The sequence below is a fragment of the Acinetobacter boissieri genome (genome assembly GCF_900096955.1).
GTDB classification, from domain to species: domain Bacteria; phylum Pseudomonadota; class Gammaproteobacteria; order Pseudomonadales; family Moraxellaceae; genus Acinetobacter; species Acinetobacter boissieri.
In genome coordinates this window covers 1-104,811 of sequence record NZ_FMYL01000010.1, presented here as the reverse complement: position 1 = coordinate 104,811, position 104,811 = coordinate 1, and the positions used below count along the sequence as shown (strand labels likewise).

At 39.1% G+C, this 104,811-nt stretch carries 94 protein-coding genes and 3 pseudogenes; 49 read left to right on the top strand and 48 right to left on the bottom strand.

All coding sequences use genetic code 11. The features are described 5' to 3' along the window. The 5 genes and pseudogenes from BLS38_RS10875 to BLS38_RS10855 form a co-directional block, all read right to left on the bottom strand. Positions 1 to 82, bottom strand: a pseudogene (locus BLS38_RS10875) (hypothetical protein); the annotation flags it as partial. A 94-nt stretch (positions 83 to 176) separates the two neighbouring features. Continuing rightward, entirely contained in the window at positions 177 to 2,309 is a 2,133-nt protein-coding gene (gene fusA / locus BLS38_RS10870) for an elongation factor G (RefSeq protein WP_092749502.1), read from the bottom strand. 124 nt (positions 2,310 to 2,433) lie between these two features. After that, complete coding sequence (rpsG, locus tag BLS38_RS10865; RefSeq protein ID WP_092749500.1) at positions 2,434 to 2,904, bottom strand: 30S ribosomal protein S7; 471 nt, start codon at positions 2,902 to 2,904, stop codon at positions 2,434 to 2,436. 157 nt (positions 2,905 to 3,061) lie between these two features. After that, a complete protein-coding gene (gene rpsL, locus BLS38_RS10860; protein ID WP_002050319.1) occupies positions 3,062 to 3,436 on the bottom strand; it encodes a 30S ribosomal protein S12 in 375 nt (124 codons plus the stop codon). Positions 3,437 to 3,600: 164 nt separating this feature from the next. Further along, the gene (locus tag BLS38_RS10855; RefSeq protein WP_171258575.1) at positions 3,601 to 4,647 is read right to left on the bottom strand and encodes an EcsC family protein; all 1,047 of its coding nucleotides are present in this window, start codon (positions 4,645 to 4,647) and stop codon (positions 3,601 to 3,603) included. Between the two features lie 265 nt (positions 4,648 to 4,912). Between BLS38_RS10855 and BLS38_RS10850 the strand changes: the two genes are divergently transcribed. Further along, the gene (locus BLS38_RS10850; protein ID WP_092749496.1) at positions 4,913 to 6,142 is read left to right on the top strand and encodes a beta-ketoacyl-ACP synthase II; all 1,230 of its coding nucleotides are present in this window, start codon (positions 4,913 to 4,915) and stop codon (positions 6,140 to 6,142) included. A gap of 18 nt (positions 6,143 to 6,160) precedes the next feature. Further along, entirely contained in the window at positions 6,161 to 6,619 is a 459-nt protein-coding gene (gene hemJ, locus BLS38_RS10845; protein WP_092749494.1) for a protoporphyrinogen oxidase HemJ, read from the top strand. 25 nt (positions 6,620 to 6,644) lie between these two features. On the opposite strand, the gene BLS38_RS10840 is transcribed toward hemJ, so the two are convergent. Then, complete coding sequence (locus BLS38_RS10840) at positions 6,645 to 7,109, bottom strand: Lrp/AsnC family transcriptional regulator (RefSeq protein ID WP_425283483.1); 465 nt, start codon at positions 7,107 to 7,109, stop codon at positions 6,645 to 6,647. A 175-nt stretch (positions 7,110 to 7,284) separates the two neighbouring features. Between BLS38_RS10840 and BLS38_RS10835 the strand changes: the two genes are divergently transcribed. After that, positions 7,285 to 8,454 carry a benzoate/H(+) symporter BenE family transporter gene (locus BLS38_RS10835; protein ID WP_092749510.1) on the top strand — a complete coding sequence of 390 codons (1,170 nt, stop codon included), beginning with the start codon at positions 7,285 to 7,287 and terminating at the stop codon, positions 8,452 to 8,454. 32 nt (positions 8,455 to 8,486) lie between these two features. After that, positions 8,487 to 9,380, top strand: coding sequence for a DMT family transporter (locus BLS38_RS10830; RefSeq protein ID WP_092749492.1), 894 nt, complete (start codon positions 8,487 to 8,489; stop codon positions 9,378 to 9,380). Between the two features lie 80 nt (positions 9,381 to 9,460). On the opposite strand, the gene BLS38_RS10825 is transcribed toward BLS38_RS10830, so the two are convergent. Together BLS38_RS10825 and BLS38_RS10820 are read right to left on the bottom strand one after the other, a co-directional pair. After that, entirely contained in the window at positions 9,461 to 10,123 is a 663-nt protein-coding gene (locus BLS38_RS10825; protein ID WP_092749490.1) for an HAD-IA family hydrolase, read from the bottom strand. A 48-nt stretch (positions 10,124 to 10,171) separates the two neighbouring features. Then, positions 10,172 to 10,757 (bottom strand): annotated as a pseudogene (locus BLS38_RS10820) (histidine phosphatase family protein). Positions 10,758 to 10,851: 94 nt separating this feature from the next. On the opposite strand from BLS38_RS10820, the gene BLS38_RS10815 reads away from it, so the two are divergent. After that, a complete protein-coding gene (locus tag BLS38_RS10815) occupies positions 10,852 to 11,619 on the top strand; it encodes a hydroxymethylpyrimidine/phosphomethylpyrimidine kinase (RefSeq protein ID WP_092749488.1) in 768 nt (255 codons plus the stop codon). A 48-nt stretch (positions 11,620 to 11,667) separates the two neighbouring features. On the opposite strand, the gene BLS38_RS10810 is transcribed toward BLS38_RS10815, so the two are convergent. Continuing rightward, entirely contained in the window at positions 11,668 to 13,854 is a 2,187-nt protein-coding gene (locus tag BLS38_RS10810) for a carboxy terminal-processing peptidase (protein WP_092749486.1), read from the bottom strand. A 197-nt stretch (positions 13,855 to 14,051) separates the two neighbouring features. Here BLS38_RS10810 and nagZ point away from each other — a divergent pair, with 197 nt between their 5' ends. Next, on the top strand, positions 14,052 to 15,059 hold the full coding sequence (nagZ, locus tag BLS38_RS10805) for a beta-N-acetylhexosaminidase (RefSeq protein ID WP_092749484.1): 1,008 nt from the start codon (positions 14,052 to 14,054) through the stop codon (positions 15,057 to 15,059). 45 nt (positions 15,060 to 15,104) lie between these two features. On the opposite strand, the gene BLS38_RS10800 is transcribed toward nagZ, so the two are convergent. From BLS38_RS10800 to BLS38_RS10765, 8 genes are all read right to left on the bottom strand, one after another. Next, positions 15,105 to 15,626 carry an iron transporter gene (locus BLS38_RS10800; RefSeq protein ID WP_092749482.1) on the bottom strand — a complete coding sequence of 174 codons (522 nt, stop codon included), beginning with the start codon at positions 15,624 to 15,626 and terminating at the stop codon, positions 15,105 to 15,107. Beyond that, positions 15,616 to 16,431, bottom strand: a complete 816-nt coding sequence (locus BLS38_RS10795) for an FTR1 family iron permease (RefSeq protein ID WP_092749480.1) — start codon at positions 16,429 to 16,431, stop codon at positions 15,616 to 15,618. The genes BLS38_RS10800 and BLS38_RS10795 overlap by 11 nt, the downstream gene beginning before the upstream one ends. Before the next feature lie 10 nt (positions 16,432 to 16,441). Then, entirely contained in the window at positions 16,442 to 16,792 is a 351-nt protein-coding gene (locus tag BLS38_RS10790) for a cupredoxin domain-containing protein (RefSeq protein ID WP_092749478.1), read from the bottom strand. Between the two features lie 274 nt (positions 16,793 to 17,066). Then, positions 17,067 to 18,152, bottom strand: coding sequence for a dimethylsulfone monooxygenase SfnG (gene sfnG / locus BLS38_RS10785; RefSeq protein WP_092749476.1), 1,086 nt, complete (start codon positions 18,150 to 18,152; stop codon positions 17,067 to 17,069). 28 nt (positions 18,153 to 18,180) lie between these two features. After that, entirely contained in the window at positions 18,181 to 18,903 is a 723-nt protein-coding gene (msuE, locus tag BLS38_RS10780) for an FMN reductase (RefSeq protein WP_092749474.1), read from the bottom strand. 145 nt (positions 18,904 to 19,048) lie between these two features. Further along, positions 19,049 to 20,506: an MFS transporter gene (locus BLS38_RS10775; protein ID WP_092749472.1), complete on the bottom strand. Its 1,458-nt coding sequence runs from the start codon at positions 20,504 to 20,506 to the stop codon at positions 19,049 to 19,051. A 151-nt stretch (positions 20,507 to 20,657) separates the two neighbouring features. Continuing rightward, the gene (locus BLS38_RS10770) at positions 20,658 to 22,022 is read right to left on the bottom strand and encodes an LLM class flavin-dependent oxidoreductase (protein ID WP_092749470.1); all 1,365 of its coding nucleotides are present in this window, start codon (positions 22,020 to 22,022) and stop codon (positions 20,658 to 20,660) included. A gap of 70 nt (positions 22,023 to 22,092) precedes the next feature. Further along, complete coding sequence (locus tag BLS38_RS10765; protein ID WP_092749468.1) at positions 22,093 to 23,394, bottom strand: acyl-CoA dehydrogenase family protein; 1,302 nt, start codon at positions 23,392 to 23,394, stop codon at positions 22,093 to 22,095. 216 nt (positions 23,395 to 23,610) lie between these two features. Between BLS38_RS10765 and BLS38_RS10760 the strand changes: the two genes are divergently transcribed. From BLS38_RS10760 to BLS38_RS10700, 13 genes are all read left to right on the top strand, one after another. After that, positions 23,611 to 24,804, top strand: a complete 1,194-nt coding sequence (locus BLS38_RS10760; protein WP_092749466.1) for an SfnB family sulfur acquisition oxidoreductase — start codon at positions 23,611 to 23,613, stop codon at positions 24,802 to 24,804. A gap of 11 nt (positions 24,805 to 24,815) precedes the next feature. Beyond that, complete coding sequence (locus BLS38_RS10755; RefSeq protein WP_092749464.1) at positions 24,816 to 26,024, top strand: SfnB family sulfur acquisition oxidoreductase; 1,209 nt, start codon at positions 24,816 to 24,818, stop codon at positions 26,022 to 26,024. Beyond that, positions 26,024 to 27,397 carry an LLM class flavin-dependent oxidoreductase gene (locus BLS38_RS10750; RefSeq protein ID WP_092749462.1) on the top strand — a complete coding sequence of 458 codons (1,374 nt, stop codon included), beginning with the start codon at positions 26,024 to 26,026 and terminating at the stop codon, positions 27,395 to 27,397. Before BLS38_RS10755 ends, BLS38_RS10750 begins: the two co-directional genes overlap by 1 nt. Beyond that, positions 27,378 to 28,205 carry a MetQ/NlpA family ABC transporter substrate-binding protein gene (locus tag BLS38_RS10745; protein WP_092749460.1) on the top strand — a complete coding sequence of 276 codons (828 nt, stop codon included), beginning with the start codon at positions 27,378 to 27,380 and terminating at the stop codon, positions 28,203 to 28,205. The genes BLS38_RS10750 and BLS38_RS10745 overlap by 20 nt, the downstream gene beginning before the upstream one ends. Before the next feature lie 2 nt (positions 28,206 to 28,207). Further along, complete coding sequence (locus BLS38_RS10740) at positions 28,208 to 29,254, top strand: methionine ABC transporter ATP-binding protein (RefSeq protein ID WP_342028003.1); 1,047 nt, start codon at positions 28,208 to 28,210, stop codon at positions 29,252 to 29,254. After that, complete coding sequence (locus BLS38_RS10735) at positions 29,235 to 29,894, top strand: methionine ABC transporter permease (RefSeq protein ID WP_092749456.1); 660 nt, start codon at positions 29,235 to 29,237, stop codon at positions 29,892 to 29,894. The genes BLS38_RS10740 and BLS38_RS10735 overlap by 20 nt, the downstream gene beginning before the upstream one ends. 111 nt (positions 29,895 to 30,005) lie before the next feature. Beyond that, positions 30,006 to 31,271, top strand: coding sequence for a glutamate-5-semialdehyde dehydrogenase (locus tag BLS38_RS10730; RefSeq protein ID WP_092749454.1), 1,266 nt, complete (start codon positions 30,006 to 30,008; stop codon positions 31,269 to 31,271). 243 nt (positions 31,272 to 31,514) lie between these two features. Continuing rightward, a complete protein-coding gene (locus tag BLS38_RS10725) occupies positions 31,515 to 32,687 on the top strand; it encodes an acetate/propionate family kinase (protein ID WP_092749452.1) in 1,173 nt (390 codons plus the stop codon). 35 nt (positions 32,688 to 32,722) lie between these two features. After that, positions 32,723 to 34,846 (top strand): phosphate acetyltransferase, encoded by a 2,124-nt coding sequence (gene pta / locus BLS38_RS10720; RefSeq protein WP_092749450.1) that lies wholly within the window; start codon positions 32,723 to 32,725, stop codon positions 34,844 to 34,846. Positions 34,847 to 34,981: 135 nt separating this feature from the next. Further along, a complete protein-coding gene (locus BLS38_RS10715; RefSeq protein WP_092749448.1) occupies positions 34,982 to 36,508 on the top strand; it encodes a fumarate hydratase in 1,527 nt (508 codons plus the stop codon). A 139-nt stretch (positions 36,509 to 36,647) separates the two neighbouring features. Next, positions 36,648 to 37,400 carry a carbonic anhydrase gene (locus BLS38_RS10710; protein WP_092749446.1) on the top strand — a complete coding sequence of 251 codons (753 nt, stop codon included), beginning with the start codon at positions 36,648 to 36,650 and terminating at the stop codon, positions 37,398 to 37,400. Positions 37,401 to 37,515: 115 nt separating this feature from the next. Beyond that, entirely contained in the window at positions 37,516 to 37,932 is a 417-nt protein-coding gene (locus BLS38_RS10705; protein ID WP_092749444.1) for a DUF2059 domain-containing protein, read from the top strand. A 205-nt stretch (positions 37,933 to 38,137) separates the two neighbouring features. Then, on the top strand, positions 38,138 to 38,665 hold the full coding sequence (locus tag BLS38_RS10700; RefSeq protein ID WP_171258574.1) for a DUF2059 domain-containing protein: 528 nt from the start codon (positions 38,138 to 38,140) through the stop codon (positions 38,663 to 38,665). A 51-nt stretch (positions 38,666 to 38,716) separates the two neighbouring features. On the opposite strand, the gene clpX is transcribed toward BLS38_RS10700, so the two are convergent. The 3 genes from clpX to tig form a co-directional block, all read right to left on the bottom strand. Continuing rightward, complete coding sequence (clpX, locus tag BLS38_RS10695) at positions 38,717 to 40,012, bottom strand: ATP-dependent Clp protease ATP-binding subunit ClpX (RefSeq protein ID WP_092749440.1); 1,296 nt, start codon at positions 40,010 to 40,012, stop codon at positions 38,717 to 38,719. Positions 40,013 to 40,038: 26 nt separating this feature from the next. Next, positions 40,039 to 40,644: an ATP-dependent Clp endopeptidase proteolytic subunit ClpP gene (gene clpP / locus BLS38_RS10690; protein ID WP_092749438.1), complete on the bottom strand. Its 606-nt coding sequence runs from the start codon at positions 40,642 to 40,644 to the stop codon at positions 40,039 to 40,041. A gap of 194 nt (positions 40,645 to 40,838) precedes the next feature. After that, entirely contained in the window at positions 40,839 to 42,176 is a 1,338-nt protein-coding gene (tig, locus tag BLS38_RS10685; protein WP_092749436.1) for a trigger factor, read from the bottom strand. A gap of 385 nt (positions 42,177 to 42,561) precedes the next feature. On the opposite strand from tig, the gene BLS38_RS10680 reads away from it, so the two are divergent. The 11 genes from BLS38_RS10680 (at position 42,562) to BLS38_RS10630 (ending at position 57,171) form a co-directional block, all read left to right on the top strand. Then, positions 42,562 to 44,838: a TonB-dependent receptor gene (locus BLS38_RS10680; RefSeq protein WP_092749508.1), complete on the top strand. Its 2,277-nt coding sequence runs from the start codon at positions 42,562 to 42,564 to the stop codon at positions 44,836 to 44,838. A 270-nt stretch (positions 44,839 to 45,108) separates the two neighbouring features. Beyond that, positions 45,109 to 47,367: a TonB-dependent receptor gene (locus BLS38_RS10675; protein WP_092749434.1), complete on the top strand. Its 2,259-nt coding sequence runs from the start codon at positions 45,109 to 45,111 to the stop codon at positions 47,365 to 47,367. 292 nt (positions 47,368 to 47,659) lie between these two features. Further along, positions 47,660 to 49,954, top strand: a complete 2,295-nt coding sequence (locus BLS38_RS10670; protein ID WP_092749432.1) for a TonB-dependent receptor — start codon at positions 47,660 to 47,662, stop codon at positions 49,952 to 49,954. An 83-nt stretch (positions 49,955 to 50,037) separates the two neighbouring features. Beyond that, positions 50,038 to 50,721 (top strand): Fe2+-dependent dioxygenase, encoded by a 684-nt coding sequence (locus BLS38_RS10665; protein WP_092749430.1) that lies wholly within the window; start codon positions 50,038 to 50,040, stop codon positions 50,719 to 50,721. Positions 50,722 to 50,744: 23 nt separating this feature from the next. Then, entirely contained in the window at positions 50,745 to 51,845 is a 1,101-nt protein-coding gene (locus BLS38_RS10660; RefSeq protein ID WP_092749428.1) for an alpha-hydroxy acid oxidase, read from the top strand. Between the two features lie 185 nt (positions 51,846 to 52,030). After that, on the top strand, positions 52,031 to 53,725 hold the full coding sequence (gene leuA, locus BLS38_RS10655; RefSeq protein ID WP_092749426.1) for a 2-isopropylmalate synthase: 1,695 nt from the start codon (positions 52,031 to 52,033) through the stop codon (positions 53,723 to 53,725). A gap of 86 nt (positions 53,726 to 53,811) precedes the next feature. Continuing rightward, complete coding sequence (gene metX, locus BLS38_RS10650; RefSeq protein ID WP_092749424.1) at positions 53,812 to 54,981, top strand: homoserine O-succinyltransferase MetX; 1,170 nt, start codon at positions 53,812 to 53,814, stop codon at positions 54,979 to 54,981. Further along, positions 54,978 to 55,571 carry a methionine biosynthesis protein MetW gene (gene metW, locus BLS38_RS10645; protein ID WP_092749422.1) on the top strand — a complete coding sequence of 198 codons (594 nt, stop codon included), beginning with the start codon at positions 54,978 to 54,980 and terminating at the stop codon, positions 55,569 to 55,571. The genes metX and metW overlap by 4 nt, the downstream gene beginning before the upstream one ends. A 10-nt stretch (positions 55,572 to 55,581) precedes the next feature. Beyond that, positions 55,582 to 56,157: a tetratricopeptide repeat protein gene (locus BLS38_RS10640; RefSeq protein ID WP_092749420.1), complete on the top strand. Its 576-nt coding sequence runs from the start codon at positions 55,582 to 55,584 to the stop codon at positions 56,155 to 56,157. 103 nt (positions 56,158 to 56,260) lie between these two features. Further along, positions 56,261 to 56,893, top strand: a complete 633-nt coding sequence (rdgB, locus tag BLS38_RS10635; protein ID WP_092749506.1) for an RdgB/HAM1 family non-canonical purine NTP pyrophosphatase — start codon at positions 56,261 to 56,263, stop codon at positions 56,891 to 56,893. 110 nt (positions 56,894 to 57,003) lie between these two features. Continuing rightward, positions 57,004 to 57,171: a DUF6500 family protein gene (locus BLS38_RS10630; RefSeq protein ID WP_244518285.1), complete on the top strand. Its 168-nt coding sequence runs from the start codon at positions 57,004 to 57,006 to the stop codon at positions 57,169 to 57,171. A gap of 8 nt (positions 57,172 to 57,179) precedes the next feature. Here the strand turns inward: BLS38_RS10630 and BLS38_RS10625 are convergent, their stop codons facing one another. Next, on the bottom strand, positions 57,180 to 58,064 hold the full coding sequence (locus tag BLS38_RS10625; RefSeq protein ID WP_092749418.1) for an AEC family transporter: 885 nt from the start codon (positions 58,062 to 58,064) through the stop codon (positions 57,180 to 57,182). Positions 58,065 to 58,213: 149 nt separating this feature from the next. On the opposite strand from BLS38_RS10625, the gene tatA reads away from it, so the two are divergent. The 10 genes from tatA to BLS38_RS10575 all read left to right on the top strand — a co-directional run bounded on the left by tatA (position 58,214) and on the right by BLS38_RS10575 (position 65,828). Then, positions 58,214 to 58,432, top strand: a complete 219-nt coding sequence (gene tatA / locus BLS38_RS10620) for a Sec-independent protein translocase subunit TatA (RefSeq protein WP_092749416.1) — start codon at positions 58,214 to 58,216, stop codon at positions 58,430 to 58,432. Positions 58,433 to 58,435: 3 nt separating this feature from the next. Continuing rightward, the gene (gene tatB / locus BLS38_RS10615) at positions 58,436 to 58,861 is read left to right on the top strand and encodes a Sec-independent protein translocase protein TatB (protein ID WP_092749414.1); all 426 of its coding nucleotides are present in this window, start codon (positions 58,436 to 58,438) and stop codon (positions 58,859 to 58,861) included. Beyond that, positions 58,858 to 59,619 (top strand): twin-arginine translocase subunit TatC, encoded by a 762-nt coding sequence (gene tatC, locus BLS38_RS10610; protein ID WP_092749412.1) that lies wholly within the window; start codon positions 58,858 to 58,860, stop codon positions 59,617 to 59,619. The genes tatB and tatC overlap by 4 nt, the downstream gene beginning before the upstream one ends. Before the next feature lie 120 nt (positions 59,620 to 59,739). Then, positions 59,740 to 61,929, top strand: a complete 2,190-nt coding sequence (locus tag BLS38_RS10605) for a PhoX family protein (protein ID WP_092749410.1) — start codon at positions 59,740 to 59,742, stop codon at positions 61,927 to 61,929. A gap of 177 nt (positions 61,930 to 62,106) precedes the next feature. Next, positions 62,107 to 62,925, top strand: coding sequence for a prolipoprotein diacylglyceryl transferase (lgt, locus tag BLS38_RS10600; protein ID WP_092749408.1), 819 nt, complete (start codon positions 62,107 to 62,109; stop codon positions 62,923 to 62,925). Between the two features lie 60 nt (positions 62,926 to 62,985). Then, a complete protein-coding gene (locus BLS38_RS10595; protein WP_092749406.1) occupies positions 62,986 to 63,369 on the top strand; it encodes a hypothetical protein in 384 nt (127 codons plus the stop codon). Continuing rightward, the gene (locus tag BLS38_RS10590) at positions 63,350 to 63,697 is read left to right on the top strand and encodes a hypothetical protein (protein WP_092749404.1); all 348 of its coding nucleotides are present in this window, start codon (positions 63,350 to 63,352) and stop codon (positions 63,695 to 63,697) included. The genes BLS38_RS10595 and BLS38_RS10590 overlap by 20 nt, the downstream gene beginning before the upstream one ends. A gap of 67 nt (positions 63,698 to 63,764) precedes the next feature. Next, complete coding sequence (thyA, locus tag BLS38_RS10585) at positions 63,765 to 64,607, top strand: thymidylate synthase (protein WP_092749402.1); 843 nt, start codon at positions 63,765 to 63,767, stop codon at positions 64,605 to 64,607. Continuing rightward, positions 64,604 to 65,137, top strand: a complete 534-nt coding sequence (locus BLS38_RS10580) for a dihydrofolate reductase (protein WP_092749400.1) — start codon at positions 64,604 to 64,606, stop codon at positions 65,135 to 65,137. The genes thyA and BLS38_RS10580 overlap by 4 nt, the downstream gene beginning before the upstream one ends. 145 nt (positions 65,138 to 65,282) lie before the next feature. After that, the gene (locus BLS38_RS10575) at positions 65,283 to 65,828 is read left to right on the top strand and encodes a GNAT family N-acetyltransferase (protein ID WP_171258573.1); all 546 of its coding nucleotides are present in this window, start codon (positions 65,283 to 65,285) and stop codon (positions 65,826 to 65,828) included. A gap of 46 nt (positions 65,829 to 65,874) precedes the next feature. Here the strand turns inward: BLS38_RS10575 and BLS38_RS10570 are convergent, their stop codons facing one another. From BLS38_RS10570 to BLS38_RS10545, 6 genes are all read right to left on the bottom strand, one after another. Beyond that, entirely contained in the window at positions 65,875 to 66,555 is a 681-nt protein-coding gene (locus BLS38_RS10570; protein WP_092749396.1) for a response regulator transcription factor, read from the bottom strand. A gap of 15 nt (positions 66,556 to 66,570) precedes the next feature. Then, complete coding sequence (locus tag BLS38_RS10565; RefSeq protein ID WP_092749394.1) at positions 66,571 to 69,201, bottom strand: sensor histidine kinase; 2,631 nt, start codon at positions 69,199 to 69,201, stop codon at positions 66,571 to 66,573. 21 nt (positions 69,202 to 69,222) lie between these two features. After that, positions 69,223 to 69,834, bottom strand: a complete 612-nt coding sequence (kdpC, locus tag BLS38_RS10560; protein ID WP_092749392.1) for a potassium-transporting ATPase subunit KdpC — start codon at positions 69,832 to 69,834, stop codon at positions 69,223 to 69,225. A gap of 15 nt (positions 69,835 to 69,849) precedes the next feature. Continuing rightward, the gene (gene kdpB / locus BLS38_RS10555; RefSeq protein WP_092749390.1) at positions 69,850 to 71,862 is read right to left on the bottom strand and encodes a potassium-transporting ATPase subunit KdpB; all 2,013 of its coding nucleotides are present in this window, start codon (positions 71,860 to 71,862) and stop codon (positions 69,850 to 69,852) included. Positions 71,863 to 71,874: 12 nt separating this feature from the next. After that, positions 71,875 to 73,557, bottom strand: a complete 1,683-nt coding sequence (kdpA, locus tag BLS38_RS10550) for a potassium-transporting ATPase subunit KdpA (RefSeq protein ID WP_092749388.1) — start codon at positions 73,555 to 73,557, stop codon at positions 71,875 to 71,877. Between the two features lie 97 nt (positions 73,558 to 73,654). Further along, entirely contained in the window at positions 73,655 to 74,209 is a 555-nt protein-coding gene (locus tag BLS38_RS10545) for an NADPH-dependent FMN reductase (protein WP_092749386.1), read from the bottom strand. Between the two features lie 203 nt (positions 74,210 to 74,412). On the opposite strand from BLS38_RS10545, the gene dusA reads away from it, so the two are divergent. The 3 genes from dusA (at position 74,413) to BLS38_RS10530 (ending at position 76,724) form a co-directional block, all read left to right on the top strand. After that, the gene (gene dusA, locus BLS38_RS10540; RefSeq protein ID WP_092749384.1) at positions 74,413 to 75,456 is read left to right on the top strand and encodes a tRNA dihydrouridine(20/20a) synthase DusA; all 1,044 of its coding nucleotides are present in this window, start codon (positions 74,413 to 74,415) and stop codon (positions 75,454 to 75,456) included. Between the two features lie 68 nt (positions 75,457 to 75,524). Beyond that, a complete protein-coding gene (gene pnuC / locus BLS38_RS10535; RefSeq protein ID WP_092749382.1) occupies positions 75,525 to 76,211 on the top strand; it encodes a nicotinamide riboside transporter PnuC in 687 nt (228 codons plus the stop codon). A gap of 48 nt (positions 76,212 to 76,259) precedes the next feature. Next, positions 76,260 to 76,724, top strand: coding sequence for an HIT family protein (locus BLS38_RS10530; protein ID WP_092749380.1), 465 nt, complete (start codon positions 76,260 to 76,262; stop codon positions 76,722 to 76,724). Here the strand turns inward: BLS38_RS10530 and BLS38_RS10525 are convergent. The 9 genes from BLS38_RS10525 to rpe form a co-directional block, all read right to left on the bottom strand. Then, on the bottom strand, positions 76,721 to 77,491 hold the full coding sequence (locus BLS38_RS10525) for a tRNA threonylcarbamoyladenosine dehydratase (RefSeq protein ID WP_092749378.1): 771 nt from the start codon (positions 77,489 to 77,491) through the stop codon (positions 76,721 to 76,723). The two genes, BLS38_RS10530 and BLS38_RS10525, sit on opposite strands and share 4 nt — an antisense overlap. A gap of 253 nt (positions 77,492 to 77,744) precedes the next feature. Further along, the gene (locus BLS38_RS10520) at positions 77,745 to 78,566 is read right to left on the bottom strand and encodes a TatD family hydrolase (protein WP_092749376.1); all 822 of its coding nucleotides are present in this window, start codon (positions 78,564 to 78,566) and stop codon (positions 77,745 to 77,747) included. Positions 78,567 to 78,573: 7 nt separating this feature from the next. Continuing rightward, complete coding sequence (locus BLS38_RS10515) at positions 78,574 to 79,458, bottom strand: RsiV family protein (protein ID WP_092749374.1); 885 nt, start codon at positions 79,456 to 79,458, stop codon at positions 78,574 to 78,576. Positions 79,459 to 79,635: 177 nt separating this feature from the next. Next, entirely contained in the window at positions 79,636 to 81,228 is a 1,593-nt protein-coding gene (locus tag BLS38_RS10510; protein ID WP_092749372.1) for a peptide chain release factor 3, read from the bottom strand. 171 nt (positions 81,229 to 81,399) lie between these two features. Then, a complete protein-coding gene (locus BLS38_RS10505; RefSeq protein ID WP_092749370.1) occupies positions 81,400 to 81,891 on the bottom strand; it encodes a methylated-DNA--[protein]-cysteine S-methyltransferase in 492 nt (163 codons plus the stop codon). A 52-nt stretch (positions 81,892 to 81,943) separates the two neighbouring features. Next, positions 81,944 to 82,732 (bottom strand): copper resistance protein B, encoded by a 789-nt coding sequence (locus BLS38_RS10500; RefSeq protein ID WP_171258571.1) that lies wholly within the window; start codon positions 82,730 to 82,732, stop codon positions 81,944 to 81,946. Beyond that, positions 82,719 to 84,548: a copper resistance system multicopper oxidase gene (locus BLS38_RS10495; RefSeq protein ID WP_092749366.1), complete on the bottom strand. Its 1,830-nt coding sequence runs from the start codon at positions 84,546 to 84,548 to the stop codon at positions 82,719 to 82,721. The genes BLS38_RS10500 and BLS38_RS10495 overlap by 14 nt, the downstream gene beginning before the upstream one ends. 48 nt (positions 84,549 to 84,596) lie before the next feature. Then, positions 84,597 to 85,013 carry a hypothetical protein gene (locus BLS38_RS10490; RefSeq protein WP_092749364.1) on the bottom strand — a complete coding sequence of 139 codons (417 nt, stop codon included), beginning with the start codon at positions 85,011 to 85,013 and terminating at the stop codon, positions 84,597 to 84,599. A gap of 69 nt (positions 85,014 to 85,082) precedes the next feature. Beyond that, positions 85,083 to 85,754 carry a ribulose-phosphate 3-epimerase gene (gene rpe, locus BLS38_RS10485; RefSeq protein WP_092749362.1) on the bottom strand — a complete coding sequence of 224 codons (672 nt, stop codon included), beginning with the start codon at positions 85,752 to 85,754 and terminating at the stop codon, positions 85,083 to 85,085. Positions 85,755 to 86,030: 276 nt separating this feature from the next. Here rpe and BLS38_RS10480 point away from each other — a divergent pair, with 276 nt between their 5' ends. From BLS38_RS10480 to BLS38_RS10470, 3 genes are all read left to right on the top strand, one after another. Next, complete coding sequence (locus tag BLS38_RS10480) at positions 86,031 to 86,543, top strand: RNA polymerase sigma factor (RefSeq protein WP_092749360.1); 513 nt, start codon at positions 86,031 to 86,033, stop codon at positions 86,541 to 86,543. Positions 86,544 to 86,778: 235 nt separating this feature from the next. Then, the gene (locus tag BLS38_RS10475; protein ID WP_092749358.1) at positions 86,779 to 88,920 is read left to right on the top strand and encodes a TonB-dependent siderophore receptor; all 2,142 of its coding nucleotides are present in this window, start codon (positions 86,779 to 86,781) and stop codon (positions 88,918 to 88,920) included. Between the two features lie 132 nt (positions 88,921 to 89,052). Next, complete coding sequence (locus BLS38_RS10470; protein ID WP_092749356.1) at positions 89,053 to 89,757, top strand: DUF4198 domain-containing protein; 705 nt, start codon at positions 89,053 to 89,055, stop codon at positions 89,755 to 89,757. 63 nt (positions 89,758 to 89,820) lie between these two features. Here the strand turns inward: BLS38_RS10470 and fghA are convergent, their stop codons facing one another. The 5 genes from fghA to tsaB all read right to left on the bottom strand — a co-directional run bounded on the left by fghA (position 89,821) and on the right by tsaB (position 94,506). Next, on the bottom strand, positions 89,821 to 90,651 hold the full coding sequence (fghA, locus tag BLS38_RS10465) for an S-formylglutathione hydrolase (protein WP_092749354.1): 831 nt from the start codon (positions 90,649 to 90,651) through the stop codon (positions 89,821 to 89,823). 9 nt (positions 90,652 to 90,660) lie between these two features. Next, entirely contained in the window at positions 90,661 to 92,082 is a 1,422-nt protein-coding gene (locus tag BLS38_RS10460; protein ID WP_092749352.1) for a C13 family peptidase, read from the bottom strand. 112 nt (positions 92,083 to 92,194) lie between these two features. Continuing rightward, positions 92,195 to 93,007, bottom strand: coding sequence for a class I SAM-dependent methyltransferase (locus tag BLS38_RS10455; RefSeq protein ID WP_092749504.1), 813 nt, complete (start codon positions 93,005 to 93,007; stop codon positions 92,195 to 92,197). After that, entirely contained in the window at positions 93,007 to 93,828 is an 822-nt protein-coding gene (locus BLS38_RS10450) for an undecaprenyl-diphosphate phosphatase (protein WP_092749350.1), read from the bottom strand. The genes BLS38_RS10455 and BLS38_RS10450 overlap by 1 nt, the downstream gene beginning before the upstream one ends. Positions 93,829 to 93,843: 15 nt before the next feature. Next, positions 93,844 to 94,506 carry a tRNA (adenosine(37)-N6)-threonylcarbamoyltransferase complex dimerization subunit type 1 TsaB gene (gene tsaB / locus BLS38_RS10445; protein ID WP_092749348.1) on the bottom strand — a complete coding sequence of 221 codons (663 nt, stop codon included), beginning with the start codon at positions 94,504 to 94,506 and terminating at the stop codon, positions 93,844 to 93,846. A 203-nt stretch (positions 94,507 to 94,709) separates the two neighbouring features. On the opposite strand from tsaB, the gene BLS38_RS10440 reads away from it, so the two are divergent. Beyond that, positions 94,710 to 95,252, top strand: a complete 543-nt coding sequence (locus BLS38_RS10440) for an NUDIX hydrolase (protein ID WP_092749346.1) — start codon at positions 94,710 to 94,712, stop codon at positions 95,250 to 95,252. 34 nt (positions 95,253 to 95,286) lie between these two features. Further along, positions 95,287 to 96,633 (top strand): anthranilate synthase component I family protein, encoded by a 1,347-nt coding sequence (locus tag BLS38_RS10435; protein ID WP_092749344.1) that lies wholly within the window; start codon positions 95,287 to 95,289, stop codon positions 96,631 to 96,633. Here BLS38_RS10435 and BLS38_RS10430 read toward each other — a convergent pair. From BLS38_RS10430 to BLS38_RS10400, 7 genes are all read right to left on the bottom strand, one after another. Continuing rightward, positions 96,622 to 97,815: a glycosyltransferase gene (locus BLS38_RS10430; protein ID WP_092749342.1), complete on the bottom strand. Its 1,194-nt coding sequence runs from the start codon at positions 97,813 to 97,815 to the stop codon at positions 96,622 to 96,624. The two genes, BLS38_RS10435 and BLS38_RS10430, sit on opposite strands and share 12 nt — an antisense overlap. 20 nt (positions 97,816 to 97,835) lie before the next feature. Beyond that, a complete protein-coding gene (gene hisC / locus BLS38_RS10425; RefSeq protein WP_092749340.1) occupies positions 97,836 to 98,921 on the bottom strand; it encodes a histidinol-phosphate transaminase in 1,086 nt (361 codons plus the stop codon). Positions 98,922 to 98,966: 45 nt separating this feature from the next. Beyond that, positions 98,967 to 100,271 carry a histidinol dehydrogenase gene (hisD, locus tag BLS38_RS10420; RefSeq protein WP_171258576.1) on the bottom strand — a complete coding sequence of 435 codons (1,305 nt, stop codon included), beginning with the start codon at positions 100,269 to 100,271 and terminating at the stop codon, positions 98,967 to 98,969. A gap of 121 nt (positions 100,272 to 100,392) precedes the next feature. Then, a complete protein-coding gene (gene hisG / locus BLS38_RS10415; protein WP_092749336.1) occupies positions 100,393 to 101,082 on the bottom strand; it encodes an ATP phosphoribosyltransferase in 690 nt (229 codons plus the stop codon). A gap of 3 nt (positions 101,083 to 101,085) precedes the next feature. Then, entirely contained in the window at positions 101,086 to 102,348 is a 1,263-nt protein-coding gene (gene murA, locus BLS38_RS10410; RefSeq protein WP_092749334.1) for a UDP-N-acetylglucosamine 1-carboxyvinyltransferase, read from the bottom strand. Positions 102,349 to 102,355: 7 nt separating this feature from the next. Then, positions 102,356 to 102,607, bottom strand: coding sequence for a BolA family iron metabolism protein IbaG (gene ibaG / locus BLS38_RS10405; protein WP_092749332.1), 252 nt, complete (start codon positions 102,605 to 102,607; stop codon positions 102,356 to 102,358). A gap of 132 nt (positions 102,608 to 102,739) precedes the next feature. Next, entirely contained in the window at positions 102,740 to 104,188 is a 1,449-nt protein-coding gene (locus tag BLS38_RS10400; protein WP_092749330.1) for an RNA polymerase factor sigma-54, read from the bottom strand. A 528-nt stretch (positions 104,189 to 104,716) separates the two neighbouring features. Between BLS38_RS10400 and BLS38_RS13220 the strand changes: the two are divergent. Beyond that, positions 104,717 to 104,811, top strand: a pseudogene (locus BLS38_RS13220) (DUF1345 domain-containing protein); the annotation flags it as partial.

Genomic DNA, 104,811 nt, shown 5'->3' with positions numbered 1-104,811 from the left:
GCGTTGTTTTACCATGGTCAACGTGACCAATTGTTCCCACGTTTACGTGTGGCTTATTACGTTCAAACTTAGCCTTAGCCATGATGATCTTCCTTTATTCATGCTCATGAGGGGTAACTCATGAGCAATAGGTTTTTAACTTAATAATTTGTATCGACAATATAGTAATCTAAAGATTACTCGTCGTCACCTTTTTTACCAGTTTGGAACTTAGTAATGATGCCTTCAGCCACATTACGTGGAGTTTCAGCATATTTTGCAAATTCCATAGAGTAAGTTGCACGGCCTTGAGACATAGAACGCATATGTGTTGCGTAACCAAACATCTCAGCAAGCGGAACTTCTGCACGGATAGACTTAGTACCACCAGGTAAATCGTCCATACCTTGAACCATACCACGACGACGGTTTAAGTCACCCATGATATCGCCCATGTAGTCTTCAGGCGTCTCTACTTCGACTTTCATTACTGGTTCAAGAAGAACAGGATCTGCTTTCATGAAACCGTCACGGAATGCGTAAGAACCCGCCATTTTGAACGATAATTCGTCAGAATCGACATCATGGTAAGAACCATCAAATAATGTTGCTTTAATGCCTACAACTGGGTAACCAGCAAGGACACCATTCTTCATACGTTGTTGAATACCTTTATCAACAGCACCGAAGAATTCTTTAGGTACAACACCACCAACAACTTCTTCAACGAATTCGTATTCTTTTTCGCTTTCAGCGCCCATAGGCTCTAAACGCACATAAACATGACCAAACTTACCTTTACCACCTGTTTGGCGAACAAACTTACCTTCTTGTTCAACTGTTTTACGAATTGTTTCACGGTAAGCAACCATTGGTTTACCAATATTTGCTTCAACACCGAATTCACGCTTCATACGGTCAACAATAATGTCTAAGTGAAGCTCACCCATACCAGCAATAATTGTTTGACCTGATTCTTCATCAGTACGAACACGGAATGAAGGATCTTCTTTAGCTAGACGGCCTAAAGCGATAGACATTTTCTCTTGGTCCGCTTTTGTTTTTGGCTCTACTGCCAAAGCAATTACTGGATCAGGGAATTCCATACGCTCAAGCGTAATGATGTTTTTCTCATCACACAGTGTATCACCTGTTGTTACGTCTTTTAGACCAACACAAGCAGCAATATCACCCGCACGAATTTCATCTAAATCTTGACGATCTGCAGCATGCATCTGAACAATACGACCTACACGCTCACGCTTAGATTTAACAGGGTTAAATACTGGGTCACCTTGCTTTAACACACCTGAGTAAACACGAATAAACGTTAAGTTACCTACAAATTTGTCATTCATAATTTTGAATGCAAGTGCAGAGAACGGCGCTTCATCAGATGCTTCACGTGTTGCTTCAGTTTCCGCTTTGTCGTCTAGAACACCACGGATTGCTTGAACCTCTGTAGGAGACGGCAAGTATTCAATAACCGCATCCAACATACGTTGAACACCTTTGTTTTTGAATGCAGAACCACACAACATTACTTGAATTTCAGACGCTAAAGTACGTGCACGTAAACCTTGCATGATCTCTTCTTTAGAAAGATCACCTTCTTCAAGGTATTTGTCCATTAATGCTTCTGAAGCTTCAGCTGCTGCTTCCACCATGTTGACACGCCATTCTTCAGCAGTTGCAACAAGGTCAGCAGGAATTTCACCTAGATCGAATTTCATACCTTGAGATGCTTCATCCCAGATAATCGCTTTCATTTCGAGTAAGTCAACAACACCTGTAAAGGTATCTTCAGCACCAATTGGTACAACGATTGGTACAGGATTTGCACCAAGACGTTTTTTCATTTGTTCAACAACACGGAAGAAGTTTGCACCTGTACGGTCCATCTTGTTCACGAATGCTAAACGAGGTACTTTATATTTATTTGCTTGACGCCATACTGTCTCAGACTGAGGCTGTACACCACCAACTGCACAGTAAACCATGCACGCACCATCAAGAACACGCATAGAACGTTCAACTTCAATTGTGAAGTCTACGTGTCCTGGAGTATCAATTACGTTGATACGGTGTTGCTTGAATTGATCCGCCATACCAGACCAGAAACAAGTCGTTGCAGCTGAAGTGATAGTAATACCACGTTCTTGCTCTTGTTCCATCCAGTCCATTGTCGCTGCACCATCATGTACTTCACCAATTTTGTGAGATACACCTGTGTAGTACAAGATACGTTCTGTAGTTGTCGTTTTACCTGCATCAATATGTGCAGAAATACCGATATTACGGTATTGAGAAATAGGGGTTTGACGAGCCATGGTGTCTTACATTCCTAATGTTATTTATAAAACAGGACGCATTAAGTCTAATGACTTAATGCGTTCAAATGCAAAAAATACAAGTATCTTTTACACTATTTTTATGACAGCCTGTTTTATCCGCTTAGAAACGGTAATGAGAGAAGGCTTTGTTCGCTTCAGCCATACGATGTACGTCTTCACGTTTTTTAATCGCAGAACCTTTGCCTTCTGCTGCATCTAGCAACTCACCAGCAAGACGTAAAGCCATAGTTTTTTCAGAACGCTTTACAGCAGCGTCTACTAACCAACGCATTGCTAAGGCAGTACGACGGGATGGGCGCACTTCCATAGGTACTTGGTATGTAGCACCACCAACACGGCGAGCTTTTACTTCAACCATTGGACGAACTTTTTCAAGCGTTGTCTCGAAAAATTCAGCTGGGTCTACTTTGTTTTTTTCTTGAACACGTTCTAAAGCACCGTAAACAATGCTTTCTGCAATTGATTTTTTACCATCTTGCATAACGTGGTTCATGAATTTAGCGATTGTTTGGCTACCGAACTTAGGATCCGGAAGGATTTCACGGGCAGCGACTACGCGACGTCTTGGCATGTTAATACACCTAATTTATGACACTTCAGGATAATCCAGCAGTGTGTACAAAGTGTCATGTACTTTACGCTGGCCTTACTATACGTCGCTTGTTTTTTCAATTAAATGAAGTTAAACCAGCGAAACGCTAAAGGATTTTTTGGTTTTAACGCCTAAATTACTTCTTAGGACGCTTAGTACCATATTTAGAACGGCTTTGGTTACGATCTTTAACGCCAGCACAGTCTAATGAACCACGAACGGTGTGGTAACGTACACCTGGTAAATCTTTAACACGACCACCACGGATAAGAACAACACTGTGCTCTTGTAGGTTATGGCCTTCACCACCGATATAGCTTGATACTTCAAAACCTGAAGTTAAGCGAACACGACAAACCTTACGCATTGCTGAGTTTGGTTTTTTAGGTGTAGTTGTATATACACGTGTACATACACCACGGCGTTGTGGACAAGCCTTCAACGCAGGAACTTTGGATTTTTCAACCAAAGTTGTACGACCCTTACGGATCAATTGATTCGTTGTTGCCATATGGCAATTCTCCCGTTAATTAAAAACCCAAAAAAGAAAATTTAGCACTTTTGAGGGCACATAATTGTATTCAAAAATAGTGCCACCGTCAATATCAGCGTATCGTTAAGCGATTTAATCAATCAAGGGGGAAAATAAATACCATATCACCTGTATTATATTTTTTAATTCACCGTATTGTGTGTGGGGTTTTCTTGGGCTTGGGCTGCATTATATGCTTGTAAAGGCGTTAAATTTTCAGCATGGTGTTGTAATTGATAGGTTCTGGTTACGTCAAAGACATGGCGTGCTTTTTCGCCAACATGTTCAATAAATTTCCAATTATAAAAAGCACTTATACCAACAGTTGCCAAAGGTGTTAATTTACTTAACCAACCCAGTGCAGGCAATTGCATTAACCACGACCAATGCGCTTCGTCTTGCTGGCTTTTTATAAATTCTGCAAACCATGTAAAGTCATTACTTGAGCCTAAAAACTGCTGCAAACCGTCAAAGTCATGATTTTCAAATACACGAGAAATTGAACGTATCGCCAGTAAAATCGCTTGCTTTTGGGCAATTTGATCAAACTCTATGTGTTCAAAAATAAGTGCCAAAAGGGTTTCTTCATCGTCTTTGAGTTCAAAACCATAAGCATAACCTGTCTGATAGACTGTTTTTAGTGCAAAAAGTAACGTTAAAGGCAGGTCTGCAACTGCACCTACTGTACCAAAAACAGCAGTAACTCCACCCTGTATAGCTGTAAACCATTTACTTTGTTCTGTGAATGCTTGAGCAATTCGGCCAGAATGCACAGGGTCGGTAGCTAACTCTTGTAAATTATTTACCCCTGATTCACGAAGAATGTTTTGTACTTTAGTCAGCCCAATTGCATAACTGTTTAGTTGCATAAATAAGTAATCAGCAACTTGATCTAAGCCAATTGGCGATAAAAACCCGACTGCACGAGTGACTTGACCGAAACGACCACCCAAAAGCTGTTGTGACAAATTAGGAACATAATGACGCATCACATTTTGCATGTTGGCATACGTTTTGTCTGTCGCATGCCCTTCTATCACAGACTGGCCATTTAAAGGATAGTAATGTTGTACTTTACTCTTTTGCTCCCAACGCTTGAATTGTACTAAACCATAGCCTTTGAGCGTTTTAGCCACTCTCAACACTTGACTTGCTTTCGTTTTAGCAGGTTCATCGGTTTGATACTGCATCAAATTCACTCCATGATTTTTATTAAATAACACATAAATATTAGAATCACTGTACATTTATCTCAACTTGAATCTATATCTTTTACATAAATACTACCGCATCACACAGTGAGTCTATTTTTATGCAAATAGGTATATGATTTGCCATAAGATTTAAAAAAGCTTTCTGTTATGATGAGTTCATACAAAATATGTGTAGGTATCGCTCAAGTTTAAAAATGATGCGATGACTTACGATGATGATGAAAAACATAAGGATCACTTCATGAAACGTGTCGTAATTACTGGTATGGGTATTAACTCATGTATTGGCAATACATTAGAACAAGTGACTGAATCTTTAAAAAATGGTATTTCAGGGACGTCATTAAACCCAGTTCATGTAGAGCTTAACTTTAAAAGCCATGTCAGTGCACAGGCAAAACAAGAGTTTGACCATATTGACCGTAAAACAAAACGTTTTATGGGCGTATGTGCAATGTATGCTTACAATTCAGCATTAGATGCGCTCAAGCAAGCAGGCCTTGAGGTTGCAGATTTGGGCAATAACCCTCGTTACGGCATTGCAGGTGGTTCAGGCGGTGGTTCAACAGCATCTGTCGTTGAAATGAATGAAATTTTAGAAACCAAAGGCGCACGTAAAATTGGGCCATTCTTTGTACCACGCAATATGACCAACACCATTACTGCCAACTTAGGTACAGCATTTAAACTACAAGGCGTGGCGCACTCTGTTGCTAGTGCATGTGCAACTTCTGCCGATGCCATTGGTTATGCTTACAACCTTATTCAGCTGGGTAAACAAGATTTAATGCTTGCAGGTGGTGGTGAAGAAGACCATTGGTCGCAAAGTGTATTGTTTGATGCGATGGGGGCTTTAAGTGATAAATATAATGATACACCTGAGTCTGCTTCTCGCCCTTACTCTAAAGACCGTGCAGGCTTTGTGATTGCTGGTGGTGGTGGTTTCTTAGTACTTGAATCTTTAGAACATGCCCAAGCACGTGGTGCACATATTTTAGCTGAAATTGTAGGCTATGGCGCAAACAGTGATGGCGCTGATATGGTTGCGCCAAGCGGTGAAGGTGCAACACGTTGCATATTACTTGCACTTGACGAAGCAAAACAACACGGCGTAGAGAAGATTGACTATGTGAACTCACATGGTACATCAACACCTGCAGGCGATGTGACTGAACTTAAAGCGATGGCACGTGCTTTTGGCGACGGTCAAGTTCCACCTGTAAGTTCAACAAAATCAATGACGGGTCATAGTTTGGGTGCTGCTGGTGTACAAGAAGCAATTTATTCTGTACTCATGATGCAAAACAGCTTTATTGCACCAAACATTAACGTGACTGAGCTTGATGAAGGCACAGCAGGTTTTGATATAGTACTTGAAAAACGTGATGCAACATTGAATACTGTCATGAGCAACAGTTTTGGTTTTGGTGGTGTAAATGCTTGTCTAGTTTTCAAAAAATGGGCAAGCTAATTTAAAATAGGATCGCTCATGTATGCTCCCCCTCCCTCAGAAGCTTTTTTATGGGTAAAAGCGCTACACGTTATAGCTATTGTATGTTGGTTTGCTGCACTGTTTTATTTACCTCGTTTGTATGTTTATCATGCAATGAGTAATGATCAGACCAGCTATAACCGCTTTGAAGTCATGGAACGTAAGCTTTACCGCGGTATTATGTGGCCTGCTATGATTGCAACCCTGATTACCGCCCATTTTTTAGTCGACTGGGGAGATGCAACGCAACATTATCACCAAGCGCTTTGGTTTTATTTAAAAGTCGGCTTAGTTGGTTTGTTGGTGATTTACCATTTTGTGTGTGGCTATTATCGTAAAAAGCTCATAGAAAATCCGCATTATAAAACCCATAAATTTTGGCGTATGTTTAATGAATTACCTACAGTCATTCTAGTAGCAGTCATTATTTTAGTTGTTGTAAAACCTCAGTTTTAACTGAGGTTTTACTTTTTAAGATGCCTTAAAATATTAACATTCCATCTGTTTTAACATCATTTAATACAAAAAATGTTCTGACTTGCCTCACCCCAGGCAAGGAAATAATTTGCTCTTGATGAAACTGATTAAATGCAGCCAAGTCTTTCACTCTTACTTTTAGAAAATAATCGACTTCACCTGCCACAAGATAACATTCTAATACTGCATCTAACTGGTGTGATGTTTGTTCAAAAGCGGCAAAACTTTCTGGTGTAGAACGATCAAGCACAACACCAACCAAAACAATGGTCGCTTTATCAACCATGTTAGGGTCAATAATTGCTTGCACTTTTTTTATTGCCCCAATTTTAAATAAATGTTGGGTATGTTTCCAACATGCTGTTGTACTCATGGCTACAGATTTAGCCAATTCTGCATTACTTAAACGGCCATTTTTTTGTAATGCCCGCATAATTTTAAGGTCTATTGCGGTAAGTTTTTTATCAATTTTATCAGACAAAATATTATTCCATTTTCAATCATTTTTAGATTACATTATTTTATTATAAAATTAAAATAAGAAATAAATAACCACCTAATAGCCCAAAATAAGAAGCATATTTTCAATATATATTGTTACATTATTCACTCTCTAACAAGTATTAAAAATAGGGCTACTTGTGATTAAACAATTTTTTAATGATTTTTCTATATCAGCAGCCTTTGCTGGTTTCATTACTTTTTTAGTGGGTATTAGTGTATCTGCTGTACTCATTATTCAAGGTGCGCAAGCCTTAGGTGCGACTCAAGACCAAATTTCTTCTTGGTTTTTAGTCCTTGGCATTGCCATGGGTTTGACAGGTTTTATTTTGTCATGGCGATTTAAATATCCTGTAGCAACGGCATGGTCTACCCCTGGTATTGCTTTGATTATCGCAGTTGGGCATCACTATAGTTTAAATGAAGCCATTGCAGCATTTATTATCTGCGGAGTACTTACAGCAGCGATTGGTTTTTCAGGTTGGTTTGAAAAATGTGTGCAACAAATTCCAATCAGTTTAAGCTGTGCCATGCTTGCAGGCATTTTGCTTAAATTTGGCTTAGGTTTATTTGTACAGTTGCAACAACACATTGGTTTTGTCGCAAGCTTATTGACCGTATATTTTGTCAGTAAAAAGTATTTACCACGCTATAGTATTGTTATTACGGTTATTTTAGCAGTTATATTTTGCCCTATTTTTCTATCTTTTCAATTTCCAAGTATACATGGTCGTTTACCTCTACCAATTTGGGTACAGCCCCATTTTTCTTGGCAAAGTATTTTTGGTTTAGCACTGCCGTTATTTGTGATTAATTTATCATCTCAATTTCTACCTAGTATTGGTATGATTAAGAGCTACGGCTATACGCCAAATACCAACCAGTTGGTAGGCTGGTTAGGTGTAACTCAAACCATACTCGCCCCTTTCGGTGCTTTTTCGGTCTGTTTAGCCGCCATTAGTGCAGCCATTAATCTAGATGAACAAGCACATACAGACCCTAAAAAACGTTATATTGCAGGGCTTTTTTCTGGACTATTTTATTTACTCATGGCTGTGATGGCAGTCTCTTTAACCAATATCTTACTTGCATTTCCTAGTGTCTTCATCACCACATTGGCAGGGATTGCCTTACTCAGCACCATCACACATAATATTGCTATGGCCTTTGAGCAACCACAACAGCGTGAAGCAGCATGTGTCACTTTCTTATTTAGTGCATCGGGCATTGAATTTTTAGGTATTGGGGCTGCATTTTGGGGGTTACTTTTAGGCCTTGCTGTACATGCTTTTTATAATACTAAGCATAAATGAACACTATACCCACCTATTTTTGATGTCACATTATGTCTACCCAACTTACTAAATGGCCTGAACTTGCCTTAGTTTTTATTACTCTGTTATGGGGCTTTACGTTTATTGTCGTACAAGCGGCTCTAACCATGAGTAGCCCTATGTTTTTTGTAGGGTGTCGCTTTGCTGCAGCAGCCTTTGTATTACTGTTATTTTCTTTTAAATTACTCAAGAATACAACATGGCAAGATGCCTTTGCAGGCATTGTGATCGGTCTAACGATTGCTATCGGTTATGGCACACAGACCATTGGTTTACAAAGTATTTTAAGCAGTGAATCTGCTTTTATTACTGCACTTTATGTGCCTTTGGTTCCCATCATTCAGTGGGTTTTATTTAAAAAAATGCCTCGTTTAATGACATGGCTTGGTATTTTATGTGCGTTTATTGGCTTGGTTTTACTCACAGGAAATCATAGCCTAAATCTATCACTCAGCTATGGGCAAGTTTTAACATTAATCAGTGCTTTTGCTGTGGCTATTGAAATCATTTTAATTGGTTGGTTTTCTAAACGTGTGAATACTCAACGTGTAACCATCATTCAATTACTCAGCGCATCTTTTTTCGCATTTCTCAGCATGCCAATGTTAGGGGAGCAATTTGTAGTACCCTCTACATGGAATTTTTGGGCAATTATTGTGGGTATTGGTCTGGCTACAGCACTCATTCAATTTGTAATGAATTGGGCACAGCAATACGTAGAGCCAGCACGAGCAACCATTATTTATGCAGGTGAGCCTGTGTGGGCTGGATTAATAGGTCGACTAGCAGGTGAAAGGCTTTCAACCTATGCTGTTTTTGGCGCCATACTGGTCTTTATTGGAGTATTAATTAGCGACTTAAAATTCAAAAAGACCAAGAAGAACCAGATCAGTGAGCCTGAGTAGCTCACATCATCTGTTTTATTTTACTAAATATAAACACCACACTTTGTACATGCGATAGACAAAATATTTTCATAGGTTTTTTAAGATGAAGCCAACAGCCCTTTTAGTTGGCTAAAGTCATGAATATATGTATCAGGCTCAGCTTGCTGTAGCTCTTCTGTAGTGCCATACCCATAAGTTACAGCAACTGATCTTACCTGATTTTCTTGTGCGCCCTGAATATCATATTTACGGTCGCCTACCATTAAACACTGTTTTGCATCTAAGTGCTGTTGTTGCAAAATATAGGCGATCAGTTCAGCTTTATCTGTACGTTCACCTGTCAGCTCACTGCCATAAATATGGGTAAAGTATTGAGCTAAATCAAAGTATTCTAAAATACGCTTTGCATACACATGTGGCTTTGATGTTGCCAAATACAAGCCATAGCCTTGTGTTTGAAGCCATGCTAAGGTCTCCGCCACGCTTGCATACACAGTATTTTCAAACAGTCCAATGCTAGAAAAACGTTCTCTATAATCCGCTACAGCCTGATCTGCCACAGCATCATCTTCAGTATTTAATAAAATTTTAAAACTTTGCTTTAGTGGTGGCCCAATGGTCCAATCTATATTTAAGTTAGGGTCTAACGGTTGCTGTTGTTTTTGCATGGCATGGTAAATACATGCATGTATGCCCTGTTTTGGGTCAGTTAAGGTACCGTCTAAATCTAATAAAATATGTTTAACAGCTTGGGCTTGCATAAATCCTCTTTGATTTTTTAATGTCTACTGTATGTGATTTAAAATATATCACAGTATAAAAAGTTCAGTATTTTGTATCGGTTGCTTGAGTATTTTCTCTCTAAATTGTTGCATTAGTACTGTAATCGGCTGTAGATTTTTATGTAATATTTGAAATAACTGTAAAAACTGCCCATGACTAATTACAGCAATATTGTCATGTGGTTTTGTCTGAGCTAAATGTACCAACTGCAACCGAAATGCCTCTACTCGATCATAGAACTGCTCAAACGATTCAGCCTCTATTGCATCTTTAATAGCGGTAATCGTAATCCATACGATGCCAATACGCATCAACACATGTTTTGCGATCTTGCATGTTGGTATTTTCACACTTTTTTGCAGATAAGTAACTAAACTCATGTATATATGAGTTAATTTCAGGGGATACATCATCACGCTGTACAATGCCCTGAGCTGTTTGTGACGTGCAAATATACTTTGAAATCATCAACTGTTGAATACAGGGCAAACGATCAACTAAAGCTTGTGCCTGTTGCCATTCAAGCTCAGTTAAAACAATATCTGCATGTGATTGAGTACGCTCATCAATATTGGCTTCACTTTGTGCATGACGAATTAAAAAAATAGCCATATGCTTTAAGTTTAATCACTCTGATGATCTTAGATTTTATCACTTTATTCGGGTTATACTCACCTTTAACAGATCAAAAATAATGGATTAAACCGTGCGTTCAACCGTATTATGTTTTTCAGGTTTAGACCCTTCTGGTGGTGCTGGGTTACAAGCAGACATTGAAGCCATTGGGCAAAGTGGTGCGCATGCTGCAGTCGCATGTACAGCCATTACTGTGCAGAACTCTCAGCAAGTCTTTAGTTTTGAAGCAACATCTAAAACATTACTTTTGGCACAAGCCAATGCTGTGGTCAAAGACTTGCCTATTCGCTGTGTAAAATCGGGTATGTTAGGTACAACAGATAACATTACGGCTTTAAGTGAGTTTCTACAGCAACACCCAGATTATGCATATGTACTTGACCCTGTACTTGTTGCCAACAGTGGTGGTGCATTGGGTGACCAAGCCACATTGGTGACAGCATTTAGAGCACTCATTCCACTGGCAACTATAATCACACCCAACACCATTGAATTGCGTGCGCTCACAGGGCTTGATGACTTAAACCAAGCTACTGCAAAACTATTCGATCTGGGTGCAAAAGCAGTACTGGTTAAAGGGGGGCATGAGCCAACCCAAGACTATATTAAAAATACTTTATATGTTGCTGGTAAAGTAGTGTCTGAAACCCAATGCCCGCGCTTAGATGGTGAATATCATGGTTCTGGTTGCTCGTTAGCAAGCTTCATTGCAGGTCGTTTAGCTCAGGGAGACAGCATTGAAAATGCAGTACAGTTGGCTGAAAGCTGGCTGTTTGGCGTACTAAAAAATGCCGAATCACCTGTCGTTAATGGACAAAAAATACCCAAACGTTTTTAAATAAAAACCCCTCATGATGAGGGGTTTTTTATGGCTAAAATACAGTGACTACTTTTTCGCCGAAGTATTGGCATAATCAAGTAGCACATTCGCCGCTTCATCGACAAAAGCTTTATCTTCTGGCAATAATGGACGCTTACCTGCTTTCATTTTTGCGCGAGATTCTGCTTGTGCTTCCAAAGATGCTTGGTAACTTTCCCAATTTGCATACGGTTTCAAATTGGTCAACTCACGGCGTTTATTTTCAGCATCAAGCGTTTGTTTTTCCATATTATCTATTTCTGTACGACGCTCTGTTAAGCTGAGTACCACTTTCTTTTGGTCATCTTCTTTTTTCAATAGCTTCGTACGTGTTTCTAAGAAATTAAACTGCGGGTCTTTGGCAACACGTTGCGCAGATAGATTTTCTAACTGTGGTAAATACGCTTTAAAGTCACCTTCTCGTTTAAATGGTGCAGTCGGAATCGTATCCCATTTTAAAGCATTTTTAGCTTTACGCTCGCCAAATTCCTCGTTGTAAATATCGACTAACTTAATGTCTGGTACAACGCCTTTATTTTGTGTACTGCCACCTGTAATACGGTAAAACTTACGCTGTGTAAGCGTTGCTTGACCGTACGCTAAACTGTCTAACTGTACTTGCGCTGTTCCCTTACCTAAAGTGGTGCTACCAATCACAATACCTCGACCATAATCTTGAATCGCTGCTGAGTAAATTTCACTTGCAGATGCAGATGCAAGATTAATTAATACTGCAAGTGGACCTGAATACAGTTGCTCACCGTTGTCGTTGTCTTGGAAAATATTGACTGTGCCGTTGCCATCACGAATTTGTACCACAGGGCCAGACTTAATCACTTGGCCAATCATGCGTGCAACTTCTTCTAATGAACCACCGGGGTTATTACGTAAATCAACAATGATACCGTCTACATGTTGTGCTTGTAGGCTTTGTAATGCTTTTGCAGTGTCTTGTGCGACTGATCGGTAGTCAGCACCATCACGGCGAGCACGGTAATTTAAGTAAAATGAAGGAATTTCAAGTACACCAAATTTATGTGCTTGACCATCACGTACTACATCTATTGTACGTGTACGCACACCTTCATCTTCTTCTTTAATCACACCGCGAACCAAAGCCACATTACGCGCTTGACTCATCGGCATACCAGAGCCCAGTAAACGAACGATGACTTTTGTGCCTCGCTTACCACGAATCAGCCCTACGATTTCTTGGCTAGTCCAACCTACGACATCTTCCATTTTTTTACCGTCTTGTGCTACACCCACAATACGGTCACCGGGATGCACTTGCCCTGATTTACTGGCAGGACTTCCCTCTACAATCGTTTCAATACGTATATAATCTTCATTACGACGCTCAGGACGAATAGACACACCAATCCCTTCTAACTCCAATGTCGTTTGACGATTTAACTCCATTGCATCTATTGGTGGGAAATAATTACTGTGTGGATCATAGGTCAATGTCATGGCATTGAGTATTTTTTCTAATACATCATCGCTTTTTAAACGACCAATACGCTCAAGTTTACGTGTATAGCGTTTGGTTAATGTTTGTGCAGGCGTTAAATTTTCAGACTCTGTTAAATCTTGTCCATTGGCTAAACTTGGGTCTGCTTTTAATGCTGCTTGTTTGGCAAGGTCTTCTTGTTTGGTAATGGTCAAATTAATCAGTTGTGAAACCAATGTTTTGTTCCAATAGTCTTTTTGTTCTGCTGTTGTGGCAAAATATGGCGCTTTTTCACGGTCTGTATCTAAGTAAACCGATTTTTGCTCAAGGTCTTGAGGTTTTTTCAGCTCAGCCAACATATAGTTATAATATGTTTTCAAACGGTCTCTATACTGCGCATGTATTTGATATGCTGCAGATAAATCACCTGCTTTTAATCCAGAACCTAAAGCATCGCCATAGGTTTTTTTATAGTTTTCAACTTCAGAGGCTAAAAACAAGGTATGGTCAGGGTCTAGACTATCTAAATACATGTCTAATATACGCTGAGATGTCCCTGCATCTAAGCGCATATTTAAATAGTGCTGACGGTCAATGAGCGTTGCCAACTGGCGCGTGACCAATTTTTGTTCTTGTGTTGGTTCAATGCTACGGCGGTCAACACTTGCATTGGTTGCTGCAATGGCCTCAGACATCGTATGGTTAAAAAACAGTCCACCTGTCACTAAAGCAACAGCACATGCAATCATTTGTAGTTTCATAAACGAATTATATTTCCTTAAGTTTTGCTAGACCATACTAAATCTAGTTGGTGAAGCTGTTATGTATTGCATTGATCAATACAAACTAAATCTTCTATATATTTTAGTTTTATCATATTCTGTAGCAACACAATGTAGCAAATCATTGCAAAATATACTTATCTAGAAAATATACTGCGTAAAATGGAACACATACTATGATTGGTGCGCTCATGCTAGACATTGCAGGTCTTGCTTTGTCTACAGAAGATATACAGATTTTAGCAAACCCTCAGGTGGGCGGCATCATCTTATTTTCTCGTAATATCGAATCTCCACGCCAAGTCAGAGCACTCACTGACCATATTCGGCAAATCCGACCAGAAATTCTGATTGCAGTCGACCAAGAAGGTGGCCGAGTACAACGCTTAAAACAAGGCTTTACTAAACTCCCTGCTATGGGCCAATTTGGGCATTTATATCAAACCCAACCCGAACAAGCACTTAGTTTAGCTGAACAATGTGGTTGGCTCATGGCTACGGAAGTTTTAGCAGTAGGCATTGATTTAAGCTTTGCTCCAGTACTTGATCTAAATAACATTAGTGATGTGATTGGCGACCGTAGTTTTTCTAATCATATTGAAGATGTCGTGGCATTAGCACGTGCTTTTATGCAAGGTATGCAACGTGCAGGTATGGCCACCACAGGCAAGCATTTTCCAGGTCATGGCTCAGTTAAAGCAGATTCACACATTGCTGCAGCACTCGATCACCGCAGTTATCAAGACATTGCCAATACAGACATGCAAACCTTTGTGGAACTTATGCCAACACTGAATGCACTGATGCCAGCACATGTCATTTACCCACAGGTAGACCGCAACCCAGCAGGATTCTCTCGTTATTGGATTCAAGAAATTCTACGTAAACAGCTTGGCTTTGAAGGCGTATTATTTTCAGATGATTTAACCATGCAAGCAGCTTGTGTAGCAGGCGGAGCAGACGCCCGAATTATAGCTGCACTTGAAGCAGGCTGTGACATGGGCTTGGTCTGTAATAATCGTGATGATGCCATATTGGCACTTAACGCCATTCAAGATTTGCCGTTACCCGATCAGATACGTATACAACGTATGCAAGGTAAAATCCCGAGCTTAAATATTACAGATGAGCTCGATTTAGGTGATGAATGGCATGAAGTCAAACAGCGTATTTTACAGATATAAATACGCTGTTTGCACATAGGCCATTGGGCCTATGTGTTTAACATGCTATGACTGAGGGTATTTAAACGTAAACGTTTCTTTAAACGGTTTAAACCATTGTGGTAAAGCTGTAGCTTTGTCTACATGACGCTCATAGCCCATCTCATCTGGTGGTGTGTACTTAAACGTCACTTTATATGTGCCCGGTCCGGCCATTTTTACACTATGTGCATAATGCGCACCATCTGCAGCCGACATTGGAATCAATTGTCCAAATTCTAAGAAGTTACTGTCACCCACTTTTTGCACCACATAATCAATGCTTAAATATGGAATCCATGCATCTGTTGCAAAACCCCATTTGTTGTCTGCTGTGGCATGAACATCTGTTTCCAAATGAATCACATCTTCTCCCATGTCCATAGACACCGGCATAGGACTGGTTTCAATACCCAGTAAATAAGAAGAAGCTATTTCCATTCCCTCTTTTTTCACTGGCCCACCAACAGGGTACTCTTTGGCAAAAACAGTGCCCGAGAACAGTAATGTACTGAGCGATACGCCCATCAATAATGTTTTAATGTGCATGTGTAGCAGCCCTCTTAAATATTTTTGTGAGTGAAATAATAACGAACAGGGTGACTCCCCAAGACAGTAGCTGGATGCCCATGGGGGTAGAGGTATATCCAAAAATGGCGCGCATAATATTGCCAAACCAGCCATTATCGGAAAGGAGTTTGGAGGTATCCCAAATGTTGTAGCCTAAAGCAGGTAATAAATCGATTGATGCTAAAAGCCCTGTTGCCTGCGATACTAGACCTGCGGCAATCAGTGACAATAAAATATTGCTATATAAAAAGATTTTTCGAATAGAAATAAGCACCAAGCCTTTATAAGTAATCCACGATACAATCACTCCAAGTACAATACCCAGTAAACCACCAATAATAATGCTTTGTATGCCTGTGCCTGTAGAAACCATAATGCTGTATAAAAACATGACCACTTCCGATCCTTCACGCATCACGGCGACCATGACAATAATGGCGATCGAAAAGTGATTACTTTTATTTTTAATAATATCTATGGCTTGATTGGAGCTTTTTTCTGCCAGTTCTCTACCATGAGTCGACATCCACGTAATTTGCCAAATGAGCATCACTGCTGTGAGCGACAATAAACTTGCATTAAAAACTTCTAAGCCACGCCCTGAGAGTAAATTTTCAATACTGTTGGTAAATACGGCCAAAAGACAGGCAAAAAGTATCCCTAGCGTAATACCTGTTAGTACCTGCCATTTAATGTTAATACCCTTACAAGCAGATAAAATGACTGAAATGACGAGTCCTGCTTCAAATGCTTCTCGAAATACAATTAATAGTGTTGCAAACATGGTCGCTCCCTCATGGTGTCGCTTGAAGACTACCTTTTATGCCCGTTGAGCTGTAATCATCAAAAAATGTATATGTTCCGACATTTAAAGGCCCTGCAAACACGGTAATGGTGGCATGTGGAGTAGCAATTTTTTCAAACTTCATGTCATAACTTTCAAGTTCTGCCACTTTTTGTGTGTTATTGGTCATTTGAATTAGAATCTTTTGCCCCTGATGCACAACAATTTTATTAGGTATAAACCCATGCTCAGTTAACGTGAGTTTTATGGTTTGTCGATCATCGGCATGTGCCATAAGTGTGGTGAATAAAAAACTACTGATTGCCACAATAACACTCAGTATTTGCTTGGTTTTGATCATACCCGTATGGCCATGAATAATTCTTATTATCAACAACTGTAGCAAATAGAAAATTCATCTACCTTAAAAAAAGATTTTTCTTAGGATATTTTTTAAAAAAAATGAAGCCCCCAGATTTCATTAAAAAATTATAAATATAAATCAAATACTTAAATACAAAAAATTTAAGAAATTTACAAAACTATTATTTAGACATAAAAATAGACCACATGTTAGTGATCTATTTTTACTTTTATATTTTTAAATTGATATAGGTCGCCTCATTAGCATCGAATCATTGCTCATTTTTTTCTAACTCACGGATTAGCGGTAAAACATGCTGACCAAAATATTCAACTTCTTCTATAAAATGTAAAAAACCAGATAAAATTAAATCAACACCCACTTTTTTTAACGCAATAATACGCTGTGCAATTTGCTGAGGTGTACCAATTAAGTTGGTTTTAAAACCATCATTATATTGTACAAAATCTTCAAAAGTAGAGTTTGCCCAATTGCCTTCTTTTTCTTTGGTAGAAGCACCTGCTTCTTTGCTTGCATCTGCAAATGCATCTACAGCTTCAGTATTGGCATAATGAATAATGTCTTTTAACACCGCTTGTGCTTCTACTTCAGTATCACGAGCAATAATAAATGCATTGACCCCAATTTTGACCTGATGACCATTCAACTTGGCTTTGTGCCGAATATCATCAATTTGTTTTTTGATTTCATCGACTGTATTGCCATTGGTAAAATACCAGTCGGACACACGTGATGCCATATCTCTAGCCGCTTTTGAGCTTCCACCTTGAAACACTTCAATGGTAGACGGTTCAGCAGGCTTAGGTTTCAGGGTGTAATCACTAAACTGGTAATACTTGCCTTGAAAAGAAAATTGATCTGTGGCCCAAATGCCTTTAATACTCCGAATAAACTCTTCTGAACGAGCATAACGCTGGTCATGCTCAGGCCATTCTTCCCCTATGGCATCGAACTCACCTTTAAACCAACCACTCACAACATTAATGGCGATTCTACCCTGTGTCAGATGACTAATCGTGGCCAATTGCTTAGCCGCTAAAGCGGGTTTCCAAGGCCCCGGTAATACGGCAGCAATCACTTTTAAATGTGTAGTTTTAGCCAATAACGCATGACTGAAACTCACCGACTCATGTTGGTTTTCAGCACCATAGCCTGCGGTAAATCGAATTTGGGTAAGTGCATAGTCAAAACCATTTTTTTCAGCGGTTTGTGCTAAGCGAACATTGTAGTCATAGCTCCAATCTGTACGTTGCTCAATATTACTGATTACTAGCCCACCACTGACATTGGGGACCCAGTAGGCAAATTTTAATGCCGTGGAAGATGTTGTTGTCATATATTTACTCTCTCATATCCATCAAAAATTAAGCGACAAATGGTTTTTTATGATGAATGCGAGATTCGGCAACGCTCAAGTCCGGTACACTAATTGAAGGCAATACCCCCTCTTGCTCAATCTGTGTATTGATCCCTAAATTTTGATTGGCTTGTTTAGATGTTTGTGCCAATGCACTGACACGTTTTCCTTTGGCAGGTGCCCACTCTAAAATGGGTAAAGCACGAGCTACGGCCAAAGTAATACGTTGTTTTAACTGTTCGCTTTGCAGTGTGTATTGTGGGGTAAAGTCTTTATCTGTTGCATAAACACCAATTGGTAAAGTTTGCGCCTGAAAGAAGCTAAACAATGGTCGTAATTGATGTTCAAGCACTAACGCATGGCGTTCACTACCACCAGATGCAGCCAATAACACAGGTACATCGACTAAAGCCGTTTGCTCTACAAAATCAAATAAATGCTTAAAAAGCCCTGTAAATGAGGCACGATATACTGGGGTCCCTACAATTAATGCATCTGCAGACTCTATTTTTTCTAAGTCTTGTTGAACTCGTTCAGGAAGCTGATGACGATAAATTGCACCACCAAGTAAAGGACCTATTTCACTCAACTTCACAAAATGTACCTGTATATCTATAGCACTCGATAATTCATCTAAAATATTTTGTACAAGACTTTCTGTTTTTGATGGGGTATTTAATCCACCAGAAACAGCAACAACATTCAATACAGTACGGTTATTATTTGACATTTCGAATCCTTTTTTTAAATAAAATCTACTGTCTATTAATCACCGTATTGCATTTTTTGTAAAATATAAAATAAGCGATTATTTATATATTTTTAAACTAATGAATTATTCGTATAATTTATTTAATAACTTATATAAATAGATATTAACTTAAATCTTTAAGAAGCAATTTATTTATATCAATATTAGATTTTAATTCTAAATCCACATCGTATTTTGTAGGCTCAAATCGAATAATAAAACCAATCACAACAATGGGTATAAAAGCAAAAATTGCGATAATATTAAATACATCAGTTTGATATTTAGTCATCCATACAGGTAATACAAATAGTGCAATCGCTTGTGCAACGCCTGTCACCGCTCGATTAAAGCCCACACCAATACCACGAATTTCAGCAGGATATGCCATGGTTGGATAAACCATCATTTGTGCACCTGGCCCAAAACCTTCAGCAAACAACCATAAGCCCAGTAAACCGATGGCTAAATACAACAAAATGGGGTTGCTCGGATGCCCGACCCATGCGAGTGCGACTAAAGCAATCGCTTGTAATACAAAGCCCAAAACAAGAATGTGTCTTGATGCAAATCGACTGGCCAAGTAAATTCCCAGTAGACCACCAGTAAAAGCAAACAATAAATTCAGTGCAAGCGTTGTGGTAATGGTTGTTAACGTTGTGGTATGAAAAAAACGCGTTAAAATTGATGGTAGAAAAAAAGCAATGGTCGTATATTGAAAAGCCACTGAAATATGAATGGTGATCGCGACAATTGTTCTTGCTAAATATTCCTGTTTAAACAGGATATTGAACCCTATTTTAGCTGTTTTATGTTCTGTTTTTGGTGTGTTTGATAACGCCTGTGGTGACAGTACAGCATTAATATCATAAGATGTTTTTAAAATATCCGTTGCTTCTTTTAAACGCCCTTGATTCGCCAACCAAATTGGTGATTCAGTCAAATACTTACCACGAATAAAAATAATCAGCAGTGCTGGTACTGCCCCAAAAATTAAAGAAGCTCGCCATAACCAATGGCTATACTCTGCAGGTAAAACGAAATATAGCATCAATACTAAAGCAAAACAGAGCGAAGAAGCCGCATACCACATTGGGCACCACGCCGCCAAACGTGCAGCTTTATTACTTTTTCCACTAAACTTGGAAAACTCCGACAAATAAGACATAGCGACAGGTAAATCAACACCCACGCTTATGCCCATGACAAAGCGAGCGGCAATCAGCACCCAAACATTTGGAGCAAACCCTGCAACAAGTGCAGCAATCACAAATAAAATCATATCGGCCATAAACACACGATATCGGCCAATTTTATCTGTTAAAAACCCACCCACCAAATTCCCTACAATCGTACCGCATACAATAGATGATGCCACAACACCAGTCATAATCGGAGTAAGCGAAAACTCTGAAATGACTTGCTCAATCCCAAAGGATAACGTGGTGAGATCATAAGCATCGATGAATACACCTATCAGTGCTAACCAAATCACTTTATTTGACTTACCCTTGCCTGCATATTTTGAAATAAGTTGTGTAATATCTTCAGCATGCTTTATTTCATATATTTTATTAGACATTATTATTAACCTTGTTATTTAATCACCTTTACACTATATTTTTATTAACCTGTATTTAAAAACAATTAAAAATGCTTTATTAATAGACAAAAAATATTTAATAGAAATAAAAAAACAGGAATTAATATCCTGTTTAAAACATATTTCATTACTACGCATGTTTATATTGATATGCTTGATGCGTCTTTGAAATAATATCTCCTTTTTGAAAGAGTTTATGTCGTAACGTACCTTGCTCATATTCTAATGGATAAACACCTCTACGTTGTAATTCTGGGACAATCCAATGCACAATATCTATAAAACTCTGATGGGCTAAAATGTAGGCCAAATTAAAACCATCTACGCCAGTCTCTTCAACCCAAGACTCTAAAGTATCTGCCACTGTTGGTGCCGACCCCACAAAAACAGGGCCATTTCCTCCCAAAGTATTCCAACGTGCAATTTCATCCACTGTCCATACACGGTTCGGGTCAGCATTTACATAAGAATCAAGTAATGACTGAATGGCATTACTATGCACATATTCCACCTGATCTGTGGCTTGATACTTGGAAAAATCGACACCCGACCAACCAGAAAGTAAAGTGAGTGCCCCTTCTTGACTACCATAGCGCTGATATTCTTTAAATTTAGCTGTGGCTTTTTGATCTGTATCATCTGTAACAATCGATACCAATGCATAAATTTTTACATCTTCACGGCGACGCCCCGCACGGATTAACTGCTGTTCAATACTGTGCACCAATTTTTTGGTTGCAATTTTAGAAGGTGCTGCAATAAAAATACACTCTGCATGCTGACTCGCAAATGTTTGCCCACGACTAGATGCCCCTGCCTGATAAAGCACAGGGGTACGCTGAGGCGATGGCTCACAAAGATGTATGCCCGGTACCGAAAAATACTGACCAACATGGTCAATACTATGCACTTTATTTGCATCTGCAAATATGCCACTGTGCTTGTCTCGTTTTACAGCATCTGACTGCCAAGACCCTTCCCATAATTTATACAATACTGTTAAATATTCATCGGCAAAATCATAGCGTTCATCATGATTTAACTGTGTTTTTAATCCAATATTTTTAGAACCACTCTCTAAATAAGAGGTCACAATATTCCACCCTATACGTCCCCGAGTTAAGTGATCTAAAGTACTCATACGGCGAGCAAATGGATAAGGATGCTCAAAAGAAACCGATGTGGTTAAACCAAAGCCCAAATGTGTGGTGACTGCGGCCATAATTGGTATGACTTGCAAAGGGTCATTGACAGGGACTTGTACTGCACCTCGCAGTGCAGCATCGGCACTTTGATGATAAACATCATAAATACCCAAAACATCTGCAATAAAAATACCGTCAAATTTCCCTTGTTCTAAAATTTTTGCCAAATCAGTCCAATATTCAATCTGATTGTACTCAAGTGATCGATCTTGAGGATGTCGCCATAAACCAGGGGATTGATGCGCAATACAATTCATCTCAAACGCATTAAAGCTTATTTTTTTAGTCATTTTAAATCACCAATTTTTATATTTTATAATTTATAAAATGCATTATATAAATCATGTATATTATTATTCATTAACTGGCTTTTAATGACTCTATATTACCAATACGCCATTGGTACGGCGGTAAATGACCATTTACACTAAAATCCCCAACAATACGGTCTTTATATATTCTTGGATTATGTGAACTTAATGTTCTAATATTACGCCAGTAACGATCTAAGCCGTGTTTTTTATCTATTGCCGATGCACCTAGCGCATCAAAAGCAATGGTTGATGCATTTAAAAGTAAGTCTGTGACTACGGTTTGCGCTTGTGCTGTTTCTAATTCAACAATTGCATTTTGTTCAGCTTCTGCCTGTAAGTTTGTTGCTAAACCTGCAATAAAAGCACGCTGTAAAGCCTCTGCACTTTTTTCTATAATGATGCCTGCCGTATAAGTTGCACCACGTACTTTGCCAACTACTTGCAACACTTGAGCATCGTCACGGCTGTAGTTTGCATTGGCGTGACTATAGTTTCGTAAGCGCTGATGTACCGCTTGTGATAACTGCTGGGTGAGCCCACGGCCTAAACCAACAATAATCGCCAACTGCACCAATTGATAATATGCTGCAGAGTATTTAAAACGGATTGCATCTGGCAAAACATCACTGGCTTCTATGTCAACGGCATGAAAAATGGCACTACCACTGGCTGTTAATTGCTGACCAAAACCATTCCAATCATCTACAATAGATACCCCTTCGTGATGACGATTGACTAAAACAGATGCAGATTTTCCTTGTAAATCAGTGACTCCAACATCAACCCAATCTGCAAACAAGCTACCGGTGGTATAGTATTTTTTACCCGATACTTTAAGTCGGCCCCGATCATCTTTATAAATATGCGTCTGAAATTGCTGCTGTGACTCACTCCCACCTTCAGACCAGCCACTACCTATAATTTCATTCTTTGCCAGTCTTTGTAGCCACTTTTCTTGAAATATAGCATCTTTGGAAAGTAATAAATCTTCACTGAAACCAAAGTGTACACGTAAGATCTGCGGTAAATTTGCATCTGCTTCAGCAAGCTCTACCAGTAATGCAAAAAGCTCAGGAATGGTCGCCTCAAAACCGTTATATTCTTTTGGTAGCCTCAACCGGGTAAACCCTGCTTGCTTTAACCATTGCAGTTGCTCATGGGGCAAAATATGTTGCTGTTCTCGAAGTAAAGCACCCTGTTTAATCTTTGCAAAAACGGGTCTAAAGTTTTGAGCAAGTGCTTCATAACGTGCTGAGGGTGGATTACCCCACAACTGACCAATTAGAGAATGCTTATCTGTATTTTTATATAAGTCTATTAATTTAAACTCATGATTTAAATGTGTCATATTTTAAATACTCGTGTTATCTGTATTTTTATTAAACTAAAACAATTATTTTAAAATAACAGCATTATTTTTAGATAAGTAAATAGCTTTATATGCTATTCAATATATATTCTAGTATTTTTAAAAAATGCATATTATGTGATAAGTTTTTCTCTATTTTTTATTTGTTATTTATTTACTCTCACACTAGCGTATAAAAAAAACTAGGTGTTGGTTATGGGTCTGTTTAAACAAAAAATTATTCAAAATGATATCGATGCGATTAATGTCGCTTACCAGATTGCAGATATTGCTTTAGAACAACGTAACATGCGTGACCAACAGCGAATCTTACCTACAGACATTATTCAAGCATTGGCGTACAAAGGTTTAACTGGTTGCCGAATTGCCAAAAAATATGGCGGTGCACATGTATCACACCTCACATTGAGTCAAATCTTTCGTACATTGGCCAAAGCAGATGCCAGTGTTGGACAAATTCCACAAAATCAATTTGGTGTGCTACATACCATTGATTTAATTGGCAGTGAAGCTCAGAAAAAATTTGTTTTCGAGCAAATTTTATCAGGTAAATTCTTGGCCAATGCAGGACCTGAAAAAGATACGGCCCATGTGCAAAAAATACATACTTCCTTACGTAAAATTGGCGATGACTATGTATTAAATGGCGAAAAGTTTTACTCTACGGGAAGTGTTTTTGCAGATTGGCTGGCTATTAAAGCACAGCATCCTGAAGGGTATGTTGCATTGGTTTTAGTCGAAAAAAATACTCAAGGTATTGAGGTTATTGATGATTGGGATGGATTTGGTCAACGTACAACAGCCAGTGGGAGCATCAAGCTTAATCATGTCAAAATTGACCCATTTCTAATTTTTGATGAACGGCGTTTAACCCTTTCGCCAAACTACCGAGGCGCTTATTCACAACTATTGCAAGTCGCAATCGATGTTGGCATTGCAGAAGGTGCTTTTCAAGACCTGCAAAGCACCGTGAGAAAAGCTCGACCCATTGCCGATGCTCAAGTCAATCATGCTTCAGAAGAACCCTATTTATTACAAGAGGTTGGAAAGTTAGATATTACGCTACAAGCCAGCATTTTATTATTAAATCACGCTGCAGAAATCCTAGATCATCTAGAATCCCAAAACACCCTAACTGATGCCGATATTGCTCAAGCATCGATCAGCGTGGCTGAAGCCAAAATATATGCTCACCATGCCGCACTTCATATTTCAGAAAAACTATTAGAACTCGGTGGTAGCCGTGCTGCACTCAGCGAACACAATTTAGACCAACATTGGCGTAATGCTCGAGTACATACCCTACATGATCCTGTGCGTTGGAAGTATTATGCACTGGGTAATTACTATTTAAATCAGGCTTTTCCAAACCGACATGCTTGGATCTAAGGGAAAATAAAATGAGCTCATATCCACACATTTACCAACCAGATACTGCACATATTATTCGTTCTGATGAAGAAGCATTACGTGTAGCAAACCAACTCAGCCAACAACTCAAACAACATGCAACGCAAAGAGATCAAGAGCGTATTTTGCCCTTTCAAGACATTGAAGCCCTTAGTCAGTCTGGTTTATGGGCCATTAGTGTACCTAAACAGTACGGTGGTGCTGAGGTTTCTGCTGAAACACTCACACAAGTCATTGCATTGCTGAGTGGTGCTGATGGCTCTATTGGGCAGATTCCACAAAATCATTTTTATGCACTTGAGGTATTACGCAACACAGGTACAGAACAACAGAAAAAAAGACTGTATCAAGAGGTGTTACACGGTGCACGTTTTGGCAATGCCTTAGCAGAATTTAAATCTAAAAATGCAACCCAAAAACACAGTTATTTAACCCCACATGGTGAAGGCTATCTCATTCAAGGAGAAAAGTTTTATTGCACAGGTAGCTTATTTGCACATCGCATTTCTACCTTAGTTAAAGACCAACAAGGGCATGAATACTTAGCATTTATTAAAAAAGACACCCAAGGACTTCAAATTATTGATGACTGGCAGGCATTCGGACAACGCCTCACTGGCAGTGGCACGGTTAAACTCGATCAAGTCTATGTCGATGCAGAAGATGTAGTGGCATTTAGTGATGTGTTTCTAAAACCCACCTTGGTCGGCCCTTACGCCCAATTATTACATGCTGCCATAGATGTGGGGATTGCACGTGCAGCATTTGAAGAAACCTTACAACAAATCAAGCATGCACGGCCATGGATTGATGCCAATGTTACATCTGCAACACAAGATCCATTAACCCTGTATGAACTTGGCCATGTGGCAGTCGATGTCAAAGCCTCAGAGTTACTCTTAAAAGAAGCAGCCAAATACATTGATGCCATTAAACCACAGCCAAATGCAGAAAATATTGCACAGGCTTCTATACATGTTGCACGTGTTCGAGCGCACAGTACTGAAACTGCATTAAAAGCATCATCTAAACTGATTGAACTGGCAGGCAGTCGGGGTTGCCAACGTAGCAAAGGCCTAGATGTGTATTGGCGTAATGCACGAGTACATACCTTGCACGATGCCGCACGTTGGAAATATTACTTTATTGGCAACTATGTGCTTAATCATGTTTTACCCCCTCGAAGAGGAACGCTCTAATGACCAAGCAGATTTTACTCAATGCATTTGACATGAACTGTGCAGGTCATATTAACCATGGTTTATGGACACACCCTCGCGACCAATCTTACCGTTTTAATGAACTGAACTATTGGACTGATTTGGCAAAGACCCTTGAACGTGGTTTATTTGACGGTCTATTTATTGCCGACATTATTGGGGTATATGACGTTTATCAAAACAACCTTGATGTCACGTTAAAAGAATCTGTGCAACTGCCAAGCCATGACCCAATGACACTCATTTCTGGCATGGCTGCTGTAACGACGCATCTTGGTTTTGGTGTCACTGTTAACTTAAGCTACGAACAACCCTATACATTGGCCAGACGTTTTGCCAGTTTAGACCATTTAACACAAGGTCGTATCGGTTGGAACATTGTTACTGGCTATTTAGACAGTGCAGAGCGACTATTTGGACGAAAAACACTTGCCGAACATGACTTACGTTATGAACAAGCCAATGAGTTTTTAAATGTCTGCTATCAATATTGGGAACATTCATGGCAAGACGATGCCTTACGCCACGATAAAACAGCACGCATATTTACAGAGCCGTCAAAAGTTCATGAAGTACAACATCATGGACAGTTTTATCAAAGCCAAGGTGTGTTTCAAGTCTCTTCTTCACCACAAAGAACACCTGTTTTGTTTCAAGCGGGCGCATCAAATGCAGGAATGAATTTTGCCACCACGCATGCCGAATGTATTTTTATTGGTGGCGACACCATTGCACAAGTAAAACAGCATGTTGAAAATATTCAACAACACCTCACGAAACAAGGTAGAGCCCGCGATGAAGTGAAAATCTTTGTCGGCATTACCGTGGTGACGGCCGAAACCGAACAGCAGGCTCAAGATAAATTTAAAGAATACCAACGTTATGCCAGTCCCGAAGCAGGCTTAGCACACTACTCAAGTTCAGTCGGTATAAATTTAGCGCAATATGACGAACATGAAACGATCCCATATAAAAAGACCAATAGTATTCAATCTATTAATAAAAAATTTAAATCTCAATCCATTACACCACATCAATTAAAACAGCAACATCAGCTCGGTGGGCGTTACCCATTATTTATAGGTAGTGGTCAACAGATTGCCCAACAGCTGATTCACTTTTTAGATGAAACAGGCATTGATGGATTTAATTTAACTCGCACAGTAACCCCTGAGTCGTACCACGATTTTATTGATTGGGTAATTCCTGAACTACAACAACAAGGACGTTATAAAACTCGGTACGACGCAGGCACATTAAGGCAAAAAATATTTAAGCAAGAACCCTACTTACCCGCTCATCACCCCGCAAAACAACATGCACTAAAAAAGAGTGATTCATATATCAAATAAAAAAATACTTACAGGGGTCGCTATTGCAATCATTATTATTGCAGGCTTATTTGTTTGGAATAAACAACGTCAAACCCAAAGCCATGAATTGGTTATTGGCACAACACCTGCCTTTACATCGGTCTTAAATGTTGCGGCTACAGAAGCGCAAAAACAAGGGATCCATGTGAAGTTGGTTGAATTTTCCGACTGGAAAATGCCCAACATTGCTTTAGATCACGGCGACATAGATGCCAACTTTTTCCAACACAGACCTTTTTTAGACAATGCAATTAAAGAAGGCCATTACCAATTGAAAGTGTTTGCTGTGGGTGCTGCCTCTCGCGTGGGGCTCTATTCTAAAAAATATCAACACCTAGATGACCTTCCCAATAAAGCCCGTGTTGCCGTACCCAATGACCCTGTCAATGAAGGTCGTGCTTTACTCTTATTGCAAGAAGCACAATTAATTACCCTAAAAGAGCCCAGCAATCCTTTTTCTACATTACAAGACATTGCAAACAACCCTAAAAACTTACAATTCGTAGAAATGGAAGGCCCTCAAACGGCACGTGCAGTCGATGATGTCGACCTCGTTTTTAGTTATCCACACTACTTAAAACTGGCCAAAACCATTGATCCAGAACATGCACTATTACTGAATAAAAATGCAGATAAACTGTATGGCATTGTGTTTGCAGTCCGAAACAATTATGAAGATAAGAATGATCAACTACAAAAATTTGTCGAAATCTATCAACACTCACCTGAAGTGAAAGCGGCTTTAAATCGTGAAATTGGCGCACCTTTATGGTATCCGGGGTGGTAACAATGACAGATCATCTGCATATTTCAATACAGCATTTAAATAAATACTATACTGGGCAAAACTCGCATGAAAAAATGCATGCCCTCAAAGACATTCACCTCAATATTAAAAAGGGTTCTATTTGTGGCATTATCGGTCGTAGTGGTGCAGGAAAATCATCCCTTTTACGTACGCTCAATGGCCTAGAGTCGATGAGTAGCGGAGAGGTGTATGTATTAGAACACGCGCTGTCAGAGCTTAGCCATGCACAACTGATTCAGCTGAGACAACGTATTGGCATGATTTTTCAACACTTCAATTTACTGTCTACAAAAACAGTGTGGGAAAATATTGCCCTCCCTCTAAAAGTGGCGGGCTATTCTGCTGACAAAATAAAACAGCAAGTTGAAAAACTCATGACTTTGGTTGGGCTCGAAAGCAAAGCACAACATTACCCATCACAACTGTCAGGCGGTCAAAAGCAGCGGGTTGGCATTGCTCGTGCACTCATTCATAACCCAGAAATTTTACTGTGTGATGAAGCCACATCTGCCTTAGACCCTGAAAGTACGCAAACCATTCTGCAACTACTTCAACAAATTAATCAAACGTTGGGTATTACCATTGTATTAATCACCCATGAAATGCAAGTCATTAAACAAATTTGTCATGAAGTCGTGGTGATTGATGCAGGAGAAATTATAGAGCAAGGTCAAGTTTGGCAGGTATTTTCGTCACCACAACACCAAATTACACAAGATTTATTACAGCGAAATATTCCTCATTTTCATTCAGCACTGTCAACTACACGTGCAGCACAGCATCGCTATCATGCGCTCAGCATTCAATATGCACATGCCAAAAATCAATTATTTGATATACAAACATTGCTTCGTCCATTTCCTTCTGCAGTTTTGCTACACAGTCAGGTCGATCAAATTCAACAGCATCATGTCGGGCAACTACTTATTGCCTACCCCATTCAACCTTCTACACCGCAGATTACACAACAAAACAGCTTGAGTTCTTTACACATCAAGGAGCATGGCTATGTCGAATCAATTATTTGATTTACTGCTTACAGGCACACTAGATACCTTGGTCATGGTGGGGGGGTCTGCGCTATTGGCCTTTTGTTTAGGACTACCCTTAGCTTTAGCTTTGGTATGTACCGACCAACGTGGCATTTATCCATCAAAAACAATCAATACTATCCTTGGTACCATTGTAAATATTACCCGATCCATTCCTTTTTTAATTTTAATGGTCGCGCTAATTCCCATTACCCGCTGGATTGTTGGCACAAGCTATGGCCTTTGGGCAGCTACTGTTCCACTCACGCTGGCAGCAACGCCATTTTTTGCACGTATTGCAGAAGTGAGTTTAAAAGAGGTCGATTTTGGCTTAATAGAAGCGGCTCAAGCCATTGGGTGTAATCGGCGACAAATTATTTGGCATGTCCTTTTACCAGAAGCCCTCTCTGGAATTGTGGCTGGATTTACAGTGACTGTAGTCACCATGATTAACTCGTCTGCAATTGCTGGGGCAATTGGTGCAGGTGGCTTAGGCGATGTGGCTTACCGCTATGGCTATCAACGCTTTGACGTACACATTATGGTGGCTGTAATTATTGTATTGGTTGTCTTGGTTATGCTCATTCAATACTTGGGCGATCAGTTATCACAGCAACTCAATAAACGTGCTTTATAAAAATTTTCTACTTTCACGTAAAATTACTTAGATTACCTCGCCTGATTCGATTTTATTTCAATGATCAGGCTGTTAATATTTAATTAATTCTAGCAACTACAATTTTTATATATGCAATCCTCTATTCAAGACTATATGCAGACCCTTGGCAAACATGCCAAAGCTGCTGCACAATTTTTAGCAGCAGCCTCTACTAAAACTAAAAATGATGCATTACTTGCCATACATGAAGCACTGATTGCACAAAAAGATCAAATATTAGCAGCCAATGCAGTAGATATGAACAATGGTCGAGCCAATCAACTCGATGCCGCGTTACTTGACCGTTTAGAACTCAACGCTGCACGTTTTGATGGCATGCTACAAGGCTTAAAAGATGTTATTGGCCTCAAAGACCCAATCGGTGAAATTACTGATATGTCATACCGCCCAAGTGGTATACAGCTGGGTAAAATGCGTGTGCCTTTAGGCGTAGTGGGTATGATTTATGAGTCTCGCCCGAATGTCACACTAGAGGCAGCCTCTCTCGCACTTAAATCTGGGAATGCCATTATTTTACGTGGTGGCTCAGAAGCTCTCGCCTCAAATCAAGCCTTAGCACAAGCCATTCAAACCGCATTGCAACAGATCGACTTTCCAGCAGCCGCAGTACAAGTCGTTGCAACAACTGACCGTGCGGCTGTGGGTGAGCTGATTACCCTCACCGACTATGTAGATGTCATTATTCCACGTGGGGGTAAAGGACTCATTCAGCGCATTAGCAATGATGCACGTATTCCTGTGATCAAACACTTAGATGGCAACTGCCACGTTTTTGTAGATGCAGAAGCTGACTTTACTAAAGCACTCCCAATTGCTGTGAATGCCAAAACACACCGCTACGGCGTATGTAATGCTATGGAAACACTCTTGGTTGACCAAGCCATTGCAGCTACATTTTTGCCAAAAGTTGCACCGTACTATTTAGAAAAGCAGGTTGAACTACGTGGCTGTGAAAAAACCCAAGCAATTTTAGGCCAAAATGTCATTGCTGCCACCGAAGAAGATTGGGGAACTGAATACCTTGCACCAATCTTAGCCATTAAAGTGGTTGACGATATGAATCATGCCATTCAACACATTAACCATTATGGCTCGCACCATACTGATGCAATCGTGACAGAAAACTTCTCTAAAGTGCAGAGGTTTTTAGCCTGTGTAGACTCAAGCTCAGTCATCATCAATGCATCTACACGCTTTGCTGATGGTTTTGAATACGGTTTAGGGGCTGAAATTGGTATTTCAACCGACAAAATTCATGCTCGTGGCCCTGTTGGTTTAGAAGGTCTCACTTCACAAAAATGGATTGTCTTTGGACACGGCGAAATTCGTCAATAGTTTAAAAACTCAATACTTTTAAAAAGCATACCACCCTTATTCGGTATGCTTTTTTTATTTTAAAGCACATAAAAAATTCAAAGAATACATGCTCATCGCTGAATATATCACACATGAAAAACCGATTCCCATTTCATAAACATACTGTTAAAGTCATAAGATAAGCAATACTAGGGTTAGGCATTATTGGCCTATAAATTTGCTTAATGTGAAGTAACATTGGCTCAAATAAGGAAATATGACGTGTCAACATCTACATTAATCATCAACTGCGGTTCATCATCCATTAAATATGCGCTCATTTCAGACCAACTCGACACGCGCATTTCTGGCCTTGCTGAAAACTTAGGCTCAGAACATGCACGAATTCGGGGCATGACCTTTGGTGAACAGCCACTTGACCTTAGCCTTCCTTATGCAGACCACGAACAAGCACTTGAAGTCTTATTACAACGCCTTTCACAACATCAACCCACAGCCATTGGCCACCGTGTTGTTCACGGCGGTACACTCACTAAAGCCGAACTGCTCACACCAGAAATTATTCAATCTATTCGTCAGGCAACGCCACTTGCACCACTACACAACCCAGCGCATCTGATTGGTATTGAAGCCACCATGCGCCTATTTCCAGAATTGCCTCAAGTGGCGGTATTTGATACTGCATTTCATCAAACCATGCCAGCACATGCCTACCGCTATGCATTGCCTAAATTTTTATTTAGCGAACACAATGTACGCCGTTACGGCTTTCATGGTACTAGCCATGCCTATGTTTCAGAACGTGCATCGCAATTGGCAGGGGCAATTAAACACGGCGGTTGGCTTACCGCACACCTTGGTAACGGTAGCTCCACCTGTGCGGTTTGGAATGGTAAAAGTGTAGATACCTCTATGGGACTCACCCCACTTGAAGGCATTGTAATGGGCACACGCAGTGGCGATGTCGACCCAAGCCTACACCAATTTCTTGCCAACAACTTAGGCTGGAGCTTGGAACGCATTGATAAAATGCTCAATAGTGAAAGTGGCTTGTTGGGGCTATCTAACCTCTCAAATGACATGCGTACTTTGGTTGAAGCCTCTGAACAAGGCCATGCCGATGCAACATTAGCTATTGAAGTTTTTGCATACCGCTTAGCCAAATCATTGGCCGCCATTAGCTGTGGTTTACCTCAAATTCATGGTTTAGTCTTTACAGGCGGTATTGGTGAAAATTCAGCATATGTCCGAGAGAAAACTATGGCATACCTACCACACTTTGGTTTTTCACTCGATTTAGAACAGAACAAATCACTCCCCCGTGGCACAGAAGGACGTATTGACCAAGGCAAAGGGCCACAAATCTGGGTGATTCCAACCGATGAAGAAGGACGTATTGCTCAAGAAACACAACATGTCATTCGCCATTTATAATTTATCATCTTACTGATACTGTCGGGATCTTAACCATGAACACCTTACTCCTTATACCTACAAAAGAAAGTGTTGGTCTCACCTCTGCAAGTTTGGGCCTAATTTATGCCTTAGACTGTAACGGTATTAAATCAAGTTTTTTAAAGTCATTTGAGTCAGCACACAGCCAAACGTCTGCACTATACCAACAACTTTTTCAAGATATTCCTGTCGCATCTTTACAACAGCAACAAGTGCTTGATGCCATCACCTCCAATCAAACAGACGAATTACTTGAAGAAACTGTAAGACTACATCGCCATATTGCTCAATCTAGAGATGTGGTTGTGGTTGAAGGGCTACCGCCTTTAAGCGATGGCTATGCAAGCCAGCACTTTAATTTACAATTGGCCAAAGCACTCAATGCCAAGATTTTATTCGTGAGTGAAGCCGATCTAAATGCACCTAAACAAACGGCACTTCATCTTGAAGCAAATCTCAAGTCACTTGGTGGCCTAGAAAACAACCGTGTAATGGGCGTACTCTTTATGCGTACCAAAGGCTTAACTGAGCAGTCTGCGCATATTCCTGTCACACTCGACCCAAGTTTAAGACTCATAAAAGAAACGCAACTATTGAGTCAGCAACTGCAAAAATATAGCCAAGTTGTGGGCACATCTACCCTTCCAATAATTGGCCTTGTGCCATTTAGTAACATACTGAGTGTCCCACGTACTTTAGATATTGCCGATGCGCTAAGCGCCACATGGCTCAATAAAGGCAAAGCAAAAGAACGCCGTGTACTCGGTCATCGTCTTATTAGCTCATATATTGATGTTGAATTGAATCAATTTACTGCAGGACAACTCATTATTAGCGCGAGTGAACGTACAGATGTACTTTTAGCCAGCAGTATAGCCACGAAAAATGGCATACCCTTAGCTGGCTTAGTCCTTACCGAAAGAGAAGCACCAAAAACAACTATAATGGACTTTTGTCAATCTGCACTTGAGCAAGGCTTACCCGTATTACATACCCCTTTAAATCCGTTAGAAGTCATACAGCATTTAAACCACTTAAACTATGAAATTTCTATACAAGACATAGAACGTGCGCAAAAAATTTCTCGTTTTGTAGGCAGTCATATCGACCAAACATGGCTAGAAACCTATATACAACATCAAGACCAACCTCGTCTTTCGCCTGCAGCTTTTCGTTACGAGCTTGTACAAAAATCAATTGCACATAAAAAGCGTATTGTTTTGCCCGAAGGCGATGAACCTCGTACAGTTGAAGCAGCCATCATTTGTCAAACACGAGGTCTTGCGCAGTGCGTACTATTGGCAAAACCTGAAGCTGTATATGATATTGTCAAAGCACGACAACTCAAACTCCCACCCGATCTTGAAATTATAGACCCAGATCAAATCAAAGACCGTTACGCAGATGCGATGGTTGAACGACGTAAAGGTAAATTGGTACTGACACAAGCAAAAGAGCAACTCAAAGACACTGTGGTCCTTGGCACCATGATGCTCGCACTCGATGAGGTCGACGGCCTCGTTTCAGGTGCAGTACATACCACAGCCAACACAGTTAGACCTGCCTTTCAGCTGATTAAAACTGCACCAGAATATTCGCTAGTATCTTCAATATTCTTTATGCTACTGCCAGATGAAGTCTATGTGTATGGTGACTGTGCCATTAACCCAAACCCAAGTGCCCAGCAATTGGCTGAAATTGCCATACAATCTGCCGACTCAGCCAAAGCCTTTGGTATAGAACCACGTATTGCCATGATCAGTTACTCTACAGGCTCATCGGGCGCAGGAGCAGACGTAGAAAAAGTTACGCAAGCCACACAACTTGTACGAGCAAAACGGCCAGATTTGGTCATTGATGGCCCATTACAATACGATGCGGCTTCTGTAGAAAGTGTAGGAAAGTCTAAAGCGCCTGACTCTCAAGTGGCAGGAAAAGCCAACGTTTATATTTTCCCTGACTTAAATACAGGTAACACCACCTATAAAGCTGTACAACGTTCGGCCAATGTCATTAGTGTCGGGCCAATGCTACAAGGGCTCAACAAGCCTGTAAATGACTTATCACGTGGTGCATTGGTCGATGACATTGTCTTTACCATTGCTCTCACCGCCATTCAAGCAGAAAAATCTGCATAAGTACTGCTCGTGTTGATATTTAGATCAGCACGAGCTCTTTTCAACCTGCTAAAAATCTAAGTAATCTCATACAAGCTTACAATTTTGTCATATAATTCTATCTGCTAGCCAACGCCCGCAAATAGAGAATATGCTATGACCACAATTATCAAGCAAGAAGACTTGATCCTATCTATCAAAGATGCGCTACAGTTCATTTCTTACTATCACCCAAAAGATTTCATACAGGCCATGAGTCGTGCCTATGACCATGAAGCCAACCCTGCGGCCAAAGATGCGATTGCTCAAATTTTAATTAACTCTCGCATGTGTGCTGAAGGCCACCGCCCCATCTGCCAAGACACAGGTATTGTGAATGTTTTTGTAGAAGTTGGACTAGATGTTAAATTCGAACTCAGTGGCAGTTTAGATGATGCGATTAATGAGGGTGTTCGCCAAGGCTACCTAGAAAATAGCAATATTTTGCGTGCATCAGTACTGGCCGACCCTGCTTTTGGCCGTAAAAATACCAAAGACAATACACCTGCTGTCATTCACTACACGTTGGTACCGGGTAACACGGTTAATATTACAGTCGCAGCCAAAGGCGGTGGCTCAGAAAACAAATCAAAACTTGCCATGCTTAACCCATCAGACTCTATTGTCGATTGGGTAGTCAATACTGTACCTAACATGGGTGCAGGTTGGTGTCCACCGGGCATGCTCGGCATTGGTATTGGTGGTACTGCTGAAAAAGCCATGATGCTGGCCAAAGAGTCACTCATGGAAGAAATTAATATGCATGAATTACTCAAACGTGGTCCACAAAATAAAATTGAAGAACTTAGAATTGAGATTTTTCAAAAGGTCAATGCGCTTGGTATTGGTGCACAAGGTTTAGGTGGCTTGACCACAGTGCTAGACATTAAAATTAAAGACTACCCATGCCATGCCGCAGGAAAGCCTGTAGGCATGATTCCAAACTGTGCAGCCACTCGTCATGCGCATTTTCATCTCGATGGCACAGGCCCTGCACATATACAAGCCCCGAGCTTAAGTGACTATCCAGACATTACATGGTCATCATCAAAAGCCAAACATGTTAATTTAGACACCATCACCCAAGCAGAAATGAATACATGGCAACCGGGTGATACACTACTTTTGAGTGGCACCATGTATACAGGCCGAGATGCTGCCCATAAGCGTTTGGTTGAAATGATTGAAAAAAAACAACCACTACCTGTAGATCTTAAAGGTAAATTTATTTACTACGTGGGTCCAGTAGATCCTATTAACAATGAAGTCGTTGGCCCTGCAGGCCCAACCACCGCCACCCGTATGGATAAATTCACCCGTCAAGTCTTAGAAAACACAGGCTTGTTTGGCATGATTGGTAAAGCTGAACGTGGCCCGCTTGCAATTAGCGCCATTAAAGATAACCAAGCCACGTATCTCATGGCCGTAGGTGGTGCTGCTTACTTGGTGTCTAAAGCCATTCGCCAAGCTGAAGTCGTTGCTTTTGCAGACTTAGGCATGGAAGCCATTTATAAATTTGTAGTTGAAGATATGCCTGTATCTGTAGCGGTTGATGTGAATGGCACCTCTATACATGCGATTTCACCTAAAATTTGGCAAGAAAAAATTGCCCAAATTACCCTCATAGATGCGATGGTAAACTAACAGATGTGGGCTAAGATTGCTTAGCCCACATTATATATCTCGAAGCTAAGATTATTTTAAGCTTACCTACGTAAGTTAAATAAATGTGATTTAAATCACAATATACCGTTATTTAACCACACCATCAGGCTAAAATAAAATGAGATTATTTCTGTTCAGTTGCTTTTTCTTTACTTTAAATACAGCAGTGCTCGCCTCTGAAACCACCCATTGGGGATATGACGAAGATGTATCTCCTGAACACTGGGGCAGTTTGAGCGAGCAATTTAAAACTTGCGAAACAGGAAAAAACCAAACGCCCATTAATATTGCACAGACTTATAAAAGTACAACAAAACACAAACTAGATATTCAATACAAAGCATCACCTAACGATATTATTTTTAACGGTCATACAGTACAAATCAATACAAAAAATGATGACCACCATGACTATATTGAGATAGATCATGAAAAATTCTTTTTAAAACAATTTCACTTTCATACACCCAGTGAAAATGAAATTTATGGTAAACAGTATCCATTAGAAATGCATTTTGTTCATGTAAATAACAAAGGAGAGCTTGCTGTATTAGCCGTGATGTTTAATATCGGGCAAGAAAATAGTGAATTAAATACACTATGGAAAAATGTACCTGAAAAAGAAAATGAAGATAAAATATTTAGTCAAAATATTAATATAGAAAAGTTTATTCCTAAGAATCATGGCTATTATCGCTTTTCAGGCTCACTCACTACGCCACCATGCTCTGAAGGTCTGATTTGGATTATACTCAAACAACCTTTAACCCTGTCTAATCAACAATTAGACATATTCAAAACACGATTATCTCACCATCATAACCAGCGGCCTATTCAACCTCTCAATGGCCGCATTGTTATTGAACAGTAACAGTATTCGAAGGAAAGTAGATTTATGCTTTTCCTTCTCACATGATTCATATAAAGTAATTTGAAATAATCCCGTTCATCATATGACCATTCCACATAACGAAACGAGAAACTCCATGTTAAAAAAAATATTATTCACAAGCGCACTGATTGGTAGTAGCTTATTCAATATAACTTATGCCGCGCCTGCAACTGATGCATCAGTACAACAAGCCATTGAGCTAAGTCATGTCAATCAAATGATGACCGAAAGCCTAACAAACCTTGGTAAAGTTTTTGATCAACAAGCCGTTCAAATGGTACAAAAAAGAACAGGACATCAAACATTAAATCTACAAGAACAAAAAGCAGCACAAGATATTGGACAAATTATTAAAGATAGTACCAGCCAGTTAATTCAACAAGCCAACATGCCTTCACTGATCAGCCAAATCTTTAAAAAATATTATTCAGAAGAAGAGCTACAAGTTTTAATTAAATTTTTGTCAACACCTGAAGGGCAATCGATTAATAAGAAACAATGCAAAACATGATAAATATTTTCAGTAACCCACAAACTAAAGTTGACCAACAAAAAAGATATACAGAAATAGATTCAATTTTAAAGAGCCTACCTAAAGAATCTAAAGAAAAATAAATAACGATATCAACCATTCACTTCTAAGCTAAACATGAGTGTATACAATGCGTTATCATTTCAGTATACACTCTAAACACGTTATTTATTTTGAGATGCTTATGTACAAAAAATTATTACATGTCGGTTTATTTGCCTTGGCAACAAGTCTAAGCACTCATATTTATGCAAACTCACCCACTCAAGAACTCATGAGCTTAACTGATGCAAGCCGTACACTAAATAACACCATCAATAGTATGTTACCAATTTATAAGCAACGTGCTACACAAATGGTAGAACAACGTACAGGCCATAACCCACTCACAGCAAGAGACTTGCAAGTGGTTGATCAGCTGACACAAAGTATGTTTGCAACATCACAAGACTACTTAAAACGCATGAATATGCTACAAAGCATTGAAGGTGTTTACGCAACTTACTATACAGACCAAGAAATTCAAGCCTATTTAAAATTTTTAAAATCGCCTGAAGGTCGCTCAATTATGAGTAAAAATGCACAAGTCAATGCTGCAGTTGAGCAACAAGTTGCCATTTCAATTGCCAACCTTGCAAAAAGTATGAGTTTTCAACAGAAAATTTCTCAAGACACACAAAATATTTTGATGCAGTTACCTGTTAAAAAATAAGCATAAAAAATCGTACCCTAAGGTACGATTTTTTAAATTCAAATCAATCACTTATTTGCTCAATAGCTTAAGATCTGCATGCTTATCTTCCGTTGATTTCTTTGGCTGGCGCTCAGGTTTAAGTTCAGGTTGTACCTTGTTATTCACCACTTCAGCATTAATGACTACTGTACCAACATCACCACGGCTTGGTAAATCATACATCGTTTCTAACAATGCATTTTCTAAGATAGTACGTAAACCACGCGCACCTGTATTACGTGCCAAGGCTTTTTTAGCCACTGCACGTAAAGCCTCATCTTCAAAGACTAAATCTACGTTTTCCATATCAAATAAATACTGATACTGACGTGTTAACGCATTTTTAGGCTCAGTTAGAATTTGCATCAGTGCTTCTTCATCAAGCTCTTCAAGTGTTGCGAGTACAGGTAGACGACCAATAAACTCTGGAATCAGACCAAATTTCACCAAATCAGTGGCTTCTACTTGGCTAAATAACTCAGATGATTTTTTAGTGTCATCTTTGTTTTTGACTTCTGCATTAAAGCCAATACCACCTTTCTCTTGGCGTTGTTGTACAATTTTTTCTAAGCCAGAAAATGCACCACCACAAATAAATAAAATATTTGAAGTATCGACTTGTATCAGCTCTTGTTGCGGATGCTTACGCCCACCTTGAGGTGGAATTGAAGCGACTGTGCCTTCAATCATTTTAAGCAATGCTTGTTGTACACCTTCACCAGACACATCACGGGTAATTGATGGATTTTCAGCCTTACGGGTGATTTTATCAATCTCATCAATATAGATAATGCCTTTTTGTGCTTTCTCTACATCATAATCAGATTTTTGTAGCAGCTTTTGCACGATGTTTTCAACATCTTCACCAACATAGCCTGCCTCTGTAAGTGTTGTCGCATCAGCCATTGCAAACGGTACATCAAGTAGTCGTGCTAAAGTTTGCGCAAGCAATGTTTTACCTGAACCTGTAGGTCCAATCAGTAAAATATTACTTTTTGCCAATTCAACTTCGGCATGTTGATGTGCAGTTGCAGTCACTTTCAAACGTTTGTAATGGTTATAGACTGCCACAGACAACGTTTTTTTCGCAACATCTTGCCCAATCACATATTGGTCAAGGGCAGCACGAATTTCATGTGGCTTAGGCAGTGGACGTGTTGCCCACTCGCCACCATCCACTTGCTGACTCGTTTGTACTAAATCTAAGCATACATCAACACATTCATTGCAAATATATGCATCTTCACCAGCGATTAACTTACCGACTTCTGCCTGAGTTTTTCCGCAAAATGAACAGTGTTTTTGTCCTTGAGGATTATCGGACATGATTTCTCCAATCACTAATTTTTAAATTATGGGCGTTTGCTAAGTACATCATCGACTAAACCGTATTCTTTAGCGGCTTGTGCTGTCATAAAATTATCACGGTCTGTATCACGTGCTAAAGTTTCATAATCCTGACCACTATGTTCAGCCATAAGACGGTTTAAACGCTCTTTAATAAATAAAATTTCACGTGCATGAATTTCTATGTCAGATGCTTGACCACGAAAGCCACCCAAAGGTTGATGGATCATTACACGTGCATTGTCTAAACAGTAACGTTTTCCTTTTGCACCAGCATTTAGCAAAAATGCACCCATTGAAGCTGCTTGGCCCATACAGATAGTCGACACATCTGGTTTAATAAATTGCATGGTGTCATAAATTGCCATGCCAGCAGTAACTGAGCCACCCGGTGAATTAATGTATAAGTGAATATCTTTATCTGGATTTTCTGCTTCTAAAAATAACATTTGCGCGACAATCAGATTAGCCATGTTGTCTTCGACTTCACCCGTGAGAAAAATTACACGCTCACGCAATAAGCGAGAAAAAATATCAAAAGAACGCTCACCACGAGAAGATTGTTCAACAACCATTGGGACTAAAGCATTTTCTATATTTGGAACATACATAGCTTTATTTTTCCTAAAATTTTCTTGTTACTTACGACAACAATATGAGGGATAATCCTTAAAATTGCAAAGTGTATCCTCAAATTTAAACCGACTTCACACAAATAGTTGCACTGATTTTATATAAGCTCGTAGATTTCAAATCTTTTCATAAAAAAAGGCGCAATTTGTGCGCCTTTTTTCACAAAACTTTATTAACCTTGTTGCTGACGTGCTTGTTGTTCCTTAAGCAAGTCTTCATAAGACACTGCTTTTTCAGTCACTTTAGCCGTACTTAAAATATGATCTACCACTTGATCTTCTAAAATTACAGCTTCAATTTGTGAACGTTGCTGTGCATCATTTTTGAAGTATTCAATCACTTCAGTTGGATCTTCGTAAGAAGATGACATTTCGTCAATGTAGGCTTCTACACGTGTCGGATCTACTTCAAGTTTAGCATTCGCCAATACAGTGCTTACTAAAACACCTAATTTTACAGAACGTTCAGCTTGCTCTTTAAACAAGTCATCTGGTAGTAGGCTTGCATCAAATGCTTTAGCACCTTGCTCACCAAACTGTTGTGTAAATTGTTGAATCATTTGTTGACGTAGGCGATCAATTTCTTGTGCAAGCATCGCATTTGGTACTTCAATGTCGTTTGCTGCTACAAGCGCATCAAATGTTGCCGCTTTCACTTGGTTACGTAAGCCATTTTTAACTTCACGTTCCATGTTTTTGCGTACATCTGCTTTAAGTTTATCAATGCCTTGATCTTCAGTTAAACCAAAGATTTCAAAGAATGCTGCATCAATTTCTGGTAATTTTGGCTTTTCAACCAATTTCACATTAATTTTAAATTGCGCTTCTTTTCCTGCAAGGTTTTCTGCTTGGTAATCTGCAGGGAAAGTGACATCAATCACTTTTTCTTCACCCGTTTTCATACCAACAATACCGTCTTCAAAACCAGGAATCATTTGACCTGCGCCAAGCACCAATTTAAAGTCTTGTGCAGCGCCGCCTTCAAACTTTTCGCCATCAATTGACCCTTCAAAATCGAAAGTCACTTGCATGTCTTTTTTAGCCATACCCTTGGTTGTTGCCCAAGTTTGGCGTTGTTTACGCAAGTTTTCGATCATTTGATCAACATCTTTATCTTTAATTTCAGATGTTTGACGCTCAACTTCTAAGCCATCAAATGCTTTCACTTCAACTTCTGGATACACTTCTACAGTGGCTTCATATACTAAAGCATCTTCTTTGTTTTCAACTTTTTCAATGTTTGGCATGCCAACAGCATTGATTTTTTCTTGTTGAATTGCTTCAAACACTGTGTCACGAATAATGTCGTTTACCACTTCTTGATAAACACTTGCACCAAATTCACGGCGTACCACATTTAAAGGAATTTTACCTTTACGGAAGCCGTTGATTTTCGCAGTTTTGGCAGTGCGCTTTAAACGAGCTTCGAACTGCTCATTAATACGGCTCGTCGGTACAGATACGTTTAAACGACGGGCAACACCCGAAACCGCTTCAGTCGTTACTTGCATGGCTTCCTCTACTTACTTAACGTGTGAGTAATAAACAATTTTTTAAAGTGGCGTATTATATTCTATACCAGCAATATATACAAAGTTTTGCTGTAAGTTTATGTTTTGGTCGAAATTTTAAGTAAATTCATTCACTTCTCTCACAAACTTCTTAATAAAAACTTAACAAAAAGCAACTTGTTTATTTGAAATAATACTTAAAGTCTAAATGATTATTGTTATAAAAAATATAATATTAAACACATGATTTAAATAAAAAAAATACATAAAAATTACACAAGTAAACAGACCAGTTACCTGTTTGCTATAAAGCAAGCTAGCACTCAAATTAATAATGATTATTATTTATCACACAACAACACCAATACAGGGTTACACATCAATTATGTCTTTCATAAAAGCACGTAAAAAAATAGTTTCGTCTACAATCGTCTCCTCGTTATCCTTAGTTGCAGGTGCAAGTTTTGCACAAGATACAACCACTTTGAGCACCATTGATGCACATGCTGCAATAGAAACACCTAGCACACCTAGCTATACCACTGCTAAATCGGCAAATAGTAAATATGTTGCACCTTTAATTAACACCCCTAAAAGTGTAGATGTGATTTCACAAAAGCTTCTGCAAGACACAAACTCTAACTCTCTCACGCAAGCACTGCAAAATACACCAGGCATTACACTTGCTGCAGGTGAAGGTGGCACACCATTTACTGATATTCCATACATTCGGGGTTATAGTGCTCAATCTTCTATTTATGTAGATGGTGTTAAAAATGCCACGTCCCAAAACAGAGACATGTTTGATGTAGAACAAGTAGAAGTTACTAAAGGTTCAAGCTCTGCACTTTCAGGTGGTGGTGGTGCCGGGGGCAGCATTAACTTAATTACTAAACAAGCTCATGCTGGTGACCAATATGAAGGCACGATTGCAGGTGGCACAGCCAATTATCGCCATATTAGCTTAGATGCTAACAAAGACTTTGGTGATGGCATGGCAGGCCGTGTGGTCATTATGGGGCATCAAAATGACAAACCGGGTGAAAAAAATGGTGCTGAATACAACCGGGTAGGTATTGCCCCAAGCTTTACTTTTGGACTTGGTACACCAACAAGAGGTACTTTGAGCTACTACTACCTACAAAGTGATGACCTGCCAGATGCAGGAATTCCATTTCCTGTCACGGGTGGTGCACCATATGCCGTTGCTAAAGGCACTTATTATGGTTGGCGTAACCGTGATTTTGACCGTCGCCAAAATCAAGTGGGTACATTTAAGCTCGAACATGATTTTACTGACAGTTTAAACTTAAGCAACACGTTTACTTACAACCGCTCGACCACCAACTACATTGCCACCAATCCAGATGATTCAAGTGGTAATATTGCAAAATATGGCACCATTTTCCGCCGTGCAGTCAGCCGTATTTCAGACACCAATGCCTACAGTGACCAAATGGCACTTTCTGGTAAATTTAATACAGGCAATATAAAACATAACTTCAGTACTGGTGCAGATTGGAGCTATCAATCTACCAATATGGGCATTTATTCATTTAACGGTTTTAATCCAAGCACAGGGTTAGATATACAAGATCAAAGCCACAATATCATTAACGGTAAGGGTGAATCTTGCCAATATAGTAGCTATGGTTACTGCACCACCCTATACAACCCAACGCCATACGATAGCTATAGCGACACCGCAACTGCTGTAAAGGGTTACTCAACAACACGTAGTCGAAGTGTTGGCCTATATGCTTTAGACAGCATTGAGTTTTCTTCACAATGGTTACTGAACTTAGGATTACGCTGGGATAAATTTAATACCGATGTAAAATACAACTATCCGCTTACCCTACGTGGTGTGCAATATAGTGCAGGTCAACGCTACGCCAGCGATACCGATTTTTTCTCTTACCAAGCAGGCTTAATTTATAAGCCAACAGAAAACGGCAGTATTTATACAAGTTTTGCAACATCTGCTAACCCTGTAGGCGTAGACCAAGGCGATGGCTCAGACTCTATTACGACCAATAACCAAGCCAACGATCTCAAACCTGAGGAAGCACGCACGTATGAAATCGGCACAAAATGGAATATTTTAAATAATAAAGCCAATGTGACTGCTGCTGTATTTCGTACTGAAAAACAAAATACCCGTATTCAAGTCGATACAACAGGCTACGCCAATGTTGGAACAAGTCGCGTGAATGGTTTTGAGTTGGGCTTAACCGGTGACTTAACTGACAAATGGAATATCGCAACTGGTTATAGCTACTTAGACAGCAAACTTACACGCGCTTCTGCGTATGATGCAAAATCATTGGCAGGACAAGGCAAAGCCCTACCCTTTGTTTCAAAAAACAGTGCAACACTGTGGAGTACCTATAAAATTACATCAAAATTTATTATTGGTGCAGGCGCACAGTACAATGATAAATCTGTAGTGTCTTATCTTGCCAACAGTAATACACCCAAATATGTACCCGCATATACAGTTTATAATGCCATGTTCAAATACAAAGTTACAGACAATGTAAATCTACAACTCAACATTAACAACCTTACAGATAAGCTGTATTTCAGCAACGCACACTATCACTACGCAATGCAAGCCGATGGCCGTAATGCGGTGTTAGCAATTAACTTTAAATACTAAATTAACCAACGCAGTCACATATTAATCATGTGACTGCTAACAACCTTAAAATAAAATTAAAAAAATAAGACCAATAAAACCATAATATCAATCAAATTTAGATTTTGATGGTTAATTTAAATAACAATATAAATCAAAAAGATAAAATTAAACACTTCATCAAATCCCTTAAAATATAAAAAAATAGATTTTAGCTATTCCAAAAGAATATAAAATTAACGATAATCATTATTGTTTATAAAATCACTACAGTTTGTTACGAGAAAATACATGTCGTTCATTAAAACACGAAAAAAAATTGTTTCTTCAGCACTCCTCTCTTCTCTTTCTATTGCATCAGGCACTGTGATTGCTGGACAAGATGCAGCAAATCTACCAACAATTTCAGCACATGGACTAGAAGCAAGCTTAAAAGTTGATAAATCAGCAAATAGTAAATACCTTGTACCCCTACTAGATACTGCAAAATCTGTTGATGTGATTTCATCAAAGCTCATTAAAGACACACAAGTCACAACCTTAAGTGATGCACTACGTACTGTTCCTGGAATTACACTTGGTGCAGGCGAAGGTGGCAACCCAAACGGTGATCGACCGTTTATTCGTGGTTATAACTCAGAAAGCTCAATTTATGTTGATGGCGTTCGTAATGCAACCTCTCAACAACGTGAAATGTTTGATGTAGAACAAGTAGAAGTCACCAAAGGCTCTGCCTCAACGCTTGGCGGTGGTGGTTCAACCGGTGGTAATATTAATATTATTACAAAACTACCTAAGCTTACCGATGCTGTTGAGGGTTCAATCTCTAGTGGTACCGACGACTACCGCCGTATTGTACTAGACGGCAACAAAAACTTTGACAACGGCATTGCAAGCCGTGTGGTCGTAATGGGTCACCAAAATACCAAAGCAGGTCAAAAAGATGGCGCTGAATACAACCGTGTAGGTATTGCACCAAGCATTATTTTTGGTACAAACTCACCGACTAAAGCCACGCTCAGCTACTACTATTTACGTACAAATGACACACCAGACTCTGGTGTACCTTATAGTAACCCCAAAGGCACGGGTGTTTATGGTAAACCTGTAGATGTTAAACAAGGCATCTACTATGGTTTACACAACCGTGATTTCCAAAAGCAAGAAAATCATATTGGTACGTTCAAACTTGAACACGCGTTTGACAATGGCTTTAACCTCTCAAATATTGTCACGTACAATCGCTCAAAGAATGATTACATTTGGACTCAACCTGACGACTCTCAAGGCGACGTGACTTACGGAAAAGTATGGCGTAGAGCAAACTCAAGTATTACAGATACCGAAACCTTTGCCGACCAATTGGCTTTACAAGGTAAGTTCAACACAGGCTCTATTACACACCGCTTGAGCCTAGGTGCTGATTACAGCCATCAAGCAACAGACAAAGGCAGTTATGGTGTAACCAGTGGCTTATCTGCAGCGCAGTCTTGTGGTACAGGCACGAACAAAACCAATCCAACTTACGGTATTGGCACAACCAATGGCTATTGCACCTCTTTATACAACCCAAATTCATATGATGCATGGTCTAGTAAACTCATTTCTGGCTATACCCTTAAAAACACAACCAAGAATACTGGCCTTTATATTTTAGACAATATTGAGTTTACGCCACAGTGGTTACTCGATCTTGGCGTACGTTGGGATAACTTCAATACCAAACAATACAACTATGCAACTGTAAGCAGCACTGCATATACCGCAATGGCAATACCAACGACTGTCATTAGTAAAAGTAATTTCTTTAGCTACACTGCCGGCCTAACTTACAAGCCTGTAGAACAAGGCAGTATTTATGCAAGCTTTGCGACTTCAGCCAACCCTGTAGGGATTAGTGCAGGCGATGGCTCTGAAAGCATTGCAGAAATTTATAAAGCACTACAACCGGAAAAAGCTCGTACTTTTGAAATTGGCACAAAATGGGATTTATTTGACCGCCGTGCCAATGTCACTGCAGCCGTGTTTCGCACAGAAAAGCAAAATACACGTATTGCCGTATCACCAACGCAATATACCAATGGTGGTGCAAGCCGTGTAAATGGGTTTGAGTTTGGCTTAAATGGTAATATCACCAATAATTGGGATATTACCTTAGGCTATAGCTACCTAGATGCAATCCAATCTGGCAATCCTGGTGTAAGCACACGTGATGGTTCAGCCATTCAAACTCGTGGAAAACAACTACCAAACGTACCTAAAAACAGTGCAACATTATGGTCTACGTATAAAATCACACCAAAACTCACCCTTGGTGGAGGTGTGGTTGCAAGTGACAAAGTGTATGGTAGCACCACAAACACATTATGGGTTTCAGGCTACACCCGTTATGACGTGATGGCGCGTTATGCTATAAACAAAAATATTGACATTCAATTAAATGTAAACAATGTGAGTAATACACGCTACTTCACCAAAGCCTATGCATCACACTATGCAACCGAAGCAGAAGGGCGTAATGGCGTACTGACGCTCAACTTCAAGTACTAAACAACAAAATCAACGAAAAGCAGTCTCTTTATGGAGGCTGCTTTTAAAAAGCATAAAACTTAAATTAATATTAAATAATACCAAAAAAAAAACAATAATCGCAAAAAACAATTACAAATAAATTACAATCTAAAAAACAGATATAACTTTATATTTTAAAATCAATAACTTAACAAAAAACACAAAATAATATTATATTTTAAATAAAAATAATTATCATTTATAATTCCAGCTCTTTCGGTCGTTTATTCATCAAAACGATAATACGAGTCATTTTTTAAAGGGCGTACTTATGCCAAGTCAGAAAACAAAACCGAATACTCATGTAGCAAAAACTGTTGCACTTGCTATTGCACTCCCTAATCTTGCCTTTGCCGCTTCGACTGAGTCAGTGCAGCATCTTCCTTCAATTCAAAGTAATGCAAACACTGAAACGAGCTTTTACGCTAAAGAAAGCTCATCAAGTAAACGCATTCAGCCGTTACTTAATACTGCAAAAACAACTCAAGTACTCACTGAACAAACCTTAAAAGAACAAAATCTACTTTCACTACAAGATGCACTTGCAACCACACCAGGTATTTCTTTTAGTGCAGGTGAAGCAGGCGGTACACTTGGCGACCGAATTAACCTTCGTGGCTATGATGCAAAAAATAACATCACAACCGATGGAATTAGAGATACAGCTATTATTACCCGTACAGACTTATTTAATTACGATGCTGTAGAAGTCAATAAAGGTTCAAACTCTGTAGAAAACGGCGCAGGACAAGTCAGTGGTGGTGTAAACCTTGTCACCAAAATGCCGAAAAACAAAAATGAGCACCTTGTTTCTGTTGGCCTAGGTACCGATGATTACACCCGATTTACAGGCGACTTCAACCAGATTATACAAGATGATATTGCAGTTCGTTTAAACGTCATGGCACATAGAAACACTTATCCTGGGCGTAGCGAAGATCTAAAACGCTGGGGAATTGCCCCTGCTATAACTTTTGGCATGGGTGAAAATACACAGTTTACTTTGGCATATATGTACCAAAAAGACAGTAACGACCCACTTTACGGCGTACCCTATTTTAATGGCCGTGGTGTAAATGGCTTGTCTCCATCTACTTACTATGGTTTTAAAAATTTAGATCAAATCCATATTAAAAACAGTAATGGGCTTTTTAAAGTCGACAGCCAACTGAGCGACAATATACAACTTCACTCTGTCACTCGTCTTAGCAATATTTCACAAAGTGGCATCACATCTTCACCACGAGGCATTTTTTGTTCTCTTGAAGGACTAACGCCAGTCGCAAAAACCAATGCAAATCAAACAGGCTATACATCATGCAACCAACGTGGGCGCTATATCCCCGATGCACAACGCTTTGGCTTTGTAAATAATATTACCGCCAAACAATTTGCCAATGACACCAACCTGAGACTTACTTTTCAAAATGAGCACATCAAAAATACGCTCGTCACAGGAATTGGTTTTAGCCAAGAAGACTATACTCGACTATTGGGTGGATTATTGTTCAATTCCAATGGTACACGTATTACGCTACCTTCAACAGACTTATACAACCCCAATAATTACTGGGGTGGTGCAACCAACTTCAGAGCATCAGAGTATGCAAGCGGGAGTATGAATAGCTATTACGGCTATATTTTCAATAACACTGAATTTGGCCAACATTGGTTACTCGACCTTGGTATACGCTTTGACCGCACAGAAAGCCAATATACCAGTCAATCCTATTCAGCCACAACACAGCAAATCACAGCAACCTCACCCGCTTCACAAAATGCAAACCTATTCAGCTACAGTGTAGGTTTAACCTACAAACCAATTGAAGCTGTGAGCATTTATACAAGTTATGCAAACTCACAAAAACCAACGATGGATGCAGCCAATAATCCGTGTATTGCAACTGCTGTAGGAAACACCTGTAATACCAAGCCAGAAAGTGCCATGAATTACGAGCTAGGCATAAAATGGGAAATTAATCCAAACCTACTCTTTACCATGGCAGGTTTTAGAACTGAGTCAAATAAAGTACGTATACAAGGTGCAGACAATAGCAATACTGTACTAGATGGTAAAAACTACATTAATGGTGTCGAAGCCGGATTATTCGGTCAAATTACACCGCAATGGGACATCACCACAACCTTTGCATGGATGGAAGGAAAATATAAACAAACGACTGTAGGCAATGTGCCAGATTATCAAAAAGGTAATCATGTGATGCTTGTACCAACCTATTCTGGTCGTATTTGGACAACCTATTCATTCAATGACCAATGGCAAGCTGGTTATGGCCTAACTTACCAAGGAAAGATGTATACCAGTACACAAACTGCACAAAACAATCGTTTTCCACAGATACAGTCTGAAGACTATTTTACGCATGATGCCTCTATTACATATAAGTTTAACAACAACTTAAATGTACAATTAATTGGCCGTAACCTTGCAGATAAAACCCACTATACCAATCTACGTGCAGGAACATCACAGCACAATAGCAGTGGCTTTGCACTACCAGGTGCAGGTCGTCAAACCGTACTCAACATTAACTATAACTTCTAATTTTCACTCAAGATTAGCGGTATAAACCAGCGTTTGCTATTATAATATGGCAAACGCTTTTTATTCTCATTTAGGAAATCATAATGCTGATACAAGTTCCTAACCTACTTACACTCGAACAGATCAATGAATGCCGTACCCTTTTAGAGACAGCCCCTTGGGTTGACGGCAAACACACCACAGGCCATCAGTCTGCACAAATAAAAAATAACTTACAACTGCCGATTGACTGCGAAGATGCGCTACATATTGGTAAAATTATTACGCAAGCCTTTCAAACTAACCCTACGGCATTTAGTGCCTCACTTCCAAAAACCATCCTCCCCCCTATGTTTAACTGCTACCAAAACGGTGGTCACTTTGGTACACATATAGACAACGCTATTCGTCCTCACCCTGTACTTAACACGTATATGCGTACAGATGTGTCATGTACACTCTTTTTTACCAACCCAGATGAATACGATGGCGGTGAGCTGATTATTGAAGACACCTATGGTACACAATCGGTCAAACTCAATGCCGGCGATGCGATTCTTTACCCATCAACCAGTTTACATGAAGTCACTCCTGTCACTCGTGGGGCACGAGTATCGTCATTCTTTTGGATCCAAAGTTTTGTCGCATCAGACATTCAAAGACGCATGCTGTTTGAACTTGACCAATCTATACAGTCACTGACTCAACAATTGGGTAGCAACCATGAAGATGTTGTACAACTTACAGGTATTTATCACAATTTACTCAGACAATGGAGTGACATGTAGGCCACGCTTGCATAGATAAAATCATGACAATACACGCCCCCTTGAATAACATCCCACCTCACTTGCTCACCTTGGCTGACTATGAAAAACAAGCCGAAATGCACATACCTAAAAGCCATTGGGCATATTTGCAAAGTGGCGCAATGCATGAGATCAGCCTCAAACAAAATCAACAACAATTTGAAAAAATACACATCTTGCCACGGGTGCTCAAAGACTTATCTCATGGTAATACAACCTGTGAAATTTTTGGGCAAACTTACCCCCACCCTATTTTTTTAGCTCCCATTGGTCATCAAGCCTTATTTCACCCAGAAGCAGAACGTGCTACTGCACTGGCCGCAGAAGTCATGCAAAGTAATCTTATTTTAAGCACCTTTACCACAACAGACTTACGTGCATTAAATAAAGACAATCCATTTAAATGGTTCCAACTGTACTGGCAAGGTGGACGTGAAAAGTCATTACAATTGGTCAAAATGGCAGAACAACACCACTACAAAGCCATTGTGATTACTGTAGATGCACCACATAAAGGTATACGAGATACCGAAAGAAAAGCCAATTTTCAACTTCCACCAGATATGCCACACCCTCATACCAAAACCTTTCTCATGGCAGAAAATCTTTTACCAAACCAACATCCCGTATTTGATGGTCTAATGCAGCTTGCCCCAACATGGCAAGACATCGCTTGGCTGGCACAACAAACCTCGCTACCCATTGTATTAAAAGGTGTCTCTCACCCCGATGATGCAAAATTTGCCATTGAACACGGCGTTCAAGGTTTAATTATTTCCAACCACGGTGGCCGTGTTTTAGACACCTGTATTTCACCACTCACCGCACTACAACGTATTAAAGCCGTTGTACCAAGCGACTACCCATTACTTTTAGATGGTGGCATACGCCGTGGCACAGATGTATTTAAAGCGATTGCTATGGGTGCACATGCGGTACTGATTGGCAGACCTTATATTTATGGGCTTGCCACTGCAGGGGCTTTGGGCGTGGCGCATGTGATTCGCACACTCAAAGAAGAGCTAGAAATTACCATGGCTTTGGCCGGTACAGCACGTATGAGCGACATTTCAACTGCTTATATTGACACACAAAACCATTGACAACAGCCATGTAGATCACTTAACTTAACGGTTATCCACCCTAAAAACTTACTCCCAAAACACATAAGTCGTCTACATCGTGCTAGACGGTGCTGTATACTTATGTAACAAACAAAATTTAAATAAAAATAGTCGTTGCGATACGTTATCCATGACGCACGACTATATCTAGGAGTGATTGATCCATGTTGGCTGATCCAAGCAAAAAATACCGTCGCATGTATGAACGTGTTGACTTACCCAACCGTGAATGGCCGAATAACGAGATTACGAAAGCGCCACTTTGGATGAGTACAGACCTGCGTGACGGTAACCAAGCTATTTTTGAGCCAATGACCCTAGAACAAAAACTAAAAATGTTTCTCATGTTGGTTAAAATTGGGTTTAAACACATTGAAATTGGTTTTCCATCGGCATCACAAACTGACTTTGACTTCACTCGTCAACTCATTGAAGAAAACCTCATTCCAGATGATGTTTACATTGAAGTTTTAGTCCAAGCACGTGACCATCTTATTACCCGTACATTTGAGTCATTGGTGGGAGCAAAACGTGCGATTGTGCATATTTATAATTCGAACTCGCCTACCTTTCGCAAAAAAGTACTCAATACAGATGTAGAGGGTGCAAAGCAATTGGCTGTACACGCGGCCACAAAAGTTAAAGAGTATGCAGCTAAACAACCTGAAACAGAGTGGGTATTTCAGTACAGCCCAGAATGTTTTTCTGCAACAGAGCTTCACGTTGCCAAAGATGTCTGCGATGCTGTTACAGACATTTGGGAAGCGTCACCTGACAATAAAGTGATTTTAAACTTGCCCGCAACGGTTGAAGTGTCTAGCCCAAACGTCTATGCAGACCAAATTGAATGGATGCACCGCAATCTTGCTCGCCGTGATGGTGTACTCATTTCAGTACACTGTCATAACGACCGTGGCTGTGGTATTGCAGCATCTGAACTTGCCATTATGGCAGGTGCAGACCGTGTAGAAGGCTGTGTCTTTGGCAATGGCGAGCGTACAGGTAACGTTGATATTGCAGCCATTGCACTCAATATGTACACCCAAGGAGTTGCACCTGAGCTTGATTTCTCAAATATTAATGAAATTATTGCAACGGTTGAAGAATGTACAGGTTTACCCGTTCACCCACGCCACCCTTATGCAGGTGATTTAGTCTTTACTGCATTTTCAGGCTCGCACCAAGATGCGATTAAAAAAGGCTTCGATTTCCAAAAAAATGAAGCCATTTGGGACATGCCATACTTACCGATCGACCCAAAAGATTTGGGCCGTGATTACGATGCTGTAATCCGAGTAAACAGCCAATCTGGTAAAGGCGGTATTGCGTACTTACTTGAATCAAATTACAACGTGGCATTACCACGCCGTGTACAGATTGAATTTAGTCAAATTGTACAAGCGCATACAGATACGACATCTGCTGAGATTTCTGCGGCAGACATTTGGACACTTTTCCAAAATACGTATGTCAATATTAAAGACAAATATTACAGCGTGAAAAAATATCAACTGTCGACCCAAGACAATGATCAAGTGATTGATCTAGATATTGAAATTAATGAAAAAATACAACGACTACATGGTCGTGGTAATGGCCCAATTTCTGCGGTGATTGATGCATTACAACTTCCAATCGATGTATTACACTATGAGGAACGTAGTATTGGCACAGGTGCAAGCGCCCAGTCTTTAGCATTACTTGAAATTCAAGTGAAAGACACAGGTAAGAGCACGTTTGCAGCAGGTATTCATAGCAATACCATCACCTCTCCTATCGAAGCAATTATTGCCTGTACCAACCGTTTGATTGATCAAGGCGTTCTTCAAATTACTGATATTGTGCCTAAAAACCACTAAGCAGTTGAAAATAATCGTTTCAAAAGGATACCCAAGTTGGTATCCTTTTTCATACTCATGATTTCAAAATAAGGCGACTTACATTCGTGTCTTTTGCATCTGATTCAGTGGGTTTAGTCACCCCTAAAAAATATACTTTTGAAGAACCTCTAGAGCTTGAGTGTGGGCGCGTACTGCCACGTTTTGAACTTATGGTCGAAACCTATGGCACACTCAATGCAGACCGCTCTAATGCAATTTTACTGTGTCATGCACTATCAGGCCATCATCATGCTGCAGGTTATCATAGTGAAGATGATAAGAAACCAGGTTGGTGGGATGCATGTATTGGGCCCGGCAAAGCCATAGACACCAATCATTTCTTTGTTGTAGCACTCAATAATATTGGGGGTTGTCACGGTTCAACAGGGCCTATTTCACCCAACCCAGATAACAACAATATGCCCTATGGTCCAGATTTCCCTTTGGTTACAGTACGTGATTGGGTACGCACCCACGCCATGCTTTCAGATCAAATGGGTATTCAAAAATGGTACGCCATTGTGGGTGGCTCTTTAGGTGGCATGCAGGCACTACAGTGGTCTGTCGATTACCCAGACCGTTTAGAACGCTGTGTGATTATTGCCAGTGCACCCAAACTCTCTGCACAAAATATTGCCTTTAATGAAGTTGCGAGACAATCCATTTTATCTGATCCAGATTTTCATGATGGATACTATCTTGCCAATGACAGTTACCCTCGCCGTGGCCTCATTTTGGCACGTATGGTAGGACACATTACCTATTTGTCTGAAGAAGCCATGAAGCAAAAATTTGGCCGTGACCTAAAATCGGGCAAATTTATGTATGGTTTTGATGTCGAGTTCCAAGTTGAAAGCTATTTACGCTACCAAGGCGAACGCTTTAGCCAAAACTTTGATGCCAATACGTATTTAATTATGACCAAAGCACTTGACTATTTTGACCCATCACGTGAGTTTAACTCATCGCTGACTGAAGCCATGAAAAATACACAGTGCCGTTTTTTAGTGGTGTCATTTACTACCGATTGGAGATTTAGTCCCGAACGTTCAGAAGAAATTGTGAATGCACTTATTACTAATAATAAGCCTGTGAGTTATTTGGACATTAATGCCAAACAAGGGCATGACTCGTTTTTATTTCCTATACCGCTTTATGTCAATACATTACGTGCCTTTTTAGGTGGCGAAGCATTGCTTAATGAAAAGACAGCACAACAGGGGGAAATTTCATGAGATTAGACCAACAACTTTCTGAAAAATGGATTAGCCCAAGCGATAAAGTGCTCGATTTAGGCTGTGGCGATGGTGAATTACTGGCTCATTTGAGCAAAAAATATAACATCAGTGCATATGGCATGGAAATTGATCAAGAAAAGATTGCAATTGCGATTAGTCGAGGGTTAAATATTATACAACAAGACTTAAACATTGGCTTACACCGTTTTGCAGATCAATCTTTTGATTATGTAGTTATGGCACAAGCTTTGCAGTCTGTAGATGCACCAGATGTATTGTTAAAAGACATGGTTCGGGTCGGTAAACAAGCCATTATTACCTTTCCAAACTTTGCTCACTGGAAAACACGCGCATTTTTAGCACTTAAAGGAAAAATGCCTGTGTCGAAAGCATTACCATACATGTGGTACAACACCCCTAACATCCATTTATGTACTTTCCGAGATTTTGAAGCACTTTGTGCTGACAACAATATTCGGATTATTAACCGACTTTCTGTCAATGGGAATCAAGAAGATAGCTTTTTAGGTAAACGTCTTCCGAATCTATTTGGCGAAGTAGCAATTTATAGAGTGAGCGCTATATGAAAAACTGTTTATGAGCACCTTGCTGCTTGGTTTATCTGTACTATCACATGCAGATTTAATCACAGCAAATCCACAACCATCAGCATCATCACAAGCAGCACGTTATTCGACCATGGGCTTTAGTCAATTGGTACAAGAAGCCAATGCAGGTCAAGCAGCTGCACAGTTTTATGTGGCAATGCACTACCAAGCTGGTAAAGATACAGCTAAAGACATGAACCAAGCCTTTGCTTGGTATAAAAAAGCAGCTGACCAAGGTATTCCTGCAGCCCAATTAAATGTTGGTCGTATGTTGGCTGATGGTACAGGTACCAGTAAAAATATGGTCTTGGCTCGTAGTTACTTAGAAAAAGCAGCAAGTCATGGCGACAACCGTGCCAGTTTTAACCTTGCACTCATGGAAGAACATCAAAAAGATTATATTGGTGCATATCAATGGTATGAGCTTTCCACCCGTGATGGCATGTTAGACAACAAAGTCATGAATATGTCTGAAACTAAAAAAACAGCATTGGCTGCTAACTTAACACCAGATCAAATTCGTCAAGCAGTAGACCGCGCAGACCGCTGGATTCAAGCACAATAAACTTTTTACGCTCACTCAAAGCAACACAAATGTGTTGCTTTTTTTGTTTTTTAACATGGCTTTGTGCATAATCTAAATGTCTTATTTTTTCAAAAATATCATTATGACTCAAACCTCGTGGCTCGACCCTTACGCTGAAATTGTCCTTGCCAGTAATAATAAAGGCAAAATTGCCGAATTTAGCCAAATTTTTGAACAGCTCAACTTACCTATTCAAATGATTCCTCAAGGGCAACTACATATTGAAGATGCCATTGAAGATGGTTTAAGCTTTATTGAAAATGCCATTTTAAAAGCACGTCATGCTGCCAAACACTCAGGTAAACCTGCAATTGCTGATGACTCAGGTTTATGTGTACCTGCACTTGCAGGCGCACCGGGTATTTATTCAGCACGCTATGCTGGCGAACATGGTAACGATATCGCCAACAATCAGAAACTCATTCAAACATTAGAACCCTTACGCCAAAATAACTTACCCATTACAGGTATGTTTGTCTGTGTATTAGCATTTGTAGCACATGCGGAAGACCCTTTACCAAAAATCTTTCAAGGCACTTGGCAAGGTGAAATACTCCCCGAAGCCCGTGGCGAGCATGGTTTTGGCTACGACCCTTTATTTTGGTTACCTGAGCTTGGCAAAAGTAGTGCTGAACTTGAAAAATCTGAAAAAAATAAAATCAGTCATAGAGGTCAAGCCATGCAGGCTTTTGTCGCAAGTTTAACAACTGCATAAACTACACTTAGGTTGTGTCTGCATATGCACCACAACCTAGAAATAATAGATAAGAAAACCGAATGTGAGATGATTTAAAACAAAGATTTATACAAGGCTGTCAAAACAAAATGGATAAAAAAGGAGAAGATGTCGGACTGTCATTTTATGCTTTTTTTAAAAATAAAAACGATGAACCTGAACTGCTCATAGAGGCCGCACATTGGTGGATCATTACCCACCAACTCGATCATTTTGAAAAAGCCAGTAAAATTAAAGCCCTCGTAGAACATGAGTAATCATTCATCTATACAATAAAAACCAAATAAATCAATGCAAATAGTGCAATCGTACAAATACTCACCACTGTACCTGCAGCAATATACTGTGCAGATTTCCCCGTACCACTATAGTGAGTTTCTAATGCCACAATGTTGGCTGCAGGTGGTAAAAAAAATAAGAAATAAAGTAGTGCAATATGGGTATGTATAAATATATTTGACGTTAAAACATATAAAAGACCACACAATACAGCGCCAACTGCCAATTTTACCAACATAATTCGAGCACTATATTTTAAGTCACGCATCACCACCTTTGTTTGGCTTAGCCACATGCCCAAAACAGCCATGCCGGCAAAAACCATTGCAAATTTTGCAAAAGCATATAAGTCGAGTAACCACCATTGATCATGAAGTATATTTTGTACGGACAATAATCGTAGAATCAATGCAAGGCATAACGCAATCATTGGTGGTGCTTGCATTACTTTTTTAAGTATATCTGACCATGTGGGCTTTACATCACTGACTGCTTGAATTGCCCAAATATTGCCAAAAATAGAGCTTCCTACATACAATGCAATCATAGCTGCACTCATTGAGTGCCCAAAAATGAGTAATGCCAAAGGAAAACCAAGCCAACCAATATTACTATAACTGGCACATAAGGCCACCAAACGATCTTTAAAAATAAACGTACAGACCATGTAAACGATTATAGATGTAGCCAAACTAAACAGGATGAGTAGCAAGCTACCTGATTGATAAAAAAGCATATTGTAAATAATAATGAACGGTATAAAACACCGTGCCAGTACAATAGAAAAAAACTTTTTTAAATGTGGTGCAATAGAAAAATTTTGGATTAGCCAACCAAAAACAAATGCAAAAATAGGTAACCCAATAGACATAATCTTTCCAAGTAATGTTTGATGAACTCATCATGTAATGACTGCTCTATTAACAAACGAAACTTAAAAAATTCTTTAAAACATCGTTTTATCGTCACACTAATGTCATAACATCCTGTTTCTATAGGTCTAATTTTTAGGAGATCACTATGGCTGGTTTATCAATTTGGCATGTCATTATTTTTTTAATTGTGGTTGTACTTCTTTTTGGTACATCTAAACTCAAAAATTTAGGTAAAGACATGGGCGGTGCTGTCAAAGATTTCAAAAAAACAATGCAAGATGACGAGCCAGAGCAATTATCATCAGCAACGCCACGTACAGTAAAAGCAGAATCAAATGTCACTCAAAGCAGTAAAACCGAGTAATTTATGCTAAATGTTGGCATCTCTGAATTTTTAGTTTTTGCAGTAATTGCACTACTGGTACTTGGCCCTGACAAATTGCCTGAAGCCTTACGCTTTGTTGGAAAATGGTACAGCAAGGGCAAGCGCTTTGTGAGCAATATACAAAATGACATTGACCATGAGCTGCGTGTCTCTGAACTCAAAGACCAAATGCAAAAAGAAATGCAACGCATTGCTGCGCTTGAACAAAAAATGCAAAGCCAAATGGATGCATTCGGTCAGCTCAATACCCATAAAGCAACGACTCAATTAAAACAGTATAACTACACCCCTGTGAAGTATCTACGTTACGGCTATACAACACACTGTGTAAGCCTGACCACACACACAGCATCTAACACTCAAACACAGCAAGTACATGAACCCATTGAACTGAAGGTGGCCGTATGACCTCGCTACACAACACACAGCCACAGGATTCAGCACATACTGAACTCGATGAAATGCCAATCCATAAGCATCTTATTGTGCTAAGAAAATATTTAATTCGTGTAGTCGCTGTATTGCTTGGTTTATTTTTATGCTTACTGCCATTTGCCAATCAAACATATCAACTGTTATCTAAACCGCTCAGAGCACAATTACCCACCAGTTCCTCAATGATAGCAACGGATGTCACAGCCACATTTTTAGCACCATTTAAACTCAATCTGTTTGTCGCCCTCATGATCAGTATGCCATTTATACTGTATCAAGCATGGCTCTATGTGAAACCTGCATTGCATCAACATGAAAAGAATCTCACCTTTCCACTCATGGCAGGCAGTATTACGTTATTTTATACAGGCATTGCTTTTGCCTATTTTATAGTCTTACCTTCTATTTTACATTTTTTTATAAGTGTTGCGCCTGAAAGCGTTGCACCCATGACAGACATCAACAGTTACCTCAGTTTTTGTCTAAAATTATTTTTGGTATTTGGACTTACTTTCGAAATACCCATTATCACACTGCTTTTAATTATTACAGGTATTGTACCTACAGAAAGTTTGGTGAAAAAAAGACGTTTTATTATTGTAGGTTGTTTTTTTATTGCCATGTTTGCAACACCACCGGACGCCATTTCAATGATCATGCTTGCTATACCTATGTGGTTACTTTTCGAACTTGGCCTTATATTCGGTAAAATTATAGAGAAAAAACACTAAGCTTAAATAAAGCTTAATTTAACCAATTTGTCATAAAATTGTCAGATAAAATACATAAAAAACCCCTAGTGTATATTCAAATTAAATCTTTGATAAATCTAAACTTACTAGGGGAATATCATGACACAGCAGACGCCATATCATGAAGACCAAGAAACCGACAACAACACATCAAACAACACCCATTTTGATGATATTTTAGGTCAGTACATTACACGCCGTGATCTGATTAAAAAAACTGCAAGCGGTACTATTGCACTTGCACTTGCTGCTACAGTCACGGGATGCGCATCATCTCAAAGCACAGCAAAACAAGGGCAAAGATCATCTCACCTCCCCACTGCAAAACGCCCTGAAAAACTTACGTTCCAACCTGTTGCAAAAAATAAACTTGATTTAATTACCGTACCTGAAGGCTATCAAGTCAATGTTTTATATAGTTTAGGGGACTCAATTCACCCTAATTATGGCGCATGGGATGACAATAATATTCCATCAGGTCCAAGTTTTCAGTTTCGCTCTGGCGACTGTCACGATGGCATTCACTTTTTTGGTTTAAACAAAAAAACCAAACGCCTAGATGACACTTTCTCTGAAGAAGGCCTATTGGTGATGAACCACGAGTACATCAACCCAACATTCCTACATGCTAAAGGGCCAACCAGCGTGAATGGACATCGCCCAGAAGATGAAGTGATTCGTGAAAATAATGCACACGGCGTATCTGTCATTCATGTGAAAAAGAATGAAATAACTCAACATGTTGAAATGATTAAAAATTCAGTTTTTAATCGACGTATTACGACCTATACACCCATGGACTTTTCAGGTGCAGCAGCAGGCTCACCGCTGTTAGTCACACCCTACTCGCCAAAGGCACTCAAAACACGTGGAACGCATAACAACTGTGGCAATGGGTATACCCCTTGGGGCACTTACTTAACGACCGAAGAAAACTTTATTGGTTACTTCCAACGTTCGTCTACAGATGATGCAAAACGCCAACCACATGATATTGCTGCACTCAAACGCTATGGTCTAAAAGCAGGTTCAAGCTCAAAATACGAGTGGGATACTGCCATTGGTCAAATCGAGCCACAAGAGCATTATGACCGTTGGAAAGCAAACGTCACTGCTGACAGTGCAAGTCAAGACTACCGTAATGGCCCAAATACATTTGGCTGGATGGTAGAGATTGACCCCTTCGATATCAAACACAATCCTGTCAAGCGAACATCTTTGGGACGTTTTGCACATGAAGACAGTGCTTGTAGAGCAGTTGAAGGCATGCCCTTGGCTTTTTATATGGGTGATGACTCAAGAGGCGAATATATTTATAAATTTGTATCTCAAGCAAAGTGGGATGCAAAAGACGCCAATGCTGGCTACAAAGCAGGTGATAAATATATGGACAAAGGGACATTGTACGTTGCTAAATTTAACCAAGACGGCTCAGGTCAGTGGATTGAACTCAGCTATGGTAAAAATGGCTTAGATCAAAGCAACAAAATTTATCCATTTAGTAACCAAGCAGATGTAGTGACTTTTGCACGTATGGCAGCAGACAGCGTGGGTGCAACAAAAATGGATCGCCCTGAATGGTGTACGATTAACCCTGAAAATGGTGAGATTTACGTTACCCTAACCAACAACTCAAACCGTGGTAAAGACTATCCAACAGATGCAGCCAATCCACGTAATTATCAAGACCTCTATGCAGATAAAAAGACCCAAAAAGGCAATGTAAATGGCCATGTGATTCGCTTTAAAGAGCAAGATGACAAGACCAATGCGCTTCAATTTCAATGGGATATTTATCTTTTTGGTGCTGAAGCCAGCATGAATGCCAACATTAATCTATCTGGCCTCACAGACAACAATGACTTCTCAAGTCCAGATGGTATGTGGTTCGATTCACGTGGTATTTTATGGCTACAAACAGACGATAGCGCATATACAGATGTGACCAACTGTATGATGCTTGCAGCACTACCCGGCTATATTGGCGATGGTACAGTTGCAACGACTTCAAATGGACAGCAAACACGTGTAGGCGCAAAAGTCACTGATGACAACCTACGTCGCTTCCTCGTTGGTCCTGTAGAAGCAGAAATAACAGGAATTACCATGACACCAGACAACAAAGCCATTTTTGTAAATATTCAACACCCCGGTGAAGAATCTGCAAGCTACGACAAACCAAACAGCCATTGGCCGGCATCTCAAAGTACGGCAAACAGCTCTGCACGACCTCGTTCTGCAACTGTTGTTATTACCCGTAAAGATGGCGGGCGTATTGCAGGCAATTAAGCCGTTATCTGCGTCACTTCAATTTAACTCAAAGGCAATCATTCATGATTGCTTTTAAGTTTTAAAAATATCAAGAAATAAAATACGCTCATTTGCACATGAACTACTTAAAATTCAACATTTTTAAGCCTGATTCGGTAAAATCAGCACAACGATGACTATAAAAAAGGAAAATCAATGCTGATTTACCCCAATATCAACCCAATTGCGCTAGAGTTAGGCCCGCTTAAAGTGCATTGGTACGGTGTTATGTACCTATTGGCTTTTTTATGTGCATGGGGCTTGGCAAGCTACCGAGCAAAGCAACGTACAGGTTGGGGTTCAGAAATGGTGTCTGACCTCATTTTTTACGGTGCTTTAGGGGTTGTGATTGGTGGACGTATTGGTTATGTCCTATTTTACGAATTTGATCAATTTCTAGCACACCCACTGTGGTTATTCCAAGTCTGGACCGGTGGCATGAGCTTTCATGGTGGCTTTATTGGTGTCATGCTCGCCATGATTTTATGGTGTCGAAAATATCAAAAAACATGGTTTCAAACCATGGACTTTATTGCACCATGTGTACCTACAGGACTCATGTTCGGTCGGATTGGTAATTTTATTGGTGGTGAGTTGTATGGCCGTGAAGTCACTGACCCCAACTACCCGTTTGGTATGATTTTTCCAACAGATCCATTGCATTTGGTGCGTCATCCGTCGCAAATCTACCAAGCACTCTGCGAAGGATTACTGTTATTTATTATACTGTGGTGGTTTAGTTCAAAACCTCGCCCACGCATGGCTGTATCCGCTTTATTTTTAGCAGGTTACGGCGTAGCTCGTTTTGTCATGGAATTCTTTAGAGAACCAGACGCAGACCAAGGTTATATTTTATTTGGCTGGATGACCAAAGGCCAAATGCTTTCATTGCCAATGATCATCATTGGTATATTACTCATCTTTTGGGCTTATAAACAAAAAATTTATGACTGGGGAAATACGCAAAAGACCTAATCTTTTATATTACTCTAAAGGAGTCAATGACTCCTTCCACCACTTTATATCAGAAAAAATATGCTTGAATTTTGGTTTGACCCACACACACCTATCGTTCAAAAACTTTGTATTTTGATCTTCGCTGTGATTGTTGCAGTTTCTTTATACCTATATTTTCCTATGCCAAACACACTGATCTTATTTTTTATCGGTGCAGGAATTGTCTTTTTAATCTGTCGATTATGTAAAATTTATTTGGTTAAAAACAACCCAAGGTTAATTCTATATAGAGTTTTTACATGGATTCCCTTGGCATTTTTATGTGCCATTATTTTTGTAAAAGCCTTTGAAAACTTACTTACTTGGGGAATTCAAGGCATTGCAATCATGGTTATAAGTATTTGCTTATTTTCACCGCAAGTTTTATTTAAAAAGTTGTCACATGATCAAAATACTAAATGATCCAAAAAAATTTCGGCAGATACAACTGGTCAGCGTTGTGGTCAGTGCTGGCCCAATTATTGTTCTTCAGCAATATGCCAAGTTAAATTTATTTTGGGTTGCTATCAGTTTATGTACAGGATTTGCCATGGCACTCTATCTGCGCTACCAAACTCAGTTAAATTTGCCTAAATATGGGCTATGGCTTCTTCCTATAATTTTTATACTACTTCTAAATAGCAATATTTCTACACACCCCATTGCATTGAGCACACAAGCCTTATTGTTTACCTTTCTTGGGCTCAATCTAAGTTATAGGTTTTTACCTCAGAGAAAAGTTAATCCCTAATCGACACCCACAGGGTGTTCATATAAAATGACTTCCCATAAATGACACTCATAGATAAAGGACAACCATGAAAGCATATCATGACCTATTACAGCGTATTCTTGACCAAGGTGGCGACAAAAGTGACCGTACAGGGACTGGAACACGATCTGTTTTTGGGCATCAGATGCGCTTTGACTTATCTAAAGGCTTTCCATTACTGACCACAAAAAAAGTGCACTTTCGTTCAATTGCCATTGAACTACTATGGTTTTTAAATGGTGATACCCATGTTAAATACCTAAAAGACAACAAAGTATCTATTTGGGATGAATGGGCCACCGCAGAACAAACTGCTAAATTTAACCGCCCAGAAGGTGAGCTTGGGCCAGTGTATGGTCACCAATGGCGCAACTTTGGTGCTACAAAAAATGCCGATGGCACTTACCAAAACAACGGTTTTGACCAAATATCATGGTTAATTCAAGAAATAAAAAACAATCCAGACTCACGCCGACTGATTGTTTCTGGTTGGAACCCCAATGAAGCCACGCAAGTCGCTTTACCACCCTGCCACACCCTATTTCAGTTCTTTGTACAGGATGGCAAATTGTCTTGCCAACTCTACCAACGTAGTGCTGACGTCTTTTTAGGTGTACCCTTTAACATAGCAAGTTATGCATTGCTTACGCATATGGTGGCTCAAGTCTGTGGCTTAAAAGTAGGTGACTTTGTCTGGGCGGGTGGCGATACCCATTTATACAGCAATCATTTTGAACAAGCGAAGTTACAACTATCTCGCTCAACACTCCCCCTATGTGAACTCAAACTCAATCCAAATGTGACCAATATTTTTGATTTCAGTTTTGATGACATCGACATTTTAAATTATCAATCACACCCTGCTATTAAAGCGGCGGTGGCCGTATGAGTTTAAATGGTATTGAAATTGTGCATGTTGTTGCAATGGATCAACAACAATGTATTGGTAAAAATAATGATTTACCATGGCATATTGCAACCGACTTACAACACTTTAAAAAAGTGACTCAAGGCGGTGTAGTGGTCATGGGGCGTAAAACCCTAGAGTCTATGGGGCGCTGTTTGCCTAAACGAGTCAATTGGGTCATTACTCGTGATCATGATTGGTCTTATGACGGTGCAAAGGTTGAACATAGCATTGATGAAGTTCTCGCTCTTGCTATAGATGATGTCAAAAATAGTGAAAAACCAACCCAAATTTTTATTATTGGTGGTGGTGAAATTTTCAAACAAACCATCAATAATGCAGATCGCTTAGAACTCACTCATGTTAATGTCACGGTAGAGGATGGGGGAACCTTTTATCCTCCTATCCCTTCACGCTTTAAAAAGATTGCCAGTGAGCAACATCTCAATGATCCATCTGGTATTGAATTTGAGTTTGCAAGCTATGTAGCGATGGCAAATGAAGCCCTCTAAATTCATTGTATATGCATAAAATATAAAAAGTGGCCTTAACAAAGGCCACTTTTATTTTCAATCTACATATAATAAAAAACAAAACAAACATACTCTGATTAATTACTTTTATCTTTAAAATAATATGGCAAAGGATAAATATAAAATGACTCACCCTCACACCAGTATTGGACACATTCAAATGGTGGGTTTACACGAATGTACATCCAATGAAATGATTGACTATTACGAAAGAAATAAATCCCACTTAAAAAACGCTATGCCTCTAAGGTCTACAGATTTTTATACAAATAAATATTGGCAACAACAACTTGCACAATATATTGAAGACTTTCAACAAGGCAAAGCACTACGTTTTGTTTTAAAAGATGAACATAAAGTCGTTGGAACCATTTCTTTTGACCAAATTGTCTACGGTGCATTCTGTTCTTGTTATTTGGGCTATGCCCTAGATCAAGACTATCAAGGGCAAGGCATCATGACGCAAGCACTTCAGTTTGGTTTAGATTATATGTTTAATACACTTCATCTCAACCGAGTCATGGCAAACTATGTGCCTGAAAACCTACCAAGTGCAAAACTGCTACAGCGCTTAGGCTTTGAAAAAGAGGGCTATGCAAAAAGATATTTAAAACTGAATGGCGTATGGCAAGACCATATCTTGACCAGTTTAGTACGTGATACAGCATAAATTCAGATCAGAGTCGTTCATAAATATTCATTACAACGTTATACGGTCATTTTAGCTCAAACCTTAAACCAATCGCTGAAATTGTTGTAATATACTTTGACGCTCCACCCTCTAGTTTATCTCTCAGTTTCTTGGTGAGTATTCTTAAATAATGTGTATCTTCAGTATGTGTACTGCCCCAAAGCTCTCGAATAATATCGGCCTGCGCGACAATTTGTCCTTGATGTTTTAATAATAAAGCCAATAACTGAAATTCTTTTTTGGTTAAATTTATAGATATATCTTCTATTTTTACAACATGCGCTGCAATATTTATATATAAGTAACCATCGTCAAAAACTGTAGGTACTTCTAAAACAGTATGTCTACTTCTAAGCAATACCCGAATTCGGGCAAATAATTCCTGAATATTAAATGGTTTAGTCACATAATCATTTGCCCCTGCATCTAACAATAAAACCTTTTGCATTTCATCCGGCCGAGCAGATAAAACCATGACAGGCGTATTTGACCATTTGCGAATTTCTTGCAAAACCTCATGGCCATCCATATCTGGTAACCCTAGGTCTAAAATGACCAAATCAGGCATCTGCTCAATCATGAATTGAATGCCTTTTAACCCTGTTTCGGCCAGTAAAACATGATGATTTTGTGTCTTTAGCGCAATTTCTATAAAGCGTCTAATTTGAGGTTCATCATCTATGACTAAGATCTTATAATTACTCACATACGTGCCTTACTATTACTCTGCTAAATTCAAAGGAAGCTGTATACGCACCCGTGTTCCATGTGTTTCAAATGCAGATAGAGCCTCAATTTTTCCCATATGTGCACCTACAATTGCTTTTACGATGGTCAACCCTAACCCTGTACCCGTTAGATTACGATCGCCTCGTTGCATGGTATAAAACATATCAAAAATGTCTTCTCGTTCAGCAGTAGGTATACCTACTCCCTCATCCACCACATCTATTTGTAGCATATTATTTTCCGCAGTCGTCACGTCAATCACAATGGATTTATCGGGTGGTGAAAACTTTACTGCATTTTCCAAAACATTAAAAATAGCTTGTTCAATTAAAGCAGGATGAACACTCATGTCAGGTAAATTGGGCTGAATGGAAGATTCAACTTTTAGTTCAGGCTGATATGTTTTTAAGCGTGTAATGACTGCGTTAATCACATCTGTCATAGAGACTATTGTTCTTTGAAGCGTCAGTCCCTGATGCCCTAGCCGTGTCATATCTAGTAAATTCTGTATATAACGATCTAAGCGCCCACCTTCACTCTGAATCATGTCTAGTAACTCAGTACGTTCGCTCTCAGCAATATCTTTTCCAAAATAACGTAATGTGTCTGCAGCACCAATCATGGCGGCTAACGGCGAGCGTAAATCATGCGACACTGAAGAGAGTAATGCAGAGCGTAATTTTTCAGTTTCATTCACCACTCTTGCATCTTCTAGTTGTAAAGACAATTGTATTCTAGATGCAGTCTGAATCATATCTTCAACCATTAATGCAATCAGTCGCTGCTCTTCAAAACTCACATTTTTTTTAGATTGAGCGTATTTTATTCCAATAACACCATGCTCTTTTTGCAAAGGTAGAGGTATAAACCACCAATCACATTGGTTTAATGTCTTGGTTAAATAACCGCACGGTTGAAGATTTTTTTGTGTCCAGTTGGCTGCTATCTGCTCTTTTTCAGACAAGATATCTATACCTTGAACCTCTGTTCCTATGCGTAGCCAAATATTTGCGTTTAATGTCTTTTCTAAATGCTTTTTTGCAATTCTCATTACATCTGTCAAACTTAAACAATTTGACAGCTTTCGCTCTAAATCTTGCAGTTGCATCGCAATTGAATTTGCTGTTTTTAAATTTGCAATTTTCTCTTTTAACTGACTGGCCAACCGACCCACAATTAACGCACAGCCTAAAAATAGGAATACCGTAATAACACCCTCATGTGCATTAATTTGTAAGGTATACCTTGGCTCAATAAACAAATAGTTGTAAAGAATAAAACATATAAGCACACTAAAAAGCGTCACTAACATTTGTGTTCGCACCGCAACAGCCATGACTGTTAAAATAAAAATAAGTGCTAAATCACTATATCCAACATAATGATCTAAAATACTTGCACAAAGCACGCCTAAAATCATAATCACAATACTTTCAGTGATTTCTTTTTGAGTTACTTTTGATGTAGAAAATATCTTAGGCATATATTGTGGATTATTTGGTACTGAATCATCATTTTGCACCAAAGTGACTTCAAAAGGATGTGGTTTAGATAAAATCTTTTGAACAATACGCCGATGCTTCCAAGAAGTTATAGACCATTGCGTAGGGTACTCTAGAAGCAATTGTGAAATACCATAATAATATGCTGTATCTAAAATAGCAGAAGCCATATTTTCATGATAAACACAATCCGTTTCAGCCCCTAGTTGCCTTGCTAAACTCAAGCTTTGGGTTACAGCAACAGATTTTTTACTGTTTATGTCACCTTTTTCAATATAAATCACACTCCATCTCATATGACGGCGTTCAACAATTCGATGTGCTCTACGTATTAAATATTCTGAAACGTGAACATCAGAAATAACCAGCATAAGATGGCTTTGAATAGGGACAATCCCGCCTATACTTTGAACACCCTCTCTATAATGAATATCTACATTTTTAGCAACAAACTGTAAAGCAAGATCACGCAGTGCGATTAAATGATTAGGCTTAAAAAAACCATTGAGTGCATAGTCTGTTTGTTCCGGAATATATACTTTTCCCTGCTTCAAACGCTCTAATAACTCAGAAATGGGTAAATCAATTAAACGAATATCTTTTAAACGCTCAAAGAATTGATCAGGCACTGTTTCACTCACGCTCACCCCTGTGATTTTGCGTACGATATCATTCAGACTCTCTAGATGTTGAATATTTAACGTACTGTAAACATCAATGCCTGCATCTAACAACTCATTTACATCTTGCCAGCGATGCTCATGTCGGCTTGTCATCATATTGGTATGTGCAAGCTCATCGACCAAAACAACATGTGGCTTTATCTGCAAAATGGCATCTAAATCCATTTCTTCCAAGATATGATGCTTATACTTCATTTTTTTTCTTGGAATAACAGTTAACCCAGAAACCAGTTTTTGCGTATCTATACGTCCATGTGTTTCTACAATACCCACCACGACTGTCACCTGTTGCGCCATGAGTTCATGCGCTCGGCTTAACATCGCATAGGTTTTTCCAACACCGGGACATGCGCCGAGAAATAGTGTCAAACGACCTTGCTCTTCACGTTGGCTATACGACAGCCAAGCATCTGCTCTTACATCACGATCAAGATTCATTGCACTATTCCCCTGACAATATTACTGCTGGCGCTGTAAAGCATCTAGTGCAAGATTTAGCTGTAAAACATTCACTCTAGGCATACCTAAAAAACCAAATTGTTTTTCTTGAGTATATGTATTCACTAGATTTTGCACAGTATTAATAGCAAGATGTCTTTCTTGTGCCACTCGATTTACCTGCTGTTTAGCACTTTCAGGAGAGATCTCTGGATCAATTCCACTCCCAGAAGCAGTTAACATATCTAAGGGAACATGATTTAAATCCACACCATTTATTTTTGCAAAATTCTGTTTTCGCTCATTAATATTTTTACGTAAATCAGGATTACTCAATGCCAAGTTACTTCCCGACATCGCCATTGGGTCATAATTAATTGCACTCGGTCGCGATTCAAAATAGCGTGGATGATTAAATGCTTGTGCAACCCATATAGAACCCACAGATGCTCCATGTTGCTCAATCACACTGCCATTGGCCTGAGATGGAAAAACCATTTGTGCAATCCCTGTTTGTAACAGGCAATACATAAGGCCTGTTCCAACAAAACCTAAAACCATCAAGCTTATACTTTGTCTGATCACCGGTTGTTTCTCTTCAGACATTGAAGCCAATATATGATGTGTATTCATTTCTTTCTCCAAACCTTATAAGAAACAACTGACCATAAGATCAATCACTTTAATGACAATAAAAGGCAATATCACACCACCCACCCCATAAATCAGCATATTACGGCGCAATAAACTCAATGCACTTGCGGGCTTAAATTTCACACCACGTAAGGCCAGTGGAATAAGTGCAGGAATAATAATGGCATTAAAGATCAGTGCAGATAACACAGCACTGGTTGGACTAGACAGCTTTAAAAAGTTAAGAACATCTAATTGTGGTACAGCCACTGCAAATAAGGCTGGTAAAATAACAAAGTATTTTGAAACATCATTGGCCAGAGAAAAAGTCGTTAGCGCACCACGTGTAATCAATTGTTGCTTGCCAATTTCAACAATATCTAAAAGCTTGGTTGGGTCTGAGTCAAGATCAACCATATTGCCTGCTTCTTTAGCTGCCTGTGTTCCTGAATTCATGGCCAAACCGATATCGGCCTGCGCTAATGCAGGTGCATCGTTTGTTCCATCTCCAACCATGGCAACCAAATGACCTTTTTTCTGTTCTGCACGAATACATGCCAATTTATCTTCAGGCTTAGCTTCTGCAATATAGTCATCTACCCCTGCTATGGCTGCAATTGTTGCCGCTGTGAGTGGGTTATCACCCGTGACCATAATGGTTTTTATACCCATTTCTCTAAATAAGTCAAAGCGTTCTTTTATACCTTCTTTAATCACATCAGACAGCTCAATCACACCCAATATTTTTTGATTTAAAGCCACAACTAACGGTGTTGCACCTTTTGATGCCACTTCATCTACTTTGCTTTTTAATTCATGAACATCTGCAATATCTGTGGCTGTAAATTTTAAAATTGCATCGAGGGAACCTTTACGAATACTTGTACCCTCTTTTAGATCAACACCCGACATACGTGTTGCAGCACTAAAAGGAATAAATACAGTATCTGATTCAGATTCAAGTATTTCACCCAAAGACTGCGCCAGTTTTACAATTGACTTACCTTCAGGTGTTGGGTCAGCAAAAGAACTGCGCATTGCTGTCTGTCTTAAAAGTGAGGGGGCAATACCTGCCAATGGATAAAATGCCGTCGCTTGGCGGTCGCCGTATGTAATTGTTCCTGTCTTATCTAATAGCAAGACATCAATATCTCCTGCCACTTCGACCGCTTTACCCGACTTGGCCAAAACATTCACTTTTAATGCTCGATTCATACCTGCAATACCAATCGCAGGAAGTAGACCGCCAATGGTGGTCGGAATTAGACAGACGAGTAAGGCCACCAAAAGTACAATATTAATGTGAACATCAACAATTGAACCAATAAAAGGCAGTGTCACCACAACGGCAATAAAGGTTATCGTCATTACATTAAGTAAAATCCCTAATGCAATTTCATTGGGTGTTTTTTGACGACTTGATCCTTCGACCAATGCAATCATTCTATCTAAAAAGCTATTACCTGCTTCATTACTCACACGAACAATAATTTGATCAGATAACACTTTTGTACCACCAATAACCCCTGTTTTATCTGTACCTGCTTCACGTACAACAGGCGCAGAGTCACCGGTAACAGCCGACTCATTAATGGTGGCAAAACCTTCTACAATTTCACCATCGGCAGGAATTAGCTCACCTGCTTTTACCACCACAAGATCATCTTTTTTCAGCAGATTTGCCGCTACTTTTTCGGTATGACTCACTTGACCATCTAACATGCGATGAGCAAATAAATTCTCCCGCGCCTGTCTTAAAGACGATGCTTGCCCACGGCCTTTCGCTTCTGCAATGGCTTCTGCAAAATTTGCAAACCAAATGGTAATAAACAAAATTAGACTTAAACTGATTCCCAACCCAAGCTGGCTATAGCCTAAAATTGTTGCAAAAATAGTAATGAGCGTCCCTAGCCATACACATGCCATCACAGGATTTTTAAACGTGTACTGGGGTAAAAACTTAATAAATGCCTGCTGAATAATCTCTTTATTTAGAAAATTGGCTTTAGAACTGGTCGCATGCTTCATATCTTTTACCTCTTAAACTTGGATAGATAAGAAATCTGCAATTGGGCCTAGTACTAAAACAGGCATGAATTGCAACAAAGTGAGAATAACTACAATACCAATCAGCATAATGGCGAAAGTGGCAGACTCTATATTTAAAGTTCCTTTGCCTTGAGCTGTTTTTTGTTTAGATGCCAGACTGATTGCGATGAGTAAAGGAATGATTAACGTACTATAACGACCGGCTAGCAAAGCAATACTGGTCGATAGATTCCACCACACTGTATTGTTACCTAGCCCTGCAAAGCCTGAACCATTGTTTGCATACGCAGATGTATACTCATAAAACACTTGTGAAATGGCATGAAATGCAGGATTTGAATTGGCGGTCAGGGTTGGATTAGCTAAAGCAATTGCTGTTAAAAGAAGAATCACGATAGGCTGTAATAAAATAACAACAGATAACAATTTAATTTCAGTTGTTTCAATTTTATAGCCAAAAATCTCAGGCGTTCTTCCTGTCATTAAACCTGCAATAAATACAGCCAAGAACAAGTAAATGAGAAACTGAAGTAAGCCACAGCCTATACCACCCCAAATGGCATTAATAAGCATATTGCACATCTCAACCAATCCAGTTAACGGTGATTGTGAGTCATGCATCATATTCACAGAACCGTTATTTACTTGTGTGGTCAATGCGCCCCATAGTGCAGAAGACTCTGCCCCAAATCGAAATTCCTTTCCTTCGAGTAAAGCATCATTCGGTTGTAATGAATATTGTTCAGTCCACAAACTTAAACCAGTAGAAATAATAGACATCAACAACATACTGCCGAAAATCATCCACATCAGTTTTTTACGTTGTACAAATTTTGCCACCATAAAAATTACGGCAAGTGGAATCAGTAAAATAGCGACCATTTCCAGCCAATTTGAAAATGGCGTTGGGTTTTCTAACGGCGCTGCGCTGTTCGGGCCATACCATCCCCCACCATTACTACCTAATTGCTTTATGGCCACCATAGCCGCAACAGGGCCAAGTGGAATATGTTGTGAATCATGTTCCACGGTTTGAACTGTAGGCCCTGCCGACAATGTAGAAGGTACACCTTGGCTATTAAGCAATAAGGAAAAAACAAATGTGATCGGCAGTAAAAATCTAAATAGCACTCTAATCATATCGCGCCAATAATTGCCTAAATGAATCGATGCCCAATTTTTCTTATGTTCATGATCGTCATTTGGTTGTAAAAATAATGCACGTAAAACAGCCACCACTAACGCTAAGCCAATGAGAGGAGATAAAAATTGTAGGCCTGTAATCACTGTCATTTGTGAAAAATATGACAACTGTGCTTGGCCAGAATAATGCTGTTGGTCTGTATTGGTTAAAAATGAAATCGATGTATGAAGTGCTAAGTGCCAACTCATATTTGGCGCATTATTTGGATTCAATGGCAACCATGCTTGAGTCATTAAAACAACAACACTTACGACCAATAAGCACAGATTACTAAGAAGAAAAGCCCATAGGTATTGCTTCCAATTCATACTTATATGTTTAACGCCCATCAGCGCATAGATAGGTTTTTCAACCCATTTAAAGAGGCCATCACCTTTCATCGGTTTATCTTGCAAAATCGTTGCAAGATATCCACCTAAGGGATAAGCCAATAGTAACGAAACAACAAATACGGAAAGAACTTCCCACATGTCAGATACCATTTAAAAAATGTGACCTGCATTATCTAAAGCCTTCCCGTAAATTCTCTATAAAGAAAAAGAATAATGCGTAAATTTTGCGTAAATTTTAAGAGTTTTTCAAAAACACTTCAGACTCTTGTATCAGGTCATATAAACCGTTTTGGTACTGCTGTAGATCTGAGAGTGCATCAACTAACTTTGCTTCATCATTTAATCGAATATCTTTTAAGTTAATTTCTATACGACCACTTAAATTATGCATATGCAATCCTTCAACAACTTGCTGAAACTGATCTGCAGCCTTTGCACCGCCTCTATTTGCATACGAAACCATCAACGCAACTTTACCTTCCCATTCTTTATATAAATGATCCACCGCATTTTTTAATGATGCAGGATAACCCCAATTGTATTGAGGAAAGACAAATATAAAGACATCGCCACTACTAATTTTTTCACTCCATTGCTGCGTATGGCTCTGCACATAATGACCCGTTGCTGGTAAAAAAGGCTCATCATCTAAAGGTAAATTCCAGTCTTTTAAGTCAATCACCTCAACCAAATGATCTATTTTTTGTTGTAGACTTTGTGAAATCCAATCTGATATTTGTGGGCCAATGCGCCCTTTTCGTACACTTGCGGTGATAATTTTAATATTCATTTGTTTTTTCCTTTCGAAACATTCCTAATTTACCGTGTTGAGTTATTGTCAAAATACAAAGTTAGATTTTTACTCTACTTTTCTAACATGATCTTTTTTCTAGTCTCTTAAATTGAATATAATCTGCTTTAAAAGATGCAAAAAAACATCAAATAGAGTTAAATACTCGCTCTCGCAACACAGATGCCAAAGGTTACGTTTTTATGAGTACATCAAACACACTGAATTTACCCAAAGAACCACGCATTAGTGTTGCCCCGATGATGGATTGGACCACAAAAGATTACCGATTTTTTGCACGTTTATTTAATCCCAATGTTATTTTATACACTGAAATGGTCACGACAGGCGCCATTTTATTTGGTGATGCAAAACGACATTTAGATTTTAATTCACAAGAACATCCACTTGTATTACAGCTCGGTGGCTCAAACCCCAAAGACCTCGCCATCTGTAGTAAAATGGCACAAGACTGGGGATATGATGAAATCAACCTCAATGTCGGCTGTCCAAGCGACCGCGTACAAAATAATAAAATTGGTGCCTGCCTTATGGCCGAGCCAGACCTTGTCGCTGAATGTATTGCAAGCATGCAACAGGCTGTCAATATTCCTGTACATGTCAAACACCGTATTGGTATAGATGACATGCAATCTTATGAAGAAATGCTGCATTTTGTAGATACTGTCGCGAAAACAGGCTGTACATATTTTGTGGTGCATGCACGTATTGCTTTACTCAAAGGTTTATCTCCCAAAGAAAACAGAGATGTACCACCATTACGCTACGAAGATGTGTATCGTTTAAAACAAGAACGCCCACATTTAACCATTGAAATTAATGGTGGTATAAAAACTGTTGCAGAGACTCAACAACATTTACACCATGTAGATGGTGTGATGATTGGTCGAGAAGCCTACCATAATCCATATTTACTGGCAGAGTTAGGTCAATCTATTTGGCAGCTTCCACCACCGAATCGCTTTGATATTATTGAACAAATGATTCCTTATATCGAAAAGCGCTTAGCTGAAGGCGCACCATTATCTATTATTACACGGCATATTTTAGGTTTATTTCAAAACCTACCAGGTGCTAGAAAATGGCGCCAAGCACTCAGTGGTGGCCAAGCACAAAGCGTACAAGATATTAAAAATGCTGTGCAACACATGCAAGATGCCATTCAACGTACAGAAGCCTATTTAGCAGAACACCAGGCTCAAAATATACACGAGTCAATCAAATAAATTTTGTGCTTGTAATCTATAAACATTCATTTCATGATACTTAGATTATTTTAATCAGTTCTCAGCTCATGAAATTATTTCACGGTTGGACCACCTTCGAAAAAGTTTGGCTTGCTACTTTTACAGTAATACAGCTCATTTTATTTTTTTGGTGGCAACAAAGCACAATGGATATAATTTGTGCTTTATCAAATATGCTGTGTGTTGTTCTTGTAGCAAAAGGACGTATAGAAAACTTTTTCTTTGGTATGATTGCAACCGCTTTATATGCATACATCTCGTACAAAAATCATATTTTTGGTGAGGCAATGCTCAGTGGGCTTTTTTACTTTCCAATGCAATTTATTGGTCTGTATTTTTGGCTCAAACACCGTGCTAAAACCAGTCAAGCCAATACCGATATTGAAGTCAAAAACCTTACAATCAAAGGCTGGATCATCATGCTTGCGGTTGTTGGGGTTTGCTCTTTAAGCTATGCCGAATTTTTAGCTTACCTCAATGCACAACAAGTCCATTTAGATTCCATGACTGTGGTGATTTGTATCATTGCACAAATTTTAATGACCATGCGTTACTCAGAACAGTGGTTTTTATGGGTCACCTCTAATATTTTGGGCATGATTATTTGGGTCAACGCTGGCAACTATGCCATGGTCATGATGACCTGTGCATCATTATTTAATGCATTGTACGGCTGGTATCACTGGCATCAGCAAGCCAAAAAAAAACCACAGACCAATATTTCATCGTATTAACATATATGCTGTTTATATTAAAAATAGTATATAAAAATGAGATGAAACATGGGCTGTATATTTTGTAAAATGGTTAATAAAGAATTAGAACATCATATTGTGGCGGAAGACGAGCATTTCCTTGCATTTTTGTCTTTATTTCCAAACACGCTCGGTACGACTGTGGTTATTCCTAAAAAGCATTATTCGAGCTATGCTTTCGACCTTGATGAACATGTAATGTATGAGTTGGTTAAATTTAGCAAACACGTTGCGAAAAAATTAGATCATTTTTTTGATGATGTGGGCCGTACAGCTATGGTTTTTGAAGGGTTTGGCGTAGACCATGTCCATGCAAAACTCTTTCCAATGCATGGCACAGCGCAAACCCAACAACAATGGCAAGCCATTAACTCATCGATTGACCATTACTTTGAGCAATACCCAGGTTATATTTCAACACATGATGCAGCTCAAGCAAACCATACAGACCTTGCCTCTTTAGCTAAAGAAATTCGAGCAAAAAATACTTAAAGTGAAGCCACTTTTGCATCTAGTTTCTTTAAAACTTCAGCCACGGCAATCATTGCAAACGTTGATGTCACCACTACAGCAGACCCATAACCGCCACAGCGTAAACCTGCTGTAGTACATGTGTCTGCTGAAGACACTGGTAAATCTGCTGAATACACACAGGTAATGCCAAATTTTTCTTTTGGTTTTTTACATATACCCATACCACGCAATTGACTGCGTAATTTAGCCAGCATAGGATCTTGCTCTGTTTTAGATAAATCAGCCACGCGTATTTTTAAAGGATCTTTTTTCCCACCTGCGCCACCAGACACCACCAAAGGCAATTTATTAAAACGACAATGTAGCATTAAGGCCAGTTTAGCTTTTACATCATCAATGCAATCTAAAATCACATCGGGGCGATCTGCCAAAAGTGTTTTGATGTTATCTGCATTTAAATAATCATCAATTAGTGTTAACTGAATGCGGGGATTAATTTCACGGCAACGCTGCGCCATCACTTCAATTTTTTCAAGCCCTAGCGTTGAAGACAAGGCAGGAAGTTGGCGATTAATATTTGATGCAGCCAAAACATCCATATCGACCAATGTCAGATGTCCAATACCTGTACGTGCTAAAGCCTCAACTGCCCAACTTCCTACGCCACCAATTCCAATCACCACAACATGGCTATGTTGATATTTTGAAAAAGAGCGTTCTGTATAAACTTTAGACACACCCGCAAAACGGCGTTCGTATTCATCATCTTGGGCTATATCAGTCATATACCTATTCAACTATGTATTCATTTATGCGACATAGTTTAGCCTGTTTTATTTTTTTCGTCTGTATCAACTGAACTGATGTATAAAACGATGCTGTCTATACATCGAATTGCAAATAGAATTCGTTTTTACCTTTTACATCTAAAATTAAGCAGTAAATCCCTCAAAAGCTTACATCTAAAATTAAGCAGTAAATCCCTCAAAAGCGTGTTTATGTTGTATTCGTAACATCAGTGACTGTCAGCGTATTACGTTAAGCATCTGAAACCTTTAACGCACTCATCGTATTTTGCCAAAGCTGATGCGTGACTGTATCTAAATCAAGATTTAATGTCTCTGCCAAACTTTGGCATACATACGTTAAATTGGCAGGGACGTTTCTGGTATGCGATGTATTTGATTGTTGGCAACAAAGAGGGGTCATATCAGGACAATCGGTTTCTATGACTAAATGCTCCAAACCGACTGCATGTACTGTACGGTGTAGTTTCTTCGCGTTTAAGTTGGTAATTTGCCCTGTTATGCCAAGCTTAAATCCCAGTTTAATAAAAGCCTTTGCCTCTTCTACTCCACCGCTAAAAGCATGTGCGATTCCGCCATTGGTAAAACGTTGCATTTTTATTATTTTCAATACCTCGGCATGTGCTTTACGAATGTGTAATAGCACAGGTTTATTGTATTGTGTCGCAAGCGCAAGCTGTGCATTAAAGAAATATTTTTGTTGATCATACACATTGGGTTCGCGATGCTGTTTTAAAAATGTATCTAAACCAATTTCACCAATCGCCACACATTCTTTTTGCGCTAAGTAATCTTCTAAAGTCTGCAAGTCATCTTTTTGATGTTGCTCAATATAAAAAGGATGGAGGCCGGGTGCAAAATAACTTTTTGGAAAAATATCAGAGCGTGCCAATAACCACTGATGCGTCTGCCATAAAATATCAAAGCGTTGCCGTGTAATACCAATCAGTACCAATGCTTCAACACCACGCTGTTTAGCATCACGTGCTAACGCTTCTCGGTCTGTATCAAAATCTGATACATCAAAATGAGTATGGGTATCAAATAATTTCATATATTAATTAATGTTGCGTCGGCAAAAATTGAGGCTGTAAAATACCTTCAAGCTGAGCATAAGGAATGATAAAACTTGGTGCCCCCATAGCATACGGCGCAATATCATACTCATTGTACTGTAAAACTAAACCTTTCTCATTGAAGTAAAAGTTATGACTAACTTTAAATGGCCATGCTTGCTCATAATTCTCTACTTGATCGGCAAGTTTTTCAGCCAAAACCCAGTCTTTAAACTGGGTATAGAGTAATGCTTTTAAAGCATTTTTTTGATTTGGTAACAATATACTTTCTAAAGTCAGTTGCTGTTTCTTTGCAAGGTCAAATATAAAGTAATATTCACCGTTGGAAGCATGAGCACCCCCTAAAAAATCATGCGCTTTAAGCACAATGGTGACTAAATTTCCAACGTGTGATTGTCGTTCAACTTGTATCACAAATGATGCATGCATATTGCTATTCACCTGATTAAAGGCTTGATCTAGCTGAAAAAATGCATCTGCACAACGTTGTACTTGCTCATTAAAACTAAGGCTATTACCTTGGTTTGGTGTACTCAAATCATTTGCCGTTGTTTCATCTACAAAGCGCAAATCTAATTTTTGTTTTAAAAGATCAAGTGTGGCTTGTTCAAGTGTTTGATCAATAAATTTTTGATTACTGATCAAATGAGCAATTGAAAACTCAGCACAACGGCGGTTATCACAGCTACTTTGTTGAAGTGCTATTGGCGTAATTTCCGCATTAAATTCAGGCTGTTGCGGTTTGCTTTTTACCACTGTGTCTTTACTGCTATTGTCATCTACAACAACAGGTGGTTTTTGACATGCAGTGAGTAAACAACAGAATATTATTGCATAGAGCTTGTTATTTTTTTGTGTGTTGTACATCATCAATTTTCTCAATACATACACGGCTATGGTATATAAGTTTATAAAGCTAAAGACAATCTATTTAAGATGCAAGTCAATCTATGTAAATGTATGCGACCATAGATATACCCTTAAATAACCCATCACTATTTCAATAAAAAACAGCTTCTATTCAGAAGCTGTTTTTTTATCTAAAACTTAGTGCTCTCTGGTATTTCTAAATTCAACATCTGGCCAACGCTCTTGCATAATTTGCAAGTTCACACGGCTTGGTGCCAAATATGTTAAATGGCCACCACCATCTATAGACAATTGGTCATATGCTTTCTTTTTAAATTCATTCAGCATTTTTTCATCGTCACAATGAACCCAACGTACTGTATTTACATTCACAGGCTCGTACACACAATCCACTTTGTATTCTTCTTTGAGGCGGTAAGCCACCACATCAAACTGCAATACGCCAACTGCACCAACAATCAAATCATTGTTAATTTGTGGCATAAAGACTTGTGTTGCACCCTCTTCAGAGAGCTCTTTCAAACCTTTTTGTAGCTGTTTTGACTTTAACGGGTCTTTCAATCGCACACGGCGAAACATTTCAGGCGCAAAGTGCGGTATGCCCGTAAAATGTAAAGACTCATTGTCGGTAAAAGTGTCACCAATTTGAATTGTACCGTGGTTATGTAAACCAATAATATCGCCCGGCCACGCTTCTTCTAAATGCTCTCGCTCACCGGCAAGAAACGTCAAAGCATCAGAAATACGAATATCTTTACCTAAACGGACATGATTCATTTTTAAGCCTTTTTCATATTTGCCTGAACAAATACGCATAAAGGCAATACGGTCACGGTGTTTAGGGTCCATGTTGGCTTGAATTTTAAATACAAAACCAGAAAATCCTGTTTCTGTGGCTTCGACCGATCTTTCTTGAGTTGGATGTGCTTTAGGTCTAGGTGCCCAATGAATAAAAGCATCTAAAATATGGTCTACACCAAAGTTACCCAAAGCTGTACCAAAAAGTACAGGAGTTTGTTTGCCTTGTAAAAATAGGTCGTGATCTAATGTATCTGCAGCCATTTGTACAAGCTCTAAAGACTCTTCAAAGGCTTTGAAAGACATGTCACCAATTTTTTCACGAATATCTGGGTAGTCATAGCCATCACGGACTTCAATATCTGTAATCTTTGAGCCGAAACCTGCTTTATATACATACGTTTTGTTTTCAGCAATATGGTATACACCTGCAAAATCACGCCCCATACCGAGTGGCCATGTAATCGGTACACAACGAATTTTCAGGACATTTTCAATTTCATCCAGTAATTCTAAAGGCTCTCGAATTTCTCGGTCCATTTTATTCACAAACGAGACAATCGGCGTATCACGCATACGACATACGTCCATGAGTTTAATGGTCCGATCTTCAACCCCTTTTGCACCATCAATCACCATCAGTGCCGAGTCTACTGCGGTCAATGTGCGGTAGGTATCTTCAGAAAAGTCTTCATGACCCGGTGTATCTAGTAAATTAATCACATGTTGTTTATATGGAAACTGCATCACTGACGTTGTAATGGAAATACCACGTTCTTTTTCCATTTCCATCCAATCAGAAGTTGCAGAGCGGTCAGATTTACGGCTTTTTACCATACCTGCCACTTGAATTGCTTTCCCCCATAACAGTAGTTTTTCTGTCATGGTGGTTTTACCCGCATCGGGGTGAGAAATAATCGCAAATGTGCGACGCTTGGCAACTTCAGTTGCTAATTCTTGTGCAAGACTCATCAATCATTACCTACTGCAAACTTGCAGCGTTCAGAAAAATATATAGGACGAATGCCCCTATTGTAACAGATTAGGAACAGCTTTAAATGGATGCTGTTTATAAGGCATTCTGAACTACATTGGTCTTCCTATATCTATAATATGTACGTGATGATGTGTTGAGTATATACATCATACCTGCTCTAAATCTAGTAAATATTGTTTGTTTTTCAGACCGCCCGCAAATCCTCTCAAGTCACCTTGCTTACCCACCACCCGATGACACGGTACAATAATTGACAATGGATTATGTGCAATTGCTGTAGCGACTGCTCGGACTGCTTTAGGACGATCAATATCAGTGGCTAAAGCCCCGTAAGATGTTGTTTGACCGAGTGCAATACCACACAATGCTCGCCAGACTTGTTTTTGAAAATCTGTGCCAAATAAAAATTTGGTCGGCACATCAAAAGACTGTCGCTCATGATTAAAATATTGCGCGAGCTCATCTTTTGCCTGTACTAAAATGTTGTGTTGATCACTATGGTTATACACGTGTAAAGCATATGGTGTTTTGCAATCGTCATACCAACAAATTGCAACCAAAGCCTCATCATCAGCAATCAAACGCAAATTCCCAACTGGACTAGAAACTTTCATTTCAAATAACTCAGGCACTTGCATAAGATGTTCCTAAAAAAAGAAGGCAAGTATAAATTCATACTTGCCTATTATATTAAAACTTCAGCAAAAGCCCAATACCTGCATACACAGCATGGTCTGATGGTTCTTGATGTATCTCTACCATGTGTTTAGGTGCAGTTTTATAATGATAAGCCACATCAATAAAAGGCATTACTATTTTATTGATTTCATATCTTACTTTTAAACCGCTTTCCACATTGGCAAGCCCCGTTTTATTGCCAAATTTCGCGCGATCTTGCATGACCCACGTTGTGTCTAAATATGGCTGTGCAATGAGTTTTTGCGTAAGCAAAATGTCACGACTGGTCTCAAGCTGTACAGCGCTATAACGATACTGTCCTACATACAGATAAGCATTGGTCTCAAAAAAGTAAGGCGCTAAACCATGTATTCCCACCACCGCATCTAGGCGTTTTTGATGTTGTGGTAGATTATCATCTTGACGATATCGTAGACCTGCCTGTGCATCCCAAAACGTAGCAATATTTCGGCTATACAATGCAGTTACATCAAACGTATTACGCTCAGATGTTTCTTTTTCCTGTGTTGCATATAAAAATAGCTTATTTTCATCATTACCAACCCAGCCTTCAAATGAAGTTGACCATATATTTTGCCCACCATCTGCCCAAAGCCATGTATTTTCTAAAGATCCCGCCATAAAAATATCATTGCCATGGTCATGCATTTCATCACGATCAACCATTGCGTGATTCATGGCTGAGTCATTCATATCCATCATATTATGTTGTGTCGATGCAAAAACAGTAGTGCCATACAAAGTCACTGCTAAAAACACACCCAGTTTAGTGATGTACATGAGCATCTCCTTGCTGTGATGTTTGAGGTGCTGAGACGTTGTTTGTATTGGCATGTGAATGATCTGCGACATGCGTATCAACTTTAGCCACTGTGAGTGTATTCATCATGCCTGCATTCATGTGATACAACAAATGACAATGCAAGGCCCAATCGCCAAGCTCATCTGCTGTGAGCAATACACTCACTGTTTTACCAGGTGGTACAATAATAGTATGCTTTGATGGCATATTTTTAGGTGACTGACCATTATCTAACTGCACAAACATGCCATGCAAATGCATTGGATGCGCCATCATACTTTCATTCACAAACGTTAATTTCACACGCTCGCCATACTTTACTTTCAGCGGAGTCGCTTGTGAATACTTTTTCCCATTAATGGTCCAAATATAACGCTCCATATTGCCACCCAATACCATAACAATTTCTTGGCTTGCAGGGCGTGTGTCTGTTTGAGGTGTCAATGCTTGCAAATCTGAGTATTGCAACATTTTTGCACCTTTCGGTGTACCTGCATTTGCCCAACCCTCAAGCTTTGGTTCAGAGACCATATCTTCCATATTGTGTGCAGACATATTTGGCATGTCATGCTTCATATCTTCAGGGTTCATGGGCATATCGTGATTCATATCTGTGTGATCCATCGGCATATCGTGATTCATACCTGCATGGTCCATCGGCATATCGTGATTCATACCTGCGTGGTCCATCGGCATACTGTGATTCATATCTGTGTGATCCATTCCCATATCAGACATATTCAGTAAAGCACGTGGGCGATGAGCTGGTATTTGCCACTGTACAGTAGGAGCACCTTCACGCTTGAGTTCACCCAATGCAAATCCACTGCGATCTATTGATTCTGCCTGAATCTGATAATGGTCTTGTACTGGCTCGACAATTACATCATACGTTTCGCCTGCACCAAATCTAAACTCATCTACAGTAACAGGTTTCACTGCCTGCCCATCAGCACTCACCACAGTCAGTTTTAAATTTGGAATTCGTACATCAAAAAATGACATTGCAGAGGCATTGATAAACCGTAAACGAATTCTTTCACCTATTTTAAATGAATCACTCCATGGCTGTGTTGGTGTAAAACCATTCATTAAAAAGGTATAACCTGTCACATCACTTAAATCTGTTTTGAGCATTCGCATTTGAGCCCACATCTTTCGATCTTGCCATGTGTTTGCAAGTCCTTGGCCTTTGACCTGTTTAATCACATCGAATAAAGTTTCTCTTTGATTTTGGTAATAATCTGCAGATTGTTTTAAATTCGCCATAATTCGCTGGCTAGATTGGGTATGAAAATCTGACAATAGAATCACATGGTCTTGTTGTACTTTTTCCGCTTCGGGTTGTACTTGACCTGACTTTGGATAAACAATAAAAGCACCATATACACCATCTTGTTCTTGGCCTTGACTATGTGCGTGATACCAATAGGTTCCTGTTTGGCGAACTTTAAAGCGATAAACAAAATCACCTTGTGGCGCAATCCCTTTAAAACCACCTAAGCCCGGTACACCATCCATCATATTTGGCAAAAGTAACCCATGCCAATGCAATGATGTAGGTTGATTTTTCAGTGTATTGTGCACATAAATGACAGCCTCATCACCTTCTTCAAAAGTAAGTGTTGGCGCAGGAAGTTGTCCGTTGACTAAAATTTTCTTGACCGGCTTACCAGTCACCTGAACGGTTTTCTCAGAAATTGAGAGATGATACTCTCGCACTTGCGCTTGAGTGAATTGTGCGACATACACACATAACAGCATAATACTGTAACGTATCCATTGATTAGACATTTGCTCACCTTGATCTATTTTAAATAATAAAAATCTTCTAGATAAACGTTAGTTTTTCGGTGGTCTAATAATTTGCGTCCAATAACCTGAATGGATTTGTGATTTATACGGAATTAATATGATTTTATCTAAAGCGACTTCAGGAGGCGTCAATTGTAAATCATGTGCTAACGCTGAAATAAAACTTATATTTTGGCAATGCAATGTCTGACAATCTAAACACCCAGATTGATGTGGTATCACACTCACATGCTTTACTTTTTCAGCTGAAACACAATCATTCATATCCATCGTCATATGTGTCGATGTTCCATGATGATGTTCAGTACAATCATCTTGCATGACTGTAGAAGACATGGCTTTATCATGCATCATAAATGTAGATGCATTGGCCACAGTTGCACAGCCCACCGCAATTGCGATGAGTAAGCGAAACATTACGGCCAGTAGACGCATTACATTCATGATTTTTACATGACTCACATATTTAATGTATTACTGTTTAAGTAAAGAATACAACAACTAGATAAAATATCAAACTTGTGCCAATTCTGCACGCATTTGGTCAATCACAGTTTTATAGTCAGGTTGATTAAAAATTGCTGAACCTGCTACAAACATATCTGCACCTGCCTCGGCAATCGCTTTAATATTTGCAGGGCTCACTCCCCCATCCACTTCTAAACGAATGTCACGTCCACTGGTATCAATAATTTGACGTGCTTGACGAAGCTTTTCTAGTGTCATTGGAATAAATTTTTGACCACCAAAACCGGGGTTTACACTCATCAGTAAAATTTGGTCAACTCGATCTAACACATAATCTAAATAGTGTAATGGTGTTGCAGGGTTAAACACTAAACCTGCTTTTGCCCCACCCGACTGAATCAGTTGTAATGAACGGTCGATATGATCACTAGCTTCTGGATGAAAAGTAATAATATCTGCACCTGCTTCTAAGAAATCACCAATCATACGATCTACTGGTGACACCATTAAATGCACATCTATTGGGGCTTTGATGCCATAATTTTTTAACGCTTTACATACACCTGCACCAAAAGTTAGGTTAGGTACATAGTGATTGTCCATCACGTCAAAGTGAACCACATCTGCACCTGCCTCAAGCACCTTTTCAACATCTTCACCTAAACGAGCGAAATCGGCTGATAAAATAGATGGAGCAATTAAATATGGCTTAGACATAAAAGACCTAACAAAGATGCATTAAAGAGAGCATTATCATAACAAAATCTTCGTCAATAATATAAAATTAGGTGAGTTTTATATTATTGACGAAGATTTTTTCTTCACAAAACTTGATGCACATATCTTTTTGCCACTAAAAAAGTTAAAAAAATCTCAATATAAGAGATTGCAGCATTAAAAATATAATAATAATCATTATTGCTTATATACATAGAAATTTAAATATGATTAATATATATAACTCTTTTATTTTGTTCACATATTACCCATTTTATGGAAAAATGCACCCATCTAGATTCTTTTCATCAGTTTTACCATCAACACTATGGTTGGCTGTATCAGTGGTTATCAAAATATTTTACGTGCTCTTCTCAAATCGACGATATTATACAAGATACTTTTTATAAGATCATTTTACGCCCAGAGTTAATGACTGAAATCAAAGATGCTCGACCATTTTTGGCTAAAACTGCAAAAAATATGATTATTGATCGAGCCCGTAGAACTAAAATAGAGAAAAACTATATTTGTACACTCGATCATGAGCATTATGAAGGCTGTGCAACCACACCTTTAGAACATGTAATCTCTATGGAACTTGCCACTCAAATTACCCTTGCAATCGATAATTTAGAAGATAGACCCAAACAAGTCATCACGATGTACTATTTACAGGGAATTAGTCAGGTCAATATCGCCAAAAAACTTTCTTTGTCTACCAAGACTATCCAAGCAGATTTAATAAAAGCCATTTCATACTGTAAGCATCACATTCAAAATATTTGAATTCAATAGAAGTTCTATCAATCGCTCTTATCATCTATGAAGCACATTTTGGGAATTAACAGCATAGAAAATCTATATTTACTACCACTACATTTACTACCACTACTGTATCTAGGCAACCTATTTAATATATATAAATAGCTTAAATTACTTCCTGTTTCTCATTCTCATTCGTCTTATATATTAGGTAGTCCAATTTAACTGCCTATATATTTTATATTGGGGCTTCACAATCATGAGCAAACAAAACTTCTCCTACCCTTCATTCAGATTCACACTTAAACCACTTTGTGTATCAATATCTGTGGCACTGCTATCTACGTCAGTGTTTGCACAAACAGAAAACTCTGACACAACAAATGACTCACATGCCGTATCTCTGCCAACACTGCATAGCCAAAGTCACACAAATGGTTACTCTACCTCTCAAGCGACCAGTCATTCCACACGAGGTGCTAATACCATCAAAGAAACACCACAGTCAATTCATATCATTACCAACAATATGATTAAAGACATGAATGCAGGTGGTTCCATCGAATCAGCTTTAAGTCTTGGTGGTATTGGTAAAGGCAATAATTTTTTAAATAGTATTACATCATATAATGTGCGTGGTTTTAATACTTCTGAGTATTATCAAAATGGCTTTGCTGGTAATAGCGGTTTTGGTAACCCATCTCCAGATAGCGTTAGCATCGAAAGTATTGAAGTTTTAAAAGGTCCTGCAGCTCAGAGCTTTGGACGAGGTGATCCCGGTGGTGTATTTAATATTATTACCAAACGTGCACAAAATACAGCTGCCTATCAAGCAGGCATCAATGCCGATAACCAAGGCACTAAACGCGCAACGTTTGATGCAACAGGCCCAATTTCCGACACATTAATGTATCGCACCACAGCGGCCATCGAAAAAAGTGAAACTTTTCGAGACTACAGCAAAAATGATAAGCAATTTATTGCACCAAGTTTTATTTATCAGCCCAATGAGTCGACCGAAATACTATTTGATGTTGCCTACACCCACTTCAAAAACCGTCTTGATCGTGGTGTACCTACAAATACCAATTCAACATCACTCTATTTAAGTGATCCAGTCACTGGTTTATCTACAACGGATAATTTAGTAAACCAACTCCGATTAAAATATCAAATAAACCCTAAGTGGCATATTGAAACAGGTTTGCAATACCTCAAAGGAAGTTCAAAAGGATTGTCACTTGATCCGGGTGCGATCAACTTCAATACCAATACTGTGGCTAGAACCCTCATTAACCGTAATAATAATTGGAATAATAAAACTGTACAGACATATCTATACGGTCAATTTGATACGGCATCTATTCAGCACGACATCACTACAGGTTTAGAATACCGTGAAGATGACATGAGCTCATACCAAGAAAGTACAGCAGGCCCCATACTTAACTTGAATAATCCAACATACAACGTACCACTCACGGGTTATAGTTTGAGGTTTAGTCGCTTCCCCAATAGCCACATTAAAAACAGTGCAATTTCACTCCAAGATGAAATCACTTTTAATGAGCATCTAAAAGCCTTCTTAGGACTACGCTATGAAAACTACCGTGCCCAAAGCAAAACACTTACAACAACGGGCACAACTTATAGCAAAACCAAAGCAGATAACCTCACACCACGTCTTGGGCTCAGCTACAACATTACTCCTTCTGCAACTGCTTATATTAATTACTCGGAATCATTTACCCCCAATGCAGGAACAGATAGACAGAACCAAAACTTTAAGCCTGAACGTGGTCAGTCATGGGAAACAGGTTTAAAATTTGACTTACTTGACAATACGCTACAAGTGACTGCAGCTGCATTTCATATTAATAAAGAAAATGTACTCACAGCAGATCCACTGAACCAAACACTCCCTAATGCCACACAATATAAAGTGACTGCAGGCGAAGTTCGTAGCCAAGGATTTGAACTGAATATCAATGGGCAAATTAATCCCAACTTACGTGTCAGCAGTTACGCCTCTTATACCGATGCTAAAGTCACTAAAGATAATACCATTGCTGTAGGTCGTGAATTACCAAACTCGGCTAAATTTAGAGCAGGGTTACTGAGTATGTATCAATTCAGTGGTATGTTTGAGAATTTATCGATAGGAACAAATTTTCAATATGTAAGCAGTTTATATAGCAGCACCAATACGACGCGCTACAAATTACCAAGCTATACCACAGTCGACCTACTCACCAGCTACAACGTCAACTCAGCATTAACAGCAAAATTTAGTGTCAAAAATTTATTTAACAAAACATATTACGACCGTCCATGGATCGATACAATTGTGTATCCCGGTGCACCAATCACTGCACAATTGAGCTTAGATTTTAAATTTTAATCATATTCAAAACACTGCTTGTACCAGTATAGATTTTTAGCGTACTAGATACCGATGAATCACGCATAAAAACGTTCAAATCACTCACGCTACAACTGTTGTTCTAATCCAATTTATCTAAAAGGTATTTTAATGAAACTCAAAACTTTCAGCGTATTACTTTTATCCACATTCAGCATGTTCACCCAAGCACATAATATATGGCTTGAATCGAACCCAACCAATGCCAATGACTTTTATTTAAAATTTGTCAACGATGATGGCATAGATGTACCGTATACATTAGAAAATATCAAATCAGTACAAGGTAGTAATGCACAAGGGAAAATTGTCGAATACCAAGAAAATACAGCGAATCATCTTATACATTTTAACTTCACACAACCAATTACGCTAAGTACTGTCGCTTTTGATTACGGTATTTGGTCTGAACAACCCGATGGAAAATATGTTAAACGCCCTCGCTTTGAAGTCGAAGGCTCACCTAAAGCAGTGTGGGCAACAAAATATCATAAAAGCATTTTAAGATGGAATAATCAGGTGATTAAGCCACAGAGTCAGGCGCTGGAATTTATTCCAATGACCACAAAACAGCCTCAACAAGGACAGTCACTAGACATTAAGATTTTATCTGACGGTAACCCGGCAGCCAACTTGCCTGTAGACTTTGGGGGTGAAGGTGCAACATATCATACCAATGATCAAGGCATCGTCACTATTCCTGTCAAACCCAACCGTAATATTATTTGGGTCGGAAAGCGCACACCAATTATCAATGACAATCGTGCAACCGAATCAAGCATAGAGTCCACTTTGATATTCTACGCTAAAGACTAACTCTTTATTTAATGCAAGCATGCATCTGTTTATGCTTGCATTATTTTTTCCGTCTTGGAAAAACTAAGATTTTGAATGAAAGCGCAAATGGTCTGCGATAAAACTTTGTATAAAGTAATAGCTATGGTCATAGCCTGCATGCTCTCGCAACATGAGTCTTTGACCCACTTTTTGGCAAACCTGCTTGAGTAAATGAGGGTTTAATTGCGAATAAAATTGATCATTTTCTCCTTGATCAATTAATACTTCATCAAAAAGTGCGCCTTTTTGCTGAATCAATGCCACAGTATCATGCGCGGACCAATCACCTGTACTTTCATCACCTAGATATGCCTGAAATGCTTTTTGCCCCCAATCACACTGTGTTGGTGCACAAATTGGAGCGAATGCAGATACTGTTTTAAATTTTTCTGGATATTTCCATGCGAGAGTCAGAGCACCATGCCCTCCCATGCTATGCCCCATAATGCCAATTTTTTGACGGTTAATTGGGAAATTTTTCACCACATGCTCATAAAGCTCATCAACAATATAACGCTCCATCTGAAAATGCTCAGACCACGGCGTTTGTGTTGCATTAATATAAAAACCTGCACCTTGACCTAAATCCCAGTCTTCATCATCTGCTACACCATCACCTCTTGGTGACGTATCAGGCATAATTAAAATAATGCCTAAAGTCGATGCAATTTTTTGTGCATGCGCTTTAATGGCAAAGGTTTCCTCATTACAAGTCAGCCCAGCCAAAAAAAACAATGCCATACATACCTGACCGTGTAAGGCTTTTGGTGGTAAATATACTGAAAATTTTGCTTCATTATTTAATGTATTTGATGACCATTGATACATACGTTGTTCGCCATCAAAACACATATTTGATTGTATTTGCTTCACAGTAATCTCCTAAGGCTGACTCATCTGTACAGGTTCAATATGATTGATTGGTATGGCAGGATTATTACTTGGAAATAAATGTTTTTCTAATTGTGGAAGCATCAGCTCCATATTTTTACCTAAAGACCATTGCGGTTCAGAAGGTTCAAAATCTTGTGCATTTTCCCATTTAGATACAGTGGCTTGCGCATCTAAAAATGCATCGTGTAGTGTTGTTTTTTCACGCATTGCTTGATCAAAGAAAGCGCGGCCAAAATAAGTATAGTCCGCTTGACTATTACAGCCAAAAGATGAACGATCTGCTGCAGATGCAGTAATAACTAAAGTATTATCTGACTGTAATGCAGGGATAAAACTGCCCGAATAGCATGACGAAATCACTATCACCCGCCATTTAATACCTGCTTGATCTAGAGCGCCACGTAGCCAACGTGGGTCTACTTGTTTTAAATCAATCGGAGCATTTTCAAGCTCAAACTGATTAGCTAAACCATGTGATGTCATATATAAAAACAATACATCGGTATCTCGATTCATTTGCTGACCAATACGGTTGAGTGCAAGCTGTATACTGGTTTGCGATGCAATCGGCAGTGTCGTACCCGTATCTGGGTCATTTACCAATTGAACCGAACGTCCAAGCGTACCAAAGCGTGTGTCAAACTGTGCTTTTATCCGTTGAACTTCTGAGCTAAATACTGAGTCATAACTGTCACCTGCAACCCCCAAAAAGTACCAATGAGTTTGTGCAAAGTCACCCAACTGTATTTGATCGAGTGATTTTTTCAGTAAGTTTCCTTGTGCATATAACACATCTTCTGAAATGCTCGGAGCAACATCTTCAACCTTCCAAATCGGTTGCTCTTTCACAGACATTTGCCACACAACCAAAGTACACACTGTAGCAAACATAATGAGACATCTTTCCCACCATGGCCATTTTAACTCACGAGAAAAGACCCAAATTACCGCTATACTTTGCCAAACAAATAAAATCATAAAAAAGTTAGGCAAAAAGTTATATATGCTGTCTGGTAAAAAATTAAGTATATTGTTGTCACCCAAATACTGTAAAAGACATTGTATTAATAAAATATTACTATCTAGAACCAACCACAACAGTGCAGGCACAAGCATGAGTCGCTGATTATTCATACGTTGCGATAAAAAAATACCAACAATTAATGCAATAAAAGGCCACAGTGCGTAGCTAATCAAGCCTTGTGGATTGAGTGAGCCAATCTGACCTGCCACCATCCAGCTATACAGTGTGTTTACACCACCTGCAACAACACCCCAAAATAGAAATTGGAAAATAGAAGGATGTACCACTTGCAATGACTTACGTGACCCCAAAAACAACCAGAGCCCTGCTGTTTGGTTACTTTTTAAGTCATGCCAGAAGTTAATGGAAGGCTTTAGATCAATCATTTTTTGCGAGTCCGCAACCACATGGTTTATTTAGGTAGTGTATGATCGCTCTAAACTGAAGCAACATATTTCTAGGTGCTGTTGCAAAGATTACGTCACACCAAATTTATTCTTACTCTGTCGAATTCATGCAAAAATAGCCATCAAAACGGCATGCATCCCCCAACCATTGATGCTGAGGGGTATCATTATTTAAAAATACCGCATGACGAGGACGTTTTACAATGACTCTTTTAGCAATCTTTTGTGCTTGTAACAATAATGCATCACCCAAGTCCATTTCACCGTCTTCAGGCAAGAGTAAATGCAATATTTGCATTTGTTTTTTAACTTGTGCTTGTTTTTTAGGTCTTTGCTGATTTTGGTCACGCTGTGGAAACATCGGATCTAGATACACCACATCAATTTTTTGTTGCTTGGCATATTGCTGTTCTAAATAGTCTTCTGCATCTGCAAATACCAATGTAATATTTGCAACAACTGAAGCAAGAAAAGGATCTATTTGTGCCCTTTCATAACTTGCTTCAAGCAAGGTAAATAAAATTGGATGGCGCTCTATCAACGTGACTTTGGCGCCAAACTTAGCCATCAGCAAACTGTCATGCCCTAAACCTGCTGTCGCATCAATGAGTCGAGGCTGATCATTGGCTTGTGTTGCTCTGGCTAACATTTCAGTTTTTAATGTTGCTCGTTTTAAACGTCCAATTTCAGCATTCCAATCAGGCTGCATTTTCATGCCATTGGCACTCAAACTTAAGCCATCGATATCTAATACCAAAGCAAGCTCTGGATTTAAACGTAGAAATTTTGCATTGATGAGTGCAACCTCTTGAGGATCGATTTCTACGCCACGCGTAAATAACCGTACTCTTAAATCATTTAATTGATCTACACATTGTTGCGTATACCAGCAGGTCAAACGCATTACCAATGCACCCAACCTGTCCACCATGTGAGTAAAATAAATAAGCCAAAAACAATACGGTAGTATGCAAAAACCATAAAGTTGTGTTTAGACACATAGCGAATCAATGCACGAATAACAATTAAAGCTGAAATAAAAGCAACGATAATACCCACAGCCAATACTTCTAAATCATTGGTATGTAAGTCATGGCGCATTTTATACATATCTAATAGGCCCGCTCCCATTAATACAGGAATGCCTAAAAAGAAAGAAAATTCTGCAGCAGCTTTTCTAGAAATACCTAAAAATAAAGAACCAATAATGGTTGAACCTGAACGAGAGGTTCCGGGAATAAGTGCAAAACATTGGATTAAACCAATCAACATGGCTTGCTTCAAACTAAAGTCATCTACTTCATGACTCACCACTTGATGCTGACGGCGCTCAGCCCAAATAATAATAAACCCACCGACAATTAAAGCAATTGCAACAGTCACGACATTAAATAAGTAAGCTTTTAGAGTTTCACCAAATGTGAGTCCAATCAGCATAATAGGAACAGTGGCAACAATCAGGTTAATACTCAAGCGTCTACCTTGCGCATTTCCTGTAATTGCACCAATCAGTGATCCCCACAGCTTACCCCAGTACTCATAAATGACTGCAGCAATTGCACCAATTTGTACTGCTACTGAAAACATATCTCGTTTTTCTGGCGTCCAAAAGTCAAGTAACTGCCCTGTTAAAATTAAATGGCCTGTACTTGAAATCGGTAAAAACTCTGTAATACCTTCAACCAACCCCATAACGGCAGCTTTTAGAAGTAAAATAATATCCATACGGTGTCCTAATTGTTATGCTTTGCCTTGTTCAGCAATTTTTTTCCAAGCGTTATCTCTTAAATATACAGGCAATGCATGTTCAGCATCGACCCAAACTTTTTTGGCAGCATAATAATGCCCTAAGTAAGCAATATCTTCCGCTGTTGCAGCAATACCACCAAATGTTGAAAATGGTTTTAACAGTGGTCCGCCTGACCCGACCAAAGTAAATTTCATCTGTGTTTGAGCATCTACATAGTTAAGTAACTGCTCTTCTCCAAATGGTTGCATAATTTTATCGTGATCTAACACAAAATGCGCTAAATATACTTCTTTCATTTTTGCATCTAGCACTGTAGTTACTTCGGTTAAGCCATGTAAACGATAGGCTGCTTGCGCCAATGCTTGTAAGGTCGACACAGGTACAACCGGTAAATCATGTGCCCATGCCAGTGCTTGTGTGACTGCTGCATTAATACGTACACCACTAAATGAACCGGGGCCACGACTAAAGGCAATCACATCTAAATCATGAGATTGTATTTTGCAATGCTGCAGTCCTTGCTCAATCATTGGCAATAAGGTTTGAGTTTGCATTTTGGCCTGATGATTCACCATGTTAAACACTAAGTTTGTGTCATGTGTGATCGCCACAGAACATTGCTCATTGGCTGTTTCAAGTGCTAACAGTTTCATGCATGCCCTTCATCAAAAAATAAATACCAAATTGACGCTATCATACGTGAGTCGTCACAACTTCGCGATAGTTTTAAAAAAAATCATCCGTGAACTGCTGTGACTCATAATGAATACAGCAGTATATTGTTTTTAGATCAAAGTGATGCCAAACGTTTTTTTTTAAGTTATGCTTAAACATAACAGGCCAATAGAAGTGACGTATGAACTGTTGTATACATTGCGGAAAACCCACCACTGCACAAATTCCACATGGTGATGATAAACTTCGCCAAGTATGCTCGGCCTGTGGCACCATTCACTACGAAAACCCCAAAGTGATTTGTGGTGCTTTAGTCATTTGGGACGAGCAAATTTTACTGTGCCGGCGGGCCATTGAACCACGTCATGGTTACTGGACATTGCCTGCAGGTTATATGGAGCTCAACGAAACCATGCAACAAGGGGCTGAGCGCGAAACATTAGAAGAAGCCGAAGCACACATTCAGACTGATCAATTATATTGCTTATATGACATTCCTCATATTGGGCAAATCTATGCCATTTTCAAAGCACAGCTCAAAAATGGTGTATTTGGTGCAGGTACAGAAACGCTAGAAAGCCGTTTATTTCACAAACATGAAATCCCATGGGATGAACTAGCCTTTCAAAGTGTACGTAGAACCCTCACCCACTATTTCTCAGACCACGAGCAACAACACTACCCTTTGCATTTAGAAACACTACATCGAACTGCAGATGAGTAAGTTCATTTCATTCACTGTATAAGTTTTATTTTTTATGATGCCCTTGTATAAAAAAGCGATTACCTCATGCCATGCGACAGCAGACCTTTTGGCACAACTTTCTACTCTCCATGGTCTTATCTATTTAAAAGACCATGGTAAACCTGTCATTGGTGTTTTACCCAAACAGTATTGGCAAGTACAACATGGGCAAATGCACTTTTACATTCGTCAAGATGAATGGAACTACAGCCAAGAACCAAGCAACCAAAAACATTTGCTTGAACATACTCAAGCTCAACCAAACACAACATCAATCCCTCTCAACGGCTTTCATGGTGGTTGGATGGGTTTCGTTGGCTATGACTATGCTGCACAACAACAGATCAAAAGCCCATCTCATCCACAGCCTGAGTTATATTTAGGACTCTATTTATCGTATTTAAAATACGAACAACAGCAGTGGTTTTTTTACAGCCATGAACCCAATGCGGAACAAATCTTTCAAAAAATCAGTACGCTTCTTGCTGTTAAAACTTCACTTCAACCATTTAAACTCAATACGCTTTGCCAAGCACAATGGCAAAAGTCACAATATAACCAAGCCTTTCAACAGATCATTGACTACATTCGTGCAGGTGATTGTTATCAGATTAACCTCACGCAAGCTTTCACTGCCCATACACAAGGTGAATTACTCAGTGTTGCCAAAGAATTTTGGTCTCTAACCAATGCACCATATGCAGGCTATTTAAAGCTCAAAGACTTTGAGCTTTTAAGTTGCTCACCTGAACTATTCATTGAGTTTGAAGCTGAACGTGTGATTAAAACTCGTCCAATCAAAGGTACAATGCCACGTTATTTAAATGATTCTAAAAAAGATGAGCAGTCTAAAAGTACACTCAAACATTCAGAAAAAGACCAAGCAGAAAATGTCATGATTGTTGATCTTTTGCGTAATGATCTGAGCATATATGCAGAAACAGGATCGGTAAAAACCAATCAACTGTTTGAAATAGAAAGCTTTCAGCAAGTCCATCATATGGTCAGTGAAATACAAGCCACTCTAAAAAAACACACTCATCCACTACAAATGCTATTCAATGCACTGCCTGGTGGTTCAATTACAGGTGCGCCAAAAATTCGCGCCATGCAAATTATTGCCGAATTAGAACAACACGCCAGAGGCGCATATTGTGGCTCTTTAGGCTACTTCAACTTAGATGGTACAGGTTGTTGGAATATTCTCATTCGATCTATTCAAAAATATCAACACGAATTATCATTATGGGCAGGTGGCGGTATCACGATTGCATCTGAGCAAGAAGCAGAATACCAAGAATGCTTGGATAAAATTTCAGCAATGCAAACCCTACTAAATCGCTATTATTCAGTGCCTTGACGGTGTCGTGGCATGTAACTGTTGCATAGATTGCTCTATCTGCTGTTGTATAGATGGATCTTCCTGCAGCATTAATTCTGTAAAATCCGACTGATACGCTAAAAGTTCACTATTAAGTTGTTCTGAAAAGAATGGTTGTTCAAGTAACCTTTTCCATGCTACATACGCTTCGTTTTGTCTGCCTAATGGCAATGCCAGCGTTAACATTTGGTAATCTAAACCGTAATTTATAATATTCGGCTCCAAGGCGGTACCACCTTCATGATACTGTCTGTACTTTGCAAGCATGGCCATATCATAAGCAATTTGAATATCGCCTAGAGACTTATATAACAGACTCACTTCATATAAGTATTCTAAATATTTCGGACAAATACTGGCTCCTTTTAGCCAAATAAATGTTGCAAGCTCAAATTGCTTATCTTGTTGATACAGCGTACCCAAGTGCCGACATGCCAAATAAGTTTCCATTTTATTTTCTAGCGTACTACCCATGTTTATACGCAGATTAAACCAAACTTTGGCCTGTTCTGTATCACCATAACTATAATACGATGTCGCGCAATAGTATGCATACCGTGCTTTTAACATTGCATCTTGCTCGGTTTCATAGGCCTGCTGCAATAACAATGCATCTTTTAAATATTTATTTGGATCTTGACTTCGTGCACCAAAATGTCCAGTTTGCACATAATAATCACCCGATAAAAGACAACGTGTCACTGTTTCTTTTTCAACTAGAGATTCATGCAATACGCCCACCCAGTGCAAACAGTCATTATTTTTAAACAATAACTGACGGGTATAAAAGAACTCTCTTGCATCACTTTTAAACTGAAATTTATACACGTCTTCACTGAGCATATCAGGTAATTTAAACTGCCCATGAAAACGGTCATCGGCATCAAAGACTAAAATGTAATCTGCCTTACCCTCACATTGTGCCAAAGCAAGATTACGGTTATGAGCAAAATCAACCCATGTATGGCTATGCACCTCACCAGCTAACTGATGCTGTGTTAAATAATGCTCAATCACCGCTATTGTGGCATCTGTAGATCCAGTATCACAAATCACAACATAATCAATGTTAATGTAACTGCGAATATTATTAAGCGTATCTACAATAATATTTGCTTCATTTTTCACAATCATGTTTAAACAAATGCTGTACTTTGGCATCAAATGCACTCTTTTTTTATTTATATGACCAAGTCTTTTAAAGCACCCACTAAACGCATATTTTGTGCATCTGTGCCTACAGTAATTCGCAAAAATTGATTTATACGGTCTTGGTTAAAATGCCGAACAATAATCCCTTGTTCACGCAGTTTTATAGCCAATTGTTTTGCATCATTCGATGTATGCGTCACAAAAATAAAGTTTGCTTTCGATGGCAATACAGTAAAGCCTAAACCTTCTAGCTGATGAATCAAAGATTCACGACAATCCATCACCTTTTGACAGTGTGCCTCAAAATAAGCCTGATCTTTAAAAGATGCTGTTGCTGCAGCAATCGCAAAGCGATCAATCGGATACGAGTTGAAACTATTTTTAACCGCTTCTAACGCCGCAATTAAATGAGGCTGTGCAATAGCAAACCCAACACGTAAACCCGCTAATGAGCGTGATTTAGAGGTCGTTTGACATACTACTAAATTGTCATAACGAGCCACTAGCTTCACAGCAGATGTTGCACCAAAATCTACATAAGCTTCATCGATCACCACCACACGGTCAGGATTATGTTGCAGTAAATATTCAATGTCTGAAAGATCAAGTGCAATGCTGGTCGGTGCATTTGGATTGGCGATAATAATGCCACCATTGGGCTGATTATAATCTTTTACATTGACTTCAAAGTTGGCATTGAGTGCAATTTTTTTGGTTTTTACCGTAAAGAATTGGCTATATACAGGGTAAAAACTATAACTAATGTCTGGCGATAAAATTGGCTCATTTTGAATAAAAAATGCTTTAAAAATATGCGCAAGCACTTCATCAGAGCCATTTCCAACAAACACTTGGCTCAAATCAACACCTTGTTGTGTTGCAATTGCCTGTTTTAACACCGTTGCATCTGGATCAGGATACAGGCGCAATACGTCTGCCTGTTGCTCTAAAACAGTTGCAACTGCTTCAGCAACTTTAGGCGATGGTGGATACGGATTTTCATTGGTATTTAATTTTAAAAGGTTCGTTACTTTTGGTTGCTCACCCGGTATGTAAGGTTCTAACTCACGTACTTCAGGGCTCCAAAAACGCATTTGTTGTGTTGAAACAGCCATCTTTCACCTCAAAAGGGCCATCATGGCCCTTTTATATTCAATAAACTAGACCTGATAACGATAACGAGCTGAACGGGCATGTGCCTCTAAATTTTCTTCTAAAGCCAAAATATCTGCAGCCTGTGCCAAAGGTTTCACACCCTCTTGAGAACACATAATCAAGCTAGAGCGCTTTTGAAAATCATATACACCTAGTGGTGAAGAAAAACGTGCTGTGCCTGATGTTGGTAAAACATGGTTTGGCCCTGCACAATAATCACCAATCGCTTCTGGGGTATAACGCCCCATGAAAATTGCACCGGCATGGCGAATTTGTTCACTCATGGCCTGTGCATCATCCACACATAATTGAAGATGTTCAGGGGCAACCTGATTGATCAAATCAATCGCTTCTGTACGGTCTTTCACCAATACCAATGCACCACGATTTTGAATTGATGTTTTTGCAATTTCAGCTTTTGGTAATACTGTTAAGTGCGCTTCAATCGCCTCAGCAACTGCATTTAAAAAATCTTCGTCAGGCGTAATAAAAATCGCTTGTGCAACTGTGTCATGCTCTGCTTGAGATAATAAATCCATGGCAATCCATTTCGGGTCATTATCACCCTCAGCATACACCAAAATTTCTGATGGGCCTGCAATCATATCTATACCGCATTGACCAAAAACAGCTCTTTTAGCAGCTGCAACAAAGCGATTACCCGGCCCTGTAATTTTATCTACAGATGGCACAGTTTCTGTACCATATGCAAGTGCTGCCACCGCTTGTGCGCCACCAATCGTAAACACACGATGTACACCAGCCAAATATGCAGCAGCCAATACCAATGGGTTTAATTCGCCATTTGGTGCAGGGACCACCATAATAATTTCAGTTACACCTGCCACATGTGCAGGTAAAGCATTCATCAGTACAGAAGAAGGATAAGATGCTAAACCACCGGGAACATAAATGCCCACACGGTCAAGCGGTGTGACTTTTTGACCTAGGGTGTTACCTAAATCATCCACATAGGTCCATCCAGTTTGCTTTTGTGCTTCATGAAATGAACGAATACGCTTCGCCGCGAGCTCTAACGCTTGACGAACTTCTGTATTTAAACCCTCAAATGCTGCTTTTAACTCAGCTTGAGATAACTCTAATTCAGAAAATTGATGCGCAGGATGTCGATCAAATTGTTGTGTTAATTTTAATACATGTGCATCGCCATATTGGCGCACATCTGAAATGATTTGATCTACCGTTGAGAGAAGCTCAGGATCATTGACTGTAGCAAAAGCCAATAGATCAGCAAAGACCTGTTTGAAATTCTGGTCTTGAGTCGATAAACGTCGCATCAATTTACCCACAAGTTTTGACAATATTGAGGCTTAAGTTTAACCCTTTTTTGTCTACTTGTGGGCATTGATGGTCATACAATACTAAAATGTTAATGAAAAAAACATCTCATCAACATTGATTTTACACATATTAAGCTTGGCGAGCGGCGACTGCCTGCTCAAGCTGCGTCATAATCGGATTAAGTAACGCTTGCTTGCGCTTAAAACTCGCTTTATTAATAATCAAACGAGAAGATACCGTACAAATTTCTTCTAATGGCTCTAAACCATTGGCTCGTAATGTATTACCAGTATCAACCACATCCACAATATAATCGCCCAATCCAACCAGTGGTGCAAGCTCCATTGAACCATACAGTTTAATCACATCGACCTGTTCACCAAGGCTGGCATAATATTGGCGCGTGAGATTCACATATTTAGTTGCGATCTTTAAACGCCCTTGAGGTCTTTGCATACCTACTTTTGCAGCAGTCATTAAACGACAATTGGCAATTTTTAAATCAAGCGGTTCATACACATTTTGAGCACCATGCTCCATCAGCACATCTTTACCTGCAACACCTAAATCTGCCGCACCATTTTCAACATACGTTGGTACATCAGAGGCACGTAAAATTAATATTCTGACCAATTTATGTGTTGTTGGAAAAATCAGCTTACGTGACTTATCTGGATCTTCTAACAGATTAATGCCTGCCTGCTCAAGTAAAGGTAATGTTTCTTTTAAAATACGCCCTTTACTTAATGCCAAAGTCAAACCATGATCAAAATTCCCCATTACCTCAAAATTTGGATCATCGTTTTGAAAGTCACTCATGATTTACTCACTTACTCGCTTAATTTGTGCACCAAGGCCTTGTAGTTTTTCTTCAATTTTCTCGTAACCACGGTCAATATGGTAAATACGATCAACTAATGTTTCACCTTCAGCAGCTAAAGCTGCTAAAACTAAAGAAAAAGATGCTCTTAAATCTGTTGCCATTACAGGTGCTGCAGATAACTTATCCACACCCGTCACAGTTGCATCATTTCCTTCAACTTCAATATTCGCACCCATGCGTGACAACTCTGGGACATGCATAAAACGATTTTCAAAAATTGTTTCTGAAATCGTAGAAAAACCACGTGCGATCGTATTCACTGCCATCACTTGGGCTTGCATATCGGTTGGAAATTCTGGATGTGGTAAAGTCCGAAAACTTACAGCTTTTGGGCGTTTACCCTGCATGTCTAGCTCAATCCAATCATCGCCACGTGTTACTTCTGCACCCATTTCCTCAAATTTTTCGAGTACAGACTCTAGCAGTGCTGGATCAGTATGCGTTGTTTTTACACAACCCCCTGTAATTGCAGCAGCCGCTAAGTAAGAACCTGTTTCAATACGGTCAGCAACAACAGCATATTCACAACCATGTAGTTTTTCTACACCTGTCACTACCAAAGTATCTGTATCTATTCCAGATATTTGTGCACCCATTTCTACCAACATGTTTGCCAGGTCAGTAATTTCAGGTTCTCTTGCTGCATTACGAATTGTTGTAATACCATCAGCAAGCACAGCGGCCATGAGAATATTTTCTGTACCGCCAACAGTGACCATATCAAAAATAACTTCGCCACCTTTTAAGCGACCATCAACTTTAGCATGTACATAGCCTGCTTCAACTTCAATATGTGCGCCAAGTGCTTCTAATGCTTTTAAGTGTTGATCTACAGGACGAGAACCGATTGCACATCCGCCAGGTAGAGACACTTTTGCCTCACCATAACGGGCAAGTAATGGGCCTAACACTAAAATAGATGCACGCATGGTTTTTACAAGCTCATAGGGTGCAAATTGGTTAGTTAAAGTTGATGTATCTGCTTTTACAACATCGTTACGGTCATAACTAATTGTAATCCCTAAACCTTCAATCAATTTTACTAAGGTATTTACATCTTTTAAATTTGGTACATTTGTAATAGTAATTGGTGTTTCAGCAAGAATCGTTGCTGCAAGTAATGGCAATGCTGCATTTTTAGCACCAGATATACGAACTTCACCTTTTAAAACATTACCACCTTGAATAATAAATTTATCCATTTGATACTTACACTCCAAATACGCTTGCTTTACGCCATTCTTCTTTTGTCATTGCTCTGATTGTTACTGCATGCACAGAACCATCAGCAATATACGTATTTAATGGTGCATATACCATTTGCTGACGTGCAACAGGACGTTTTTCTATAAAAATATCATCAACTATACGTAATTCAAACTTTCCAGCTTGGCCTGCCACCACAACCTCAGCTTGAGGAAATGCTGTCTTTAAAATTTCTGTCAGTTGCTCGCTATTCATAATAAAGACCTCATGGTCGACCTAAGACTAAAAGTCGGCTATTTTACTATAAACACGCCTAGTAATTCATTAACTCATCTATAATTTGACACAAAAAATATATAAAGGAATTTATAGCAAAATAGCATCTGATTAAATAATTACTTTACGCTCAGAAGAAGAAGAAATACGCAAAGACTCTCTATATTTAGCAACTGTACGTCTTGCAACATCTATTCCCTCTTCTTTGAGCAAATTTGCAATTGTATTATCAGACAGTGGTTTACATGGGTTTTCAGCAGCAATAATTTTTTTAATCATTGCTCTTATCGCTGTTGAAGAACACTCTCCCCCTTCAGATGTACCTACATGGCTTGAAAAAAAGTACTTCAACTCAAAGAGCCCTTTAGGTGTTAATACATATTTATTTGTAGTAACACGTGAAACTGTTGATTCATGTAGTTCAACTTCATCAGCAACATCTCTCAAAACCAGTGGCTTCATAGCTTCAGCACCTTGCTCTAAAAAGCTTTTTTGATGCTTTGCAATGCATGTTGCAACTTTTAATAGTGTTTTATGACGTTCATCTATACTCTTTATAAAATTTTTTGCTTCTAACATTTGATTTTTTATATATTGATTGTCATCACTTTGATCTGCGCGTTTAATCATACCTGAATAAAAAGAATTTATTCTAAGCTTTGGTAAAATGTCTGGGTTAAGTTTAACTCGCCATACGCCATCTTCTCTTAAAATAACAACATCAGGGATTTGATATTCCGTTTCACTTTCTTCAAAATCAATACCAGGATATGGCTTTAACGTTTTAATAAAAACCAATGTTTGCTTTAATTCATCAGCCTTTAAAGCCGTTGCTTTCAATAATTTATTTAAGTCATTATGAACTAAGAACTGATAATGATTTAGAACCTTTCTAGCATTTAATTCCAATATTGTTGAGTAACTCATATTTTCTAGTTGAATCATTAAATGTTCAATCAATCCACGAGATCCTATACCAATAGGATCCAATTGTTGAATATATTTTAAGACAACTAATACTTCATGTTCTTCAACACACTCGTATTCAAGATCGGCTTGAAGCAATAACTTATTAACTGCTTCAGCAATTTCATCAAGTGTTTCAGTTAAAAAACCCTTATCATCTAAAGCATCAATAATACAAAATGCAATCAAACGATCAATTTTTGAAAAGTTTAATAAATTAACCTGATTTTCCACATGCTGTTTTAATGATGTATGCGTTACCCTATTATCCTCTCTCTCCTCAAAGTCCGCGGCACCCAGTGTCGTTGGCTGATGAGTATAAATATCATCCCATTGCGTATCAACAGGAAGCTCATCTGGAATAAAATCACTATTGATTGCATCTGAAAGCTCTTGATTAGATTGCTCATGTACTTCAACTTGCTGATCTGAAGACTCTAGTTCTATTCTCTCTAATAACGGATTACTTTCTAGCTGAAGTTGAACCTCTTGTTCGAGCTCTAGATTAGAAAGTTGCAACAATCTAATTGCTTGTTGCAACTGAGGTGTGAGTGATAAAGAGTTACTCACTCTTAAACCTAAAGACAACTTCATAATAACAAATCCCTTTAACTAGCAAAATCTGTGCCGTTAATGTTTTTTATAACACATGGTTTGTATAAAAAATACAATTTTAAGAAATATCTTTAATATTTATATAGCTCAAAACTCCAAAAATACATTAGCTCGGAACACATATAATTTAAATGATCGGCTTCTTTTATTACAAAGATCATACACAAGCCTTAAAGATCGTATATTCTAGAAATATGATTGAATACTTCTTCCTTTACTTGTACTTAGGTTTACATCATTTTTACTTAATGAATATCTACATAAGAGCTTGGACGAGTATAACCAAACTCTATATACAATCTTTTTGAATCCTTTGGCTCATTTCTCAACCATTTCCAATCTAGAGTTATTTGTTTGGTAACCCTGTACTGACAGTAGTCTATTTATTACAGTTAAATAACTTCCAATAGCACTTCTTGACTGCTAGAAATTTTAGATAATGATTTATAGTTTTATATAGGAATAGGGAAAATCCTTTAAATATTATCTTTGATGCTTTTTTATAAGATGAGGCGTTTGAATACACTACATTTGTTATTGGCATTTGCATATAACACATTGATTTTAGCGATTTGTATTAATATAGCGGCGAGTTTGCTGAG

What these genes read in the sequence shown, in the direction of transcription:
- rpsL (WP_002050319.1), bottom strand. Translation starts at nt 3,436, where the DNA reads ATGGCAACAACGAATCAATTGATCCGTAAGGGTCGTACAACTTTGGTT.
- BLS38_RS10750 (WP_092749462.1), top strand. Translation starts at nt 26,024, where the DNA reads ATGACCAAGCAGATTTTACTCAATGCATTTGACATGAACTGTGCAGGT.
- rpe (WP_092749362.1), bottom strand. Translation starts at nt 85,754, where the DNA reads ATGTCTAAGCCATATTTAATTGCTCCATCTATTTTATCAGCCGATTTC.
- clpX (WP_092749440.1), bottom strand. Translation starts at nt 40,012, where the DNA reads ATGTCCGATAATCCTCAAGGACAAAAACACTGTTCATTTTGCGGAAAA.
- BLS38_RS10430 (WP_092749342.1), bottom strand. Translation starts at nt 97,815, where the DNA reads ATGCCAAAGTACAGCATTTGTTTAAACATGATTGTGAAAAATGAAGCA.
- BLS38_RS10450 (WP_092749350.1), bottom strand. Translation starts at nt 93,828, where the DNA reads ATGGATATTATTTTACTTCTAAAAGCTGCCGTTATGGGGTTGGTTGAA.
- BLS38_RS10640 (WP_092749420.1), top strand. Translation starts at nt 55,582, where the DNA reads ATGAGCACCTTGCTGCTTGGTTTATCTGTACTATCACATGCAGATTTA.
- hisG (WP_092749336.1), bottom strand. Translation starts at nt 101,082, where the DNA reads ATGAGTGACTTTCAAAACGATGATCCAAATTTTGAGGTAATGGGGAAT.
- tig (WP_092749436.1), bottom strand. Translation starts at nt 42,176, where the DNA reads ATGCAAGTAACGACTGAAGCGGTTTCGGGTGTTGCCCGTCGTTTAAAC.
- BLS38_RS10400 (WP_092749330.1), bottom strand. Translation starts at nt 104,188, where the DNA reads ATGAAGTTGTCTTTAGGTTTAAGAGTGAGTAACTCTTTATCACTCACA.
- BLS38_RS10605 (WP_092749410.1), top strand. Translation starts at nt 59,740, where the DNA reads ATGACACAGCAGACGCCATATCATGAAGACCAAGAAACCGACAACAAC.
- tatA (WP_092749416.1), top strand. Translation starts at nt 58,214, where the DNA reads ATGGCTGGTTTATCAATTTGGCATGTCATTATTTTTTTAATTGTGGTT.
- BLS38_RS10475 (WP_092749358.1), top strand. Translation starts at nt 86,779, where the DNA reads ATGAGCAAACAAAACTTCTCCTACCCTTCATTCAGATTCACACTTAAA.
- BLS38_RS10515 (WP_092749374.1), bottom strand. Translation starts at nt 79,458, where the DNA reads ATGATGTACAACACACAAAAAAATAACAAGCTCTATGCAATAATATTC.
- kdpA (WP_092749388.1), bottom strand. Translation starts at nt 73,557, where the DNA reads ATGTGGGAAGTTCTTTCCGTATTTGTTGTTTCGTTACTATTGGCTTAT.
- thyA (WP_092749402.1), top strand. Translation starts at nt 63,765, where the DNA reads ATGAAAGCATATCATGACCTATTACAGCGTATTCTTGACCAAGGTGGC.
- BLS38_RS10630 (WP_244518285.1), top strand. Translation starts at nt 57,004, where the DNA reads ATGGATAAAAAAGGAGAAGATGTCGGACTGTCATTTTATGCTTTTTTT.
- BLS38_RS10440 (WP_092749346.1), top strand. Translation starts at nt 94,710, where the DNA reads ATGAACTGTTGTATACATTGCGGAAAACCCACCACTGCACAAATTCCA.
- BLS38_RS10700 (WP_171258574.1), top strand. Translation starts at nt 38,138, where the DNA reads ATGTACAAAAAATTATTACATGTCGGTTTATTTGCCTTGGCAACAAGT.
- BLS38_RS10770 (WP_092749470.1), bottom strand. Translation starts at nt 22,022, where the DNA reads ATGACTAAAAAAATAAGCTTTAATGCGTTTGAGATGAATTGTATTGCG.
- BLS38_RS10575 (WP_171258573.1), top strand. Translation starts at nt 65,283, where the DNA reads ATGACTCACCCTCACACCAGTATTGGACACATTCAAATGGTGGGTTTA.
- fusA (WP_092749502.1), bottom strand. Translation starts at nt 2,309, where the DNA reads ATGGCTCGTCAAACCCCTATTTCTCAATACCGTAATATCGGTATTTCT.
- BLS38_RS10455 (WP_092749504.1), bottom strand. Translation starts at nt 93,007, where the DNA reads ATGCGTTTGACCTGCTGGTATACGCAACAATGTGTAGATCAATTAAAT.
- BLS38_RS10665 (WP_092749430.1), top strand. Translation starts at nt 50,038, where the DNA reads ATGCTGATACAAGTTCCTAACCTACTTACACTCGAACAGATCAATGAA.
- BLS38_RS10680 (WP_092749508.1), top strand. Translation starts at nt 42,562, where the DNA reads ATGTCTTTCATAAAAGCACGTAAAAAAATAGTTTCGTCTACAATCGTC.
- BLS38_RS10590 (WP_092749404.1), top strand. Translation starts at nt 63,350, where the DNA reads ATGATCAAAATACTAAATGATCCAAAAAAATTTCGGCAGATACAACTG.
- BLS38_RS10525 (WP_092749378.1), bottom strand. Translation starts at nt 77,491, where the DNA reads ATGACTGATATAGCCCAAGATGATGAATACGAACGCCGTTTTGCGGGT.
- tatB (WP_092749414.1), top strand. Translation starts at nt 58,436, where the DNA reads ATGCTAAATGTTGGCATCTCTGAATTTTTAGTTTTTGCAGTAATTGCA.
- BLS38_RS10765 (WP_092749468.1), bottom strand. Translation starts at nt 23,394, where the DNA reads ATGACACATTTAAATCATGAGTTTAAATTAATAGACTTATATAAAAAT.
- BLS38_RS10470 (WP_092749356.1), top strand. Translation starts at nt 89,053, where the DNA reads ATGAAACTCAAAACTTTCAGCGTATTACTTTTATCCACATTCAGCATG.
- BLS38_RS10625 (WP_092749418.1), bottom strand. Translation starts at nt 58,064, where the DNA reads ATGTCTATTGGGTTACCTATTTTTGCATTTGTTTTTGGTTGGCTAATC.
- tsaB (WP_092749348.1), bottom strand. Translation starts at nt 94,506, where the DNA reads ATGAAACTGTTAGCACTTGAAACAGCCAATGAGCAATGTTCTGTGGCG.
- BLS38_RS10790 (WP_092749478.1), bottom strand. Translation starts at nt 16,792, where the DNA reads ATGATCAAAACCAAGCAAATACTGAGTGTTATTGTGGCAATCAGTAGT.
- BLS38_RS10670 (WP_092749432.1), top strand. Translation starts at nt 47,660, where the DNA reads ATGCCAAGTCAGAAAACAAAACCGAATACTCATGTAGCAAAAACTGTT.
- sfnG (WP_092749476.1), bottom strand. Translation starts at nt 18,152, where the DNA reads ATGACAACAACATCTTCCACGGCATTAAAATTTGCCTACTGGGTCCCC.
- kdpC (WP_092749392.1), bottom strand. Translation starts at nt 69,834, where the DNA reads ATGAATACACATCATATATTGGCTTCAATGTCTGAAGAGAAACAACCG.
- rdgB (WP_092749506.1), top strand. Translation starts at nt 56,261, where the DNA reads ATGACTCAAACCTCGTGGCTCGACCCTTACGCTGAAATTGTCCTTGCC.
- BLS38_RS10755 (WP_092749464.1), top strand. Translation starts at nt 24,816, where the DNA reads ATGAGCTCATATCCACACATTTACCAACCAGATACTGCACATATTATT.
- pnuC (WP_092749382.1), top strand. Translation starts at nt 75,525, where the DNA reads ATGAAATTATTTCACGGTTGGACCACCTTCGAAAAAGTTTGGCTTGCT.
- BLS38_RS10850 (WP_092749496.1), top strand. Translation starts at nt 4,913, where the DNA reads ATGAAACGTGTCGTAATTACTGGTATGGGTATTAACTCATGTATTGGC.
- BLS38_RS10740 (WP_342028003.1), top strand. Translation starts at nt 28,208, where the DNA reads ATGACAGATCATCTGCATATTTCAATACAGCATTTAAATAAATACTAT.
- BLS38_RS10520 (WP_092749376.1), bottom strand. Translation starts at nt 78,566, where the DNA reads ATGAAATTATTTGATACCCATACTCATTTTGATGTATCAGATTTTGAT.
- ibaG (WP_092749332.1), bottom strand. Translation starts at nt 102,607, where the DNA reads ATGAATAGCGAGCAACTGACAGAAATTTTAAAGACAGCATTTCCTCAA.
- lgt (WP_092749408.1), top strand. Translation starts at nt 62,107, where the DNA reads ATGCTGATTTACCCCAATATCAACCCAATTGCGCTAGAGTTAGGCCCG.
- hemJ (WP_092749494.1), top strand. Translation starts at nt 6,161, where the DNA reads ATGTATGCTCCCCCTCCCTCAGAAGCTTTTTTATGGGTAAAAGCGCTA.
- BLS38_RS10715 (WP_092749448.1), top strand. Translation starts at nt 34,982, where the DNA reads ATGACCACAATTATCAAGCAAGAAGACTTGATCCTATCTATCAAAGAT.
- metW (WP_092749422.1), top strand. Translation starts at nt 54,978, where the DNA reads ATGAGATTAGACCAACAACTTTCTGAAAAATGGATTAGCCCAAGCGAT.
- clpP (WP_092749438.1), bottom strand. Translation starts at nt 40,644, where the DNA reads ATGTATGTTCCAAATATAGAAAATGCTTTAGTCCCAATGGTTGTTGAA.
- BLS38_RS10500 (WP_171258571.1), bottom strand. Translation starts at nt 82,732, where the DNA reads ATGTACATCACTAAACTGGGTGTGTTTTTAGCAGTGACTTTGTATGGC.
- nagZ (WP_092749484.1), top strand. Translation starts at nt 14,052, where the DNA reads ATGATTGGTGCGCTCATGCTAGACATTGCAGGTCTTGCTTTGTCTACA.
- BLS38_RS10800 (WP_092749482.1), bottom strand. Translation starts at nt 15,626, where the DNA reads ATGCACATTAAAACATTATTGATGGGCGTATCGCTCAGTACATTACTG.
- BLS38_RS10855 (WP_171258575.1), bottom strand. Translation starts at nt 4,647, where the DNA reads ATGCAGTATCAAACCGATGAACCTGCTAAAACGAAAGCAAGTCAAGTG.
- rpsG (WP_092749500.1), bottom strand. Translation starts at nt 2,904, where the DNA reads ATGCCAAGACGTCGCGTAGTCGCTGCCCGTGAAATCCTTCCGGATCCT.
- msuE (WP_092749474.1), bottom strand. Translation starts at nt 18,903, where the DNA reads ATGTCAAATAATAACCGTACTGTATTGAATGTTGTTGCTGTTTCTGGT.
- BLS38_RS10505 (WP_092749370.1), bottom strand. Translation starts at nt 81,891, where the DNA reads ATGCAAGTGCCTGAGTTATTTGAAATGAAAGTTTCTAGTCCAGTTGGG.
- BLS38_RS10660 (WP_092749428.1), top strand. Translation starts at nt 50,745, where the DNA reads ATGACAATACACGCCCCCTTGAATAACATCCCACCTCACTTGCTCACC.
- BLS38_RS10795 (WP_092749480.1), bottom strand. Translation starts at nt 16,431, where the DNA reads ATGTTTGCAACACTATTAATTGTATTTCGAGAAGCATTTGAAGCAGGA.
- BLS38_RS10675 (WP_092749434.1), top strand. Translation starts at nt 45,109, where the DNA reads ATGTCGTTCATTAAAACACGAAAAAAAATTGTTTCTTCAGCACTCCTC.
- BLS38_RS10730 (WP_092749454.1), top strand. Translation starts at nt 30,006, where the DNA reads ATGCAATCCTCTATTCAAGACTATATGCAGACCCTTGGCAAACATGCC.
- BLS38_RS10735 (WP_092749456.1), top strand. Translation starts at nt 29,235, where the DNA reads ATGTCGAATCAATTATTTGATTTACTGCTTACAGGCACACTAGATACC.
- BLS38_RS10460 (WP_092749352.1), bottom strand. Translation starts at nt 92,082, where the DNA reads ATGATTGATCTAAAGCCTTCCATTAACTTCTGGCATGACTTAAAAAGT.
- BLS38_RS10775 (WP_092749472.1), bottom strand. Translation starts at nt 20,506, where the DNA reads ATGTCTAATAAAATATATGAAATAAAGCATGCTGAAGATATTACACAA.
- BLS38_RS10830 (WP_092749492.1), top strand. Translation starts at nt 8,487, where the DNA reads ATGTCTACCCAACTTACTAAATGGCCTGAACTTGCCTTAGTTTTTATT.
- BLS38_RS10480 (WP_092749360.1), top strand. Translation starts at nt 86,031, where the DNA reads ATGGAAAAATGCACCCATCTAGATTCTTTTCATCAGTTTTACCATCAA.
- BLS38_RS10530 (WP_092749380.1), top strand. Translation starts at nt 76,260, where the DNA reads ATGGGCTGTATATTTTGTAAAATGGTTAATAAAGAATTAGAACATCAT.
- BLS38_RS10825 (WP_092749490.1), bottom strand. Translation starts at nt 10,123, where the DNA reads ATGCAAGCCCAAGCTGTTAAACATATTTTATTAGATTTAGACGGTACC.
- pta (WP_092749450.1), top strand. Translation starts at nt 32,723, where the DNA reads ATGAACACCTTACTCCTTATACCTACAAAAGAAAGTGTTGGTCTCACC.
- BLS38_RS10705 (WP_092749444.1), top strand. Translation starts at nt 37,516, where the DNA reads ATGTTAAAAAAAATATTATTCACAAGCGCACTGATTGGTAGTAGCTTA.
- BLS38_RS10760 (WP_092749466.1), top strand. Translation starts at nt 23,611, where the DNA reads ATGGGTCTGTTTAAACAAAAAATTATTCAAAATGATATCGATGCGATT.
- dusA (WP_092749384.1), top strand. Translation starts at nt 74,413, where the DNA reads ATGAGTACATCAAACACACTGAATTTACCCAAAGAACCACGCATTAGT.
- hisC (WP_092749340.1), bottom strand. Translation starts at nt 98,921, where the DNA reads ATGGCTGTTTCAACACAACAAATGCGTTTTTGGAGCCCTGAAGTACGT.
- kdpB (WP_092749390.1), bottom strand. Translation starts at nt 71,862, where the DNA reads ATGAAGCATGCGACCAGTTCTAAAGCCAATTTTCTAAATAAAGAGATT.
- BLS38_RS10565 (WP_092749394.1), bottom strand. Translation starts at nt 69,201, where the DNA reads ATGAATCTTGATCGTGATGTAAGAGCAGATGCTTGGCTGTCGTATAGC.
- leuA (WP_092749426.1), top strand. Translation starts at nt 52,031, where the DNA reads ATGTTGGCTGATCCAAGCAAAAAATACCGTCGCATGTATGAACGTGTT.
- BLS38_RS10545 (WP_092749386.1), bottom strand. Translation starts at nt 74,209, where the DNA reads ATGAATATTAAAATTATCACCGCAAGTGTACGAAAAGGGCGCATTGGC.
- BLS38_RS10435 (WP_092749344.1), top strand. Translation starts at nt 95,287, where the DNA reads ATGATGCCCTTGTATAAAAAAGCGATTACCTCATGCCATGCGACAGCA.
- tatC (WP_092749412.1), top strand. Translation starts at nt 58,858, where the DNA reads ATGACCTCGCTACACAACACACAGCCACAGGATTCAGCACATACTGAA.
- murA (WP_092749334.1), bottom strand. Translation starts at nt 102,348, where the DNA reads ATGGATAAATTTATTATTCAAGGTGGTAATGTTTTAAAAGGTGAAGTT.
- BLS38_RS10495 (WP_092749366.1), bottom strand. Translation starts at nt 84,548, where the DNA reads ATGTCTAATCAATGGATACGTTACAGTATTATGCTGTTATGTGTGTAT.
- BLS38_RS10510 (WP_092749372.1), bottom strand. Translation starts at nt 81,228, where the DNA reads ATGAGTCTTGCACAAGAATTAGCAACTGAAGTTGCCAAGCGTCGCACA.
- BLS38_RS10595 (WP_092749406.1), top strand. Translation starts at nt 62,986, where the DNA reads ATGCTTGAATTTTGGTTTGACCCACACACACCTATCGTTCAAAAACTT.
- BLS38_RS10490 (WP_092749364.1), bottom strand. Translation starts at nt 85,013, where the DNA reads ATGAATGTAATGCGTCTACTGGCCGTAATGTTTCGCTTACTCATCGCA.
- BLS38_RS10580 (WP_092749400.1), top strand. Translation starts at nt 64,604, where the DNA reads ATGAGTTTAAATGGTATTGAAATTGTGCATGTTGTTGCAATGGATCAA.
- BLS38_RS10710 (WP_092749446.1), top strand. Translation starts at nt 36,648, where the DNA reads ATGAGATTATTTCTGTTCAGTTGCTTTTTCTTTACTTTAAATACAGCA.
- BLS38_RS10810 (WP_092749486.1), bottom strand. Translation starts at nt 13,854, where the DNA reads ATGAAACTACAAATGATTGCATGTGCTGTTGCTTTAGTGACAGGTGGA.